Genomic DNA, 115,343 nt, shown 5'->3' with positions numbered 1-115,343 from the left:
CTCCTTGATTCCCTGCAAAAGATGTCCGTAGAAAGGTCCGCTGAAATCGGTCAGAAAGACGCCGATAATTTTACTTTCCCGCTTTTTTAGCGTGCGGGCCGCCGCATTCGGAGTATAGTTCAATTCCTTGGCGATCGCCAAAATCCGGGCGCACGTCTCGTCGGTTACCTTGGGGCTGCCGTTCAGCGCGTAAGATACCGTCGAAATGGATACGCCGGCTTTTTTTGCGATATCTTTAATGCTTACCACTATTCTCGCTCCTAACCTTGTTGCATTCGCTGTTTTCTCTGGTCTCGTTTAACCTTCTCACACTCCGTACTCACGCTTCTATTTATTTACTATACCATTAAATGAACAGGTAAAAGAGATGCAAAAGGGCGATCCGTGAAGATCGCCTTTCGCCTTGACTTTAGCTGTAGATTTCGATCACGTTCGGTCCTTCCGCGGTCAGGCTTTCCAACTGTTCGCCGCTCAGGAGCAGCCCTCCGGTCCGGTAGCGGTTGTTCAGCCGCCGGGCTGCCGCTTCCCGTCCGTTTATCGTGACGCGGGAAACTTCACCGCCGCTCAGATGGTACACGAAGGTTACCGGTCGGTCCAGAATGCGGAACCGGAAGCAGAGACCGTCCAGCTCCTCGCCCAGCACGGGGTCCACGATGAGACTTCCGGCTTCCATCCGGATGCCGAGACCGTTCGAAATGAGCTGGTTCATGTAAATTCCCGGGCCGCTGGAGTAAATTCTCCAGCCGCCTTTGACCGGCACGCTGCCGTCGCGCAGCTCGTTAAAGCGCTCCTGCGCCTCGTAGCGGGTGTTGAATCTCCCGTCGGAGCTGCTGAAGTACGCGTTGCTCTGGCGGAGCTCCGCATTCGGAACCACGTCCTGCAGACGGACGGGGTTGATCATCTGGAGCCCGCGCCACACCTCGCCGGTCTTGCCCAGCTTCGCCATCGCTTCGACGTAGCGGATATGGGCGTGCACGTACTGGAGGCCGACTTCGCGGCCGAAGTTCGCGGCCTGCTCCGCGCGCTTGAAGTTCGTGCTGACGCCCCCCGCGTAATTCGCGGGCCGGTTCATGAGCCGGACGCCGTCCGGACAGTACATTTCCGCCTTGATGAGGCGGTAATGGGCCTCTGCCTGCTCCGGCGTCAGCAGCTCGCTGATCATGCTGCGCGTCATCGGCAGCAGGCGGTAGGTGATTCCCGTTTTCGTATCCTCGGGATGGAGCATCTTCTCGGCTTTGCCGGGCTCCTCCATGTACAAGAAACCGGGAATCACGGACGCTTCGGACGGCAGCATATAGCGCATGTATTCGGCCTGAATGCCGTCCGCCATGCCGCGCAGCTCCGCCGCCAGCGCGCTGCGGCTGTCCGCCAGCACGACAGAGAGCCGGCGGAAGACCTGGTAGGTCAGCGACACGGTCCAGGAGCTGACCATAAACCGCTTCAGCTGAGCGTTAGCCGGCTGAAGGGTGTCGTCCCAGTCTCCGTCCCCGTAGGAGGACAGATGGGTATCGTGCAGGAAATGGCTGCGGATGTAGCCGATTTCCTTGACGGCATGCTCCAGCAGGGAAGCGGTCTCTTCCGTAAAGTTCCCCCCGTGGCGCCTCGTATACGGAAGCTGCTCGTCCAGGATCGATAAATCCCCGGTGGCGCTCAAATAATCGGCAAGCACCTTAAGCGGCCAGACAATGACGTCCCCGTGGCTTTCTTCCTGCTGGATATGGGAATACCGGTCGAACATGAACCACTGCGGCCAGCTGCCGTCGTCTTCGAACTGATGAGAAAACACGGTCCGGAGAATATCCCGGACTTCGCCGTATTTCCCTGTCGCCAGGAAGTATTCGGACGGGCCTTGGCATACGTCACGCGTCCCCCAGGCGGCTCCGCCGTACTGTTCCAGACCGTGCGGAACGGAATAATGAACGAGCATGTTGTGCGTGTACCACCAGGCAAGCACGTTCATTTTCGCCAGCTCCGGATCGTTCTCCCCGTCTGCCCGGTACAGGTGAAAACCGTTCATGACGGAACCGAGGAATGTACGGTAACGCTCCGCTTCCAGATCCGCTTCCCGGTCCGCAAACGTCAGCTCTTCCCCGCGCAAAAGACCTTGGACGGTCATACTCCAGGAGGAGCTTTCTCCCAGTTCCAGAACGGCCAGGGAGGCGGAACCCGGCTCGGCCCCCGCCGCAAGACGCGTTTCGTCGGTCACGCGCAGCGGAGCTCCCGCGACCTGCATGCGGTAGGTAAGATCCGGCCATACCTGCGCACTGTCCGAGGCGGCATCCGCCGTGAATAGAAGCGTTTGACCGTCTTCTTGTACCGACAGATGAAACGGAGCTTCATATTCGTTGTTGTTCATCGAAACTTGATGAGTAACCAGGTAACGGTAGGTTTTGCCCTGCACGGAACGGAGCTCGAGACGAACCTCCGGCGCATCCGCTGCCGTAAAGGCGGTTACGATAACCGTGTCATCGGCCAGTTTATAATACCAGCGGGTATAGTTGAACCCGATCTCGAACAGGGACGGCATCGTCAGCAGACGGTATTCCCCGCCGGTTTCGATATAAATGCGCTGTCCCGACGTTTTGGAAACGTTGAGAGCGTTCCGGGCGTTCGTCAGCATTTTGTTAAACGAAGTATTGCCCACGGTCAACTGGGAATTGAACAAGCCGTACATGTATGCGGTCGATGTCAGAACGGATTCCCGGAGTCGGGCGTTATCCCCGCTCATCAGAATATGCCCGTGCGGACGCTCGACGCGGAGCTCCTTGGCTTTCAGCACGACATGCTCATTTGTCTCCGTGAAAAAGGAAAGCAGCTCGCCTTCCAGCGTTTCTTCCAGACGGCGGTCGGGAAAATATCCGGCGACTTCATCCGCGGTCATCGCGAGTCCGGTAAGCGGCGCACCGATATCGCCCGCCAAACGCACCGGCTCAAGAACCGTGGAGCCGCTTGCGGCGACGGTGACGGAGCTGGTGTCGCTGTTGGTGTCGCTGTTGGAGCTGGTGTCAGTGCCGCTGCCACTGTCGCGGCTGCCGTCGGCAGTCGAGTTCAAAGCCTCGGCCTGTTCCCAGGCGGCAGAAACTTCCTCGGCGAACTCAAGAGCGGTAACGGCTTCGGGATGGTTTTCTTTGAACAGTCCGTAAAAAACGAACCGGATCGGCTCCGCACCCGGAATGATACGACGGGATTGCAGCGCCGTATACGCAAACTCGTACTGGTAAATCTCATTCGCGAGATGAGGACGGGCTAACGCTTCGGGCTTATCCGTTTCTTTATAGGACAGCCCGTAAAATTGGAAGCCGTCGGTGGAGTATCCATCCGCCCCCGTCAGCGACCCCTGCTGCACATACGGAAAAGCGCCGCCCTGCGGCTGGTTCTGTCTGGAACAGACAACATACCCGTGCTTTTCGTCCCGGTAAACGCTGTGGTCGATATATTGGGACATGTACGCTTCGTTGCTCCGTACCGCCCCTTTATCCGCGAGACCGAGATCCTGGCCGTACAGGATATCAACCGGAGTATCCCCGGTTCCTCCCGTCAGCGTTACGTCCCAAAACCAGATATTTTGCGGAGTCAGCGTAAACGTTACTTCGTAGGAAATACCTTCGACCTCTCCGTTCCAAACGATGCCGGACTCCTTCCGGCTTATAAGGCTGACCGAGCGGACACCGAGCAGAGGATAAGCCTGAATGCCTTTCTCACGATGAAGACGCAGATACAGGTTGTTCATGGAGCCGTCCAGCGGATTACCGATCCACTGGTTGATCAGGGTCGAACCGGATACCACCTCCCCAATATCCCCGCTGTTCAGGAATGAGAATTGCAGGCTGCCCGATTTCAGTTGTAACGACCGATCCTTCAACTGGGTCATGGTGATGTTCACTCGCTTTCTTTACTTCGTTAATCGGAACCGGAGCTCTGCGGTATCACGGCTGTTCGGGCCGACGAAGACGGCAAATTCTCCCGGATCGCTTGCAAAACTCAAGTCGGAATGATGGTAACGGAGCTGTTCTTCGGTTAAGTCGAACCGAACCTCGGCCGTTTCACCCGGCTTCAGGAACAGTTTCCGGTACGCTTTCAATTCCTTGACCGGACGGACGACCTCACCTGCCATGTCACGTATATAGAGCTGGACGACTTCTTCTCCTGCGGTCTCTCCCGTATTGGTCACGTTGACACGTACCGTCAGCGGCTGTTCCGCCGACATGCTTGCGGAGTCCAGTGTCGGAGTGTCGTAGGTGAAGGTCGTGTAGCTTAAACCGAACCCGAATGGAAGCAACGGTTCGTTGGGAATATCCAGATATTTGGAAACGTAATGTTCTTGGGCGTCCAACGCATCTTTGGGCCGTCCCGTATTAAAGTGATTGTAATAGACCGGCACCTGCCCTACGCTGTGCGGGAAGCTCATGGACAGCCGGCCGGACGGGTTCGCCCGGCCGAAGAGCAAATCGGCGATCGCCGCGCCGCCTTCGGTGCCCGGGAACCAGGCCTCCAGCACGGCGTCGGTCTGATCGATCAGGCCGTGCAGATCGAGCGGCCGGCCGTTGAACAGCACGGCCGCCATCGGCTTGCCGAGCGTCCGCAGCTCGGCGACAAGCCTCAGCTGCGCTTCCGGCAGCCGGATGTCTCCGCGGCTGCAAGCCTCGCCGCTCATGCCCGAGTGCTCGCCCAGCGCCAGCACGATCACATCGGCGCCGCGCGCCGCTTCCAGCGCGGCCGCGGTTTGCTCCGGCGTGCCGCTCTCGATGCCGCAGCCTTCCGCAACCGTGATCCGGGACGGATCGGTGTGCGCGGCCAGGCCGTCGTACAGCGGCACCGCTTCGTCCTGCGAGCCGAGCCACGACCACGGCCCGAGAATATCGCCGCTCTTGGCGAACGGGCCGATCAGGGCGATGCTGCGGTCCGGCTTCAGCGGCAGGACGCCTTCGTTCTTGAGCAGAACGCACGATTTCTGCGCCAGTTCTCTTGCCGCGCGTCGGTGTTCCGCGCAGAGCACCACTTCCCGCTCGCGCTCTTCATCCGCGCCGCGGTACGGGTCCTCAAACAAGCCGAGCTTCTGTTTGAGCCGCAGAATGCGCAGAACGCCTTCGTCGATAAGCGCTTCATCGACTTCGCCGGAGGCGACAAGCGCCGGGAGATGATGCACGTAGCACGCGGTCATCATCTCGATGTCGACGCCCGCCTCAATCGCCCGGCGGGCGGCTTCGGCTTCATCCGCGGCGGTCCCGTGCAGAATCAGCTCCTTGACGGCTCCCCAGTCGGAGATCAGGACGCCGTCGAAGTTCCATTCTCCGCGCAGCAGATCGCGCATGAGGCGTTTGTTGCCGCTGGCCGGAATGCCGTCCACCGTATTAAAGGACGTCATGACCATCTCGCAGCCTTCTTCCAGAGCGGCCTTGTAAGCCGGCAGATACATCTCCCGGAGCTGGCGCTCCGACATGTCCACGGTGTTGTAATCGCGGCCCCCTTCCCCGGCGCCATAGGCGGCGAAATGCTTGACGCAGGCCGCCACCCGCTCCTTGTCGCCGGTCAGGTCCGCGCCCTGGAATCCGCGCACAAAAGCCCGCGCGTATTCCCCGTTCAGGTACGGGTCTTCGCCCGTCGATTCCATCACGCGTCCCCAACGGGGATCGCGCACCAGGTCGACCATCGGGGCGAAGGTCACGTGCACGCCGGATACGGCGGCTTCTCTCGCCGCGATTTCCGCGCTTTTCTCGGCCAGCTCCATATCCCAGGAGCAGCCGGTTGCCAGCGGTACCGGGAAGATCGTCCGGTATCCGTGCACGACGTCCGCCATGAACAAGAGCGGAATCGCTTTCGGTCTGCCGCGCAGGTGAGCGTCCTGGACGGCTTTGACCTGCGCGGCGCCGGCTACTCCCAGGACGGAGCCCGCATGGGCCGTCATCTCGCCGGTAATGCCCATGGAAGCCATGGGACCGGTAATCTGTCCGTCCGCCCCTTCAAAAAAAGGACCCGCCAGCTGCAGCAGCTGAGCGACTTTTTCCTCCAGCGTCATTTCCTTTATCCTAGCCAGCAGCTGTTGTTCCGTCATTCCGCCGCCTCCTCGCGCAGATTTTTTTATTGCTTTTACTTATAGAAATTTTAGTGGGCACGAGTGCCGAAGCACTTCGCATAATACTTGCATAGAACGACAAGTGAAACGTTTCGATTTTCTTTGATTTGAATTATAACCTTCCTTTTCTAGTGAAGTCAAACGGATTTTATAAAGAAATCAGGGTTTTGCAAGCGGTTTACTCTTATCCAAAATAGAACTTGAATACGGTTCCAGGATGTTTTATAATGATTTCGAAACGTTTCGATTGTGTTCAGCTAACATGTAACCTTTTACGATTAAGGGTTAACTATCACCATAATAAGGATTCCTACGGGAGGCAGACAGTATGAAACGGAAAAATTGGGCGGCAGGCATTGCGACTACGGTTCTTTTGACAAGCGTTCTATCGGGTTGCGGAGGAAGTAACGCAGGCGGCAGCGATAAAGGCAGCGGAGAGTCCGGAGGAAAAGTGACTCTGAACGTATGGGGAATGGGTGAAGAAGCGAAATCCCTTCCGAAAATCGCGGAGCAATTCGAAAAAGATAATCCTACTATCAAAATCAATGTGCAGGCGCTGCCTTGGGCCTCGGCTCACGACAAGCTGCTGACGGCGGTCGCTTCCAAGAAGGGTCCGGACGTTCTGCAGATGGGAACGACCTGGATTCCGGAATTCGCGGCGGCGGGCGCTTTGATGGACCTTAAACCGATGGCGGACAAATATCCCGAAATCAAAGAAGACAACTTCTATCCGGGTTCGATCCAAACGACCAAATATGAAGATAAAACGGTAGGCGTACCGTGGTACATCGACACCCGCGTGCTCTACTACCGCACGGACCTTCTTAAAGAGGCGGGCTATAACGAGGCGCCGAAGACGTGGGAAGAGCTTCAAGACGCCGCCCAAAAGCTGACCAAACGCGGCAGCGGCAAATACGGCATCTCGCTCGATCCGAAGGAGCAGTCCCTGACCTTCATGTTCGCCCGTCAAAACGGCTCCAAGCTGCTGGACGGCAAACAGCCTTTGTTCGATCAACCGCAGTTCGTGGAAGCCGTGGATTATCTCAACAGCTTCTTCAAGAACGGCTCGGCGCCGAAGGATCTCGGTATCGACGCTGTGCAGGGCTTGAGCGGAGACGGCATCGTGCCGATGTTCATCAGCGGTCCGTGGATGATTAAGCTCATCAACGATAAGGCTCCCGAGCTGAAAGGCAAGTGGGCCACAGCCGTCCTTCCGAAGAAAGAAAACAACATTTCCGCGCTGGGCGGCTCCAACTTGTCGGTATTCCAGCATACGGAGCATAAAGAAGAAGCGATGAAATTCCTGGCCTATATGAGCAAACCGGAAACCCAGCTGAAATGGCTCGAAATGACACAATCGATGCCTGCAGCCAAGAAAGCCTGGGAAGACCCTGTTCTGAAGGAAGACCCGAACTATAGAGTGATCGGCGAGCAGATGAAAGCTTCAGAGCCAATGCCGATGATCAAACCTTGGGAAGAAATCGCCCAGGCTTACCTGAAAAGCTTCGAACGCATCTACCGCGGTCAGGCGGAAGTCAAACCGGAGCTGGACGCCTTCAACAAGCAGGCTCAGCAAATTTTGAACAAGTAAACGTACGGACAGGGAATAACCCGAAGCTGACCGGCCCGCAGGGGCCGGTCCGGCTATTAACGGTCCATCCTTTTACCGGGCTGGACGACAGTGAAAGAAGGGACATGAGATGAAGGGCTTCAGCAACAGCAAAGCACCGTACTTTTTTATTGCGCCGACTCTGATCCTGCTTACGGTTTTCTCGCTGCTGCCGATCTTTATTGCGCTCATTATCAGTTTCACCGATATGGATCTCGCAGGTCTAGCCGATTACTCCAACATTAATTTCATCGGCTTCAAAAACTATATCAGCGTCCTGCAGGACCCGATTTTTATTAAATCCATTACCAACACGCTGTTTTACGTGATCATCGGGGTTCCGTGCGTCGTTATTCTTTCGCTCGGGATCGCGCTGCTCATTAATTACGGAGCCTCCCGCGTTTTCAAAGTATTCCGGGTCATTTACTACCTCCCTTCCGTTACCAACGTAGTCGCGGTAGCTGTCGTCTGGAGTTATTTGTACAACCCGGCGTTCGGTCTGTTCAACTATGTGCTGGAGTCGGCCGGTTTCGATAAGGTTCCGTGGCTGACCGATCCCCTGATCGCGAAAATCTCCCTGATCCTCCTCGCCTTGTGGCGGGCCGTGGGTCTGAACATGATTATTTTCGTTGCCGCTCTACAGGGCATTCCGAAAACGTATTACGAAGCGGCCCAGCTCGACGGGGCCAGCACATGGAAGCAAATGATCCATATTACCGTTCCTATGCTGCGTTTCGCCATTTTCTTCGTGTCCATCACGACCATGATCGGCTGGCTGCAATTTTTCGAAGAGCCGTTCGTCATGACGCAGGGCGGACCGCTGGACGGCACTACGTCCGTGGCCCTTTTCATTTACAACAACGGCTTCAAGCTCAGCAACTTCGGCTACGCTGCGGCGGGTTCGTTTATCCTGTTCGTCGCCATCATCCTTATTACGCTCATTCAATTCCGGTTTCAGAATAAAGATACGGACATGTAAAAAGAACGGAGGAAAAGCTTATGGCTGCAAAAGCTGCAAAATTACGTCCGGCTGGCGCAGGGACAACGGGATCAAGCCCCTTTTTCCAAGGACTCGTGTTTGTCCTGCTTGCCTTGGGCGGCATCGTCTTCCTCATTCCGTTCGTTTGGATGATTCTGTCGGCGTTCAAACCGGAAAGTGAAGTGCTGCGTATCCCGCCCACCCTGTTTCCCGAGACGTTTACGATGGAAAATTTCAAAAACCTGTTCGAACGGATGAACTTCGGCGTCTACCTGAAAAACACCCTGATCGTCGTGCTGTTCTCGTTCGTCGGGCTGTTCCTGAACGCGATGGCGGGCTTCGGCTTCGCCAAATACCGCTTCAAGGGACGCGAGGGCCTTTTCTACCTCGTGCTCGCCACGATGATGATTCCCGGACAGGTCACGATGATCCCCGTGTATCTGATCCTGAACTCCATCGAGCTGACGAACACGCTGGTCGGCGTCGTGCTGCCCGGCCTCGTCGGAGCGTTCGGCGTCTTCCTGTTCCGCCAGTTCATGTCCACGATTCCGGACGAACTGCTGGAAGCGACCCGGCTTGACGGCGCCAGCGAGCTGCGCACGTTCGCCCAGATCGTGCTGCCGATCTCCAAGCCGATTCTGTCGGTGCAGGCGATCCTGACGTTCATCGCGGGCTGGAACAGCTTCCTCTGGCCGCTCATTATCGCCAACGACGAGAAGCTGTACACGCTGTCCGTCGGCTTGTCGCTGCTGAAAGGCCAGTATGACAGCAACTTCGCCCTGCAGATGGCCGGTTCGGCTTTCATGGTCGTGCCGATTCTGATCATCTTCGCGATCTTCCAGAAGTACATCATCGACAATTATTCGATTTCGGGGATGAAGTAAGCGTGAATCATCGAAAAACACATAGGTTCGAAGATATTACCGGTACTGCTTGCAGTATCGGTTTTTCTTTTACCCCTTTATTGGTTAATGTTGTAAAATTAGGTGTGACCGTTTATGGGAAAGGAGAACCGCAATGAAATTAATTAAAGGGGGTATCTTAGCCTTCTTTTTATTGACCGTTTCCTGTTCACCTGTAGAGAAGCAGCCTTTTAAAATCGAAAAGAGGATGGAAGAGAACGAACTCACTCTTCTTTTAAAACAGGATGTGGAAAAAAGCCAAGGGATTGTCCTTGCGGAGTTTGAACCTCAAGAGATTAAACGTGAAGGCGAGGATACGTTTGTTTATTTCTTCTTTACAAAAGACAATCAACTCCACGAGGGGCTGTCCTATCTCACGTTTAAGGATAATGCTTGGAAAATCATTCGTACGGAAACGGCTCTATCTCTTCCCGATATGGAAATAACCAATTTTCAAATAGGCGGGGTAACGGCGGGAGATGCCCAAAAGCCCTACTTCGTCATGGCGGGTTATTGCACCAATGATAAAATAAAGGAAATTAGAATGACCGATTTCAAAAATGATTTGTCCCATTTTAAGCTAGATAAGAACAAAAGAACTTTTTTACAGGTCAACATGAACAGCACGGTCGGGATCAAAGAGGTTCAAGGCATAGACGCTAACGGTAAAGTCATTTACCGCAGAGGCTGGTGAACCGTTACGGACTGCTCTAACTTCATCTTAACCGACAAAAAGGCCAGAACCCGGGGAGCTTATGCCCGCGGTGTCGGCCTTTTTGGCTTATTAAAAGACGGTCATAGGTTGGCTTTCTTACCTTACTTGCCGGGTCGGAAGCCTGGCCCCCGCCTGCGTAAACCAGCTTACACGCAAGTCCCCTTACATAGAACCTTTATAGACAGAGATCCCCGAACCACTTCTGCTGCGATTCTGCACGGTCTCCTCCTCCAACTGTTCCGCATCTCCCTGCTTCATTTCTCGCTCCAGCAGCAGGAGGAAGTACATCGCAATCGTCATGAGCAGCCCGATCACCGTATGCCCTTGGAGAGGCAATTGAACCGGAGCGTGAAACACCACGCTTAACCAGGCCGTACCGGCCGCCGTCAACAGAGCGTTCAGCAGACCACAGCTTATTCGTAGACCGGCTTCCTCCCCATACACCGCCCTCCTGATCAGAGGGCTCAGAAGAACCGTGATTCCGATCGATAAGGAACCGTACCAGACGAGAGCTTCTTTGGATTCGGGTAAGCCCAGCACCAGAAACGATTTGGCCAGAATAGTTCCGACGAATAGAAACTTGCCCAGCACGACCGCTACCGACAAGAGAGCTATCCCTGCCGCCTTTGCGGTCAACGTAAGCGGATTCGGCTCCGCTCCCTGCAACCTTCCTTTTTTCCAGCCTTCCACCAGCTCGCACATCATGACCAATACAACGGCCGCCCCTATCCAAATCAGCGCACCGGCGGATATTTCCCCGCGTACCAAACTCATAAAAAAAGCTCCTACCGTTCCTATCGCTGCACTTAACATGCTTCATTCCCCCTTAAACTGTAAACGGATCGTATCGGGTGAACTCAGTATACCAAGGCAGGCAGGACGAGTTTTGACCGTTCTTGCTTTTTCGAGGATTTTGGCGCCAAACACGGCAGCGGAATCAGCAGTACAGCCGATTGTGCAATTGCCTATGCAAATCCGGGTCCGTTATTTCGTCACTTCCTCCACGTCTCCCGCGCTCACCTTCCCGCCCTTATCGAAGCGCGCGACGTATTTTACATAGCCGTACCCGTCTTTGCCGTCTTTGCCGTCTTTGCCCGCCTTGTTGTCCATCACGTTCGCGTTGATCGTCACGTGCCCGTAATCGTACCCTCCGGCGTCCAGAACGGCCGCGATCTCACCCGCCGCTTCGGCAACCTGCTGCTTGGAAGCGCCCGCCGCATCCGTCACCACGTGGATGTACAGCGGCTCATCCAGCTTCAGAGACGGAGTCCAGGCGGCGTTCTCCGCCAGTTGTCCTTTGACGACCTCAAGCTGCACAGTGACCTCCCGGACCGCAGGAACCCGCCGGACAAAGGCGGCCCGAAGCTCCGCCGCCGCTTCCCCGCTCAACCGTTCCATTAAAGCCGTATCGAGGTTGGCGGTTCGGATGCCGTCCACCCTTACCTTGGGAATCCAGCCGCCTACGGAAAATTCATACTCCGGCGCCTCCCCTTTATCCGCGTCCGCCCCGATTTCCTTCACCCGGTACTCGTAATTCTTGAACTTGAAGTTATAAAACCCTTTCTCGATCCTCAGCCGCTTCTCCGGATAACGCTCCGCCAGAAAGTGCTGCAGCTCGCGCTGAGCCAGCCATTTGCTGAGCGGATTCCCGTTCAGCGAGTTATACAGCGAACCGACAAGCAGACCAAGCAGCACCAGCATGGCGATATACATGCCCTTTTTCTTCTTACGTGTCTTCATTCGGACTCTTCCCCCATCTTTCTGATCTTTAATGCCAACAGCCCCATCAAACTTCCGATAAAGGCAAACAAACAATGAATGGAGGCTATCACAACGGCTGCGAATACAGGTGAAAAGACGAACATGCCCATTCCACCGCCCCCCGAAACGTTTACGATCTCATAAATGCTGTCTCCTATGGACCATAAAAAAACAGGCGCAAACGAGAGGAAAAACACAATCTTCATCTGCTTATAAAACAAATACGTGACGAAGCCGAGCACGGCGTACCACAAAACAAACTCGAAGCTTTCGTTAAGCAGCGACGTGCGGATCGCCAGCACGAACGATATCGCCATAAAAAACAGTTGGTACAGGGACAGCTTCCGGTTGATCTTCGCCATCATCTTCGCATAATCTTCGGCCGGCTCCGGCAGCTCCGGCTTGGGCAGGCTTTGTGCCGACAAGCGGACGAGCTTTTCGTAATCGGCGTCACCCGCTGTCTGCGCTTCCAGCCATCTGGCCGTTTCTTCGCTGAGCAGGCCTTCCTCATATAGCGGCAGCAGGTCCTCGATAATGTGCCGCACCGTATTTTTATCGTTCATAGTATCCCTCCAGCTCTTTGTGCAGTTGGAGCTTGATCCGGTGGAATCTGACCCGGACGCTGTTTTCCGTAGCGCCGATAATGTGTCCGATCTCCCGGAAAGACAACTCGGCATACATGCGCAGCGTGACGATTTCCTGGGAACCCTCATCCAGCCGGAAAATCCGTTCCAGCAAAATATCGCGGTCCTCGCGGTCCAGCACCTGCTTCTCCGGCGTGACGGATTCGCGGCTTTCCGCCGCAAGCTTCGCCTCCAGCTCCTGCCCGTATTTTTTGGACCGGTAGTATTTGCTCAGCTTATGCTTCGCGATTCCGAAGAGCCAGGTCCGGACGGTCGAGTCTCCCCGGAAGGAGCCGTGCCCTTTGACCGCCTCGTAGAAAACTTCCTGGGTCAGGTCTTCCGCGGCCTCTCTGCTTTGCGTTTTCACATAGAAAAATGCATACATTTTCGGTTGAATCTCTTTGTAAAGCTCTTCAAGCCCCATGCGCCCTCCTCATTCGAAGCCTCATCCGTCGGGCATGCTTTTGCCGTTCGTTCTTCTTATTTGTACCAGAAAGCGTCCGTTCGTTACAGGATTCGGAAAATTTCTTGAAGGAAGACATTCGGAAGGGGAGCGGGGCGCCCGTAAACTTCTCCTTTTATTAAAGAGGAAATGATCCAAATGCGATAAACAACGGAGACAAAAACGAAACCCTTGCGTCAGAGAAGGGTAATATTCCGGGCGTCGAAATGGGACAGCAGGAGAGGGTGAATGGAGTAGAGTTTCTTCCTGCCGCGCAAAAAAAGCCCCCGGAACCGAATAGGCTCGGTCCCTGAGGGCTTACAAAAAATTCGGAGGCGCTTATTTGCCGCCGGTAAACGTGACGCCTTTGATGAAAAAGCGGTTGAACACCGCGTAAATCAGCAGGGCCGGAAGCGTGAAAACCATGGAAGCCGCCATGATGTAGTTCCAGTTGCTGATGTATTGGCCCTTGAACGTGTTCAGGCCCAGCGTCAGCGTGAACATCTTCGCATCGGAGATGAACATGAGCGGCTTCAGGAATTCGTTCCAGGCGCCCATGAAGACGAAAATCGTCTGGGCGGCCAGGGCCGGAAGCGCGAGCGGAAGCGCGATCCGGAAGAAGATGCCGAAGCGGCTGAGCCCGTCGAGCTGCGCAGCCTCCTCCAGTTCCTTCGGAAAGCTGACGAAGAACTGGCGCATCATGAAGATGAACGTGGCGTTCGCCATCATCGGCAGCGTGAGCGACGAATACGTATTAAGCAGGTTCAGATTTTTCATGATCAGATACGCCGGGACGATCGTCAGCTGCGCCGGAATCATCTGGACGGCCAGAATAAGCACGAACATCAGCTTGTTCCCGAAGAAATCGATCCGCGCCAGCGAGTAACCGGCCATGGAATTGAACAGGATGTTGCAGACCGTGGCAATGACGGCGACGAGCGCGCTGTTTAACATCCACCGGCCGAACAACGGCTCTTTGACGAAGATGTCGTAGTAATTTTGCAGGGTGAAATTTTTCGGTATGAAATTAATACTGCCCGACACGATCTCGCCCAATGTCTTGAAGGACGAAGAGAGCGCCCACAGAAACGGAATGAGCGTAATGCACGCGTAGACGAACAAGATGGCGTACAGCAGCACCTTCACGGTTTTGGATGATGAAGTCGTCATGAGTACGCCTCCCTAGTTTTTGTCTTCGGTGAACAATCTGCGCTGGATCAGCGTAACGATCAGGATGACGGCCGCCAGGACGACCGCAAGCGCGGAGGCGTAGCCGAAGTCCAGATTTTTGAACGCGTACTGGTAAATGAGAAGCGCTACCGTCAGCGTAGAGTTATTCGGGCCTCCCGAACCGGCCGAGAAAATGTACGACTGGTCGAAAAGCTGGAACGTTCCGATAATCCCCATCACGACGGTAAAAAAGGTCGCCGGTTTCAGCAGCGGCAGCGTAATAGACCAGAACTGGCGCCACTTGCCCGCGCCGTCAAGCATCGCGGATTCGTACAACGCGTCGGGAATATCCTGAAGCGCCGCCAGGAACACGACCATGAAGAACGGGGCCGTGGACCAGATGTTCATCATCATGATCGCTTTAAGCGCTACGGCGGGGTCTCCCAGCCAGTTATAGCCATGCAGACCGACAGCTTCCAAAATTTTGTTCAGCAGGCCGTTCGTATTGAAAATCCACATGAAAATCAGTGTCAGAACGGCTGAGGATGTAACGGTCGGCACGAAGAATACGATCCGGAAAAAGTTCTTAAACTTGAGCTTGGCGTTTAGCGCAACGGCAAGCAGGATCGCGAAAGCCGTCTGGACCGGCACGACGAAAAGCACGAACGAAGCCGTATTTTTCAAAGCGATCCAGGCCCGCTCGTCGTGAGCCATGCGCGTGAAATTATCGAACCCCACCCACTTATAGCTGACCTGGCCGAGCAGGCTGACTTTGTGGACGGACAAATACATCGAATAAAAGACCGGCAAAAATAAAAAGGTTCCCAGCACGAGCAGAGTGGGAAGCAGAAACAGATAACCGGTCACCGTGTTGCGAAGTTTCCGTTTCCAGGCCGCGTGAACGGTCATGAGCCTTACCTTCCTTTCGCGGAAAAGTTAAAGGGCGCAAGGAGGAGCATCGCAATCGCCACTCCTCCTCTCATCCCTTCTTGCTTTACTTGGCGGCCGAGATTTCCTTGTTGGCCGTATCCTGGGCTTTCTTCATCGCGTCCTCCAGCTTCGCTTTGCCGGAATACGCTTCGATGAACTGGTTGTTGAAGTTGTTCATGATTGTCGGCAGGGTCGCTTTATCCACCCAAGGGGTAGCGTAAGCGGCACCCGCCACGATAGCCGCGCGGAGCGGATCTTTGTCGTAACCGAGCTCGGCCGCGACCGATTTGCGCGTCGGCAGCGCAAAACCTTTGCTGGTCCACGTTTTCATGCCTTCTTTTCCCGTGAGGTAGGAGAGCAGCTTCCAGGAAGCGTCCTTCTGCTTGGAATCCTTGTTCATCACGTAAGCGACCGGGAATGCCATCGTGCCTTTTTTGCCGTTTACCGTCGGAAGCTCGGCCGTGCCGTATTCAAGGTCCTTGTAGTTGGTTTGCAGGAACGGAATCGCCCAGTTGCCTTCGAACACGATGGACGCTTTGCCCTGGCCGAACATTTCGCCGGTCCAGCCTGCGCCTACCTCTTTCGGCTCGCCGGATGTTTTCTCGACATTGTGCATATCCGTCACGAGCTGGAGGCCTTTGAGCGCTTCGGGAGAAGCGAACGTTGCGCTGCCTTTGTCGTCCGACACCTGGCCGCCGAACGCTTTCATCATATACATTTGGCGGGCAATTTCCGGAGCCGCACCGAAGCCGTAACGGACTACTTTGCCGTTTTCGGATTTAGTCAGCTTTTTTGCGGCATCCTGAAGCTCTTCCCACGTCTTCGGCGGATTCGTGATGCCCGCTTCTTTAAAATCTTTCTTGTTGTAAAACATCGCCAGCGTCGAGAAATCCTTCGGGAAGCCGTACGTTTTGCCGCCGGTCTGGAAAGCCGCGAGAAGCGGCTGCTCGAAGTCGGCCGTATCGAAATCGGCCGTTACGTAGCCGTCCAGCGGTTCGACGACACCGGTCTGGATCAGGCCGGGCGCTTCGAAAGCGTCCAGATAGAACACGTCCGGACCGTTTCCGCCGATGAGGCGGGTTTTCATGACGTCCATATACTGATCCGCGATAACCTCGTAGTTAACTTTGATGTTCGGATTTTTCTTCTCGAACTCGTTTAGAGTCTGCTGTAAAAGCTCTTTCTCGTCCGCGCTTGACGTCCAGCCGGCCAGGGTAACGGTTACTTTCTCGCCGGAAGCGCCGCCGGACGGCGTACCGCCCGGTGCGGGCGTTCCCGTGGACGAATCGCCGCTGCCGCAGGCGGAAAGCACGACGACGGATCCGAGGAGCACAGACGTTAAGGTTGCGAAAGATTTTTTCATCATAAACAGTAAACCTCCCTAATGATCTTCAGGTATGTATTCGTTTCGGATTTATTCAATCAAAGGGAGCTGCCCGCAGAAGGTTCCGTCACGGCGCTTCCTCGTACCGGCTGACGCCGTTTCGTCGTGCGGAACATTCCTTGGAGCCGTTCCCGGTCCCATTCGTTTCACAAAATTTCCAGCTCGAAGCCCGTATCGTTGGCCAGCACACTAACTTCCACGCGGCCCGTTCCGGCATCCCGCTTCAGCAGCAGGTGCAGGCGTCCGCCGCCGATTCGCAGCCGGTCCACCTCCAGCTCGCTCATGTCCGGCAGAAGCGCCGGCTTAAGCGTCACGCGCCGGTTCAGCGCATCCGGCACGATGCCGAGCATCGCCTGCACGAACGTCAGCGAGGTGCCCGCTGCCCAGGCCTGCGGCGAACAGGCGACCGGATATTTCACCGGATAGCCGAGAGAGTCGTCATAGCCGCAGAACAGCTCCGGCAGGCGGGCGTACTCGAAAGACTGCGAGGCTTTCAGCAGCCCCTGCATGACGGTGAGCGCTTCCTCCCGGTAGCCGCTTCGGCTCATGCCGAGCAGGCAGAGAGAGTTATCGTGCGGCCAGACGCTGCCGTCGTGGTAACTCATCGGGTTGTAGCCCGCCGCCCCCGTGCTCATCGTGCGGATGCCGTAGCCGCTGAACATATCGGCCGCCACAAGCCGCTTCGCAACCGCTTCGGCTCTCGCTTCCGAAGCAATGCCGCTCATCAGGATGTGTCCGGCATTCGAAGTCACCGAATGCACCCGGGTCTTCGCTCCGTCCAGCGCAATCGCGTAGAACTGCTCGTCGTCCATCCAGAAATCGCGCTCGAAGCGTTCTTTAAGCTCCGCGGCCTGCGCTTCCAGCCGTTCTGCCCCGGCCTCCCGGCCAAGAATGCGGAACAAGGGAGCCAGACGCGTCTTCGCCTGGTACACATACCCCTGTACCTCCACCAGCGCAATCGGAGCCTTCGCATACTCCCCGTCGGCATGGACCACGGAATCCGCCGAGTCTTTCCAGCCTTGATTCGCTATGCCCTTGGACGATTTCTGGACGTATTCGACGAAGCCGTCGCCGTCCTCGTCCCCATAGCGGTCCACCCATTCCAGCGCCGCCTCGATATGCGGCATCAGCTCTTGGATAAGCGCCGTATCTTCGGTCCAGTGGAAGTATTCCGCCGCGAGCAGCAGAAACAGGGGCGTGGCGTCGATCGTGCCGTAATACGGCGTAAACGGCACCTGGTTCGTTCCCGCCAGCTCGCCGTAACGGATCTCGTGCATGATCTTGCCCGGCTGTTCGTCGCGCCATTCGTCTTCCTTCTTCCCCTGGTAGGAAGCCATCGTCAGCAGCGTTCCCTTCGCGATAGCCGGATTGAGCGGCAGCATCTGAAGCGCGGCGATCAGGCTGTCGCGTCCGAACGGAACCGCGAACAGCGGCAGGCCCGCCACCGGAAACGGCCCGTGGCCCAAGTCCGTCAGCAGGACGCGAAGGTCCTGGACACTCCGGCCGTACAGCTTGTCGAAGGCTGGAAGGTCGCTGCGTACGCCGGTGCTTCCGCCGTTCCACTCCGCATAAGACGCGTCCAGCTTCGCCATCGCTTCCATCGGATCGTGGAGCCGGGGCTGCCCCCCGTTCACGGAAGGACTCACGGTAAAGGCGATTTCACAGGATTCCCCATGGTTAAGCTTGACGGGAAAATGCAGACGTCCATCGCCATCCACCGTATGTGCCGGGCCTTGCCAGCCGATCCGGGTTTCCCGGTCGACATTGTCCGCTCCCCGGTAAGTGATGACCCGCCCGTTCGAAGAAAAACTGTCGCCGGTTTTGCGCCCGATCTCTCCGTATTGGAAGCCGCGGATCACAAACATATCTGTAAAATCGGCGTCCATCGCCACGGAAAAATCAAATTCAACCGTCTTCGGATAGTAGCTTGTGAGCCGAAACGTTTCGTATAGAGAATCATCATATATAAAGCGCTTTCTTTCGATTTCTACCGATTCTCTCCATAAAATCAGTTCTCCATCCCGCTCCATATGAGGGTTCGTGAGCCGGATGACGGCTATGTAATTTTCATCCGCGGCCGACGAAAGCAGGATGGGCTTCTCCCCGTTGATTCCGATCTCAAAACGGCTTAAAAACCGCGTGTCGGAAGTGTACAAGCCATGTCCCGTCTCGGGATTTATATCTCCGTTTACATCGGTAATCAGAAACAGATTGTTTTCTTTAATCACCCGGTAATCCAAAATATGACCTCATTTCTCTCGTTGACTTCGTCCGATCCGATTATCCGAAGCGTTTCGGATAACAGGCAAAAAAATACGAGACCGCAGCCTCTTTTTCCTAATTAAGTCTTTCCAAAACGTTTCGGATAAACTATAATTGCATTATAAGCCAACATGTAAGCATTTACAACCCCAATTTTAGACGTCGGCTATAATCATTCGCCCGATAACGTCCAAAACGTTTCTAAATAAAAGGAGAACAACCATTGGTCACTATCAAAGATATTGCCAAAGCCGCACAGGTTTCCGTCACTACCGTATCCCGAGCGTTAAACGGCTACGACGATGTAAACGAAGAGACACGCAAGAAGATAAAGCGTTTCGCCGATCAGCTCGGCTACAGCCCCAATATGGCGGCCCGCTCCCTCGTATCCAAGAAAACCAAGACGCTCGGCCTTCTGCTTTCCAACGTCACCCGCGCGAGCTCCAAAGATAATATCGCCTTCGAAGTGCTTTGCGGAATGAACGACCGGGCCGGAGAGCTGGATTACGATCTCGTGCTGTTTAGTACGACTCCCCAGAAGCAGAAAATCAAGTCCTACAAGAACTTGTGCCAGGAGCGGGGCGTCGACGGCGTCATTATTATGGGCATCCGGCTAGACGATCCCTACTTGGAGGAGATCGTTTCCTCGGACATCCCGTGCGTTCTGATCGATATTCCGCTCCAGGGACCGAATGTCGGTTATGTTACCTCGGACAACATCAAAGGCGCCTATACCGCCGTTAACCATCTGATCGAGAACGGCCACAGCAGCATCGGCATGATCAACGGCCACGCCCAGGCGGACGTCAGCATCCAACGGCTGAAAGGCTACACGGACGCGCTGAAAAACAGCGGCATTCCGTTCGATCCGACCCGCGTCCTGGACGGCTCTTTCTCCGAATCCGGCGGCAAAGAAGCGATGTACAGGCTGCTGTCGCTGCATCCGGATACAACCGCCGTGTTCTGCTCCAGCGACCTTATGGCGCTCGGAGCCGTGCAGGCGGTCAAAGGGCTGGGTCGGCGTGTGCCTGACGACATTTCAATCATCGGCTTCGACAATATCGATCTGACCGCGTACACCTCGCCATCCCTTACGACCGTCAACCAGCACAAGTACGAGTCCGGCTATCAGGCCGCGCAGCTCCTCGTAGATTTGCTGGAAGGCCGGAATGTGAGCCACCATATCGTCCTCAATACGGAGCTGGTAAAACGGGAGAGCGTCAAGCGCCTGCCTCTCTAAGTGAATAGAAAGCAAAAATAAAATCCCCTAGGGACCGATGAAGCTGGAAGCTTTCATGGGTTCTCAAGGGGATTTTTTTGGGCGGTCCGCCGCCATTCAGCGGCCAGTCATACGCCGGATAATATCGCGGCTTTTTTCCAGATAGCCCACGGATTTGTCGTACTCCCGGCTGGCTACGCCCAGATACAAAATATCAATGACATTCAGCTGCGTCATCCGCGAGGACATGGCTCCACTGCGGATTTCGTTCTCCGTCGAAGAGGTGTACAGCGGATAATCCGCATGCGAGCTGACCGAATTGTTGCCGTATTTCGTGATGGAAATCGTTTTTGCCCCGCATAGACGCGCTTCTTTCAAACATTCGATGACATGATCCGTTTCGCCGGAATAAGAAATGCCGACCGCCACATCGTCCTCGTTCAGCATCACGGCGGATGTCAGCTCAAGATGCGGATCGGTAAACGAATAGCTGGTCTTGTTGATCCGCAAAAACTTGTGCTGGGCATCCTGAGCGATCAGATTCGAAGCGCCAAGGCCGTAGAAGTACGTCCGGTGCGCCCGGCTCAGGGCCTCGACCGCTTTTCTCACCGTATCCGCATCCAGAATGGTCACCGTATCGCGAATGGACTGGATGTTGTTGGCCGATACCGTGTGGATAATCCGGTCGATCGAATCGTTCGGACGAATTTCCCGGTACTCGTATCTTTCCTCGGTCTGGTTCAGGTCACCGGCTACTTTGAGCTTCAGCTCCGGGTAGCCTTTCACGCCCATCGACTTGCACAAACGGATAATCGCCGCCTGGCTGCCGCCGCTTTCGGCCGCTAATTGCGCTACGGACATTTCCAGCATTCGATGCGGATGACTGAGCACAAATTCCGCTACCTTGCGTTCCGATGGCGTGATGTCGTCCAGAATCTCGCGCAGCCTGACTAATCCTCCGTTCATAATTCCTCTCCTTTGCCTGCGTGCCGCGCTTTAGAAAAATTGTACGCGTTTCGAAAGCGCGCCCGTCGGTACCGCGAACGCTTGAGCCCGCTTGAAGTTAGCCGGTGCGCCGCGCACGATCGTCAACGCTTTATAGTATTCGATGAACGGAAATCCGTAAGTTTCACCGCGTGCGTAGGCGTACACATTCATCGCTTTAACCCAAGTCTCGTATGCTTCATCGGGAATGTCAATAAAAATTTCCGGGTTGAAATCGTACGGATCTTCCCAGTTATCCGCGTAGTACAGATGGTTCGCATAGTGGGACGGAAGCTCGCGCTCGATCGTCTTCAATCCGGCGTAAAAACGCGCGTCATTGACAATATAGTGCGTATTCGCGTGGTCTTTATGAATGCTGCCCTTCCAGTGGGTGAGAATGATATCCGGTTTCACTTCGCGGATCACATCCGCCACCTGGTATTTCACTTCTTCGTCGACGGGAAGCTCGGCGTCTTTGTAAGCCAAAAACTTGACGTCGGCTCCGACGATATCGGCGAATTTATGGGCTTCTTCGATTTTTTGCTTCGCATATTCTTCCGGAGTCAGACGGGGATGCCCCTTCTCTCCCGGCGTCAGATGCAGGAAAGTGGCCTTATGACCGGCCTGCGTATATTTCGCGATCACGGCACCCGCCGTCAAATCCAAGTCACCGGCATGACCGCCGATGGCCAAAATATGATGCTTTTGCTCTGTCATGTCAAATTGCTCCTTTGGGTTGGATTACTCGGTCTACCGTCCAGTCAAAATTTCTCATTCGTCACGACCGCTCCCGCGATCGCGTTATGCACGCAAGCGCGAAGCGCCGCTACCGTTCGGCCGCGTCCGTAATAGACCCGGTTGGTCAGCAGCACGACGGCCAGATCCCCCTCGGGGTCCAGCCACAGGCTGGTGCCCGTGAAGCCCGTATGGCCGAAGCTGCGCGGCCCCATCCAGTCTCCCGAGGCATCCAGCGGGTCGCCCTTGAGCGCCCAGCCGAGGCCGCGGCTCGCGCCGGGGATATTCTCCGTGAAGCTGCGCACGGAGGCAAGCGCCGCCGCCCGCGAGAGGAGACGCGGCACGGGCGCCCCCGCCGCGTCATGACGCGCACCCGTGGCCGGGGCAGGGACGAGCCCGCAGCTTAGCCACATGCGGGCATAGCGGGCCAGGTCGCCGGCCGCCGCGAACAGCCCGGCATGGCCGCTTACGCCGCCGAGGGCGCGGGCGTTCTCGTCGTGGACGACGCCGTGCAGGCGGACTCCCGCGGAGGCGTCGTACTCCGTCGGCGCTATGTCCGCTGCCCGCCCCGCAGGCGGGCAGAACCCGGCGCTGTCCATGCCCAGCGGCCCGAAGATTTTGACGCGTGCCGCCTCGTTCAGCGGCACGCCCAGCATCTCCTCGGCTATGCGGCCGAGGGTCATGTAGCCGACGTCGCTGTATGCCATCCGCGTGCCGGGTTTGGCCTGCAGCGGGGTGCGGTACACCGTCTGCCACATCTCTTCCCGCGTCAGATGCGACGCGTACAGATTGACAAGCGGCGGAAGTCCCGACGTATGCGTCAGAAGCTGGCCTACCGTGACTTCTTCTTTGCCGCCGCTTGCAAACTCCGGCAGCAAGGAAGCCGCCGGTGTATTCAAGGTCAGCCTGCCCTCGTCAATGAGCCCGAGCACCAGCGGCAGCGTTACGGTCACCTTGGTGAGCGAGGCGCAGTCGTACAGGGTGCCCGCATGTACCGGCGCGGGGTCGGAACCCTCCGGGTCGGCGTGACCTGCCGCGTAAACGAGTTCCTCGTCTCCGCGGACGACGGCCATCACGGCCCCGGGAGTAACGCCTGCCGCGATCTCGCGGTCAACAGCCCGGCAGGCGGCGATTACCCCTTCCGGCGAAAGACCCAGTGCCGAAGCCCCGGAAGCGGCCGCCTCATACCCCATTGCCGCGCGCCTCCGCGGCGGAAGCCGCTGCTGCCGCTTCCGGTCCATAGAGCAGATACTTGCTGCGAATGCCGGCCCATTCTTTCCCGTCGCGTTCCCAGGAAGCGATAATCGCTTCCAGAGCGCCCGGCTCGTGCAGCGTCAGGCGAATCCGGTCGCTGCCGCTCAGCAGGTCGATGAAGGTGGACTGGCCTTCCTTGAAAGGCGCCAGCCATTCGAATTCACCCGGATGAAGCTTTTGGATGCAGCTCAGCAAGTGAAGGCCGGTGACGGCCGATTTGTACACGTTCGGGTCGGTAACGAAAGTCATCACGCCGTTGCACAACTGACCGGCATGCTTCGAGAAGGTCGGCGTAAACGTGACCGGGTGGAACCGGACGCCGGGAAGATTCAAGGCATTCAGCTCGCGACAGGTTTCCTCCGCCTTTAGCCAAGGCGCTCCCACCTGCTCGAAAGGCTTGGTCGTTCCCCGTCCTTCCGACAGGTTCGTTCCTTCGAACAGACAGTGCCCCGCGTAAATCCGAACCGTATCCATGGTCGGCATGTTCGGGGACGGCGGAAGCCACGGCAGCCCGGTATCGGGATATTCCATCTCCCGCTCCCAGCCTTCCATCTTGACGACATACAGCTCGCAAGGCGTCTTCATTTGATCGGCCGCCAGCAGAGCGAATTCGCCGATGGTCATGCCGGTACGGGCGGGCATTCTCCACGCGCCTACCATCGACAGCAGGCTTTCGTCCAGCAGGCCGCCTTCCCACTCAAGTCCGCCCAGCGGATTGGGACGGTCCAGTACAACCACCCGGACACCGGCTTCGGCGCAGGCTTCGAGCGTGTAGATCAGCGTGCTGAGATACGTGTAAAACCGGACGCCGAGATCCTGGATGTCGAAAACCATCGCCTGAAGCCCCGAAAGCATGTCAGCCGTCGGTTTTTTATGCTTGCCGTACAGGCTGTAAACCGGAATCCCAAGCTCCGGGTCGATTTCATCCTCGAACCGGACACCTGCCTGGCGCTCCCCCCGGATACCGTGCTCGCAAGCGAACAAAGCGCCGAGCTCCGCTTCTTCCAATGAAGCGCAAACCTGAATGGTCGACTGAAAGTCGCGGTTAATTCCCGTCGGGTTCGTCAGCAGTCCGAATTTACGGCCCTTGAGCAGCTCGGGCGCCATTTCCGGAAACCGGTCGGCTCCCGTTTTCACCTTCCCTTGCATGAGGTTCCCTCCCCTGTTGGATAATAAAATCGCCTATTCTTTTTCCAATTATCTGTAACCGCTTTCTATGTGCCATTATACCGTTTACAAAATTTTATTTCAATTATTTTTTACTATATAAAATTTTGTTTCCTAAACGTTTTAAAGAAACTTCCTTTTATTAAACGGTGGTTTGGGGCCTTCGGAAAACGGTCTGCCGGCCACTTTTCAATCAAAATTTTATTTCAGAAATTTTAAAAATGTATAAACTTTTATTTTACAATCTTCCTGTGCTTCCGCTATACTATTGTCAGGGACTTCAACTGCATTCCCCTTTTTTTCCTCCGGTTTCCACGCCACACTTTTACCTGACGGCCTGGAACTTCTTTTTATGTTTTGCCTTACAGTCGTTCTCAACAGAATATCCCGAACCCGCCCGGCTCTGACCGAGGCAGGCAATCGGCCTAGTTTTATACATCATGCTGACATTCCTTCATTTTTCCACAAAACTAACGGAAGAAAAGGTGACTCCCATGGATTATGTCATCGGCCTTGACGGCGGCGGCACCAAAACCGAAGCCCTCGCAATCGATTTGAGCGGCGCAGAGCTCGGCACCTGGACGGGCGGCCCGGGAAATCCCCACGCCGTTACTTTCGCAACCGCTTCGGCGGAGCTTGGTCGACTCCTCAACACGGTCAAAGATGCTCTGCCGGGACGCAGATGCCTGGCCGTTTGCGCCGGTCTTGCCGGAGTAGACACCCCCGAAGAACGGAGCACAATGGAGCGGTATCTGACCCAAACGCTTACGGGAAGTGCTTACGAGGGTGTATCTCTACTGATTAAAAACGATGCCGAAATTGCGCTGAAAGCCGCCCTCGGCTCCAGCCAAGGCATCATCGCCATTGCAGGCACCGGTTCCATCATTTACGCCTTCGATTCCGAAGGGAATAAGTACCGTGCCGGAGGCTGGGGGCATCTGCTCGGCGATCAAGGCAGCGGCTACGACATCGGGCTTTCCGTTCTCCAAACCGTCATGAAAAGCTACGACGGTGTACTTCCCGCAACCATGCTTACGGAAGCCGTCCTTCAAAAACACGGCATCCGGGATGCGGCGGAGCTGCGCGGAATCGTTTATCAGCCAGGCGTGCAGAAGGCCCAGATTGCCGAGCACGCGGAGTTCGCAGTCCGTGCCGCGGCGGCGGGGGATAAGCTTGCCCGGCAAATCATCGTGCGTTCAGCCGAAGATCTCGCCGACCTCGTCGTCGCGCTCCGAAACCGCCACCCTGAGCTTGACCGTCTGAAAATCGGCGCGGCCGGGTCGATTTTCGCGTACTGTCCGCTCTTCTACGATACTTTCCGGGTGAGCGTATCGCAGGAAGACGATTTATCGGACGTCGTCTTGTCCGGCCGCCGCTCATCTGCAGGCGCCGCCGATTACGCCAGGGAGCTTGCGGCCTCCCAAGGGGCGAAATAAGCGGCCGCCACGTATGCCGCGTTGCGACCGTCTTTATATCCCTTTTTAACTATCGGAGGTACCTTATGAAAGAAAATATACACAGTCTCACGACCGAGCAGCAAAATCCCCGGACCCGCCAGCTGGACCAGAGATCTGCTTTGGATATCGTCACGCTGATCAACCAGGAGGATTTAACCGTCGCGGAAACGGTCCGGCAGGTGCTTCCGGCCGTGGCCGAAGCGGTTGATTGGATCACGCAGCGGCTTTCCGCGGGCGGCAGGCTCTTTTACTTCGGGGCGGGAACAAGCGGCAGGCTCGGAATTCTTGACGCATCCGAATGCCCGCCTACTTACGGAACCGATCCCAAGCTGATTCAGGGAATCATTGCGGGGGGACCCGATGCGATTTTGAAAGCGGTAGAGGGAGCGGAAGACAGCGAACAGCTCGGACGCGACGATGCGGTTGCCTGCGGCGTCAGCTCCAAGGATGTCGTTGTCGGCATTGCGGCAAGCGGCAGAACGCCCTACGTGATCGGCGCCATGAAGCGCGCCCGCGAACAAGGGGCGAAGGTGATCGCCTTGTGCAACAACCACGGGACCCCGATGGCGGCAATCGCCGATCTGGCCATTGAGCCTGTCGTCGGTCCCGAAGTCGTCCTCGGATCGACCCGCATGAAAGCCGGCACCGCTCAGAAAATGGTGCTGAACATGCTCACGACGGCCTCAATGGTACGGCTCGGCAAAGTTTATGATAATCTGATGGTGGACGTTCAGCCCTCCAACTACAAGCTGGTCGAACGCGCCAAACGCCTCATTGCGATGGCAACGGGCTCGGACAGCGAAGAAATTTCCCGGGCTTATGCCGAATCGCAAGGCCACGTCAAAACCGCCATCGTCATGATTCTGGCTAAAATGTCCTATGAAGAAGCTTCACGCCGATTACAAGAAACCGGCGGCAAAGTCCGCATGGCGGTTGAATCGTCCGAAAGTGCCTCATAAGCGTTTATTTCTCAGCGAAAGGTTGCATGCACATGAATGTCCGCTTAGTGAAACCTGATGAAATGACCGAAGCCGCGGCGCTTGCCGACTCCATTTTCCGGGACGGCGAGCAGGTATCGATGGCCGCCGGCTTCCCTTATTTGTTCTCCGCCGTCACTTCCTCCTCGTTCGGAGCTTATGGAGAAGACGGACACATGACGGCTTTTATGGGACTGCTCCCGTCCACCATCCGGATCGGCGACTCGCAGCTGAACGTATTCTCCGTCGGCGCGGTCTGCACGGCCCCCGAAGCACGGGGCCACGGGGTTGCCGGCAAGCTGCTCGATGCCGTGAAGGATCAAGTCGCCGAATCGGACGGCGACCTGATCCTCGTGTCCGGCACGAGAAGCCTTTACACGCGCGCAGGCTGCCGCGAGTTCGGGACGATCCGGCGCTACACGCTTACGCCGGAAATGGCTCCGGCGCTTCGGGCAGCAGCCGCTGAGGCTGCGCAAGCCGGCGTAAGCGAGGGCCGCACGGCCTCGCAGACGGGTGCAGATGCCTCTGCCCGTCCGGCCTCGCAGGCCGGCGCAGGCGCTTCCCGCGGCACGGATGCGGCCGGACCGCTCCGCTGCCGGGAATGGACGCGCAGCGACCTGCCCGCCCTGGCCAAGCTGGCCGCTTCCCGCGAAGTCGCCTTCGAGCAGAGCCAGTGGGACCTGGCCATGCTCATTGACGCGCAGGCTTACGCGAGATGCGTGAAGCTGGGGCACCGCGTCTACGTTGCGGAACGCGGAGGCGTTCCCGACGCGTTCTTGGTCGCCGCGCTTCCGGGAAGCCTCCGGCCGAAGATGACGCCGTTCGCCATCGAGTGGGCGGGCGAGCCCTCGGCCGTAGCCGCTCTGCTCGCGCATGCGCTGGAGACAGCGGCACCGGAGAAGCTGGACGTGCTCGCTTCCCGGCACGATGCCGGATTGGCCGCTCTGCTGCAGAAGCACGCTTCGCATGCGGACGAGCGGATTCTGGGCACCGTTTATGTGCCCGATGCGGCCCGCCTTTTCCAGCGGCTGAAGCCAAACTTGGCTGCTCTTCAGCCGGAAAAAGCCGCCAAACTGGAAGCCGGCTCCGGTGCGGCCGAACGCGGCATCCGGCTGTCCTATCCGGGGCTGGACGACTTGGAGCTGGATGCGGACGCATGGATCGCGCTTCTGTTCGACGGTCCGTTCTTACTACCGGGAGAGGAAGCGGGGGCGGACGCGAATGCGGCGCCGGTCCTTCCAGAAGGTACACCGGCACAATGGCGTGAGGCGCTAACGGATCTGTTCCCTGTCCCGTTTCCGTCGACCTCCGGCCTCAATTACATCTGACGCACGCGTACCGTTTTCCCGTCGATACCGGCTTTCAGCCTAACCGGCGGGGTACACGGCAGTGTGCAGCCAATAAAAGCGCCAGCCCTTAACGGGCCGGCGCTTTTTTCCGTTCCAATTCAACTATGATGTTCACCACAAGCGTACAAACATATGCTTCTTGTACAGAACCCTCCGTTCGCAAAAGATATCCTGCGTACACCCGTTTTGATCGCACCGCCCGCGCGGCTTGAACTGCTGTTTGTACTGTCGCTTGTATTGTCGCTTGTACTTTCGCTTGTACTGCCGCTTGTAACGTTTACTCTGTATGCATTCCTTGCATTCCTTGCATTCCTTGCATTCCTTGCATTACTTACATAGCTTATATTGCTTGCGCTTCCGTAGGACTAGCTTTTCATACCTCGTGCTTGCCGTAACGCTAACGTTCCCCGCGCTTGCACGCCAGTACGAAAATGCCATCGCCCGCTCCGTTTGCAGCGGCCATCATCCGGCCACTCCGGCTTATCCGGCGTGCGGGAAGCAGCCGGACGTAACCTTTTCTGTCCAGCATAAGCACGTTTATAGCCCTGTCCGGTTCCAGACCGTCCGGCAGCGGCAGAGCCAGCTCTATAGCCTGCAGGTCCTCCGGCTTCATTTTCCGATCCCCACAGGAAACGGTGACGGCAAACCCGACAGGCTCCGAAAGAAGCAGGTATCGTCCTGCACCCGCCGCTCCGGTCAATAAGACATCCCGTTCTTGTCGGCCCATGCTAATCTCGAACGAAACAGTCATCTCCGACAGCCGGACTCCCTGTCCGAACTGTCCCGCAGCTGCATCAATACCGATTTGACCTGCGGGAATGCAGAAACTTCCGGCCCAAGTATCCAGTTCGATGAATGCTTCCCATAATCGGAGCAGCCCGATCATATCCCCGGCTATGCTCACGGATGCGTTTTCCGCTTGCTGCGGCAGGTTCACATGAACATCCCATACAGCGTTAGAAAAGGAGGAGGGCTGTCCTCCGTTATATTTTACGCCCGGCTTCGCCTGCACAATAGTTTGCTCTCCCTTCACTGTAGCTTGTCGAGTCCCGACGCCTCCATCCGGCACAAAAACTCGCGGCAAGTTTACTAAGAGCTAATGAAATTATCCATTAACTTAAGTTAACTTGGAGCTTGTTTTTTTATATAATGATACAAAACAGATTAGAAACGACCGCGGCTGTCTGCCGCTTCCGGAGGACTTATGACCGATACGGCTCCCGATGCCCCCGTTATTTTAAAAACAAAAATAGCCACGCCTCATCCAAAGGCGAATCTGGTTGCCCGCGAGCGGCTGACCGATTCTTTGTCCCGGGGAATAAACGGGCGGCTTACGCTGGTGTGCGCCCCCGCCGGATTCGGCAAAACGACGCTGCTTACCCAGTGGGCCCACAGCAGCGGGCATACCTGCGCCTGGCTGTCCCTGGACGCCAGAGATAACGATTTTATCCGCTTCTGGCGCACGCTCATCCGTTCCCTGGCCGATAAGGCCGACGACCCGGCGGGACAGCGGCTCGCTGCGCTTGCGCTATCGCTGCAGGATATTTCCTCCTCCACTTTTCTGGATGCTCTTTTAAACGAGCTTTATGAGCTTCCGGGAAAAACGGTGCTTGTTCTCGACGACTACCATCTGATCGGAGACGCGCGGATTCACGACAGCCTGGCTTATTTTATCGAATACCTGCCGCCTGCGCTTCACTTGCTGATCGCCAGCCGCAGCGAGCTTCCTTTTTCGACTGTAAAATGGACCGCCAAGCGGGAACAAAACGAACTGCATACGGCCACCCTTCAGTTTACGGCCGATGAAACCGCGGCATTTTACCGACATATCCACAATCATCCTTTGACGGATGAACAGATCCGGCGCCTCGCCGCACAGACGGAAGGCTGGGTAACCGGCCTGCAGTTGGCGCTGCTGTCTCTCCAATCCGGGACGGACGCGGTCCGTTTTCTTGAGGAATTCCGCGGAGACCACCGGGTTATCTCGGATTATTTATTCGAAGAAGTTGCCTCGAAAATGCCGCCGGACCTCTATTCCTTCGTGCTGAAAACGTCCGTTCTTCAAGAAATGGATGCCGATCTGTGCGATGCGGTCACGGAAAGCGCGGACTCCCGGCTACTGCTCGAGCGGGCCAGAAAATCAAACCTCTTCCTGGTCCCTCTGGACGAGCGCGGCGTCTGGTTCCGGTACCATCATCTGTTCGCCGGGTTTCTGCAGGAGCTGCTAAAACGCAAGCAGCCCGAGGAATGGCGGCGGCTGAACCGGCTGGCAAGTGGGGGCTGCATTTCTCGCGGTTTTATGAATGAAGCGGTGGAATACGCCATAGCCGGCGAAGATTATCCCCGGCTGGAGAGCTGCCTGAGAACCCACATGCCGGCCGTATTGGAAAGCGGAGAACTGGGCAACCTCCTGCGCTGGTTCCGCAGCTTTCCTACGGAGTATGCCGTATCGCCCGGGTTGTCTTTGCACCATGCTTTCGTCTTGCTCATGGCGGGTCATGCGGAGCAGGCCGAGCAGCTATTGGATCGGGTGGAGTCGTCATTGGACGCTTCCATGGAGCCGGAAGAACGGAAAGAACTCCAGAGCGGGCTGCTCTTCGTCCGCTCGAATCTGATGTTTATTACAGGCATCTTCGATAAATGGTTCACTCATATCGGCACTTTGCTGCATGAGATTTTACCGGCGGATCCGGCTTTTTACACGTTTAACTACAATCGGACCGAACCGTTGGTCAGACGAACTCCGCTCGGACTCAAAGGCGTGCTCTCGCCCGATACGGAAAGGATCGGCGCCTTGTTCACCAGTCTGCTGGAAGCCCGGGGCTGGCAGGGTTCCTACATCTATTTGTATGTCATACAGTCGCTTAGTGAGGGCTACTACGAGTGGAACCGGCTGGAGGACAGCCGCAAGTTGGCGGTGCTGGTCTCACGTTCAGCCCCAGCCAAGGAGCTGCCCGGCTTGTATGTGCCGATGCATCTGACGCAGGCCATGCTGTATGCGGCGGAGGGGCGTTTCGAACTTGCCCATGCCGCTGTGGACGAAGCCTTGGAGGCATCTTCCGGGCTGAAGGACAGCCGCTGGCGGCAGCTTTTGCAGGCGGCCAGAATCCGCCTGTATCTTAAAGAAGACCGCTCCGCAGACGTGAAAAAGGCGCTGCCGCAGCTCGGTGTGTCCGGGAAGGACAAGCCCGGTTTCCGGCAGGAGTTCGAATACGTGACGCTTGCGCGCGCGCTCGGCAGCCAGCGCAAGGAGAAAGAAGCGCTGCGCCTGCTGGAGCTGCTCAAGCCCCAGTGCGAGCGGGAGCAGCTTCTGTCCGGCATCATCGAAATCGGCATTTTGCAGGCGCTCCTGGAAAATCAGCGGGGTCAGCGTACGGCGGCTCTCCGCCATCTTCACGAAGCGCTGGAGCTGGGTGCCCGGAACGGCTACATCCGGAGCTTCCTCGATGAAGGCAGAGCCATGGAAACCTTGCTGCGGGCTTATGCCAGACAATACCGCTTGACCCGAGAAGCCGCAGGGCAGGGAGGCGGGCTGCACGATTACGTATTGAAGCTGCTCAGTCTGTTCATGCCCGCCTCCCCCCAGCGCAAAACCGCAGCCCCGCCGCTCGTGGAGGAACTGAGCCGCAGTGAGATCAGTCTGCTCCGCCTTATCCGCCGGGGCGCTTCCAACAGGCAGATGGCGGAGCAGCTGACACTTTCCGAGGGGACGGTTAAGGTCTACCTCTCCCGCTTGTACGAGAAGCTCGGCGTTTCCTCCCGGACCCAAGCGCTCGTTACCGCACAGGAGCTTAAGCTGCTGGATGCGGAATAGCATGCCGGCTTGGCTGAAACGATGCTTGTTTCAGCTCTTCCCGGCCTGCTTGTTCGCCATAGCCGCTGCGCCATTTAACCCCTCCGGATATGAGCCGGAGGTTTTTTTGTGTTGCTCTTGGTCCTGCTCTTGGTTCTGCTCCCTATGCCACGCTTCGGTCCGTTCTCCCCCATGCTCTCCCATCCGCTCTTCACTACCGTTCTCGAATGTACTTTCCCGATTGCCCTGTACTGCTTTTTGCTTTCCACTCCCCCTTCAGATTTCAGAGCAAATTCAGGCTGATTTAATCCCGTTTTAAGAACTGACGGTTACAATGGGTTTAGGACAGCGGATCAAACGTTTGCCTTATCCCGTTTTAGAAGAGAATTTGCCGGGTAATGATTCCCTCCGCGCAACGGAAACTTATCTGCTTCGTATAAGACTTAGAAGACATCTTTTCAACCTACATACGAATTACTCCATTCGCTTATCTGCCTACTTACGCTTATAGATGCCGTTGCTCGTCTGATCTCACCTAATCGTTTACAGAAAAGAGGAATACGCATGAGACCCAAACATATTTTAATCGCAGGCACAGTCGCTTTTGCCATCACGATCGGCGCGGGGTTCTGGAATGAAGAATGCACCGCGGAAGTCCAAATCATGATCCCGGATAACCCGGCCGCATTCGATAAAACGCAAACAGTCGCCACGCAAACCGCAGCCGTGCCTGTCCAGGACGAGCTGCATCAGGCCCTGGGCGTCACTTCCGACGAGGAAATTTACGATGCTTTGTATAACGGACAGTCTCTGGCCGAGGTAGCGGCCAGCCGTTCGCGCGATGTGCGGGACGTCATAGCTCTGCAGACGGCGCAGTTGTCCGCGCAACTGGATGACCGTCTCGCCGGCGGAAGCTTGTCCCGGGAAGCTTATGAAGCCCACAAGGCAGAGCTGGTCGAGGTCATCACTCGAAGCGTCACAAACGCAACTTGACCGGTGCTTGCCGGTGTTTGCCGGTCTTCGCTGATCCGCTGCCCCCTCAAGCATCACGCTGTTAAAAAAGAAATAGGCGCCCCCGATTTTACGGGGGCGCCCTTTTTGATTGAAATTGCCGCATCGGCATTTGCGGTTAATAGTTCTCGCGGGCATGCGACCAAGACTGTCATCGGCGGAACCGCCCGTCAAGCCCCTGCCTGCCGCAGCAGATTGATCGTGAAACTCACGTCTGTTGGAAGTGAGTCGCCGCGACTTGGCAATCCTTGCATACGAACGCGTACGTTATCCCTTCGCCGTAATCATCCGCATCCTCCCAGGAGAATTGGGCCAGGAACCTCATCTTCTCCGAGCACCCGGGACAATCCGGGTACTCCGCGTCCTGAATCCACGTGGGGTGGCCTCCCACTTGGGAAGCCACCGCAGGCTCTTGACTCCAAACGGCGGCATAATACGTTCCCCGCTCCTTATCGGAGAACCGCAGAGCCGGCCGCTCTCCGGCTTCCTGCTGACCATTCCCTTCCGGCTCCGGGGAAACGGCGGGAGCGGGATTGTACCGGCTCCATTCGCTTCGACCTTTTCCGTCTATATCGGTAAACAGAAAGCCATAGCAGGTGCAGCTCAAGCAGGTCGCGATCTTCAGCCTCTCGCCTTCCATCTCCAGGAACCGAAGCGAAGGATGTCTGAGATCCATATCGAACAAAACCGTCATTCCGCCGCCGCAGCCTCTGCAAAACTCCTTGGTTTCTCCGAAAAGCGAAACAGGCTCGCCGCCGGAGGGTGTGCCTTTCTCAAACGTCCGGCACTCCTTGTAAAACAAGTCGCTTCTCAAACCTTCCCCGTTCAGCATCCATCCGGCATCAAGCGAGTACTGGTGCGGAGGCACATACAGTTCTTCGGCCCAGACAGGCGGAGTTTCCCGCCATTGGTTAAAGCGGGCCGCCACCGCTTCATCTCCGATCCAGGCTAGCGCGAGCAGCAGGAGATTGCGGTTCTCCGCATCTTTTTCCACTTGATCCAGCAGGAAGTCCCGAATAGCGGCGGGAGCCTGCTTGTAGAGAATACCCGGGTGGTAGCATTCCTTCCGAATAAGCTCGGGCAGACAATCTTGCACCGGTATTCCCGTGAAACATGCCAACGATAACAGAATGTCTTCCGCGATATCCGGCTCATCTTCCGCTATCAGCGCAGCCGCGTAAGCTTTCATCCTCTCCGCATCCCTCTCGGACAAAGAGGCATACAGCTCCTCGGCCGTTTTCTCGTATGCCGTATAGCGGATGAGAGGGTCCGGAACTCTCGGCTCGCACATGATTTTCAAAATCTCCACGGGGTCCGTTATCCCTTCATAGAGATTCACATCCCTGCGGTTCCGGCGGATAAACTCTTCCCGCTCCAGCCGCTGCCGGTTCTGTACGCATGGCATACAGTAACCGCCTGTCTTCTCGGCTGTCTGGGGAAGAATCGTCGCCCCGCAATCCGCGCTTTTGCACGGAATACGCTCCGTCATCGCACGTCACCCTTTCACCCTCCTGCGAGCTCCCATGGAGAGCACCGCAGGATTTTTCGCTTGAAATTTTCCCGGGAACAGAAGCCCTGACTTCCGCGCTCCTCTTTCTTCTCCCGAGCTCCTAAGCTTTACTGCGGATTTCTTCGAGAATCCGCCCGCAAATTTCCTCGATCGATTGCGGACCCAAGTCCCCTTCCCCGCGTTTGCGGACCGCGGCCGTTCCCGTATTTTTCTCGTTCTCGCCGAGGACGAACATGTACGGCACTTTTTCAAGCTGCGCTTCGCGGATCTTGTAGCCCAGTTTCTCGTTTCTCAGGTCGACTTCCGCGCGGATGCCCCTTTCGTCCAGCGATTTCTTGACGAGCATGGCGTAATCGGCGTAATGGTCGGACACCGGCAGAAGCTTCACCTGCACCGGCGCCAGCCAAAGCGGGAAAGCACCGCTATAATGCTCGGTGATGATGCCGATGAAGCGGTCGACGGAACCGTACACGGCCCGGTGGATAACGACCGGACGGTGTTTCAGGCTGTCCTCGCCGATGTACGTGAGGTCGAATTTCTCCGGCATTTGAAAATCGAGCTGAATCGTCCCGCACTGCCAGCTTCGCTTGAGCGCGTCGAGAATATGGAAGTCGATTTTCGGCCCGTAGAACGCGCCGTCGCCTTCGTTGACCCGGTATTCGATGCCGCGGTTATCGAGCACGTTTTTCAGGGAAGCTTCCGCCTGATCCCACAGCTCCTGGGAGCCCATGGAATCTTCGGGGCGCGTGGACAGCTCGATCTTGTACTCGAAGCCGAAGACACCGTAAATATGATCGATCAGCTCGATCACCCGGCCGATTTCTTCTTCGATCTGATCGGGGCGGACGAACAGATGCGCATCGTCCTGGCAGAATGTGCGCACCCGCATCATGCCGTTCAGCGCACCCGACATTTCGTGCCGGTGCACCTGCCCGTACTCGGCAAGGCGGATCGGAAGCTCGCGGTAGGAATGCAGGCTGTTTTTATAAATCAGCATATGGCCCGGACAGTTCATGGGCTTCAGCGCGAAACTCGTATCGTCCACATCGGTAAAATACATGTTGTCCTTGTAATGGTCCCAGTGGCCCGATTGCTCCCAGAGGCGTCTATTCATCATGAACGGCGTACGCACTTCGTCATATTCCCGCTGCCGCTGGAGTTCCCGGGCAAAGCTTTCCAGCTCCGTGCGGATCGTCATCCCTTTGGGCAGGTAGAACGGCATGCCGGGGGCTTCCTCGGAAAACATGAACAGGCCGAGTTCCTTGCCCAGCTTGCGGTGGTCGCGCTTCTTGGCTTCCTCCAGCAGATGCAGATGCTCGTCAAGCTGCGCTTTCTTCGGGAACGATGTGCCGTAGATACGCTGGAGCATCTTGTTCGCGGAATCCCCGCGCCAGTAAGCGCCCGCCACGTTCAGCAGCTTGAACGCTTTGATCCGCCCCGTCGAAGGCAGATGCGGTCCCCGGCACAGGTCGAGAAATTCTCCCTGTTCGTAGACCGAAATTTCCGCATCCTCCGGCAGGTCGCGGATCAGCTCCAGCTTCAGGGGATCTTCCATGTCGCCGAAGATGCGGAGAGCCTCCTCCCGGCTTACGACCCGGCGGACAATCGGCAGGTTCTCGCCCACGATCTTCTCCATCTCCTTCTCGATGGCGGCGAGATCTTCGGTCGATAAGGGCTTTTCGAGGTCCAGGTCGTAATAGAATCCGTCTTCGATAACCGGGCCGATGCCCAGCTTCACGGCCTTGCTGCCGTAAATCCGCTTGATGGCCTGCGCCATGAGATGCGCCGTGCTGTGCCGGTAAATGTTCAGGCCTTCCGCGCTATCCGGCGTGATAATCTCCACGGCGCTGTCTCGGTCGATGGACGTGTTCAGATCGACCGGTTTACCGTTTACTTTGCCGCCGAACGCGTTCTTACGAAGTCCCGGACTGATGGACTGGGCCACCTCTTCAATCGTCGTCCCTCTGGAGTACTCCCGGACCGATCCGTCTGGCAATTTCACTTGAATGTTCATCGCTTATCCCTCCACGAGTGTTTTGTTGAACGCAAAAAAACGCAGCTCATCCACAAAGGGACGAGTGCGTTCAGCTCGTGGTTCCACCCTCATTTGATCCGCCGCAAAAACGCGTGCGGAATCCTCATTTGGCATCCGGTAACGGAGATGATCCGGTGTCATCTACTGCCGCTCGGATCTTGTGCGGGTTCGATGCCACGGCTGCAAAGGGGTAATTCCGCATCCGTCGGCAGGAGAAGCTTTCAGCATGTGCTTCTCTCTCTGGGCAGCCCGTGAAGGGAATCGTGTCTTTGGTCAATGCCTGTATGGGTAGAAATTATAGAATCGCTCTTGAAGGATGTCAAGCCGCGAATTTCTACTTTTCTCCATTCCCCTTGTTTGTTTTCCATTTTATTTCATTAAATCTCTTTACATCTAGAAATGGTTTTTACTCGCCAGTAAATTTATCCGGATTTATATGTTCTGCTATCCACAATAAACTTTCCGCTACATGGACTAAATAATAGGTATCTTGCTCAACTTCGAATATTTTGTCATTTTTAACAGCTTTTATATGAGGCCAATTATTACGTTCCATGAGCTGCGCTTTTAAAGACCTCTCTGTGGAGCCCTTCGTAATAAAAATGATATCCGGATCTGCTCTGACTATATCTTTCTCACTTAACAATCTATAAGAGTTTTCTTTATCACTTATCTCGGCATCTGCGATGTTCGTACCCCCTGCGAGTCTTAAAACATCGTTGAAAAAACTATCCTGTGCCAAAGTAATGGCTTGATTTTCTTTTTTTGCTTGATCATTTTGAAATGCAAGTTCCCAATATACTTTTTTCGGCTCACTTTCGCCAATCGCGTTCCTCACTTTACTTTTTTCCAGATCGTTCAACCATTCCACATAAACTTTATCTTTTCCAATTATTTGACCCAATTTTTGTATAACCACTTCTAATTGTCCTACTGTCTTATACTCAAAAAATAAAGGTTGAATGCCAGCTTCATGGAGTTTCCTTGATATTGTACAGCTCCTTTCGTCCATATGATCTGTCATTGCTATCACTGCATCAGGTTTGTTTTTGATGATTTCACTTACTTCCGCATATTCACTAGCCTTCATCCCGGCTCGCTCACGTTCCCAAGGAATAATTTTAATTTGAGGATATAGCTTGTTTACAAATTCATCTTGATTTTCATAAAAAATTATACTACTGTGCAGCTTTACATCATTTTGGATTGAGTTCCCACACGAATCTTTTATTCCCTCTCCTACAGGAGTAATTTCCTTCGGAGAACAACTTGAAGAAATGAAAATGAATATACACAAAAGACATATGTAATTAATAATCTTCAAATTCAATTGTTTAAATGCCCCTCCTTTGTTCATATATTACAATTCCTAAATTTGTTTTGTAAATAACTTAGCTAACCCTATTTATGAATTCTCTAGTGCACAAAATGATACGAATATTTTAAAATGAGAACGCTACAATCGATGCCAAAGGATATCTTTTCCTAAGGTATCCCCTTCAAGATTATATAAGACATATAAAAAGCGCGGGTCCTCAAAGGACTCGCGCTTTCTTTTTAAAACGTCTCGGCCGCCGCTTTTGTCAGCCTTTTTCCCCGGATGGATGCCATCTAATTTCCCCGCTTGGGGTCACTTCGTACCGCCTGCCGTGCTGATTTCGACCGGATCGGAATTATTTCTTCCTCCGACGGCTTTAACGACAAACTCGTAGGTTTGCGCGGAGTCGATGCCGTTCAGCGTATAGCTGTAGGCGGTTTGCCCGCTGACGGCCGGAACGTAGGCGCTCCAGTTGGTGCCCGCCCTGCCGTTCTTCTCGTAAATGCGGTAGCCTCTAACCGCCTCGGATGTGCCGGCGGGAGCTTTCCAGGAAATAACCGCCTTGCCCGACTGTTTGACGACGCTCGCATTTTCTACCTTGCCGGGTTTGCCGTCCGTCCGCTTAATGCTGTAGGATTCATAAACTGCGATAGGTTTATCTTTTACAGCCGTATAAGACGTGAATTTGAGCACATCGCCGGTGATCGACACATCCACGAACATCTTCTTATTCGGCTGCTCGTTCTTGGCTGCGAAGAACGTATCCGCTTTCGGGTTCAGATCGTAGAACTTCGAAGCGCCGGAGTTGCCCATCAGGTATACGGTGCCTTTCGGATTCACGACGTTGCCCTGCTCGTCGATAATGACGTTTTTGATGGGAACGTTATTCAGCATCTGGTAGGACCTCATGTACATATGGTCATGTCCTTCGAAAACCATGTCAACGCCCAGCTCGTCAAATACCGGAATCAGATACTTACGGTAAAACTTCACCCGGTCGTCTTCCGCCGTGGCGTTGTCTCCCGAGGAATAAGGACCTTTGTGCATGGAAACGAATTTCCATTTCTTATCCGATTTGGCCACCTGATTCCTCATCCATTCCAACTGTTTCGTAAATTGAGGATCGGCTTTATACGGGGAAACCTCCCCTTCGTACTGGGAGTTGATTTGCATGAAGAGCGCATCGCCGTATTCAAACGCGTAAACCGATCCGTCATGGGCACCGGTCCCGACATCCTTGGGCAGATTAAAGTGGTTGAAAAAATTGTTGTTGGGATAGTCCTCCACCTCGTGATTGCCGATAATCGGGGCGAACGGCACGTTGGCGAACTCTTTTTTCGGAACGCCCAGGAACCACTGCCACAACTGCTCCAGATCGCCGTCATCCGTCAAATCGCCCGTCAGCAGGACGAATTTGGGATCTACGGTCTTTTCGATGGCTCTCTTGAACGTATCCTGCCACAGCTCGAAGTTGGATTTGCTGGAGCCCTGTGTGTCGGTCACGTACAGGAAGTGAAAATCCTGATTGTCGGCCCGGTCCGTCGTAAAGGACCCCGTCTCGCTCCAGCCGTCCGCATCCCCGTTGCCGGCCCTGTAGACGTACTTCGTGCCCGGCTTAAGTCCGCTTGCAGTCGCTTTGTGACTGGCGAATTTCTTGTATTTCTTCGAGCTTCTGTCACCCGCGGTCATCAGCGTGTCAATGACAGTGACACTGCCCGTGTAGCTCTGCGCCAAGTCAGCCGGGAACGTGCCGTCCGGGGCTTTGGATGCTTCCACCACCTGGACAACCGTGCCCTTCACCGTTTCGGCCGTATACCAATCGAACGAGATGCTTGTTTTCGGGTCGCCGTTGAACGTCATGTTCAGCAGAGACGGCGTTTTGACGCCGGAATCCGGCAGCCTCGTCGTGAAGCTCCACGTAAGGTCGGCGGACGGGGCCACGCTGTCCTGGGCGCCTTTTACAAGTCCCTTGGGAACGGTGACCTTGTAAGTTTTTCCGGCCGCCAGATCGGGATGGCTGATTTTGAGGGTGCTGCCGCTCACCGCAGACGAAACGCCGGAAAGCGAAGCGCCGCCGCTGTCCGTGATCGCCGCTTTATACGCGTTGTCCTGCACCACGGCTTTGTTGAATGTCACGCTGATTTCGGTGTTCACAGCCGCATCGGCCGCTCCCGGAGCGGGAGTTCTGCTTACAGCCGTCGTCGGCTGTTCTCCGGGTTCGCCGCTGCCGCGTTCGCCGGTCACGAGCACATCCTTGATCCGGCTGGAACCCGAGCTGGCAACCGTGCCGCCGCTTACACTGGCATTCGAGCTTACGACCCAGCGGATGTACAGCACATCCTGATCGCCGGCCCCTTGCGGCAAAGAAAGATTCGTTAATTTACAGGCATTATTCGGACAGTTGAAATTATTTTGGGCCAGGACCAGCTTCCCGTTCGGAATGTCCGACCACGTCTGTTGATCGGTGCTGAATTGAACTTTGAAATCTCGCGGGCCCGTGCTTGAGGAAGTCTGCTGCGATGATAGGGTGATGTTCTCATACCCTTTGGTGGAGAGTGCCGCGAGCCAGTATTTCTTGCCGCTGCCGTCGTGCCAGCCCTGATTGCGGATGCTGTTTTCGCCGGGTTCGTATGTGTACTGGTCGGTATTGGTGCCTACGTCGCGGATCGAAGAAGCCGATTGGAACACTCCGCCCGTGGCGGGAAATACACCGTTACTGCCTTTGTCCTTGAAAATCCACTGCGCCAGCGTTTCTTTAACCGCCGCCGCTTCCGTCTGTGCGCCATTGCCCGCTCCCGCCGTCCCGCTCGCCGAAACGGCGCCGGCCAAATCGAGCGCCAGCAGCAGGAACACGACGAACAGACTGATGGAACGCGTCATTCTTTTTCCGGGAAAAACTCGATCCTTCCGCATTTCGCTTCCTCTCCTCATGTGATCAGATGGGTAAAGCGGTGCATCCGCAAAATTAAAGCGCTTTAATTTTGCTTCATTTATCTTATCACGGACCCCAAATTTTTGTAAATTATCAAAGATAAGTGAGTAACCAAACAAAAGGGCGCCGGCATGTCCTTCCTCGCAGTGACGCAGCACAAAAAGCACGGGTCCTCGCGGACTCGCGCTTTCGACAAAACCGTGCGGCTGTAAGGATCCTGAGCCTTTTCCATACACCGAACGGGCCTGCCCGGTTCGTCAGCCTTTCATAACACTGTCGGAACTGTACGTATCCGAGTACTGCGTCTCGCCTTCCTTCAGCCACACATCCGCAAATTCGTCCGGATTTTGCTTAAATTGCTCCAATACGTACGAGCAGGCGGGAATAATTTTTCTGCCGTTCTCGCGGGCCTCCGCAACGACATAATCCAGCAGCATTCGACCCAGGTTACGACCCCGGTACTTAGGCTCGATAAACGTATGGTTGACGATCCATGTGTCTACGTCGACCATATGGTACGTCATTTCTCCCACCGTGCCGCCTATGCCTGTCAGGATATAGCTGGTTCCCTGCTTCTGGACCACAATGTCCACATATCCCTCTTCGCCCGTCTCGCTGGGGGCGGAGTTCTTTTCCTCCGGCAAGTTCCGGTTTAATTCACTCATTTTATCGCACCTCCTGAAAAGAGTTATCGTTCCGTAGTCAAGCGGATAAAGCCGCGCTATAGAACCTCTTTACCCTAAGAGGGGGGCTGTGAAGCTTATTTTAAGCGGTGACAGCCTTCCCGAAACCTCTCTTCAACTCCCGAAAAGAAAGAGGATTTTGGCGAAAAAACGAAGGTTTCACGCCCTTATTGCGCATTCCGTGTCGAATGGAGCTAATTTCTACAAATAAGGACAAAAACTGAACAAAAATTGTCGATTACTTTTTTAATTGGTTGTGGTACTATAATTTGTAAAATACTTTATCTGGTTAAAGTTTTAGAATTTTCGATTTTGCAAGCGCTTTGATAATTTGAAAATCACGATTCTTCCCCCAATTTAACTATGAAAACGGATGAATGGACATCTTATTTTAACAAGGAGGTGAAAATAAACTATGTACCTTCCAAAATGGAGCGGCTTGTACGTGCACGTCAAATGGTTTACCGAAGATCACGTCTGGAACCCGCAGCCCATGACCAAAGTCATCACGCCCGCTTTTCTGTTGTGGCTCGGGGTCACACTGGCCGCCCTGCTCGTCTGCGTCCTCTTCAGCGAATCGTTGGAGCGGATCGGTCTTGTACGCCGGGTTCATCAGTTTTTGAACCGATTAAAGCGCTACCATTTGCTTATTCTGCGCGTCGGTGTCGGTTTGGGCCTGCTGATGCAGCTTTTTACGGGAACGTATCTCGCGCCTGCTTTCGTATCGGACCATGTATGGGTATACGCCGTGCTGATTATAGCTATCGCGGGGCTTCTCCACCGCAGGCTGCTGGTCGTGAGCGGGGCCGCACTCGCTGTGCTGTATGGATATGCACTCGTTACATACGGGCTCTTTCACGGGCTTGATTATTTTTTCTACGCCGGTGTTATTTATTACCTGCTCGTCACCGAGAGCCGCTGGAAGCAATCGGCTACTCCCATACTCTACCTATGCACGGGGCTGTCCCTCGCCTGGCTTTCCATGGAAAAAATGACACTGGCCAAGCTCGCCTGCTCGCTTATGCACGAGTACGGACTCCCTACGCTCGGCTTCACGGTAGAAGATTTCGTGCTGATCAGCGCGTTTATCGAAATGGGGCTCGCCTGGGCTTTTATCATGGGGATCATGAACCGCTTCACCGCTCTTCTGCTTACCGGCGTTTTTCTCATGACGACCACCTTTTTCGGATTCAAAGAAATCGTGGGCCACACCATTATGCATACGATTCTTATTTTGTTCATTATCGAAGGGAGCGGTGCCGCCAAAACCTTATACCAGTTCCACCGTACACCCGTCATGCGATGCTTGTTCGTTGCCGTTAACTTCTGCATCGTCGTGTTTGGTTTGATGGGCGTTTATATCTGGCTGGGACAATTTAACCCACTCTAACTTTCGGAAAGAAGGAAACTAATACATACTTTTCCCCAACAAAAAAAGGACGCGGGCTGATCGGTTGGAACAGCCCCGTCCTTTTTTACATTTGCGTCCTCTTGCTCTGTTTATAATTGCGCGGAACAAGCCCGTTATCGGCCCCGGTCGGTACGCAGCCCCAGACCCTCCAGCTCCGCCAGGGCGTCTTTCGCGCTCCGCTGCGGATTTAGCGCCGCTATGAGCTCTTCCGTAACAGCCGCACCGGCGAATAGTCCGCGCACCGCTTCAAGATCGACCGGTTTCTCATAGTAGGACACGGCCCACTCCGTATGTTCTTCCGGTGTATGCTTCAGATAGCCGAGCAGAAAATCGGACCCGTCGTCCTCCCCTTCGGCCTCTTGAAGCTCTCCGGTCTTCCACGCCGAATCGCCGGCCTGCCGCCAGATGCAGAACGTCACGTCCTCCCGTTCGAACAGGTCGTTGTCCAAATAGGCCAACAGTCCGGCGGGTGCCGTCTCATACATGCCCGGCCATACGCCATACTCCTCGCGGGCATGCGGGCTGAGAGGCGACATGTGGTCAAAGCCCTTTATGATGACTCCCTCTTCCGCGAAAACCACGTACACATCATCGCCCGCCCCGTTGTCGACGCCCCCTAAAGCGGCGTTTTCTTTCCAGTCCGGCACGTACCGGTACACTCTCAGCCAATCTTCCTCGTTCATGATTACATCCAAAGCGGCCATATGCATCAGCTGCCTTTTCAGCTCAGCCGGTTCCGGCAGCGGCTGTTCCCAGTTTTTCATTCGTTCTCCCCCTGTCGGCAAGGTTTCTCCGGCTCCTCACGGAAGCCTTTTTTATCCGAATCCTATTCTCCGTTCTCTATGTGAATCCTCCTTATCGTACAAAAGTCTTCCTGCCGGTACAAGTCGTGAGGCCCTGCCTGCGCATTCCCTGCCCTACCCCGCCTCTAAAGAAGCACTCCAAACAGCACTCCTCACACATAACGCTTGAAAAGCGTTATTCGGCGGGGGCGTGGTGTTCTAACGAATCCGCTTGAGTACGGAATGCGCTCATTTTGATCAGAATCAGAACAAACGCGAGTCCCGCGAACAAAGTCCCGCTCCAGACAAGCTGATGCACACCGAGCCGGGAAATAAACCAGCCTCCCGCCGCGCTTCCTATCGTAATTCCCAGGTTCGAAAACGATACGAAAAGACTGTTGCCGAACTCGGGAGCTTCTCCCGATTCCTCCATGAGCCAGGTCTGGCTGATAATGAGCCCGCCTGAGTGTACAATCCCCCACAGGACGATCATTCCGATCATCGGAACCAGATAGGACCCCAGCCAGTAGTTCATCAAATAAATGACGGCGTACAGAAGCGGAAACAGCAGTACCGTCTTCTTCACGCTCTTTTGCAGCCAAACACCAAACAGAAAATTTCCCATAATCATAACGACGCCGAACACCATCAGCATCGCGCTGATTAACGAGCCTGTCATTCGGGTCACTTGACCCAGATACTCCGCAAAGTAGCTGTATACCGAGAACATAGCCGCAAACAGGCACATAACGGCCGCAATATTCAGCCATAAGCCCGGTTTCCGCAAAATACCGAGCTGTTTGCCGTACGACATTCTTTCCTTAACCGGCATGGACGGCAGCCAGAAAAGGATGCCGATAAATGCGGCCCCGTTCACAAAGGCCCCGAACAGAAACGCCGCTTCCAGCGAAAGCTGCTCCGCCAGATAGGAAGTGAGGGGAACGCCGAAAGCGAACCCGACCGTTATGCCGGCAAAAACTTTAGTCACCGCTTGGCCGCTCTTTTCCGGGGAGACGAGCTTGGCTGCAGTCACCAGCGCTACCGAGAAAAACACCGGGTGGAAGAACGCCGGGAGGATGCGGAACAGCAGCATCACGTTATAGCTGGCCGTCATCACGTAAACGAGGTTGGAAATCGCGAAGACCAGGACGGAAAGAAGCAAAATCCGTTTGCGATTTATTCCCGAGGCAAGCAGTGTCAGGAACGGTCCGGACAGAGCCACCACGAGAGCAAACGCGCTGACCAGAAGACCCGATTGGGAGGCCGTTACCCCGAATTTCTCCGTAATTTGAGGCAGTACTCCGACCACTCCTATTTCTGTCGTAATAATGCCGAAAACGCCCAAAGCGAGAATCACAATGAGCAGCGTGCTTCTCTGTTTCATGCAGCAAACACTCCTGTCTGACTCACTCGTATTTGGTATCTATGTGGAATGAGAAGTGAATTCTCATGAATAAGGATCATTCATATTATTATTTATATATCTAGATATATAGATTTATTTGAGTAAAAAAAAGCGCTCCCTCCTATAGTTCATTCCGGATGTAATCGGCAAACTCCCGGATTGTTTTTTCATTGCGTCTGTAAAACGTCCACTTGCCTATCCGTTCCGATTCGACTAGACCTGCCTTCTGCATAGTCGCTAAATAGCTGGAGATTACCGATTGCGCAAGCCCCGTCTTCCCCTGCATATCCGCTACGCAGACCCCGGTCTTGAATTCGATGCCGTGCTGGATATATGGCGCCGGGTCGAAATGTTCCGCAGGATCTTTGAGCCATTCGAGGATTTGCCGCCTTGTTTCGTTGGCCAATGCTTTATAGATCAATAAAGGTTCCATGCTCCCTATTATATCTAGATTTATAGATTTGTAAACCCGGGACAGATAGGATTATATAATTTGGAATTTGGTTCTAAACTACTAATTATTCCCCATTATTTATTGGATATTCTCCTACAAAATTCCTGTTTTATCGTTTAAAAATATGTAATTATTTACATTTATATTTAAATGTGGTAGTCTCCTTTTAAGCCTATTTAATAAAACGAATGGGTTAGGAACTGGCCAGTTTCTAAAAAATAATAGTAGTGGAGGCATTATTATGAAAAAAATACTGTTAGCTTCATTAGCTACTCTCTCTATCGCAGCCTCGATTGGCGGAAGTGCCCTGGCCCAAGAAGTACAAGTCACTCCAACCAACCTTACTGCAAATAATGTCTGGACTATCCACACCTACCATGTCGTCGGAGGCAGCAAGGGTTGGAGCGTTCCCAGTTTCGGAAAAGTTTCTTTCCAACTGGTTGAAGGATCTTCCAGCGGCTTAAAGTTTGAAGACAATTATATTTATTTCCTCAAGCCGGGTTACTATGTCGTTAATATTTACAATTCTAGCGGCACTCTTATCGAGATCAATCAACTAACTGTAACTTAAACAACTCAATATTTCAAAATATAAGATAAAAAAAGCTGACTCCTGCCTCGGTGGAAGTCAGCTTTTTTCGCGAAACGGAGCCGCCGGACTTTTTGCAAAAACAGGGGATCGAACAGCTCGTGTTTGCGGGCGCCCCAACCGAATTTTGCCTGGATACCATCGAAATGTCTATGCCCGCTTCCTCCATCACTCCCACCGCGCCCGCGTCAAGCCAAAACCCTTAACCAGAAGTACAGGCCCAGCAGAGTAATAAACAACGTAGGAACGGTAAGAATAATCCCCGTTTTAAAATAAGCGCCCCAGGAGATTCTCACTCCTTTGGAATTCAAGACATGGAGCCAGAGCAGCGTCGCCAGGGAACCGATAGGGGTAATTTTGGGTCCCAGGTCGGAACCGATCACATTCGCATAGATGAGCGCTTCTTTCGCGGGACCCGCCACGCTGGTTGCGTCAATGGCGAGGGCGTCAATCATGACGGTAGGCAGGTTGTTCATGAGCGAAGAAGTCAATGCGGCCAGAAAACCCATCCCCATTGTCGCCGCGAACATTCCCCGGTCAGCCGCCGCCTGAATAACACCGGCCAGCAGATCCGTTAAGCCTGCATTACGCAGCCCGTATACGACCACATACATCCCGACGGAAAAAAAGACGATCGCCCACGGAGCGCCTTTCACCACTTCCCGGACCGGAACGGCAGAACTTTTACGCGCCATTAGCAGCAAGAAAAAGGCCATAACACCCGCGATAACCGACACGGGAATGTTCAAATACTCGCTGACGAAATACCCGGCCAGCAGAACTCCCAGCACCACCCACGACAATCGGAACATGGCGGGATCTTTAAGCGCATCCGCCGGTTGTTTCACCTGCTCCGCGTCAAAACGCCGGGGGATACTTTTCCGGAAGAAAAGATACAGTACCAGAATGCTGGCAGCCAGCGAAAATAAATTCGGCACGATCATCCGCCCGGCGTATTCCATGAAACTGATCCCGAAATAGTCTGCCGAAACGATATTCACCAGATTGCTGACGACCAGCGGCAGCGACGTCGTGTCCGCAATAAAACCCCCGGCGATAATGAACGGGAACACTTTCTTCTCGTCGAAACGAAGCGCCCGTACCATGGCCAGCACAATCGGAGTCAATATCAACGCGGCTCCGTCATTGGCAAAAAAAGCCGAGACAAATGCTCCGAGCACCGATACATATATAAACATGCGAAGACCGCTGCCTTTGGCCGCTTTGGCCATATGCAGCGCCGCCCACTCAAAAAAGCCGATCCGGTCCAGAATCAGCGAGATCAAAATAATCGCCACGAATGTCAGCGTTGCGTTCCAGACGATATTCGTGACATCCCACACATCCTGTAAGGTGACCACACCCGCCAGAAGAGCTGCCGCCGCTCCTGCACAAGCCGACCAACCGATAGACAAATTTCGGGGCTGCCAAATAATCAGCGTCAACGTAATCAAAAAAATGAGACACGCCCACACGACAGTACTCACTGCACCAACCTCCAACTTAACGCTTCGTTCACGAAATACCGCTAATTTTTCGTTATAAGAGCCCTGTAATCCGGAATATTTAAAAGAATTTTAAGCCGACATTATTATATAACCATATATTTATATGCACAACCTATTTTCCCGGATTCCAGGTATGTTGGAGTAAAAATTCGGCATACAGTTGAGTTTTGCAAGTAATTCGTCTCCGCCCCGAAAGCTGTCTACCACCGGATCCGACGGATCAGATCGAGAACCTTCTGCCGGGCCTCCGGCTCAACCGGCCACTGCTTGATCTCTCCGGCAACCCGCTCCAGGCTCGTGTAACCTTTGGCCAGTCCGTTCAGCCGCGCCGCCAAAGTCGAATTCACCAGCTCGCAGTGAGAAGGATACAGGGTGCCGAGCTTGTCGACGGCGTCGGGGAATCTTTTCAAATAGTATTTCTGATGCCGTTCTTCTGCCGGATAAAAAATCGAGTAGGGAGCCACTTCCGTCTCCGTCTCCGTGCTTCCCTGTTTCTTTCGCCGGGAAATAACCGCTTGCACAGCCTCCTGCTGCTCCCTATTATGGTACAAAATCAGCGACAAATACTGCCGCCCTTTATACCCGTTTATGTTGACGGGATTGTGGTTATTCCAGAAAACGTCCAGAATATCCTCAAACGTAATAACCCCCGGGTCAAACTCCAGCTCTACCGTCTCCGAATGGTCTCCCATTTCGCGATAAGTCGGCTGTTCGGCCCTTCCTCCGGCATAGCCAACCCTGGTGCGGATTACACCGGGCAAATGGCCGAACAAGGCATCCGGGCTCCAAAAACAGCCCATTCCGAGCGTGGCCGTTTGCAGATTGCTTTGCGGAGGCGTCAGCCCCGCCGTTTCCGTTCCGGCATGACAATCGTTCATTCAATCCGGCCTCCTTCATATGAATAAACCTATCCGTGCTATTGTTCCCCACCCGCAGGTGCAACTAATAAAAAAACACCTATCCAGGTGTTTTTTACCGCTCTAACAGCTCGTCTATTTCCTTTTTCAATAAAAGATACCTATGAACGCTTCTCATGATCGGCACCTTGGTCAGCGTGCTTTTATCTACATAAGTCTTCATCTGATCTTTGGACAGCCCCAGTAAATTTCCCGCTTCCGTGACCGTCAAAACAACCTCGTTACTCGTCGCATTGAACGTCTTTTTCACCTTTTGATTCCAATCCTGGAATGCTTGCATAGGACGGCAACCTTCCTAATCTTAGCCAGTACATTCTTGACTGATTGTTTAAGTATACCACAAGAAGGAGGTTTATCTAAGCCCATCGGAATTTGGCAAAGCCTATTTCACCTCTAGCTAGGTACCGTTTATGACAGAAGCCCATACAATACCAAAGTCAAATACCTACACCATTAGATTGGGGGCGGCACATATGAGTTTTCAGGGAGGCTTCGGAGGTTTTGGACCTGGCGGTTTTGGACCCGGTGGTTTTGGAAGCCCGTTTGGGTTTGGGAGTCCGTTCGGATTCGGAGAATTTGGGACTCCGTTCGGGTTCGGGGGCTTTGGCAGCCCGTTCGGGTTTGGGGGATTTGGAACCCCCTTCTTTACTCCTATCTTTTTTCGCGAAAATAATCAAGGAACAGCTAACCCGTATTTCCCTGAACAATCAACCCTGTCTTACGCAGGAACTTCTTACTACACATACCCCGGGCAGCAAACGGCACCTCAGTTTTACAACAATCAGCTGTGATCGCTTTGCGGAGAAAACAAAAAAGGAGCTGCCGCCGCAGCTCCTCTAATCATTTATCCGGCCAATTTCAACCCGCCGACAGAACATATAATACCGATAATACAACCGATCCGCAGCCAGCCTCTCGGTTCTTTGAAAAATAACATCCCCACAACGGCGGCCCCGACTGTTCCGATTCCCGTCCATACCGCGTAAGCCGTCGCCAGAGGGATCGTTTCCATCGCCCGGACAAGCAGTTGGAAGCTTACGAGAAATCCCCCGATAAGGATAATGTTGTTGGTGACATTGTTTTTTTGAGCGACCCGTTTGATCCCGATCACCCCGATCACTTCCAGCAGACCCGCCGAAATGAGCAGCAGCCAATCCATCACGTCTCACTTCCTTTACCCGACAGTTTCAAACCGACGATACACGCCAGTAGAAGAAGGATACAAACAATCCGTACCATGCTGACAGCCCCTCCGGACATGACAATTTCCACAATCGTAGTCCCGAGCGTCCCCATACCCGCAAATACGGCATAAACCGTCCCCACCGGTAAAACCTTGGCTGCTTTAATGATTAATTCGAAGCTCGTCAACAGGGCGATGAGAACGACAATACCCGGAACAGCTTCATATTTGAATCCGCTTGCCCACACAATCTCCAGTAGTCCTCCCAGGATCACATAGGCCCATGCTCTTGCTTCACTCATCCTCACTTCCGCTTTGGCTCCCATCCTGCTTATCTCCCTCCTCCAAATGCTGCAAATACCAGTCGACAATCCGGTCGATATAATCCATCACGTCGGCTTCCATTCCGTATACCTTCGCTTCTTTCCCTTCTTCGGGACGGATTAGCGACCAATATTTCTCGATGAGCTGCTCATCCTGCTGAAACCAATCCATCGAAATTTCTACGATCCGAGCCGCAAGATCTTGAGAAGCGACCGAGGACGGAAGTTCATGCAGGCGCTCCTTGACCTCCCGGATCAATTTTGCCCACGCCATATTCCGCGGATCGTCCGCGCTCAGGTCCGGCAAGCTTTTGATGATCCTAATCTCGTTATCCGTAAAATGTTGAGTCAGGAACGTTTCCCTGCCCTCGGATGGAGCGCTTAGAGACCGGATGAATAAAAAAATGTCCTCCGACTCGACATCTCCCTTCATCTCGAACGCGTGCCGTGTGATCTGGAGCAGCTTCTCCATCTCATCCAGCCGCCTTCTCTCTTCCGCAACCGCGGCCAGCTCAAAATCCAGATAAGCTCCCCAATTAATCTCGCTTGTCTCTTCCCCGGAGGAAAGCATCTTTTTGATCGAAGCCAGTGTAAAACCCAGCTCCTTCAACGCCGCAATATGCTGGAGCAGCTTAATTTCCCTGCCGGAGTAGTACCGGTAACCCGAATCCGCTACCTTGGCGGGCTTCAGCAGCCCGATTTCATCGTAATATCTCAGCGTTCTTATCGCTATGTTCGTCTTCTTGGACAACTGTCCGATACTGTACATCTAAGCCCCTCCTTCCCCCATAATTATACAGTCTCCAGTATAGTGGAGAGTCAAGAAGGGATTGAAACCTATACAGCCTCTATGTTGAAAAAAACGGAACAACAAAAGGCCCCCGGATTCTTTCCGGGGACCTTCTGGGCTGTCTGGAGAAGAAACGCAGGAGCAAATAGAAGATCGCGACGGCTTATGACTAAACCGTACTCCCGGTTTCATTGAAGTTCAGACGTTCCAAACGATCAATGAGCTGCCGCAGGTTTGTTTGGTCCTTGCCGTAGGACCTGATATCCTCACCCAGCATTTTTTCGGCCTGTTCTCTAGTGAGCGTAAAGGTGTGCGCCGAGCCATCATTCGGACCCGCAGGGTCCGCAATCGAATAGGCGATCCAATCCACATTATCAATCAAACTTAACATCAGAATGGAATTCCGGTAAAAAGCTTCTCCGCTGTTTGGCCCGTCTTTTAACACAGCCATATCGTCGTTCGCGACATAATAGACCGTAACTCCGTAAGGCTGCGCCTTCGTTTGAAGCTCAATGCCCCTGCCTTCCAAGCCGTTTGGCCTCGGCATTCCGCCGATGAGGCCGCCTACTTTTATATGGTTGCCGACATAGAGCGTTTTGTTCTCCATAAGCTTTTCCATATCATACCCGGAATAAAGCGGTTGCGAGGATAGCCGGGGCGGATGCGCTAAAGGCTCGGGATTGGCTGAACAACCTAGCACCAAGGCTGCACTAACAAGCATAGAGCCTGCGGCCATCCAAGGGGAGGGCCGACGATAGGCGAGAATATTTTTAATCCTCGCTTTAATATTCCCCTCTCCAAAAGCAAGCGGACTACCTGTCCCGAGCCCGCTCCTCCTTACCGCAAGGGAAAGCAAGGTCGTCGAGTAGCTTCCTTTAATCCGGTCGCCCATCTCGCGCACCACACTCTCGTCACAGGACATCTCCATGTCCTTGCTCATAAGCGCATAAGACAGCCACATAAGGGGATTAAACCAATGGAGAGTCAGAATCACGAACGCCAGAGGTTTTATCCAATAATCCCGTCTCCGGATATGCGTCTCTTCATGCAGTAAAACGTACGACAGCTCTTGCTCACTTAGACCGGTCGGAATGTATATTCTCGGCTTCAGAAAACCGCATACAAACGGTGTGGTGATCCGGTCCGTCTCAAATAGTCGATCCCTGACGAGAGTTGCCGTCCGGATTCTGGCCCGTATTTTCAAATAAGACAGGACGCTGTAAAAGAGAAGAACGACGATGCCCGTTATCCAGATTATACTTGTAATCCACAGGACGATTTGCATGGGATTTGCGCTTGATGCCGGTGCGGCAGCGGGAAGAGCCGAGTTAATAAAACGGCTTATTCCGCTTATTCCGGCATCCACCACAGGATTTTTTTGCATCCCTATACTCTGCGGCACAAACTCCATGAAACCCGTTCCGGCTTTGCCTTGGGGCTGTACTAGCCGTAACAGGCTAAAACTTGAAGTGAAGCTGACAGGGATGAGCAGTCTTACGGCTACGGCCGACCATAGGATGTAAGAGAATATTTTGGGGGCCCGTTTCAAAAGAAATCTCGCCATCATAACCGCAAGAGCGACATAACTGGCCGTAATGCTCATATTAAGGATCGTAAGAAACAGGCTCGTCATCGGGTCGCCTCCTCAATAATCCGCTTCAGCTCCTCAGCCTCCTTCTCCGACAGTTTCTTTTCACCCAGAAAAGCGGTTAAAAACTGCGGCAAAGATCCGTTGAAGGCTTTATCTACAACCGTCCGGCTTTCGTATTTCTGCGCGTCCGTTTTCTTAATGATTGCAGTGACCGTCGCTTCCTCGTTTTTGAGAATTCCCCGCTCACAAAGCTTTCTTAACACGGTATAGGTTGTGGACTTCTTCCAGCCAAGCTTGGTTTGGCTTAGCTTTACAAGATCGGTAGAATTGACCGGTTCATGATCCCAAACCAGACAGGCAAATTTGTATTCGGCATCGAACAATTTGTACGGTTCCAATCGGATCGCCTCCTTGAAGGTTTATTAAGGTAAACCTCTATATGATGAGTTTATTGCAGTAAACCTCCGTTGTCAAGATTTGGGGCAGCAAAAAGACCCGGCCGTCGGCTGGGTCTCTTGTATGTATGCGCGTAAGGTTTGGGATATTCCGGGATAATGCAGCTAAACCCTCGCGCTTAAAGTCAATTCTTTAGAATTGATTACTAAGCCCGCTGCCCGGATGAAATCGAAACCAATGATTCCATCGATCTCCAATCCATAATTCATTTTTCCTATCTCTACTTCAAAAACTTCCAAAAAAACCTCGCCTGTCCTCACGAAGTCAAAATATTTGGAGTAAACAATTTCTACTCCCCCTACGCCCCTTATCTTATTCAGAACATCCTCAGGCTCAACTTTAACTCCGATGGCATCTACTACATCTGCGCTGAAAATCGTTCCCGCTGAACCAGTATCGAGCAAAACGTGCTTCAAATGAAGTTGTTCGCCCCGATAACAAACCACAACTTCTACAAAAGGTAACCCGTACTTTATCTCAATATTCATCTAGGCCCTCTAACTCCCGCCCACTTCTCTCGAAGTTTCAGTTCCTCCCGAGATGTGTGAAAGAACCCATATTCCCGATAAGGCTGCTCCCGGTGCAATTCATAATAACGCTTCATTGCCACTGTTGAGTCGGCAAAACGATCAATAAGTGCCACTTCATCAATGAACCAGTATCCGTCTTCTGAATGAGACTTTAAAGCCTCACAGACCACCCATTCGTCTGGAAATTGCTCTCTAACCTCTTCCCAACGCATCTTCGTCACCTCTGAAAGTTAGTACTTTTTACTGTCAGTATATCACATAAAGGCCTGTGGACTAAGAACAAGAGCATCTCCTTGTGCCAATTACTAATAATCATTCATGTGTAACTCAACCTTATTTTGAATATTTTCAATGATTCGCTGTATTTGTGAAACCGAGACTCCGAGATGCCTAGATATCTTGATCAAATCGCGATCCTCCATTAAATGAGAAACTACTTGTTTCTCTATCAATGACAAATTCTCTATGAAATAATTCACTTCAAAATCAGTTTCATCATGTGAGGGTGAACCTAAGAAGTTGGACAAGACGGAGAAGGTGCTACTGTTATTGATTGAAGGAGCGTCTAAAGAGAGCATAGACTCTAGTCTTTTGGAGGTCCATGCAGCTTTATTTTTTTCCTTCATAATTATTCTTAATTGTAAAAGCAAGTATTCTTCAAAACATCCATACTGCACCTTATATGTACGTATAGCATGGATTAGGGCAAGTGTGCCTTCTGCAATTCTATCCTCTAACTCCAAGCCTTTATAGGAATTTTTACATTCCTGAACGACAAGAGCAATATAATGTTTCACAACATCGTCTTCGGTAATCTTTGTCATAGTATTATTTCTTTTTTGGAAGCATAGCTTTAAGCCCATTTGTTCTTGGTTTTTTAGGAGTCGCTCTCGGAGCTGTTGGTGCAGGGGTAGAGGGGATTAGCGTGGCCAGCCATAGTTCATCTTTTTTTTCAACTGAATATCTTACGGGCAAACGAACCCCGCGTTCCTCAATACAATGAACCAAGTATTCATCCCTGACTATTCCATTCTTCGGAATGCGATACCCCGCATCTGGAAATCCTATCAGTCCCAGTTTAGTACCGTCTGAATTGACCCCAATTTTAATTTTTTGTGGGATATTTTCACAGAGGCTTTTATTAAAAATAATCGTTTTCTCTTTTGATATTGTTATGGATAAAACCCGCTTGGGGGGACGTGGCAAGAACCATTCAAATTGAGGTAACTCCATCTCTACATTATTTTCAAACCTTTCATTCATGAATATCTCTCCTTTTAGTTAAATTTTGGTATTTATAGTCTTATATTACCTTTAAAGTATGTTGCATGTCAAATTTAGAATAAATATATACATCGAATTAATTTGATAAAACAAATCATCTATATTATGCTTGGATTGTCGGATAGATAATATTTATCTTTCTGAGGATTGAAATGATGTTTATATTTATTCGGAAACAGGTCAAAGAAGCTACCTCGAAACAGTAACTCTCTGTTCGAAGTAGCTTCTTGATTTATCGGGCATAACCTATTAACTGTAGAATCCACTCCAATTCCGTATTCCTTCACTCCGCTTCGACCATGTGGCTTCTACCTCTGTCTGAACACAGCAAACTTCATGCTATACTCATGTCTCCATCCCCTCATAACGAAAAATCGGTCACGCCCTTCTTGTAAGCATATTTCAGGGTGTAGGCGTCTCCGTTCTCATAGGGCATGGATGCAATTTTTATTCGAGTATAATCCAGCCTATATTCTCTTAAAACTTTTTTGATCAAAGCGATACCGCGTGCTTCATCCGTAACGACGCAAAATATGTTAAGAGCATACGAAGCCGGGTCGGAAACACACTTTCCCATATCGAACCCGTCCACGTGGCCAAGCCCCTCATCCGCTAAAAAAATCTCCAAGTACTCCATCACTTTGTCTTTTAACCAGTGGTCACGCTGGCTGCCTTTTACGCTTTTTAGAGGAAACTGCACGACCAGCCAACTTTTTTCATTCATCAAAGTCACCGCCTATACGCTGAGTTATTTGTCCCGTCTTGCGCGGGAAAGAAAATACTTTCCCCGATTATTTCTATATTTTAACAAGGCTTATAGTTCAGTTTACACTCAAGCTATATTCAATGCGACCTGTTTTTCGAGTTTAAAAGCTTTTGATCTCGCGCGTTCTCTTTTCGACATTCCTTAAGAACAAAAAAAGGCCCCGCTTTTCGCCGAGACCTTTTACATGCTGTTAAAACGAGCCGCAGCTCGGTAAATCCATAACTCGCCGCAGCCATGACAAGTGTCCAATTCATCCGTTCCCTATTCGTGCACTTGACGGAGCATATCCGCCCCTGTGACATAGCGATAATTTTTCGTTCCACCCCTACCGGTGATCTGAAAAATTTGATTATCCGGGTTATAAGTTACCGTATCTCCATATCCGGCCTTCAACGCCTTTTGAACATCGACTGATTGGATCTGACCTTTTATATGTTTGTAAATATAGATTTCTTTTGCAAAGGTCGATGCGACAACCTCGGTTACTCCATCCTTATCCAAATCTTGCTCGTAAGTGGTCCATGCATCCATTTGTTCGTAGGCCACAACCTCATCTTCTTTTAAAGCAATCCAATACACACATCTTCTTTCGGGCCCGCATTTTCCATCCAGCCGTAGATCCATCAAGCCAAAGGCATGACTCTTATAAAGTTTCGCGTCGGTCATTTTGCCATAGCCAATTTCATAAAACTCATCCTCGGCCGAGCCAGGGTGGTTGAAAAGCTGAAATCCGAAATAAGAGATCGGATCCTCGTCCGATTTAATGTAATCCATATACGTGCCGATTCCCGCAGTAGACACCGTTTCTTTTATATGCACAGACGCCAACGGCAGCCGCGACAAAGTATATCCCCTAATTCCCTTATCCGTATCAGGGATGGAAGACAGTTCCTTTGCAGGCTCGTAATGCAGGGTAATATCTTCACTGGAAGTTCCGTTGGTTCCCATTATCGTTTTCCCCATTGTTTGAAAGGCTGCAGGCCAATTATCAAAGACCGGAAAGAGCAGGAGGCAGATCAGAAGACCTGTCAGCGGAGCAGCCATATAGACGAATGGGTTTTTCAGTTTCTTTCTTTGGTTCCGTTCAATCCGTGTAAGGACCGTCTGCTTCATCTGTTCCGTGAATGCGCCCCTTCCAATAGAGCTTTCCTTAACCATTGCCGCCCAGTTCGTTTTCTCAGGATTCATGGTTTAGATTCCTCCATCTTCTTTCAACTTCTTTGCGTGCTCTGCTCATTCTTGACTTTACCGTTCCTTCAGAGATAAGAAGCAATTCCGCTATTTCTTGAATGCTCAACTCATGTTCCAGATTCAGAATAAGAACTTCTCTTAATTTTCGGGATAAACCCATAATAATTTTGCGGAGATCCGCAGCCGCCTGATTCGCCATATAGTCACCCTCGGCTGACTGTGCTACCTGAGTACTTTTCACATTTCCAAACAACAGAATCCTCCGAAAATAACTCGATCTCATTTCATTAATCGCGATATTTCTCGTAATGGAAAAAAGCCAGGTTTTGAAAGAGGATTGTCCCCGGAAGGTAGACATTTTCAAATGAACTTTAAGAAATACTTCCTGCGCGATATCATTGGATTGTTCGTAATTTCCGGTCAATGCATAGGCATACCTCCACACATCGTCCCCATATTGAGTCATCAAATTGTACAATTCCGTACTATCGACCTCTTGAAAATATTTCAGGTACTCGGTTTCCAATTTTTGTCCCCCTCCCAACCTATTAGACAAGATACCGGGTTCAAAGTTCCCTTAATTTCGTTGACGCCGAAAAAAATATTTCTGAATATGGGGGATAGGGGGCTGCCATGGATGCTTGAATATGCACCGCTTTTTTATTATTCAGTAAGCCGACCCGGCCGACATCGGTTCACGGTCACCATCGCTGAAGTACCGGGTACGATGGCAAAATAAAAACAGCGGCCGTCTAGGACTCTGTTTTTCAGGTCCTAGTTTGCCGCCGTTTCATAAGTTCCGACTTAACATCCCCCTGCCTCCAACAACGTACGGATATGTAATACCTACTTTGCGTAGGAAATTTTATCCGTCTCCTCTAGCCATGCAATCCTCCCGTTAAGCGGGGACTATGACGATAGGGTCCTATCGGGATTTGGATTAGACTCGTCAATCCTTGTGAAGTCATTTTGTAGATCTCATCACATAATCGCGCATCAAAACCGAGGAGCGGATGCCCCCCTAACCCGATAGCCGTTGCTGCTAACAGCAAATGTTGTACAAGCATCCCTGCTTCCATCTGCTGGATGCGGTACCCTCTATACCCCAGCGCTGCTGCAAGATGATCCTTGTCCCCTGCAATATGAAAGCATAGCGGTACTTGAAACAGGTTCACATTATCGGAAGGCATTCCTCCCTGCAATTGAAGCCGATAATCCCCATCGCGTATCAATCGTAACGCATGAGCAGTGCTGTCATAATGATAAGCGCCTTCCGGAATACCCTCAACGTTATACAGGCAAACGTACAGGGAGACGCGGGAAGCGGGGTTCCCATGCAACCCATCCAAGTCATTCCAATATCTAAAGGAATCCGTGGCCTCCCTCAGCAGTAAGGCCAGCTGCTCTTGGCTCACCTTGCTCATCCTAAAATCACTGTCCGGCGAATACCGCCTTCGGCTTACTGACGCCAGGTCATACGATAATCGCTTCACATAGGGCAGAACTACCACATGCCCCCCGCAGTGAGCGGTTTTCTTCTCCCCAGGTCGCGGTATCGATCGAAGCGATTCCAATAGGGAGGCTTCGTTCATTTTGATCAACATCGGAAATTCCTTAACCTTACGGGACCGGCTGTACTGATTGTGCTTAACCGTCGGCAGCTCCCGGCACAATTCGGTAGCGGAAGCACTCCTCTCTCCCTCATCGCTATTGGCAAACCAAGAGATCTCTGGTTCCACCGACAACGGAATCACCGCATAAACACTTTCCTCTTGTTCGGATATCCCGAGAAGATAATTCACGGCCCGATCGAGAAACCGGAAATACACTCCCGACGCAAAGCCAAACCGTTTGGCCACCTCCAAGAGCTGCCCGATCAGCGCACCCGCATCCAGTCCTTGCAGGCGGTAGGAAAAGTTATTGTATTTAAAGAAGTTTTTCCAGAACAGGGTCGATACAAAAACAGTACCAAAGCAAGCCAAAACGTCATAGCGATTACCCATAGCCCCGGCTAAATACGCATCGAAGTTGCCTTCGCGCAGCAGCACCAAGCGGTGGTGTGCCACGTCATAATGATAGACTCCCGCAGGCAAATCCTCTATCTTCAGATACACGTATACTTCATTCGGATATAATGCTCCCCCGGAGGGGGCAAAACGTCGGTACATCTGCAGCAAGCCCATCGATTGTACCATGGAATTTGAGGCAAGAACGGACTGGGACAATTGAGTGAGCCCGAATACGTACCAGAGAAAATGACCCACCCGGCGAAGGTCAGGCTTCACTGGAGCTTCGCCGCCTTCGAGCGTCAGCGGTATTTCCGGGGATAGCGGAACCACAGGCAAACCGCGATAGAGCTTATACGCAAGCGGCCCGTCTTCCCAATCCACCTCCAAGTCCGGGGGTTTGGTCTTGTCAATGTCATAGTGTAAATTGTCCAGAAACGCCTCCAGGCTCATCCTTGTCCCTCCTTATATGAACGAGGGTGGTTCACCACGCCACGTTTTTATACCTATGGAAATGGATGCGGATGTGGATTGAGATCTTCCGGCCTTAGCGGCTTCTCCGCATACCCAAGTTCCACAGGTACCCGGAGCACCCGCTCCAGCCCCGCTAAGCGGGTAAAGCGATGTCCGAATGTCATCGGCAGCATCCCGGGGATCAGCACCTTCACGCAATGCAGTCCGTTACGCATGATTTCCGGCGCTGTCACATCCACCACGATCACATCGAGATTCAGTCGGCGGAATGCCTTAAGAATGTCCTTCAGATCATCCGTTAAATCGGCATGTCTTGCCTGCCTCTCGAACTCCTCTTCAAACGTTCGCAACGGGCGATTGTCATCCAGCAGAAATTGCAGACGCTCCTGCGCTTGCGGCAGTCCGTACAGCAGTGAATGATCCTCCATCTGCTCCACCAGGGATGAATCATGGAACATTCGGACATACGTCTCCCGGTTCGTATCCAATTTCTCGTCGAGCGACTGAACCATGCCGGCCAACTCATGAACCGCGCTTTTCACGGCCCGTACCGGGTCCGGATGAGCCCCGGCCGCACAGATGAGATTCATACCTGTCTGCTTCCTGTTTTTCGCTATTCCCCACACACTTGGAATCCCATTCTCCATCGTCGAGTTAAAGAAATGCACATCAAACCCCGCCACCGCCCGCAAACGATCGATCATCAACTGCAATTCCCGGTCGTTAGCGGAATAAAGGTCAAGGCGCGGGAGAGGCATCTGCGCATACCAAGTCATCAGAAACGAGTCCCGCTCCACCACTTCCAATATGCCGTAAAAAATAGCTTCCTCCAAACTTCCGCCTAACGCGCATCCGTTGGAAGTTTCAAACACAAAACTGTGCCCGCAGCCCATACTGTAATAGGCAAGCTGTTCCGGAACCAGAATCGGACGCTCTTGCAAAAACGAATAACCCCATACCCAATCGATTGGGTGGTCAGGATTAAACGGTGTATACGGAGCCCCCGGCTGAGCATACTGTTCCTTCGTGTGCTCCCCCACTTTGACGGGATCGAGCGCTTGATCCTTCAGATTGCGGTAGCTATCACGGATTACCGTCCGTTTGCTTCGGGGTGCCAGACCGCAGTACCGCTCCAGCCCTTCCAATATAGCGGTCAACTCGCTCACCGCATAGGAATGAGTCCGGCCTGCCGTTCCCACGTCCTCTGCAAGCAAAGGCAGATTCACACTCACATCAGCGAAAGGCGATTTGAGGTCAACCATTTTCCCATTCAGAAAGCCGGTCCGGTAATCCAGATAGTCTTGGGTCAGAACTTTATGCAGCTCATCCATCCCGCGGCAGCGGTAACTGTCCTCGCTGATCTTCGGGCTCGGCTGCAGCGAAATATGGGCTGCTTCCGATGAATCGTCAAGCAATTGACTGCAAACCGGACACAGCGGGTCAGGGAGAACGAGGTGAAGTGTGCTCTCCAGCGTTTTCAGGTTGATCAAAAACATCTTCTCTGCCAAATGAACCGTTTGGCCTTGTAACACCATCCTTGCCTCCACGGCCAGCAAGTGACCCACCTGCAAAAGTCCTGTACGTGACGCCCATGCATCACGATCTTCTCCCCCGCGTGTTATCAGCCTCTGCTGCAGCTCCCGCATTTCCTTGCGCTCGCGTCCCGCCATGAGGCGCCGCATGTCTGCACACTGGGAGCAACCCCGTGTACCCGGACGAACCAGCGGTCCGATCACGCCCTCGCCGAATGAAACGAAGCCGCGGAGCCAAGGGATGCCGGCTGGCTGCAGCAGCTCTTCTGCCTTTTGATGAATGTAAGGATTCCAGGCATCGTTCAACACCAGAACCAAATCCGCCGCTTCCGGTACTCCTGCCTCGAAGTCGCTCTGACGAACGACCTCAAATTGGGTTGACAGTTCTTCACACACACAATCCGCCAATACCCCTTCTCCAACAATCACAACAGCAGCACTCACCGGGATCCCTCCTCTCGCAGCACTACACCAAACACCCCTGCCACTTCCTCTTTCAAGAACGGTTCTGCCGCCAGATCGAAGACTAGGAGTCTCTTACGGTTTCGACTCAAAACCTGCAAGGCGGATTGTAGAACCGCCGGTTGTGATGCTGTTTCGCATGCGGGTATCTCGAGATTTAGTGGTGCCTGTTCTTTCAAAAGCACGGACGAAAATTCCAAAGCTAGCGAGTTTATGCCATCCCGTTGGTTTTGTGCCTCCAATAAAGCCTGCTGCAATGCCTTTCGTAACGCCATGGTCTCATTTAAACCTACACTGCAATACCAGTGATCACTCGTACGGACCCACATCACGGGAAATCCGGACACTTCCTCTCCCAAGGCAATTACCGGCGCTCCCTTCATTGTCGTCAATGCTTCCAAATAAAAAAGACAGTGTTTATCTTCTACCGTGCGCAGTTGTACCCGGGAGACCAAAGGCAACTGAGACGCCTGCCACTTGCCCAGCACGTCCTCCAAACACCTTTGCAGCCCTCGGCAAATACCTTCCGCAACCGCCTCTCCCGCTCCGATACCGATAAATTCCTGCGGTTCTATCCTGCCGGCCTCTTCTCCACGATGAAAAGGAAGCATCGGAACGAGCGTACCGGCCATTCGCGACACATAGGCTTCAATCCCGGCCAGTCCCGCTTCCCGTCGCGCCTCCTCATGCGTCAGATCGGTACAAATCATATCCGGCAGCAGCCCGGCGGGTCCTTCCGATAGCGGATCGATGGCCTGAACGCGACACTGAGAGAGCGGCAGCTGCGTTAGATCCCCCTCCTCCCAAACATGAAAAATCCCTGATTCCGCCGATGTCAGCCGGCTAAAATAAGGAATCAATCCATGCTCGCTTTTATGTGGTCTCCGTTCGAGCTGAAGATCGAAATCGTGGATCCATTCAGGGGCGCTAAGTCCGGTCACAAGCGGGTGGGGCAGGAACGAATGCCACCTTCCTTCCAAAGTCTCCAGATTAAGCAGAAAAAATCGGTTGTTCTGTTCCGAATCGTCCGCTCCCGTAATCTTTTTAAACAGCTCAAACACGCTCACATTGGCCAGCATGGCTCCCGCTGTTGACGAAAAGGTGTGCAGCCGCGGGTCTTTAGAAATTGCGGATTGGTGTAGGCGACGCCATGCCGACTCCCAGCATCCCTCAAAATCCGGATGAACCAGCGGTCCCGCCATACCCGCCTGCTGCAGGCATACGGCAGGAAGAAACAACTTCTGCTCCTCCCGGCAAGCTGCATGAAGAATTCGAAGCTCCCGGACATCGTCCTCCTGTGACACAAACACGATCGAATCAAACGGCCTCACAGCCTCCTGCCAACAGCTCCCCTCCTCCTTCGGCAAGGTAATCTCCTCTACTGCCACCTCAGAATCCGTTATATGGGCATGTGCCACCAGCTCTGCCATCCGCTGCCGATCAGTCGAATCCGTACCCGAAACCAAGACATGAAACTTGGGCAAACCGGAATCAAGCAGCGCAGAAATCGCCGAGATCAAAAAAGGACCCGAACCAACCACCAATACTTTGGTCTGACGATAGCGCTGAAACCGATACGCGCCCGATTCACCGAAATGATCCAAAAATTCAATTTGAGAAGCATACTTCGTAAGAACCTCTTCCGGCAATTGATGCGGTGCATCCTGGCTCACATCCCGAGCAAAGCCGTTACGATACAAAACTTCCGCAATTTCATATACCTGGTTCCGGTGTTGGTCCGGCAAGCCGTCAGTCAAATCCTCCAATCGATGCTCCCCATTGAATATCGGTATCAATGTTTCAATCCACTGATCGATCGCCTCACCTTCCATGCGGAACGAGCTTACATTATTTCGAAAATATACACCGTTCAAATCCGGAAGAAAAAAGGTATCCCTTTTAACCTTTAGACGCATCGAAGGGTTCAAATTTGCCATTCTAGTCCTCCTCCGTAGGCTGTTCTCAATCGGCTCCGACACTTCACAAGTAATCTTATGTCCAGCTATTTGTCCCTCATGACTGTAACGTGGAGCTTCTGTCTTTTCGTCGCCGGCGCAAAACACCCCTAAATTAGAGTAGATTAACCCAAGGGTTTTTCTAACATCTATTTTAGGGGCGCACATCAAAAGGATTCAGGACTTTATCTTCTCATTAGACAACCACTGTTTCAGTAGAGAAAAAAATAATATGGGACACAACTATTTACATATCGACAATAAATACCTTATTGTCCTCCACGGTGGCAGTGGTGACAATTGGAACATCTGAAGCAGCTGGAACACCTGAAGCAACTGGAGCAATTGAAACAACTAGAACAGTTGAAACAGTTGAAACAATTGAAACACCTGAAACAATTGAAACAGTTGAAGAAGCATAAACGAGCCGATTGTTCGTTTTGAGCGTTCCAAGGAGTCGTCTCACTCGCCGTAAATTGGGAAACATTCAATTTCGCTAAATCATTTTTGAATTCGTTCATAATATTACCTCCATTTTTCATAAACAATTAATTTGATTGGCAGCATAAACCGACACGGGCAAGAAGAACAGAAACCAAGATAATCGACTTCGTCGTCCTTTTCAAAAGGTGACGGTGTTTCTGCGAGAAGCAACTGTCCTGTCGAGATCCGCCAATTCTAATACTTCATGACAACATATGAATCGGGCTCCGCTCTTGTTACTGATCTAGATGCCTATATTTTATTTTCTTCGCTGAACAGAATCATGCAGTGAAATACAAAAGGAGCCTGCCACCTTTACAGTGGCAAAGCTCCTTTTTCATGGTTGTGGATTTTTAAAATATAGAGGCGAAGAGTAGCTTGGCAAATCCATATCCTCCACCATGATGATCCAGATGTTTTGGGAAAACATATTGTATTTCATTACTTCATTTCTAATTCTTATATGTAGTATTACAATACAAGTGAGTTAATTGTCCGTTGGACGTTGAGGCCATCCCACCGTCTTCCTTTCTTATGATATGATCAATTGATCCTGTTGCTGGTGAAATATGCCCTCCACAAATGGGGCACTTTGGTATGTTTTGAACCAATGCTTGGATTTTTATTTGCTGTTTTTGTCCTCTAGAAAAATTTTTGTTAATCGAACTTGTATGATTATCAATAATATCAGTAAGTAAATATCTGAAGTCATTTAGTTCCTTCAATTTACCAATTATATCTACAGGCTCAGTCAATTTATTATTATGAATAATCTCTATGAGTGTTGCGAAATACTCTGCTACACCACGGTACCCTCTCTTCGACTGGCGCCATCTTCTTATTATTTGTTGGACCAGAAAATTATATGTCATCAGAGTTTTTTCAAATGCTTCTCTTACTTCAATAAATCTGTTTAATTGCTGCTTTTTAATCAAAGTTTCAAATAACTCTAGAATCCCATAATAAGAACCAACTTTATGTTTTCCTAAATCAGAGTAAAAATATATAAAAGGATGGAGTCCCATTGAATATGGCTTCTTTGAACTTATATACTCCAGTATTTTCAACGTATTCTTCAAATATTTCACTACATTTTCTGACGTCCCCTCTTTCTCATCTTCAATCTTATTTAAATTGTTGCAAATTTTAACAGTCTGTGTCACTGTGTCCAATGTATAGTTAGCCGAAAACGGACCACCCATTGGTAAATTGTTGATATCATCCATAGACATCTTTTTACTACCAAAAAGTAATCTGTGAATCTCTGTAGCTATATCTTGAATATCATGTTGAACCTTTTCTTCAAATCCAGACCAGTACTTATGACCTCTTCCAGCTCTCACTATAGCCCTTGCCGCAATGGCATGAGCTTTATTACGTGACATAATCAACTCTAATTCAGCATCACTTATTTTGGTTGCAGATTGATTTATTTTAAGGAAAGATTCCTCAGCAGTACTTGAATCCCCCTCCACCCATTGAACTTGGAGTGCTAAGGATCCTAGGTTATTTACAATATTAGCTATTTTATCACTGATTTCATTTTGAGGTTTTCTTCTTGCTTCTTTTAAATCTTTAAATGATCCTATTCTATTATTGATTAATTCTCTAGTTTGCTTAGCTATACTTTCCTGTTCTTCAGGAATAAATCTATCATAATATTTAAGAGATATATCTCCATCTCCATAGTCATCATTTATCCAAGCTCCTAAGCTACTTAAACGGTGCGCTCCATCAATTACAAATATAAACCCATTTTTATTTTTCCATAAAATTATTGCGGGTACCAGCTCTCCATTGATAAAGCTTTCAATAAAAGAGCATACCTTGTCATCCGACCACTCATTTGTTTCACGTTGAAATTCCGGTTTCCTTAGAGCAGTAAAAAAGAACGAATCGAACTGCAAATCCTCTATCGATAACGTAGTCTTATTCCGGTTTACTCCTCCACTAATTTCTTCTGTGACTTCGAAATCTTCTCGTGGAATAAGTGCATCTAGTGTAACTGATTTCATTTCATACACTCCCGTATATAAACTTTAGATTTATTATTTTTCCATTACTTGATTATACTATAGCATCCTATATTTTATAATATATCCATCTAGAGTAATGTATAAAAATCAAAAAGAGGAGCCTGCCACCGTATTTCGGTGGCAAAGCTTCTTTTCGCCTTTGTATATTTACATTTTGAGGCGAGGGGAGTATCGTAATCCTCATCTAACCTTCTCACGCAGCATCCCCCCTCCACCAACAACCCAAGCGGTCGATTGCAATCCCGTGCTCCTCCGCTTCGCTTCGTCCGCGCGGACTGAACCCGCGGGGTTCTCCTCCCGCTTTCATACAACAACAAAAAAGCCCCAGCCTCTCGGCTGGGACCTTTCTGTTGTTGTATGGAGGCGAACCATGGCTCTGCAAAATCACAATTAGCCGTTGCGCGCTATTGAGAGAGCCATTCCCTTGATTTATTGTTCGAACGCTTTTCAGGTCTCCTCGAGTGTTTTTTAAGTGAACAGATATCACATACACGCTTTCACCTATTCATCCAACCGATTTCTTACATCAAAATTAGGAAAGAATATCGGAGATAATCAATTCCCATATTTCTTGCGAATGGATCTGAACGGCAGAGGAATCAACGTAGTCTACTAATTCGTCGAATAAATCGTTCACGGTCATGCCGGACTTATTAAAGCTTTCTTCTATTTTTTCGTTAATGTCCCATGGATATTTTATTTGACCGTGGATGGATCGCAGGTGATGGACGCTCCTATTTCGGAGATCGTCTGATTGAAGATACCAGCCAATTAGTGCCTTCTGCCACTCCGAGATGATCCTCTCGCCCCCTAATAAAATTAAAGCCTTTACACCAGATTCTAATTGGACAATGACATTTTGGGTAACCACTTCGAAATGTGTGTAAGCAGCATTAAAATTAAATACGTCAGATGAAACCTGATGATGGTAGGGTTCGCAGAAAAAGGGCCCGAATACCTTATCCAATTTGGGTTTGATAATAGTTCTTGGCGGCTTGTTATGGCAGTAGATACTGCGCAGTTCTGTCAAAGCACGAAAGTATTGCTCAATCACTTGACGGTTTCTTCTAGATAATGCATGCTCTTGTTCCATGATATTCAGCAGGGTTTGGGTCTGATTATTATAATTCTGACGCATAAATACATGGTGCGTTCGAAAAACGTAAGGCATGCAATCATAGAACAGTCCGTACACATTGGTAACCGCCGTCCAAAAGCGAAGTTCTCCCTCAGCATCGCCTCGAATCGGCTTGGGATGATAGGATTCAGCAAGCAGAAGCGCAGCATGCAAGTCCCGGCATAGTTCATTTAAATCGTTAACGCTATCATTTGCAAACAAACTGCTTGTCCCCATCAGGCTCCTCCCTTGATCAAGCAAGCTTGGAGCCCACTGAAAGAGGTAGCTATATTCAGATTCATTAACTTCTCTCTCTCTTTAAGGCTATCTTCAGATCGACCAACTAACTCGGCACGGAAATAGATAGACTCCTGAAAACCGGCGTTACGGAAATTCACGTAACCTCTGTGCTGAGTCCGGTTGTATCGACCATCTATGCTGCCGGTGAAAGAAAGCGGTTTGCCTTCCGCATCGCAAAGAACATGCAAGCGACGCTTCTCGTAAGAGGTGCCTTTTCGCAGTTCCTCGAATAGTTGGTCACATTCATGTCCTCTGCGGTTTTCGAGCTGAGCACAGCATAGAGCTAATAAATAGACCATGCGGGGAGGGCGTACTTTACTTAAATCTAAGTATCTGCTGCAAAGTTCATACATTTGTTCCCATTCTGGGGTTTCCATGGAGGTGCGGGTTTCTTCGTCAAGCGGAATCACCGGCGTCCGATTAACCAATAACCATTTTGTATGAATCAAGATGTACAAGCAAGAAGCGCTTCCAAGCACAATCGAGTAGTGACGTGGATTTTCCATAAGGTCTATGATTCGCTTGCAGCTTTCTATCTTGTTTGCTTCTGTTAACAGTTCGTTAAAACGAAGGGCGTTATCCCCGACTCCGAGTAACTTACGAGCACGAAAATGTATTCCGTAGGAATTTCCCTCCTCGATACTCTTCTGAAAACGATCCTCATTAAAATATATACTATCAACTAAGGCATCAAGCCGGCCAAAGATGTTTTCATCCAGACTATCCTCAGTGGTCATTATTTCTTTGTAATGATCCAGAGTTTCCAGCAAACTCAATTTGTCATTAATGTCTTTCAGATTGTCTGCGTATTGCAAGCCAGCCCATAAGTAGGCTGTATATGCGTAATTATCCTCCGGGTAGTGTTGAATGACTAGATCCATTCGTTCCTTAACATTTGCATATAGTTCCAACTTAATAAGCGTATCGTCGAAGTCATAAAGGCGATTGCTTAGATTAGCCCATTCCACGTACAAGTTCGATAGGAAGCGGTTCATTTTCTCGCTTTCGCGCCGCTTAATTTCCTGTCTTGCAATCTCATGCATTTCTGAAAGGAACGAGATGCGGTCATCCTCCGTTTGCCCCCAACGCGAGTCTTTGCAGATTTCGCGTGTCAACATAATTTCAGTCAGAATCAAATCAGTATTTCTGTTCTCGCTTTGCTCACGATATTTACGTAACTCCTCGACGAGTAACATGAATTTCGGGAATAAAGAGTCCTGCCTCCACAAAGATTGATTCGATTCCTTGTTGTTGGGCCCTATTGTGCGGATGATGCCTTGAATAAGCCTCTGCTCCCGTAACGAACCAGACGATACATGATTCAGCATGGTAATTATCAAGTCGAAAGTATCCCATTCGTACTCCTTAAGCAACATGTTCGCCTCTAATTGGCTGCGGATTCGAAGCGCGCTTCCATCAACCGTTTCGATTTCTCGAATCAGGGCATTTTCAAGGATCAATTTTAATATTTTGGATGTATCCATGGAATATGCCCCTAGTAAACGCATTGCCAAAGGTAGAGGCATGTTTTCTTTGTATACTGTACAAACGGCGATACAACAGACTAGTTTTTTTATAGTAGTATCGATTTTTTCGGTTTCTTCCTTCACTTTATCTTCACCGTTCTCAGTGACAGTCAGCATCAGAGACTTCTCCAACTTCTCCATAATTGCAGTGATCTTCTGTCTCATTACTGTATTGAGTGCGTCCTGAGCTAACTCTCGGGATACTTCAGAAAATCGCTGACTCATGTCTTCAACATGTCCATCGTTTTCTCTCCGTAGCCGAGCGTGCAAGTTTCTATGCAAATCTCGGAACAGATATAAGGAACCTATGAAATTCATAGAAGCGGTAGAATAGTAGTGAATCATGTTATCCGCGTCTTTTGGGCGAAATCCGGCCTTCTCAACTAGTAACTTTCGAACCAATTGTTCTTCGTTGCCCTGCAAGTCGATTTCTACGTCGATACAAGTATACTGATTTCGTTCGTCAGCCGCCGTGGCTCTCTGGTAAGCAGTACAGACGATTTGCACTCGGCGTCCTCTACTGCGCAGCATATTCAGGAGATCCCTAGCCTTATTCAGATCAGAACGGACACGACATGCTGTATCCCAAATGATTAACGTTGGATTGGGATTAGAACTTTTCGCGTCAATTTGCTTAAGAAGTTCGTCCAAATGTTTAAAATTTTCGGAACGCTTCTTTATGGTCCCTTCTGCTGTATTCTCGCTTTCTTCGGTGAACTGCACGTCAGGATCGGCAATGTAAATGACTGGATATTGTTGTTCATGAAAAATCTGATAGGCTAGTCCACCTAGGGCATTTGTTTTCCCAGAGCAAGCTTGGCCACAGAGCATAATCGGTTTTTCCCTACGCTCTTTGTCGCCCGCACTTCGTAAAGCGATGATCGTATGGTCGTATAATTCATCTTCGAAATATCGTTTGATGTGAAAATCATTCTGTTCTCGATATCCATACCATTTGGGCATGCCTATTGTACTGTTCTGTAAAAATGACTGGAAGTATTGGCTTGTGAGTTCCGCAGGAAATAAATCTGAAAGTTCTACAGTATGATAATCGAGAAGCTGAACAAACGATTCAACGTTCATTAGAAGCTGTTTGTCTAGCTCGCTGTCCATATAGACTTGCTTGCCCTTTGAGTAAAAAAAGGTAAAATCGTTTCCACGATCATCTATATCCAGGATTCCGGCATACTTTTCATCGTCATCTATACTTTGCAACAGGTCGGATATCGTTACGTCGAGGAGAACCGCCGCTCCGTTCTGTGCAAATCTTTGTAGATATGGGTTGTCGACCTGATCGTCCACTCCAAAGAAAAATGCGAAATTTTTACGTTTGATCTTAGCTAGTTGTCTGTATATTTGTTGAATCATTGATGCATCGGCTTCCAGGTCAAGACCGTCAAACACTATCCGACCATAAGTCTCCAATAGAACAGGCATTTTTTCCAAAAAGGTTTGCGAAATCTCTTCCTGCTCCAGTTCGTCCCTAGAATCATCCTCCAAGCCAGAGATGCGAACAATAGACAATTCCCGCGAATTGTATTCTATGAACTTTGCATCTTCAGTCGTAAGGATATCGGCTACACGCCTCTTAATGTTACGTTGGAACGCATCAGTTAGAGCCGAATCGCGGCTAGTTGTGTATACACAAGACCAGCGCTGGGAGATTAGTTTCTCCATTAGTTCGATAGGCGAACGACTACCGAGAAATAAAATAGTAGGTTCAATGTTAATATGAGTGATAAGGTCAATCAAAATCATTTCATGATTTTTCATTAGTACCTCCGTTTCAAAAATCATGGATAAAGGTGTACTTCAAATTAATTCAACACTATTACCAATTTTTCCTTTCTGCAATTATTTTGACATGGCAAATACAATGCGCCAAAGGTTCCTGTTCTGTGTGAGAAGAAAATGGCTCTATCCCAACCAAGCTCATTATTTTGCCTAATTTGGCTAGGAGAGAGCATAGCAAAAATCCACAACCGGATTCGGTTGTGGATTTTCAGTATGGAGGCGGGAGAAGTATTGCAATCCTCTTCTAACCTGCTCACGCAGCCTCCCTCCGCCGACAACCCTAGCGGTCGATTCCAATCCCCTGCTCCTCCGCCTCGCTTCGTCCGCGCGGACTGAACCCGCGGGCTTCTCCTCCCCGCCTCCCGGAACAACAAAAAAGTCCCAGCCTCTAAGGCTGGGACCTTTTTGTTGTTGTATGGAGGCGAGGGGAGTCGAACCCCTGTCCGAAGATAACGACACATAAGCTTCTACGGGTGTAGTCACGGGTTTGATGTCACCCAAGCAAGCGCCCCGTAACCGGCTCTCACTAAGGTCAGCCTGATTGTCTTCTTCAGCACACCCCAGGCGGAGATGTGACAGCGTATCCCACTAAAGGTTAGCCCCTACATCCGGCACATGGGCGATACAGGAGAGGAGCACGCTCACAGGTTATTAAGCTGCGAAAGCGTAGTTTTGTTGTTGTTTGCCGTTTAATAGGCTTTAGCGTTGATGAAGCGGACGCGTCCCCACTACCCGCTACCCATGCTCGAACTACCCCCGTCGAATCCAAAAACGCCCCCGTAATAGAAAAGGAACTCGGATGCAACGGCTCATCGAGCCGGATGCTGTGTTCTTCTTACACATTTATTATACCACATTTCCCGCCAAAAGCAGGTGCTGATCCATGGAAGTCCAGGATCGGTTTCCCACCCGCTCTCACAAGGAGCAGCTAATAAACCACATTACCTGGCGACCTTCTGCTTCTCACGCAGAGCCCGCTGAATATCACGCTGAGCATCGCGTTTAGCCGCTGTATCGCGCTTGTCGTACTGTTTCTTACCTTTACCGAGTCCGATCAGCAGTTTTGCGTAGCCGTTGCGGATATAAATCTTAAGCGGGACCAGCGTATAGCCTTCCTGTTTGGAAGCGCCGATCAGCTTGTTGATTTCCGCTTTCTTCAAAAGCAGCTTTCTCGCTCTAGTCGGATCGGTCGGATTGTTCCGGTTTCCCTGTTCAAAAGGACTGATGTGCATATTATGCACGAACGCTTCGGCATTGCGAATGGTTGCGAACGAATCAGAAAGATTCGCCCGGCCGTTCCGCAGGGATTTGATTTCCGTACCCGTCAGCACAAGCCCGCACTCGTAAGTGTCTTCAATAAAGTAGTCATGCGAAGCTTTCTTATTCTGTGCCAGCACCTTGCCGTCCGCTTTCTTGGTCACGGTCATCCCTCCAGTCGTCCATGCTATTAATACCCCATCCGTGCCTTTTTGAAAAGGCGGAGTGTTCTTTATTGTAGCAATTTCCCTGCCAAAAATCAAGAAACGCCCGGGCCGTGGCATGTCCGGTAAAAAGACGTGCACACGGTCGGGCCGTTTCATTAATACTCATGTATTTATTTGCCGTTGTAAAAATTCAACGGGCTTAACTTTTAGGCATGCAAGCTTTGTTTATGCAAGGGGATAAACGCCTCACCGTCTGCGTATGGCCCACATCGGAATGTATGCCAGACAACAGCCGTCAGCGCACGGGATTCCTACGGATCATCATGGACCATAAGCCTATCGCTAACACAGCGGGCTTAGGACCGTTCAGCTGCACCGCGGCGGGCAAGCCAACTCCCCGCTTGCACCGCCCGCTCACGCGCCGCCTACCGGCGCGGACGTCCACGCCGGCCGCCCGGCTCGAACGGATCGCGGCCGTCCGGCGTGTGCCGGTCTCCGCGGACTGTTTTCGTCAGCGCGTTCACGGACGACGCCCAGTTGCCGGAGTACGTCGACTCCTTCCGCGCACCTCCGCTCTCGCGGCCCTCTCCCTCGCCCGCATCGCGTCCCCTCCGGCCGCGGCCGCCTTGGCCGCCGCCTTCGCCGGACTCACCGCGCAGCGAGACGCCACGGGCCGGAGCGGCGCCTTTGCGGCGCTTGCCGCCACCCTCGGTGCCTACAGCCGGCGTTACGGCCGCTTCGCCTTCGGCTCCGCCGCCCTTGCGCTTCCGGCGCCGCCCGCCGCCATTCTCGCCGGACTCGGTCACGAGTCCGTTCTCACGGCCTGCATCGGGCTTTGCAGCCGGATTGCCTCCCTTGCGGCGCTTACGTCCTCTGCCGGCTCCCGGAGCCTCCTGGGACAAGCTGCCGCCCTCAGACGGCGTAGCGCCCGGTGCCTCTGCCGGCGTGATTCCGAGCGGCGCTTCACCCGATGCGCCTTTCTTCTTCCGTCTGCGGCGCTTGGTTCCGCCGCCTTCGGATGCTCCTGCCGCATCGGCAGCACCTGCTGCTACACCCGCCGCCGAGCCGGGCTTCACGATGACATCCCGCACACGGCCGCGGTCTTTACCACGTCCGCCTTTGACAGGACGCCCGCCTGCAACGCGCTTTTTCTGGCCTCCGCGGCCGCTGGACTTGCTCCGGTCGAGCATGCTGAACTTATTGGAACGAGGCTTCATATCCACCATTTCGAAGTCGATCGTTTTCTCGTCCATATTGACCCGGCCTACACGAACTTTAACTTCGTCGCCGATCCGGTAAATTTTCGACGTGCGTTCCCCGATAAGCGCATGCTGCATCTCGTGATAATGATAGTAATCGTCCGTCATATCGCTCAGGCGGATCAGGCCCTCGACCGTATATTCCAGCTCCACGAAAATCCCGAAGCTAGTCACGCTCGAAATAATGCCCTCGAATTCCTCGCCGACTTTATCCAGCATGAACTCCGCTTTTTTCAGCGCATCGGTTTCTCGCTCCGCATCAACGGCCACACGTTCACGCTGGGAAGACTGCTCGGCGATATCGTCCATCCGGCCGCGCAAATATTCGCTGCGTTTATCGGTCAGAGCCCCGCCGTTCTCTAGTACTTCCCGGATCACACGATGAATGATCAAATCCGGATAACGCCGGATCGGGGACGTAAAGTGGGAGTAGAACTCCGCCGCCAGACCGAAATGCCCGATGCTGTTGGAATCGTAACGGGCCTGCTTCATGGAACGGAGCATCACCGTACTGATGACGGTCTCCTCCTTCGTGCCTTTGATCTCTTCAAGAAGAGACTGGAGCGCCCGCGGGTGCACGGTATTGCCGCGTCCGCGTACCACGTAACCGAAATTCGTAATGAACTCCATGAAATGAGCCAGCTTCTCCGCATCCGGATCTTCGTGAATCCGGTACAGGAACGGCACCTTCAACCAATGGAAGTGCTCGGCAACCGTTTCGTTCGCCGCGAGCATAAACTCTTCGATAATCATTTCCGCGATGGAACGCTCACGCTTCACGATATCGACAGGGGTTCCGTCCTTGTCGACAATGATTTTCGATTCCTGGAAATCGAAATCGATCGCCCCGCGCTGAATACGGCGGTTGCGCAGCTTCATGGCGAGCTCTTCCATCAGCTTGAAATCGTCCACCAGGTAGCCGTAGCGCTCCAGAAGCTCCGCATCCGGTTCTTCCTCGGTCAGCAGCTTGCGGACGTTGTTGTAGGTCATTCTTTCGCTTGTTTTGATCACGCTCGTAAAAATGTCGTGTCTCACCACGTTAAGCTCGGCATCGAACTCCATCTCACAGGACATAGTCAGGCGGTCTACCTGCGGGTTGAGCGAGCAGATCCCGTTGGACAACCGGTGCGGCAGCATCGGTATGACCCGGTCCACCAGATACACCGAACAGCCGCGGTTGTAGGCTTCGCGGTCCAGTGCGGAATTTTCCGTCACATAGTAACTTACGTCCGCAATGTGCACACCCAGCAGGTAGTTGCCGTTCGGCAGCCGTTCCACGTTTACGGCATCATCAAGATCCTTTGCATCTTCTCCGTCGATGGTCACGATGCGTTTGCCGCGCAGATCCCGGCGCTTCTGGCTGACGATTTCTTCTTCCGTGATGGAGTCCGGAACGCTTTCCGCCTCTCCGATCACTTCTTCGCTGAACGCTTCAGGAAGCTGGAACTTGCGGATGATAGACAAAATGTCCACACCGGGGTCGTCCTTGTGGCCGAGAATTTCGATCACTTCGCCTTGGGCAGCCGCACGGCCCTCGGGGTACTGGACAATGTTAACGACGACCTTTTGTCCGTCTGCCGCACCGAGGAAAGCGTTTTTCGGAATAAAAATATCCCGCTGCACGCGTTTGTCATCCGGAACGACGAATCCGTAGCTTTCGTGATTCTGGAACGTTCCCACGATTCTCGTATTGGCGCGTGTGACGACGCGGTCCACTTCCCCTTCGAGCTTGCCTCCGGCGGCGCCTTTGCTCGTAACGCGGACGAGAATAATGTCATTATTCATCGCTGTATTCATATCATTGGCATGAATGTACACGTCGGGGTGATCCCGGTCGTCCGGAATCAAGAATCCGAATCCTTTGGGATGAGCCTGCAGCCGGCCGCGGATGAGATTCATCCGTTCCGGCACTCCGTAACGATCGTTGCGCGTGCGCAGTACGTGTCCGGATTGCTCCAAGTCGTTAAGCAGCTTGACGAAATCTTTGAATTCCGAAGCGCTCTCAATGCCGAAATGCTTTTCAAGCTCCTGGTACGTCATCGGCTTGTACGCATTCTCATGCATAAAATTTAATATATCCTGCTCTGTCACCATAGTTGTCACCTTCTTATTAGGTTGAGCTTCTCCGTATTCATACCCGATAACCATTTCTTTGAACAGGCTTAGCCGCTGCTGCAAATCGCATCCTCTACCCGTTGCCGGGCCACCAAGGGGATCTCCAGGTCCTGTTCTTCCGCTTTTCCCCCTGCCTCCGGGGCATCTCGGTCTGGCGGTGTATGATTGTGTGCGAGTGTCCCAATCGGCCTGTACGGCCGCGGGTACGGGTGTGCCTTCGTTGGGTCTTCTTGCAGCTTTCCGGTCGTTGATTCGTTTAAGCTTCTGCCTTATCATTCCTCACGGTTCCCGGCGAGACCCACAATTAACCGGTTGACAAGCAGGTGCAAGTTACTAACCAGTATATCCTGAAAAGACAAAAACATAAACCAATCAATTGCATCAGCCGCCGAGCCCCTCGTTATTCGCAATCGGCAAAACGCCATGAAAAAACAGCAGGAGTAGCTTCCCCCTGCTGTTTGCGATTTATGTGCATCGTCTGTTCAGTTGTTATTGCTTTACTACGTAGGCCACGATGACCGTCAATATAATAAAAATAGCCGCCAAAACCACGGTAATCCGGGCCAGAACCAGGTCCATGCCTCTAGCTTTCGTTTTACCGAATAAATGCTCGGCTCCGCCGCTGATCGCACCGGAAAGTCCCGCACTTTTACCTTTTTGTAGTAACACCGTTACAATTAAGCCCAGCGAGGCGATAACCAACAAAACTTTTAACAGGATAACCAATTCGACACCTCATTAGCATGTTCTTATTTTTAGAATGTGCATAAAAAGTCTATCATAAAAGGCCTTTTTCTGCAAGATTCTGGTTGTACAACCTCATTTATTTTTCCCAGCTTTATAAAAGAAAACCCGCCGACGGAACAAAGCTTCCATCCAGCGGATCGTTTATTGCCATTTCACGACAGGGTTACCTTTCGCCCGGCCCCATCGGGTAGGCTCTTTCGGACCTTCGGGCTTTCTTTCGCCTGTTTGCATCTCCGCCTAGAAAATACTGAATGGCCGCTTTGGCGCACCAGAGTGAGAAAACCAGGAAAACAACGCCCCAGATCAGAGCCGGAATAGGCGTGATGGATGCCAGGTTCGTTGCGTCTCCCGCTTTATTCGGATTACCTGCCGCCAGCAGAGCTAGCGTCAGCGGTCCGTAGACCGACTCCTCCAGACACAGGAAGGCGACGAGCAAATAATAGGCGTTGCGGATAAACCCGCTCGTAAAAGCGAGCACAATGATATTCAGCGCGATGAAGCCGATCAGCCAACCGACGCCGAATTCATTGCGTACGAACAGCACCAGAGACAGCACGGCGACCACCGTCGTTACCTGGAGTCCCAGTCTTTGCTTCCCCCGGGCATACGCCCAGAAAAGAAAAACCGCAAACAAGGACGCCGTCACATAGCCTGCGATCGAAATCGGCAGGAGTTTCCACGAGCCGCTGACCGACGAGTAAGTAACCCCGCTGTGATCGGCATTGAGCACGATAGCCATGACTTTGCCCGACAGGATCATCGTCACGGCTGCGTGCCCGAACTCATGGACCATGGTGTCCAGGTTGCGGAAATAGGCTGAGAAGGGGATGAACTGAGTTAATAAGGCCGACCCGATTAACAACAAAATCGTTTTTACCCAAGCACTCATATTCATGACCCTCCCCGACGTTTAAAAAGCTAAATCATTAACTTTGTGAAAGGTTTTCTTACTTGAATTTTTTCAAGTTGTAGAAAGCTTCTTTGCCGGCGTATTGAGCAACGCCTTCCAGTTGGTCTTCGATGCGAAGCAGCTGGTTGTATTTCGCTACGCGGTCCGTACGGGACGGAGCGCCTGTTTTGATTTGGCCTGCGTTGGTTGCCACGGAGATGTCGGCAATCGTGCTGTCTTCGCTCTCGCCGGAACGGTGGGAAATAACAGCCGTGTAGCCTGCGCGTTTAGCCATTTCGATCGCGTCGAATGTTTCGGTCAGCGTACCGATTTGGTTTACTTTGATCAGGATGGAGTTACCGATGTTCTCGTTGATGCCTTTGGACAGACGCTCGGTGTTCGTTACGAACAGGTCGTCGCCAACGAGTTGTACTTTGCCGCCCAGCTTCTCGGTCAGCAGCTTCCAACCTTCCCAATCGTCTTCGGAACAACCGTCTTCGATGGTAAGGATCGGGTATTTGTCTACCCAAGAAGCGAGCAGGTCAACGAATTCAGCCGGTGTGAAGGATTTGCCTTCGCCTTCGAGCTCGTATTTGCCGTTCTTGAAGAACTCGGTGGAAGCTACGTCCATACCCAGGAATACGTCTACGCCCGGCTTGTAGCCAGCGCGCTCGATAGCGGTGATGATCGTTTGGATCGCTTCTTCGTTGGAGCTCAGGTTCGGTGCAAAACCGCCTTCGTCGCCCACAGCCGTGTTCAGGCCTTTATCTTTAAGTACGGATTTAAGGTTATGGAAAATCTCTGCGCCCATGCGGAGAGCTTCTTTGAATGTAGGAGCGCCTACCGGAAGTACCATGAATTCTTGAACGTCAACGTTGTTGTCGGCATGCTCGCCGCCGTTGATGATGTTCATCATTGGAACCGGAAGAGTTTTAGCGTTGAATCCGCCCAGGTATACGTACAGAGGCAGTTCCATTGCTTCAGCCGCAGCGCGGGCAACCGCCATGGATACCGCGAGGATCGCGTTGGCGCCAAGCTTGCCTTTGTTATGCGTGCCGTCCAGCTCGATCATTTTCTTGTCGATGGATACTTGATCCAAGGAGTTCAGACCGATAATTTCAGGCGCGATGATCGAATTGACGTTGTCAACGGCTTTCAGTACACCTTTACCCAGGTAACGGCTTTTGTCTCCATCGCGGAGCTCGACAGCTTCGTGAGCGCCCGTGGAGGCACCGGAAGGTACGATTGCGCGGCCTACAACGCCGGATTCCAGATATACTTCAACTTCAACAGTCGGATTGCCGCGGGAGTCAAGTACTTCGCGAGCATAAACGTCAGAAATGATAGTCATTGTGTTTGAACACTCCTTAACAAGGTTATGTGTATGAAAAACTTCGGGAACTCATTCCCTTAAAGGGCAGCGGCGCACCTTACCGATCAAAATAAGATGCTGTATTCCAAGGAATGGTTCCCGAAAACTTGGTGTCTTAATCAAAAAGCGGAAAGGTTACTTATTTCTTCTCTTCGATGATCGAAAGTCCTGTCATTTCCGGTGGTTGCGGCAGCTTCAACAGATGCAGCAGCGTCGGGGCGATGTCGGCCAGAACGCCGCCTTCGCGCAGAGTGACGTCGTTCGATGTAACGATGAACGGCACCGGATTCGTCGTATGAGCCGTGAACGGACGTTCGGCATCGTCCAGGACGAGGTCCGCGTTGCCGTGGTCGGCTGTAATGCAGACAACTCCGCCCTTCGCGAGAATGGCTTCGACGACTTGGCCCAGGCACTCGTCCGTGGCTTCAACGGCTTTGATAGTCGGCTCCAGCATGCCGGAGTGGCCTACCATATCCGGGTTGGCGAAGTTCAGAATGATGACGTCCTGCTTGTCCTCATTGACTTCCTTCACCGCTGCTGCGGCAACCTCGTAAGCGCTCATTTCCGGCTTCAGGTCGTATGTGGCGACTTTCGGCGACGGAATGAGGATACGCGTTTCGCCCGGCAGTTCCACGTCACGGCCCCCGCTGAAGAAGAAGGTAACGTGAGGGTACTTCTCGGTCTCGGCGATACGAAGCTGTCTCATGTTATTCTGGGCCAAAACCTCGCCCAGCGTGTTATCGAGATCTTTCGGTTTATACGCGACGTATCCTTCGACCGTTTCACTAAACAGCGTCAGACAGACGTAATACAGATCTTTCGGGAAAAGCTCGCCGCGGTCAAACCCGCGGAAATCTTTATTCGTAAATACCTGCGACAGTTGAATCGCACGGTCCGGACGGAAGTTGAAGAAAATAACCGCATCGCCGGATTCAACGAGTCCCACCGGCTTGTCGTTCTCATCCGTGATCACAGTCGGCATCACGAATTCGTCGAATACGGACTTCTCGTACGATTCGGTGATCGCTTTGATCGGGTCCGTATAGTGCGGACCGTCTCCGTACACCATGGCACGGTAAGATTTCTCGGTCCGTTCCCAGCGCTTGTCACGGTCCATCGCATAGTAACGGCCTTGAACCGTCGCCACTTTGCCGACGCCGATTTCGGCGATCTTGGCCTGAAGCTGCTCCATGTAGTTCTTCGCCGAATCGGGCGCTACATCGCGTCCGTCCAGGAAAGCATGGACGTAAACCTCCTGCAGATCCTCTTTCTTCGCCAGCTCAAGCAGCGCGTACAAGTGCGCGATGTGGCTGTGTACGCCCCCATCGGAAAGCAGCCCGTACAGATGCAGTTTCTTGTTGTTCTGCTTCGCATGGCGTACGGCACCGATCAGTGTGTTGTTATCGAAAAATTCGCCGTCTCTGATCGACTTGGAAATACGAGTCAGGTCCTGGTAAACAACCCGTCCGGCACCGATGTTCAGGTGCCCCACTTCAGAATTACCCATTTGGCCTTCCGGCAAACCTACGGCTTCGCCGCAGGCAGTCAGCGTCGTATGAGGGAACTGGTTCCAATAGCGGTCGTAGTTAGGTTTCTTGGCTTGAGCTACGGCATTGCCGTGAACCTCGCCCCGAAGTCCGAAGCCGTCCAGAATAATCAGCGCTACCGGTTTAGTCGCCATCTTACTTCGCCCCCTCAACGAGTTGGATGTAGGAAGCAGGCTCCAGGCTGGCGCCGCCGACAAGAGCTCCGTCGATATCCGGCTGAGCCATGTACTCGGCGATGTTGCCCGGTTTTACGCTGCCGCCGTATTGAATGCGGACCGCATCGGCTACGGAGGAATCGTACAGGGAAGCAATCAGCTCGCGGATGTAAGCAATAACTTCGTTGGCGTCTTCAGCCGTGGAAGATTTGCCCGTACCGATAGCCCAGATCGGCTCGTAAGCCACGATGACTTGTTTCGCCTGATCGGCGCTGAGGCCTTTGAAAGCCGCTTCCGTCTGAACACGGCACACTTCTTTGGTTTGTCCCGCTTCGCGCTCTTCAAGCTTCTCGCCCACGCAGACGATCGGCGTCAGACCGTAGTTGAAAGAAGCGAGAACCTTTTTGTTAACCGTTTCGTCGGTTTCGTTAAAATAAGCTCTGCGCTCGGAGTGACCGATAATCACATACGTTACGCCGAGATCTTTGAGCATAGCCCCGGAAATTTCACCGGTGTATGCGCCGTTTTCTTCCCAGTGAAAGTTCTGCGCGCCGATTCCGATCGACGTGCCTTTCACGGCTTCGACAAGCGCCGGCAGGTTGGTGTAAGGAGCGCAGATTACGCTCTCCACTCCTGCCACTTCCGCCTTGCCCTTTATATCATTCACGAAGCTTGTCGCTTCGGAAACGGTTTTGAACATTTTCCAGTTACCTGCAATAACGGGTTTTCTCATGATCTTCAAAACTCCTCTCTGTGTCTCTTACTTGTCGTTAAGAGCGACTACGCCAGGCAGAACTTTGCCTTCCATGAACTCCAGGGAAGCTCCGCCGCCTGTGGAGATATGATCCATCTTGTCGGCGAGGTGGAACTTCTCGGCCGCAGCCGCGGAATCGCCGCCGCCGATGACGGTGTAAGCGGATGTGTCGGCGCAAGCCTGGGCTACCGCACGCGTACCGTGGGAGAACGGCTCGATTTCGAACACGCCCATAGGCCCGTTCCAGACGACCAGCTTGGAGTTCTTGATAACGTCGGCGTAAAGTTCACGCGTTTTCGGACCGATGTCGATGCCTTCCCAATCGGCGGGAATCGAATCGATATTGACGATGTTCGTGTTGGCATTCGCACTGAAGTCATCCGAGATGACGATATCTACAGGCAGAAGGAAGTTCTTACCGAGTTTTTTCGCCTTTTCGATGAAGCCGAGCGCAAGATCGAGCTTCTCGTTGTCTACGAGAGATTGTCCGATTTCGTGGCCTTGCGCCTTAAAGAAGGTATAGGAAAGGCCGCCGCCGATAAGGATGTTGTCGGCGATTTCGAGCATTTTATTGATGACGTCGATTTTGTCTTTAACTTTGGAACCGCCGACAATCGCAGTGAAAGGGCGTTCCGGATTGTTAAGCGCTTTGCCAAGCACGTCCAGTTCTTTCTCCATCAAGAGACCGGAAACCGCCGGAAGCTGATGAGCGATGCCTTCCGTGGAAGCATGCGCACGGTGAGCGGCGCCGAAAGCATCGTTCACGTACAGGTCGGCCAGCGCCGCGAATTGTTTCGCCAGCTCCGGATCGTTCTTTTCTTCGCCTGGGTAGAAACGGACGTTCTCAAGAAGAAGCACGTCGCCGTCTTTCAGCTCGTTTACTTTCGCTTGAACCGCTTCACCGACAGCTTCGTCCGCTTTCGCTACCGGCTTGCCGAGAAGCTCGGACAGGCGAGCAGCTACCGGAGTCAGACGAAGGTCTTCGTTGACTTGGCCTTTCGGGCGGCCCAGATGGCTCGCAAGGATAACTTTAGCGCCTTTGTCGATCAGAAACTTGATCGTCGGCAGCGTTTCACGAATACGTGTATCGTCCGTAATTTGGCCGTTTTCGAGCGGCACGTTGAAATCGACGCGTACAAACACGCGTTTACCGTTAACTTCTACATCGCGAACACTTTTCTTGTTCATGAAATATCCTCCTCAAAGCTTTCGTAAGAAAGCTGGCATCGTAAGCATTAACTGAGCTTTCCGAAGGAAAGCTGGCGTCGTAAGCATTAGGTGAGCTTCCAGTACATCTGTCGTTCGTAAACTTAGGCCGAGCCTTTCCTTTCGAGGGAAGAACGGCAAGCGTATAACGGAACCGCATGGACCATCGGAACCGTATCCGGCGGCACGCCGGCCAAAAACCGGCGATCGAAACGGAAAAGCTTTCGTTCAGGAAAACCTTCTTCGCAAGACCTTTGGGGCCAGGCTTTCCTGAGGAAAGCTTCAAACATTCCGGGGACTTATGTAAAATTCATGCCCCGATAAGCAATGGGAAGAGGAGAATTTCTTCTCCTCTTCTTGCATGGCTTATTTAAAGATTACAGACCTTTTTTAGCGATGAAAGCGGCCAGGTCAACGACACGGTTGGAGTAGCCCCACTCGTTGTCGTACCAGGAAACGACTTTCACCATGTTGTCGCCCACTACCATAGTCGACAGGGAGTCGATTGTGGAGGAAGCAGGGTCACCGTTGTAGTCGCTCGATACGAGCGGCTCGTCGGAGTAGTTCAAGATGCCTTTAAGCGGGCCGTCGGCAGCTTCTTTAAGAGCATTGTTCACTTCGTCAACCGTTACGTTAGCGTTCAGCTCGACAACCAGATCCGTTACGGAAACGTTTGGAGTCGGAACGCGCATAGCCATACCGTTCAGTTTGCCTTTAAGCTGCGGCAGAACCAGGGAAACGGCTTTAGCTGCACCCGTAGTGGAAGGAATGATGTTCTCGGCTGCCGCACGAGCGCGGCGAAGATCCTTATGAGGCAGGTCAAGCACTTGCTGGTCGTTCGTATAGGAGTGAACAGTCGTCATCATACCTTTTACGATACCGAACTTCTCATCCAGTACTTTAGCGAAAGGAGCAAGACAGTTAGTCGTACAAGAAGCGTTGGAGATGACCGTATGAGCGGAAGGATCGTATTTCTCTTCGTTAACGCCCATAACAACTGTGATATCTTCGTTCGTAGCCGGTGCGGAAATGATAACTTTCTTCGCTCCGCCTTTCAAGTGAGACTCGGCTTTCGCTTTGTCTGTGAAGATACCTGTGGATTCAACGACGATTTCAACGCCGTACTCAGCCCAAGGAAGGTTTCCAGGGTCACGCTCTGCAAATACCTTAATGGATTTGCCGTTTACTTTCAGTTCGCCTTCGCCGGCTTCAACCGTTGCGTTAAGTCTGCCGTGAGTCGTGTCATACTTGAGCAGGTGCGCAAGCGTGCTTACGTCCGTCAGATCGTTGATTGCTACGATTTCTACTTCAGCGTTGTTCAGAGCGGCGCGGAATACGTTACGTCCGATACGACCGAAACCGTTAATACCCACTTTAACCATTGTAATTCCTCCCAGTAGAAAGTTTATATTTCAAGACGCGCCTGGGGCCCGTCAAGATAACATGTGGTTTAACATCTCCACGGCTGCTGCCTCGTCCGTCACCAGGATATCCTCCTGGCCGTATTTTAAAACCGAAGCTACAGCCGCACCCTTGCTTTTGCCGCCGGCTACGCCGATCACGACTTCGCAGTGCTGGATATCTTCCAGCCGGAGTCCTACGGTCGGCATCTTATGGACAACCTTGCCATCGGGGTTAAAATAGTAGCCAAACGCTTCGGCGAGCGCCCCTTCGCCTCGCAGGCTGTCTATCGTCTCGGAGTCTACCTTGCGCCTCTGCGCCATGACGATAGCATCTCCAATGCCGTGAATGACGATGCGGCTGCTGCGGACCACGTCCATCATCTCCTGGATGTTCGGTTCCTGGATCAGGGACTGATAGGCCTCCTCGCGGAGATGATCCGGGACATGCAGGAGGCGGTACTGTCCGCCAGTCTTCTTCGCCATCTTGGAGGCGATCATGTTCGCCTGCAGCTCCACACTCTCGCCGAGCCCTCCGCGGGCCGGGACGAACAGGCTGCCCTTGAGGGCGCTCGTTGTGGACAGGTGCTCCGCCACTTCGGCCATTGTGGAGCCGCCGGTCACCGCGATCACGTCATGCTTCGTGACGTGCTTGCGCAGCATCAGCGCGGCCGCCCGGCCCAGCTCCTTCTTCGCAAACAGCGAAGAATCCGAATCGCCGGGAACGACGACGACCTGCTCCAGGCGGAAGTGGTCGCGGATCCGCTTCTCCAGCTCGTTAAGCCCGAGCATCTCCTTGATAAGCGGCTGAAGCTTCTCCAGCAGTTCCCTGCCCGATTCGCTGATGCGCATGCCCGATGTTTCCGTTTCAATCAGGCCTTGGCCTTTCAGAAACTCCACTTCGCTGCGCAAAACCCGCTCCGTCATATCGAGAGCGCCGGCCAGTGTTCTGCGTCCCACGCTTCCCAGCAGGAAAATATGCTGCAGAACGGTGTAACGCTTGTTCAGAACCTCCAGCAAGTCCGGCAGGAGCTGTTTCTGGACGTCGAGAATATCTCTCATGCCATACACTCCTATTGATCGTGTTGGGACTCAATATGTCCCGCGAGTGCATTTTAAGTCCCACATGGATCAAAAAAAACTTGCCTTGCACAACCCCATTATACCCCAGTTCCTATGAAAGAATCAATGTGTGCAAAGTTTGATTTTTGTAAATGGGCGTCGAAAAAAAATCTGAACCACAGGACTTGCTTTTTTCATACCTCTATCATATAATAACCTTTGCTGTTACTTAATGAAACATGCGCCCGTGGTCCAATGGATATGACGTAGGCCTCCGGAGCCTGAGATCGAGGTTCGATTCCTCGCGGGCGCGTACGATGCTGCATAAGAGAAAGCTCCCGTCTTCGGACCGGAGCTTTTTTTCTTTCCCCATATGCTTGAACAGTTTATTCCGCCGAGCCCATGAACATCTTCTGAATGCCGGCATACCGGGCGCGAAGCCAGCCCAAAACCGCTTCTTTGTTTCTTTTTACAACCAGGAACCCTGTCAAAGCGGCAGCGGCAGCAATAATCGCAATCGTGGAGTATTGGGAAATCACATGCAGCAGCTGCTGGATTTTCGTGCCGAACAAGAATCCTACCATCACGTACGTGAACACCCACAGAACGCCGCTCAGCCCGTTAAAAATCAGAAAAGTCTTTAGGCGGATTTTCAAAATTCCCGACACATACCCCGTAAAATGCCTCAGACCCGGCACAAAATAACTGACGAGAATTATTCTATCCCCGTACTTATCGAACCATTTTTTAATTTTCAAGAGTCTCTCCGGTTTGAGGAGCACATACTTGCCGTACTTATCGAAAAAAGGCGTCCCCAACTTCCGTCCAAGCACATACGTAAAGATGGTTCCCGCAAAAGCTCCCGCAAATGAAACGCCCATAACGCCAGCCATATTAAACGTGTTTACGTGCACCATATGTCCCGAAATCATCATAGCCAGTTCCCCGGGAAAAGGCAGGGCCACCGATTCTGCGAAGAGGCCCAGGAAGAGCACCAGATACCCGTATTGCGCGAAAAGATCACTAATCCACTCCATAGTCCGCTCCTTATTCCACTTAATTTCCTGTCTTTGTTAGCCAGTATACCTTTTAAGGAGGAGTTTCATAATGGTCCCCGGTTTAGTTTGGAAACTGGACTTTGGTCGTGGCGGGAACCAGACCCTCTGTAAATTTATGGGTTCATCTTGCGTTTTTTTCGGGCAGCTTGTTAGACGGGAACCTTGCGGGAGCATAAAATGTTTCACCGATTCCGCTTGAGGGGAAAGAACGAGAGAGGTTTTTCCAAATAAGTTTGACCTTTCTTGACCTTTTGACGTTTTTTCGTTATCATATTTGTAGATACTGAAAATTAACGCAGTTATAGCGGCGTATTATCGAAGGAGGTAACATTAATGAGTTTTATTCCAATGGTTGTCGAGCCTGATGCAAGAGGAGAACGCGCTTACGATATTTACTCCCGTCTTCTTAAAGACCGTATTATTTTTCTGGGTACCCCGGTGAATGATCAGGTCGCCAACGCGATTATCGCCCAACTGCTGTTCCTAGATGCGCAGGACCCCGACAAGGATATTCATTTGTACATTAACAGCCCCGGCGGTTCCATCACAGCTGGAATGGCGATTTACGACACGATGCAGTTTATCAAATCCGACGTTTCCACGATCTGCGTAGGGATGGCGGCTTCCATGGGCGCTTTCCTGCTTGCGGCAGGCGCCAAAGGCAAGCGTTACGCGCTGCCAAACTCCGAAGTCATGATTCACCAGCCGCTCGGCGGCGCGGAAGGTCAGGCGACGGATATCGAAATTCGCGCGAGACGCATTCTCAAAATGCGCGAGAACTTGAACAAAATTCTCGCGGAGCGTACAGGCCAGCCGCTGGAGCGTATCGATAAAGATACCGACCGCGACTACTTTATGAGCGCGGCCGAAGCAAGCGCCTACGGTCTTATCGACAAAGTCATCGAGAAGACAACTGAAGGCGGCAAGGAAGCTTAATCAGCCCAAAGAAAAAACCCCGGATTACCGTCTTTCGTCGGTAACCCGGGGTTTCTTTTTTTAATGCGGGCGAAATTAGAATAAAATTAGTCCAGATCCGCAAGCGGATAGAAAATCAGATCGATCGGGAAAGCCGAACCGGCCGGAGGCGTAAACTCGATATCGAGCGACTTCTCCGTTCCTGTGGTGCGGTGGAGAATTTGCATGCCGTCAAAAGCGGTAATCACGCCGGAATACGGAATCGACTGGATTTCTCCGTTGATCTTGATCGGCCCTTTGAAGACACCGCCGCGGGCCAGCAGCATAATCGCCATTTTGCGCGGTTTGTCCGCGTGAATCTTGTAGACAACGCCGTAGTTGCCTTCGTTTTTCACGTTTTCCTTGCGCATCACGTCATAGCCGGAGACGAACGGATCGGTCTTTCCGTCCCCTATGACAAGCTTGGACGCCGCCGTGAAGGAAGAAGCATCAATGTTCCAGCTCACCTCGGAGACGTCAAACGAGCCCCTTACGTGGCCTGTAAAGCCAAGCAGCTTGCTTTCGGACAGCGTCGTGTTCGACAATTCGTCAGCCGCCAGGAAGGAGAACTGAACTTCTCCGGAAGTTTCCAGATCATAGAACAGATTCACGCCTTGGCCCGGATAGAAATCCGGAAGCTGGCGGTAAACGAGCGTATCGTGCGGCGGAATGGTCAGCTTCTCGTTATATGTATTGCCCAGCAGGAAGTCCACGGAAGCCTCGCTGCCAATCAGATTCGCATATACGGAAGGCCATACTTCGCCTTTGTTGGTCGTTTTGACCGTAACGGGCTTATCCGTCGTATTCGTTGCCATTATGGCAAATGTTACTTTGTTCTTCGTACCGTTGATGTGATCCGCATACAGACGCCCCTTGCCGTTGATCATGTCCTGATACAGGATGCCCGGCTCCGTAAATTCTTCGGGGCTGTCGCTGACGAGCAGCTTGCGGCCCGTTACGTCGGTCGCTTCTTTGGGAAGCATCGGCAAGTTGTAGAAGTGGGAAGTCAGCGTATCCCAGCTCAGTTTGTAGAAGCTGCCGATCTCGTTGTGATATACCGGATATTCGGCTTCCGACACAAGCGGAACATTTTCGACAATGACATTCTTGGTGAACACTTTGCTCACGTGTCCATGCCTGTCGTAGACCTTGAGACTAACCGGGTAGGACCCCGGCTTGAAGAATGCGTCTTGTTTGCCTGTCCATTCGTACTTGGCGATCCCTTCCGCATCCGGATCGTAGCAGAGGTCAATGTACTTGACGGTCTCGCCGAGACGGTATTTCTCTTTGTGAGTCGTAAACTTGGCAACCGGATTCGAATTGTTCGCTCCATTGTCGTAAATGCCTTCCGGCTTCGGAACGTAGACGATTTCCACTTTGCGCGATTCGTGATAGTACGTATACTTGGCGCCCATATAATCGGCTACCCAGGTCAGCTTGACGAGCAGTTTGCCTTTTACGATGGCCGCAACCGAATCGAACGGCACTTCCTCGCCATTGATATAGGCTTTTTTCAGATCGCTGCTCAAGACGATGTTATAGCCCGGAGGCTGCATTGTGATGGTTCTGGCCGCATTGTCCCACGTAACGGGGAATCCCAGACTGTCACCGATAAATTTAGCCGGAACGAACGTCTTGTCCTTGATGATGGTGGCCGGCGACTCCAGCTCCACCTGATCTTCATTGACGAAGGCCTGCTTGTTATCCAGGTACAAAACAATTAACGACGACGAGGACGAGATTGCGCGTGCCTGAATCGGCATCAGAAAAGCTGCGAACAGCACCAACGCCATCAGAAGCGAAACCTCTTTCTTCCATTGAATCATGCTCCTACTCCTTTTCCTTCCTTTTTCTAAAAAACGACATGACAAAAAAGCCTTCTCCCGAAAAATCGCCCAATCTTTAGACGTTTTTTACTGGAAAAGGTTTCTGTTTGACAAAAAATAAAAAAGCTCCCTTGGCAGGAAGCCTTCGCTCTTACTGATTTTCAAGTTCTTCTTTACTGACCAGCGTGACTAAAGCGTTTACAGCCTGTTCGGCGTCCGAACCTTCTGCACTTATGTAAATTTCGGTTCCCGTGCTGATCGCAAGGCTCATAATTCCCATAATGCTCTTGGCGTTTACTTTCTTCTCGTCCTTCTCTACAAAAATTTCAGACGAAAATTTATTGGCTTCCTGGACAAATAAAGCAGCGGGTCTGGCGTGAAGGCCGGTTTTCAATTTCACCACTACTGGGCGTCTCGACATGGATTGGATTCCCCCTACGTTCTTAATTTGCAGTCTATAATGCATCCCCGGCAATATCGCTCGGAGGTTCCCCTTACGTGTAACTTATGTCGGTTAAGCATCAGGCATGATGATTTCTATCCAATTCATGTTGGATGTTCATCGAACGGGGACCTGGCACCGGGCCGCGCTTGTCCGTTCAAGAACCGCGAGTGCCGTAAAATGCGTAATCTGCTTCATATTATACCATTTTACGGCGAAATACTCTAGGAAAAAGTTCCCGTATAGGCCTAACGTATGGCAGCGCCGTTGCGAATTTTGTCGGCCAGTTCGTCTATTTTGCGCAGACGATGATTGACGCCCGACTTACTGACGCTCCCCTTCAGCATGTCCCCGACCTCTTTAAGATTCAAGTCGGGATGCTTAACACGGATTTCCGCGACTTCGCGGAGTTTTTCCGGCAGGCTCTCCAGGCCGACTTCCCGTTCGATAAGACGGATGTTATCGATCTGCCGGACAGCCGCACCGATGGTTTTATTAAGATTCGCCGTTTCGCAGTTTACGATTCGGTTCACCGAATTTCTCATATCCTTCATGATCCGGACATCTTCGAAACGCAACAGGGCCTGGTGTGCGCCAATGATGCTAAGAAACTCAATAATCCGTTCGCCTTCCTTGATGTAGAAAACAAACCCCTTCTTGCGCTCGATGCATCTGGCGTTCAAATCGAAAGTGTTAGCAAGCTGGCACAGCGCCTGGCAGTGTTCTTCATACATGGAAGCAATTTCGAGATGATACGAAGAACCCTCCGGATTGTTGACGGAACCTCCCGCAAGAAAAGCCCCCCGAAGGTAGGCCCGCCGGCAGCAGTTTGTTTTTACAATGCTTTTGTCTATGCCCGGAGTAAACTGGAAGCCTTCCGACACGATATAAAGGTCGGAAAGCAGTTCCTGTACCTGGTTCGGCACACGGACGATATAGACATTATTCTTCTTAAGACGCATTTTCTTACGGACGAGCAGTTCGGTGTGAAGCTCATACCGCTTTTTAAGCAAAGAGTAAATCCTCCTGGCAATAGCGGCGTTTTCCGTTGAAATATCAAGAACGACGCGCTGATTCGTCAGCTGGACGGAACCGTTCATGCGGATAAGAGCCGACAATTCGGCTTTCTCACAGCAATCTTCCGCTTCGATTAGGGTCAATTCCTTCTTCGTTTGCGCCGCAAAAGACATGGGGACTCACCTCTTCCTGAGCATCCAGCTCTCCACGATCTGATAGATATGCTCGCTTAATTTATCCGCATCGTGGCGCAGATAGGTCCGGAAAAGCACCAGCTTGTCGGCGATGACGCGGTATCCCCGCTTCGTCACCTCGTCCAGATCCAGATGGACGGCTTTGGCGCCTTTCTCGGCATATTTATTCTGTACCTGAGGAGGAATCTCCCCGTTATTTACAATAACATAATCAAATAAATGATGGCCTATATGGTTATGAATAGCCGTCAGATGATCCCCGACGGAGTAGTCGTCTGTCTCGCCCGGTTGGGTCATCACGTTGCAAATGAACATTTTGACCGCATCGGATTTAAGAATCTCCTCCGCTATTCCGGGCACGAGCAGGTTAGGAAGGATACTCGTGTACAAGCTGCCGGGACCGCACAGGATGGCATCCGCCTCACGGATAGCCTCGATCGCCTCCTCCAGCGGTTCGATATCCGCCGGTTCCAGCATAACCCGCTTGATGCGTCCTCCGGCCTGGGGAATCTTCGACTCCCCTTCCACGATCGTACCGTCCTCCATCAGCGCCCGCAAATAAAGCTCCTGCCTCGAGGCAGGCAGCACACGGCCGCGTACCGCGAACACGCGGCTCATCTCGCGGATACCGGTGACGAAATCACCGGTGATATCTTTCATCGCCGCGAGAATCAGGTTTCCGAGACTGTGCCCCGCGAGCCCGGTTCCGGCCGGAAAGCGGTACTGCAGCATCTCGGAAAGCAGCGGCTCCACATCCGCAAGCGCCGTAAGCACGTTGCGGATGTCGCCCGGCGGAGGAATTTGCAGCTCGGAACGCAGAATACCGGAGCTGCCTCCGTCGTCCGCTACCGTCACGATAGCCGTGATATCCAGCGGTTTCTGCTTCAACCCCCGGAGCATGACGGACAATCCTGTTCCGCCCCCTATGACGACTATCCGGGGGATATCGGCAGGGCGGTATACTTTAGACATGGTTTCACCCTCTTATGGTCGGTCGCGTTCCGCATCTCGATGATTGACTCTGACGATCTCCGTCTCGCTGTTTCCCATAACCTTGCCCAAATACTCGGCAATAGCCACGGACCGATGCTTGCCGCCCGTACAACCGATGCCTACGACAACCTGGCTTTTGCCTTCTTTTTTGTACTGAGGAACAAGAAAGTGAAGCATATCGAGCAGTTTCGTCAGAAACTCCTGCGTCTCGTTCCACTTCATGACATAGTCGTACACATCCGCATCCTGCCCCGTATTGGGGCGAAGCGTTTCCACATAATGCGGATTCGGCAGAAAGCGTACGTCAAAAATGAGATCGGCATCGATCGGGATACCGTATTTAAAGCCGAATGAGATGACATTTATAGATATGCCTCCGCTACCCATATTGGTGAAGCGGGAGGCGATTTTTTGTTTGAGTTGCGCCGGTTTCAACGCACTAGTGTCGATCACCTGCGATGCATGGCCCTTTAATTCTTCCAGCAGCTTGCGCTCCAGCAGAATACCTTCCAGCGGCGCATCGTTGGGAGCAAGCGGATGGCGGCGCCTGCTTTCTTTGTAACGCTGAACCAGCGTCGAATCCGTTGCGTCGAGAAACAAAATCTCGTACGTCAATGTGTAATCTTCCTTAATGGAACGCAGCGATTCCTGCAGCGCCGTGAAAAATTCCCGGCCGCGGAGGTCGATCACCAGTGCCACCTTGCCGATTTTGCCGTGGGACTGCTCGATTAATTCCGCAAATTTCGGAATCAGCACAGGCGGCAAGTTGTCCACACAGAAAAATCCGAGATCCTCGAGACTTTGTACGGCAATTGTTTTTCCTGCACCGGACATGCCGGTAATAATGACAAGCTTGGCCGCCGCTTTGCTTTCTTCCATGAGTTCACCTTCCTCATCCGTTATAGGGTACCCTTCCGGGTGGAAGCCGCATTGTAAGCTTTGGTCGCTAATGCAGGTTTAAGCCCGCCGCTCCTACGACGCCCGCATCGTTGCCCAGTGTGGCCGGCACGATTTCAACGCCTGTATAAGCACGTTCCGGGGTCAGCTTGCGGAATGTTTCGCGGATCGGGTTGAACAGGATTTCTCCCGCTTTCGATACGCCGCCGCCGATAATGAACCGCTGCGGATTAACGGTCACCGCTACGGCCGCCATGGATTTGCCGATATAATAGGCGGCACGGTTCACGATGCGCACAGCGACCTCGTCTCCCGACTTCGCCGCATCGAATACGTCCTTCGCTGTAATCTTCTCGATCAGCGCCAGACTCGTACGGTCGCCGCGCTCTTTGGCATCATTGGCCATTCTGACGATGCCCGTTGCGGAAGAGACCGTTTCCAGGCAACCGGATTGTCCGCAGTTGCAGGCAATCGCTTCAATATCGGGAACAACGGACATATGTCCGAGCTCGCCTGCCATCCCGTTGAAACCTTGATAAATTTTTCCGTTTATAATAATGCCTCCGCCCACGCCGGTACCAAGCGTATAGCAGACCAGGTTCGGGATTCCCCTTCCGGCTCCGCCCCACGCCTCACCAAGCGCCGCGACATTAGCGTCATTGTCGATTTTTACGGTTTTGCCTAGCTTCTCCTCAAGTGTCTTCTTGACGGCGACATTGCGCCAGCCCAGATTAGGCGACAATTCCACAAAGCCTGTCGGAATGTCCATAAAGCCAGCGATTCCGGCTCCGATCCCCGCTACTTGTTCCCATTCGTATGGCGATTCGTCTACGATCCTGTGGACGTACTCAAAAATACGGTCAAGCACAAAATCGGGACCGTGCTCGGTTCCGGTAGGACCTTCATAAGTCTGAATCAATTTTCCTTGTTCGTCGCAGAGGCCTACCTTGATGCTGGTGCCCCCTAAGTCCACTCCGACATAAATCCGTTGTGTCATGCTAAATGTCACCTCAGTGAAGAGTTAAGTTATTTCCATTCTTTCGCGATGGGTGTTGCTCCTGTACCCACTATAAGCGAACCCCCTAGGAAGGTCAAGGACGGCAAATTGAAAAAACGTGGAAGGGTGTAGGCCGTTCCACGTCTTTGCGTATGAGTCTAATAATCCGTTTTACAGGGACTTGCTCCAATCGTGAACCATGCTGCCCTCAAGGAACTTCTCACAGTCCAAAGCCGCCATACAGCCGCTTCCCGCAGCCGTAATGGCTTGACGGTATTTCAAATCCTGAACGTCTCCGCAGGCGAACACGCCAGGGATGTTGGTTTCCGTCGTTCCCGGTTTAACGAGGATATAACCCGTTTCGTCGGTCGTGATCTGTCCGCCGAGGAACTTCGTGTTCGGGGTGTGGCCGATCGCCACGAAAATACCGTCGGTTTCAAGAACCTCTTCCGCTCCGGTCTCGTTGTTAAGAACTTTAAGGCCGGTTACGCCTTTGTCTCCCGCAACGACTTCAAGCGGAGTGGAGTTCAAGCTCCAGGTGATTTTCTCGTTCTCGCGCGCACGATCCTGCATAATCTTGGAAGCGCGGAGTTCGCTTCTGCGGTGAACCAGTCGAACTTCGGAAGCGAAACGTGTCAGGAAGTTCGCTTCTTCCATTGCGGAGTCGCCGCCGCCGACCACGATGATTTTCTTGCCGCGGAAGAAGAATCCGTCGCAAGTGGCGCAAGTGCTCACACCGCGACCGATATTCTCGCGCTCGTTCGTGATGCCGAGCAGTTTAGCGGAAGCGCCGGTGGAGATGATCAGAGATTCCGTCTCAATCTCGCCGAGACCTTCCACATTGAGCTTGAACGGACGCTCCGTAAGCTCTACGCTGTTAACCCAGCCGGTTTTGAACTCGGCGCCGAAGCGCTCAGCCTGCTTGCGCATATTAGCCATAAGCTCAGGCCCCATGATTCCTTCCGGAAAGCCAGGGAAGTTTTCGACTTCGGTCGTTGTCGTCAATTGTCCGCCCGGCTCCGGGCCTTCAATAACCAAAGGATTGAGATTGGCGCGCGCCAGATAGATGGCTGCTGTTAATCCGGATGGTCCGGTTCCTACCACAATTGTTTTATACATGGATCGATCTCTCCTCCTTGGGAACAAATCAGAATTCGTATGATCGCGGGCTGAGTATTGAATCATCATTGCCTGCAATCATTCTCTATTTAAAATAATTCTAATTAAAATTATTCTAATTTGCAAGTGTGATTAATCCCGGCCCTTCTTTTCCACGTTCCAGAGCTTCGGAAGAATCGCATCCATCTTCTCCTTAAGCCCGCATGCTTCGTCAATCAGCTTCACATTCTTGCTTACGGTCGAGACGGTCGTATGGTAGCGGCTGGCTACCTCGTGATAGGAAATCGACCTGCGGTGCATTTTGGCGACCAAGTATTCGAGAGCGGCGGACCAGCCTTCCACTTTCGTAATCCTCGGAACGCTTGGGTACACTCTGCTCAAATATTCTACCCACAGAGTCTGCAGGTCATGCTGCTGGATCATATCGTACCGCTGGTGCATATGCCGGTGAGCGGTCTCCATGACGGTCTGCCATTTGGGCTCCCATTTCGGAAGATCGGTCGTATGCACGGAGTTTTCCACGGTTTTTACGGTACCGTCCAAATGAGCTTTCAAAGGCTCTTCGACTCCGATGGTCCGCAAAACGAAGATAGCTACCTTTTTGAGGTAGTCGTCCTCTTTAGGGTCACCGATAAACTCGATGAGGGCTTCTTTCACTTCATTGTCGCCGATATACACGAACGTCTGAAGCACCTGCAGCTTCGTTTCCACATCTCCGTGGCGCAGCGCCCAGAAGAAGGAGCTGCGGACAAGCGGGTCCTTGGCAATCTGGTCCGGAATCGATTCGGGAGACTGCTCCAATTGGCGGAACTGCTCCTCGAACGGAAGGTTATAGTGGTAGCTCAAGGATAGCGGGCGGTCATCGGAACGGCGATTCAGCTGCTCCAAATAAAAGCGGGCGATTTCCGACCCGTTCTCCAGCTTATCCACCTGATTCCAGAGAACCCGGGCTTCCTGAAATCTGCCGATATTGCAAGCGGCCACGGCCGCATAATGGTAAACGCACGGATCGAGACCGCTATCGTTGGAACGGGAAATCCTCCTGAAAAGCTGGTAGGCTTTCTCGTGATCGCCCAGAATCCCCATGGTGGTCGCAAGCTTGAAGACATGCTCCTGCTGGAAAGGATACGTTTTGCGCAAAGTACCCATCAGTTCGGCAAGCTCTTCCTTGCGTCCGAGATGCTGGTAGAAGATCGCCATATTGCACAGCGCGTGAAGGTTCCCGGGGTCTATGTTCAGCACTTCGAGAATGGCATCCAGCGATTTCTGAAAATGACCGGTGTAATAATAAGCCAGCGCCAAGTTATTGCGGGCCGCCAGAAAATCGCCATGCTCTTCGACGAGTTCTTCCAAAACACGAACCGCTTCCGCGAACTTGCCTTCTTCCAAAAGCAGACGCGCCTGGTCGTGCTCGTACAAGCCCTCGCGGGATTTGATGGTCTTCAGCTTGGCGGGACGCTCCAGCTCGTAGCTGAGAAAATCAAGCATCTCCTCGGCTTCTTCCAGGTAATGTCCGTTTGTATCGTTCTCCAGATAACGGACAAGAGCGCTCTCCGCCTGTTCGTACTGGTCCATGTTGGCGTAGTTGTTCGCCATATAAAAATAACATTCGGTCATCGAGGGATCGATCCGATCGAGAACATCTTTTAAGATGTCGTTGGATTCCTCATACTTGCCCAATTCGGAGAGAACCCCTGCAAGGTTGCAGTGGTTCACCGGGTTATCGTATTCGTATTCTACCGCTCGCCGGAAATATTTCAACGCCTTCTCGTAATGGAAACGATCGAGCGACTGAACCGCTCTTTCAAAAAAGAACGTGGCATCCATGCTGATGGGAATAATTTTCGGTTCCGGCTTTACGGAGACACGCTTTTTCTTTTCCATGACTAGGCACCTCCGGTACTTTGAGATCTATGATCAAGTATAGCACAGTCCCCGAGGTTTCAAAAACACGATTTAAACGCCGCCGTATTTAAACAGCGAGGAGAGAGAGCCGCCGTCGCTGACGATACGTACCGCATGCGAGAGCAGCGGAGCAACGGAAAGCACCTTGAAACGTTCCGCGTGATCGTCCGGAATCGCCAGGGAATCGGTGATCACGACTTCACGGATGTTCGGGTGATCCAGACGCTGGAGAGCCGGGCCCGAGAATACCGCGTGAGTGGCGCAAACGTAGATATCGTTGGCTCCGCGTTCCTTCAGTCCTTCCACAACGTTCACGATCGTTGTGCCTGTATCGATCAGATCCTCGATGATGATCGGCGTGCGGCCTTTAACGTCCCCGATCACGTGAGTCACGACCGCTTCGTTGTGAGCGGGACGCTTCTTGAACATCATCGCGAACGGAGCATCGAGAATGTTGGCAAGACGCTCGGCGGTCGTAGCGCGGCCGGCATCCGGAGATACGATGACCGGATCGACGATGTTTTTCTTCGTGATGTAATCGCTGATAAGATCAAGAGCGGTCAGGTGATCGACCGGAATGTCGAAGAATCCTTGGATCGCCGGTGCATGAAGGTCGATGGTAATAACACGGTTCGCTCCTGCGGCACTGACCAGATCGGCGACAAGTTTCGCGGAAATCGGTTCGCGCGGCGCGGCTTTTCTCTCTTGACGGGAGTAACCATAGTAAGGCAGGATCAAGTTGATCGTGCGGGCGGATGCACGCTTGGCCGCATCCATCATAACCAATAGTTCCATAAGGTGTTCATTGATCGGATGGGAGAACGTTTGTACTAAAAATACATCGCAGTTACGGACACCTTCTTCATACAAACAATAAATTTCCCCGCTTTTGAAGCGAGACAGCTTGATTTTACCGAGCGGAACGCCCAGGTCGTCGCAAATGCTCTGTGCCAGCTTCGGGTTGGAAGAGCCGGAGAAAATTTTAATGTTGTTGAGATCCATGGTTATGGTTACCTCCGAAATGTTTTTGATTATTGGGACTGCAGACGGGTCAAACTTCTGTATAGAACGCTCCGCATACGTTTTCATACGAAAGCGCTTTTTAACATGTAAGCGAGAAAAAGATGCCCCTCTGTCTAGTATCTAGTACCAGGGACATTTCCTACCCAACCATTATACATGAAAATTGTCGAAATGAAAAAGCACAGAGGGACGCCAAATGGAGGTAATTGTGGCTAGTTTATGAACTTCGGAAGCAAAAATCGGCACCCGTTCCTCTAGATGGCATATTTGCCTATAGAGTCGGATGCCGATCCCTTTATTTGGATTTGCTCATGTGACGCCGCTCCAGCTCCGCCATTACATCGTCAAGCGGAAGCTTGGACTCGCGAAGAAGAACCATCAAGTGAAAAATCAGATCGCTCGTTTCGTACCGGAGTTCGTCGTGATCCCGGTTTTTGGCAGCGATGATTACCTCTGCCGTTTCCTCGCCTACTTTTTTGAGAATTTTGTCGATTCCCTTCTCGAATAAGTAGGTCGTGTAGGCGCCATCGGGTCTTTCCGCTTCGCGGGAAGCGATAACGGATTCCAGCCTCGACAAGATACCGAACCGGTCGGCGGAAGCAGGCACGGCTGCGGATTCACCGGTTGCAGCGGAATCTGCGCCGGCCACCGGAATTTCACTGCCGAAGCAGGTGTAAGATCCGGTGTGGCAGGCGGGTCCGGTCTGCTCCACAAGGACCAGAAGCGTGTCCTCATCGCAGTCATACCGGAGCGAAACCACGCGCTGCGTGTGCCCCGAGGTCGCTCCCTTGTTCCATAGCTCCTGCCGCGAGCGGCTCCAGAACCAGGTCGTGCCGGTGGCCGCCGTTTTTTCAAGCGATTCTTTATTCATATAAGCCAGCATCAGAACGTCTTTGCTGATGGCATCCTGCACAATAGCGGGAACGAGACCCTGCGAATCGTAGCGGATGTTGTCCAGTAGTATGCCTGTCATCGAATCTCCACTCCTTTTTTCTTCAAGCTCTCTTTAACGCCCTGCACCGTCAGTTCTTTATAATGAAAGATCGTCGCGGCCAGACCCGCATCGGCACGGCCTTCAGTGAACACTTCGTAGAAGTGTTCTTCGTTTCCGGCACCGCCGGACGCGATGACGGGGATTCCGACAAACCCCGATACCGCCTTGGTCAAAGCCAGATCGAAACCGTCCTTCGTCCCGTCCGCATCCATGCTGGTAAGAAGCAGTTCGCCGGCGCCCGCCGTCTCCATCCGCTTCGCCCACTCGACAGCCCGGATACCGGATGCCGTCCGGCCCCCGTGCGTATAGACTTCCCACTCGCCCCAAGCCGGGTTGAACTTGGCGTCAATGGCGACGACGATGCACTGGGACCCGAATTTGCGGGCACCGTCCGATACAAGCTGCGGATTCATGACCGCCGCCGTGTTGATGCCGATTTTATCCGCGCCGGCACGAAGCAGACGCTTCATATCGTCGGTAGTCGAAATTCCTCCGCCGACCGTGAACGGAATCGTGATTTCGCCTGCCGTTTTCTTCACGACCTCCACCATCGTCGCCCGGCCTTCGACCGAAGCCGAAATATCCAGGAAAACGAGTTCGTCGGCGCCTTCGCGGTCATATATGGAAGCAAGCTCAACCGGATCGCCCGCATCTCTCAAATTCACGAAATTTACACCCTTGACGACCCGGCCGTCCTTCACGTCCAGACAGGGAATAATCCGTTTAGCCAGCATTCTGACTTCCCCCTTTAACTCTATACCACCTTGTACCCGGCACCTCGCTGAGCTAGCGCCCGTATATTCCTTACTCCGTTGTTCTTCCTATCGCCGCCCTAAACCAAACCGAAACCTAAACCAGCTTCAGCGCTTCCTCAAGCCGGATGCTGCCTGTGTACAGCGCCTTGCCGACAATCGCGCCGCCAACGCCGTTCGCTGCCTCGGCGGCAAGCCGCTCCAGATCTTCCGTCCGGCTCACGCCGCCCGAAGCAATGACCGTCTGGCCGGAAACTTGCGCCAGCCGTACGATAGCCTCCACATTCGGTCCGCCCATCATGCCGTCCCGGGAAATATCGGTAAAAATAAACGTTTTGGCGCCATGCTCGGCAAGCTGAACCGCCAAATCTTCCGCTTTTACCGATGAAGTTTCAAGCCAGCCCCGGGTTGCGACAAAACCGTCCCGCGCGTCCAGGCCGATGGCCACGTTCTCCCCGTGTTTAGCCAGCAGAGACTGGACGAAAGCACGGTCTTCGATGGCGGCTGTGCCGAGAATGACGCGAGTTACGCCCAGCGACAGCAGACGATCGACATCCTCCTCCGTGCGGAGTCCGCCCCCCACCTGGACCGGAACTTTCACCGTGCGTGCGATTTCGCCGATCAGCTTGTCGTTAACCGGCCGGCCGGCCTTCGCGCCGTCCAGATCGACCAGATGAATCCACTGCCCGCCTTGAGCTTCCCAAGCTTGCGCGACCTCAAGAGGATTCTCGTTATAGACCGTTTCCTGATTATAGTCACCTTGAACGAGACGGACGCATTTGCCGTCCCGGATATCGATTGCCGGATAAATAATAAAGGACATGATTCGTTACCTCCACCTGATAGGCCTCAGAGCCGGTTAATCTTAGGACTTCGCCTTGCTTCGACACAGCCCTACGAAATTTTGAAGCAGCCGCATGCCCAACTCACCGCTTTTTTCGGGATGAAACTGCATGCCGAAGACGGAACCTCTTCCTACTACAGCCGTAACCGGCTGATGATAATCCGTGACAGCCAGAAGATCCTCCTGACGCTCCGGCTTCACATGATACGAATGAACAAAATAAACGTGGCCCTCTTCAAGCCCTTCCAGAAGCGGGCTGATCTGCTTGAACTCCAGCCGGTTCCAGCCCATATGAGGCACCTTGTAGTCCCCTTGGAATCGCACGACTTGACCGGGGAGCAGATTGAGGCCGTCATGCTCTCCATATTCTTCGCTGGAGGTGAAAAGCAGCTGCATGCCGAGGCAAATACCGAGCAGCGGCTTCCCTTGAGCGGTCAGTTCCCGCAAAAGCCGATCGAGACCGAGCGAGCGGAGCTGCTCCATCGCGTCGCCGAACGCTCCCACTCCGGGCAGAATAAGGCCATCGGCCTCGGCCAGAATCTTCGGATCGGATGTAACCGTGGACTCGCATCCGAGGCGTTCCACGGCCTTGCTCACACTATGCAGGTTGCCCATGCCGTAATCGATGATGGCAATCATGCTTAGAGAACTCCCTTCGTCGAAGGTACTCCCTTAACACGGGGATCAATGGAAGTGGCTTCATCCAGGGCGCGTCCCAGCGCTTTGAAAACCGCTTCGATCATGTGATGCGTGTTCCGGCCGTAATGAACAATGACATGAAGGGTAATCCGGGCCTCCAAGGCAAATTTCCACAAGAACTCGTGAACCAGCTCCGTCGTGAAACTTCCGACTTGCTGGGAAGGATACTCCGCCCGGTATTCGAAATGAGGCCGGTTGCTGACATCGATAATCACCTGCGCAAGCGCCTCATCCATCGGGATAAATACGCTGGCGTACCGTTTGATGCCCTTCTTGTCCCCAAGAGCTTCCCTGAGCGTCTGACCGAGACAGATTCCGATGTCCTCTACCGTGTGGTGATCGTCAATGTCAACGTCTCCGCGAGCTTGAACTTTAAGATCGAACTGTCCGTGCTTGGCAAAAAGATCCAGCATATGATTCAGAAAAGGAACATCCGTCTCCAGTTCCGAGACACCGGTTCCATCGACGCCGAACGAAAGTTCGATATCGGTTTCGTTCGTTTTGCGCGCTACGCTGGATACGCGTGCACGGGAAACGGACTCCGTGACGGACAAGCCTTCACCCGCACCTGTGTCTGCCCCATCCGCATTTACTGCATCCGCGTTAACCGGTCCACCCGGGTTCCCGCCTTCAAGCCCCGCTTGTTTTGCGTTCTTGTCCACTTGTTCAGCCATGAAAGTTCCCTTCTTTCTGCAATCGAACTTGTATCGCTCTGGCATGCCCTTCGAGCCCCTCGTTACGGGCGAGCGTCATAATTTGCTCCCCGTTCGCAAGGAGAGCTTCCTTACTATACGAAATCACACTGGACTTTTTAATGAAATCGTCGACGTTCAGCGGCGAAGAGAACCGTGCCGTACCATTCGTCGGGAGAACGTGATTCGGTCCGGCGAAATAGTCGCCGACCGGCTCCGGGCTGTACGCGCCGAGGAAGATCGCCCCGGCGTTCTCAATCCGCGGCAGCACCGCGAACGGGTCGTCCACGAGCAGCTCCGTATGCTCCGGAGCAATCGCGTTGACGACGCGGATGCCCTCGTCCAGATCCTCGACGAGGACGATCGCGCCCTTGTTCGCCGTGGACACCTCGGCGATCGCTTTGCGCGGCAGCGCCTGCAGCTGCCGCTCCACTTCTTCGCGGACCCGCTCGGCGAGCTCGCGTGACGGCGTCACCAGAATGGCCGGTGACAGCTCGTCATGCTCCGCCTGAGCCAGCAGGTCCGCGGCGATGTATTCGGGGTCCGCCGACTCGTCGGCCAGGACCACGATGTCGGTCGGACCGGCAATCATGTCGATATCGACGACGCCGAATACGGCGCGTTTCGCGAGCGCGACGTAAATATTGCCGGGTCCGACGATCTTGTCAACGGCACGAATCGTATCCGTGCCGTAAGCGAGCGCCGCGACGGCCTGTGCGCCGCCGACGCGATAGATCTCCCGCACGCCGGCCTCGGCTGCCGCCACCAGGATGTGCGGGTTGATGCCCTCTTCCCCGGCTGTAGCCGGCGGCGTCACCATCACGATCTCGGGAACGCCCGCGACAACAGCCGGGATGGCGTTCATGAGTACCGACGAGGGATAAGCCGCCTTCCCTCCGGGGACGTACAAGCCGACGCGCTGCAGCGGCCGGATGATCTGGCCCAGCAGGGACCCGTTGTCCTGCAGGTCCATCCAGGACACGCGTTTCTGCTTTTCGTGAAACGCGCGAATGTTGGCGGCGGCTTGACGCAGCGCCTTCAGAAACTCGGCGTCCACCCGATCGTACGCCGCCTCGATCTCCGCCTCGTCCACGCGGAGTTCGTGGAGGTCGACGCCGTCGAACTCCTTGGACAGCCGCCGGAGAGCCGCATCTCCTTCGTTGCGTACAGCGGCGATGATCGATTTCACGGCGTCGTTTTGCTCCGCCGTCCCGTAGTCCACTTCCCGGGTGAGTTCAAACTCTTCCGCAGGCACGATTTTCATGCGCAATCATCCTTTCGTAACGCCGGCTTCCGCCTGCTGATCGTTTCGTTTTCATAATGCTTTATATCATCCGTCAGAGGATAGCAGCCTCTTACTCCGGCAGCGCAATCGTCGCCTGCAGAGCGTCGCAAAGCTGTTGAATCCGGTCGTTTTTCATCCGGTAACTGACGCGGTTCGCGATAAGCCTGCTCGTAATCGGAAATATTTCCTCGTATTCCACCAGCCCGTTTTCCTTCAAGGTCTGACCGGTTTCGACCATGTCGACGATCCGGTCGGCCAAGCCGATCAGCGGCGCCAGTTCAATCGAGCCGTTCAGCTTGATGACTTCGACCTGCTGCCCTCTTTCCCTGAAATATTGGGAAGCTACCCGGGGATATTTCGTCGCGACGCGGGGATTCAGAACGGGCTGCCAGTCCGGCAGCGCGATTACGGACATCCGGCAGCGGGCGATACCGAGATCAAGCAGCTCGTAGACGTCCCGGTTTTCTTCCATCAGCACGTCCTTGCCCACCACTCCGATATCCGCCACCCCGTATTCCACATAGGTCGGAACGTCGACGGGTTTGGCAAGAATGAATTCCATGTTCGCTTCCGGAAAGGTAACGATCAGTCTCCTGGAATCGTCACCGCTATCGTCCGGCATCGGCAATCCCGCACGGCGGAAAAGTTTGAATGCCTGTTTATATATACGCCCTTTGGGCATAGCTACTTTAAGCATTTCCTGCATGCTCTACAGCCTCCTGTCAGCAGCCTCTGTCGAAGGCTAAATGGTTGCGGTCATGTGCGGCGCGGAACCGCCGGCAAGCCCGCTGTATAGTCGGAAAGGCCGGTTTAAACGGCCTGAATCGTTTAATTATCTCAGTGTCTTCCGGTTAGAGCTGCCGCAATTGCAGCTTCAGCTTCTGCAGCCGGCAAATTACCGATACGGCCCCCGGATTCTAATCCGCCAAATACAGCAGAACGTCCGAGTAGACGTTTCCTTCGTACCGGTAGCCGCCCTGCTCCAATTTGTGCAGCGCTGCCGGGTCCCAGGGCGCGACTGATCCGTTTCCGGCGTGGCGTGTGACGACGACCTTTCCGGGAAGGGTTCTGAGCTCCCGGGCTTTGCCCAGCGCTTCGGCGCGGCGGGATTCCCCGTATACGATCAGGACCCGTTCCTGCTGATTACGGGCTGCATCTCCCGCCGCTTCCAGGATGCGGTTCGTCTTCAATGCAAAGCCCGTTGCCGGTGCCGGGCGTCCGAACTGGGCAAGCAGATTGTCGTAACGGCCCCCGCTGCACAGCGGGAACCCTAGATCGGCGGCATACCCTTCGAACGTAAGACCCGTGTAATAAGAAAAATTCCCGATCATCGTCAGGTCGATCAGCACATGCTCGCTGACTCCGTAAGCCTCCAGAACGTTCCAAACCTCGCACAAATGGGCGATAGCCGCTTGTGCCGTCGGATCGGAAGTGACGCTGAGTGCCTGTTCGCAGATGTCTTTGCCTCCGCGCAGCCGAAGGATGCTCTCCAGCTCACCGCGTCGGGCTTCGTCTACATCCATGCGCCGGATGGCCGTGCGGTAACCGACGTAATCCCTGCCGAGCAAGCAGCTCTTAAGCTCTTCCTGAGCTTCGGGATGATCTTTGAGCGTTTCGCCGAACAAGCCATGTAAAAACCCGACATGCCCCAGGGCAAACTTAAACGTTTTTACGCCTGCGGCCTGTAAAGAAGCAATCGCCAAAGCCACTACTTCGGCATCCGCTTCCGCAGACGGGTCGCCTACGAGCTCCACACCGGTCTGCACGAACTCCGAATCACGCCCGGCTTCTTCCTCCATCGCCCGGAAGACATTCCCGTGATAGCTAAGACGAAGCGGAAGGGGCTCATCCCTAAGAAGCGAGGAAACCACCCGCCCGATCGGAGCCGTCATATCGGAGCGGAGCACCAGCGTTTGCCCATTCCGGTCCAACAGCTTGAACTGCTTGCGGTCTTCGATGGAGCTGGCTACCCCCACCGTATCGTAAAATTCCAGCGTCGGAGTCACGATTTGGCTGTAGCCCCACCGTTCCATGCAGTCCAGCACGCTGAACTCGATCTCACGGATTCTCGCTACCGATTCCGGAAGCAAATCTCTAAAGCCCGTAGGCTTTTCAAACACTTTCGGTTTAGACATTCAAGTTCCTCCTCGCCCTGCCGGTACACCTCTATTTTCAAAAACGCTTTAGCACGCTACCATACTACCAAATTGAAGGATATCCGTTAGTTTATCACGTAATGTCAGAGGCGTCAATTTGCAGATTCATTTCCATTCGTTTCTCCGGAGCTAATGTCCTCTTCGCTTCAAACCAAAAAAAACAGTTCTCTTCCTAAGAAGATGAACTGTTTCGATTGATGCTATCGCCGGAAGACACCGGTCCCGGTATTTCCGCTGACGCTCCGAAGGTCCGGGCTTCTGCGGAATCGGGAGTTCCCGTCCGGATAACCTGAAGCGGATTGCCCGCTACGAAGCTGTATGGCTCTACATCCTTGTGTACGACAGACCCTGCACCGATAACGGCGCCATCCCCTATCGTTACACCGGGCAGAATGGTTGTGTTCGCCCCGACCATCACATTCGATCCAATCCGCACTTCACCCAGACGATACTCCTTGGTCAAATACTCGTGAGCCAGAATGGTTGTGTTGTACCCGATGATCGAGTTGCGGCCGATCTTTATTTTTTCCGGAAAAAATACATCCACCATCACCATCAAAGCGAAAGCGGTGTGTTCTCCCACCTCCATGCCCAACATGCGGCGGTAGATCCAATTTTTAACCGGAAGCGAGGGGCAGTAGCGGCTGATTTGTATCCAGACGAAATTTTTGACCGCTTTCCATTTGCTGACCGTCCGGTAAATCTGCCATAGGGCGTTAGGTCCGTCGACCGGGTATCTGTCGGTTTTCCTCAAACACTTTCCTCCGTAATCCCGAAAATCATATACAGCTCGCGCATATCCGCGATCATATGCTCCGGATGGTACTGTTCCAGGTAGGCCTGGCCCTTAAGAGACCAGTTGACGGCCACGGCTTCAACGCCCGCGGCTTTAGCCGCTTCGATGTCGTAATGGCTGTCCCCCACCATGACGGCTTCCTCCGCTGTTGAGCCCAGTTCATGGAGAGCCTTCCTGATCCCTTCCGGGTCCGGCTTCGCATTCGTGACATCATCGACGGTCACAATACTTTGGATATACGGCAGCAGCTCGCAAAGCTCCAGGCCCAGCATGGTTGTCAGCCTGATTTTGCTGGTCACGACGCCGATTTTGACTCCGTAGGCATGCAGCTTGGCCAATACCTCTTTTACATAAGGAAAAGGCTTCACCAGCTCGTCGTGGTGCTTGAGGTTATAGGACCGGTAAAGGGTCAGAAGATCCGTCACTTCATCCAGTCCGCTGAAAAACTGAAGCTGCTCGATGAGAGGGCGTCCCATATGCGGGATAATGCTTTCTCTTGTAAACAGCTCCGGGGTCTTTCCTTCCAGCGCATGCAGGAACGACTGGATAATGAGCTCGTTGGTGTCTAGAATGGTGCCGTCCAGGTCAAACAATACCGTATGCTTCATGCTGTGCTCCTTATTTTGAAGAGTTCTTTCCTATTAGGAATGACTTGTATTGGCCGAGGCCGGTGCCCCGCCGATTTTCTCAATGGGGTCGCTGTACTTGGTTTTCGCATAGCCCATACGGCGGCGCAGGACGATGATGATGATAGCCGCGATGATGATAAGCACCGCAAGAAGCTGGGAAATACGGATGTTGCCGCCGTATGTCATCGTACCCGCTTCACCGAACAGCAGGGACATCGGCGACCACAATCCGTTCAGCAGGGAAGCCAGCCATGCCGGTCCCGTGAAATCGAGGCTGTCCGTACGCAAGCCTTCGATGAAGAAGCGGCCCAGCGAATACCAGATAAAATAGCTCATAAACAATTCGCCCGCACGAAGGAACGGACGGCGGCGCAGCCAGAAGAGCAGCAGCAGCCCGACGAAATTCCATACCGATTCATATAGGAAAGTGGGATGATAGAAAATCCCTTCGATGTTCATCTGGTTCACGATCCAATCCGGCAGATGAAGCGTGCTGCGCAGGAAAGATTCGCTGACTGGACCGCCGTGAGCCTCTTGGTTCACGAAGTTTCCCCAGCGGCCGATCATTTGGCCGACGATGAGTCCCGGAGCACAAATGTCCGCGATCCGCCAGAACGAGTATCCTTTGCGGCGGACATAGATAAGTGCTGCGATAATAGCCCCGATCAGAGCGCCGTAAATGGCGATTCCCCCATGCCAGATGGCGATGATTTCGCTCAGATTGTTTTTGTAGTTTTCCCATTGGAAGGCCACATAATAAATGCGGGCGGCCACAATGGCAGACGGAACTCCGATCAGCAGCAGATCCATAAAAAATTCGGGCTGCAGCTTGAAGCGTTTGCCTTCCCGAATGACAAGCAGCAGCCCGATCAGGGCCGCCGTGCCTAATATAATGCCGTACCAATGCACGGAAATCGGGCCTAGCTTAAAAGCGACTGGATTTAGCATAAACGGTCGATATCCTCCTATTCCTTACCTATGTGGGTATGAACCGGCTCTCAGTCCATGTCGTCCAAATCTTCGGCCAGCGTTTCCGTCAGCTTATTGGTGAACTGCAGGGCCGCGTTAAAGCCCATGCGCTTAAGCCTGTAGTTCATCGCCGCGACTTCGACGATGACCGCCAAGTTTCTTCCCGGACGGACGGGAATGGTGATCAGCGGCACATCCGCTTCAATAATCCGGGTCGTTTCTTCGTCAAGTCCGAGGCGGTCGTACTGCTTATCCTGCTGCCAAGTTTCCAACCGGGCAACGACGGATATTTTCTTGACGTTCCGCACCGCTCCCGCACCGAACAGCGTCATCACGTTAATAATGCCGACGCCGCGGATTTCAAGCAAATGGCGGATCAGGTCGGGAGCGTTTCCGTACAGCATGTAATCGGCCGTCTGGCGAATTTCAACGGCATCGTCCGCTACAAGACGGTGGCCGCGCTTAACCAGCTCGAGCGCCGTCTCGCTTTTCCCGATTCCGCTGCCTCCCGTAATAAGCATCCCGACGCCGTACACATCCACCAGTACACCGTGAATGGTAGTGGAGGGAGCAAGTTTGTTTTCCAGGAAGTTGGTCAGCCGGCTGGCCAGAATGGTCGTCGCCACTTGGCTGCGGAGAACCGGAAGCTGTTGTTTCTTCGCTTCCTCCACCAATTCCGCGGGAATATCTAATCCGCGGGTGACGATAATGCAGGGCGTCTCTTCGCTTGCGCAAAGCTGCTCGGCGCGATGCAGCCGGACCGTTTCGTCCAGCGTTTCGAAGAAGGACATCTCGGTGCGTCCCAGCAGTTGAACGCGTTCCTGCGGATGATAGTTGAAATAGCCCGCCATTTCCAGACCGGGCCGGTAAAGATCGGCAACCGTTACAGTCCGCTTAAGACCGTCTTCGCCGCAAATGACTTCCAGGTTGTAATGCTCAACCAGCTCAGACACTCTCACTTTTTTGCCCATCGTTCATTCCCCTTTGTTTTCCCAATAGTTCCATCGTAATTCAACTGCCGGGTGAAAATCAACCTGCCGCCAGGCCTACCGGTATGCCCCACAGAGCCTGCATCGTTCCCATAGGCCGCCTTATCAACCACTAATACGTCAAAAAAGCCAGTCACGATGGACTGGCTTTAAATTGATGATTCTTACGAGTTCAGAAGAATGGAGTTCGTCGTTTCTTTATCGAAGAAATGAACTTTGTTCATGTCCAGAGCAAGCTTCACGTTAGCGCCGTCTTTCAGACCGGAACGGCCGTCAACACGCGCCACGACTGTACCTTCGCCGATACCGGCAAGGTGAACTTGCATTTCGTGACCGAGGTTCTCGGACACTTCGATCAGGGCGTTAACCACTGTCTTAGCGGATGCTTCGAGGAACACAGGCTCATCGTGGATATCTTCAGGACGAATACCCAGAATAACATCTTTGCCGGCATAGCCTTTGTCGCGAAGAACTTGAGCTTTGCCTTGCGGAATAACAACGTCTACGCCTTTGGCTTTGAAGTGAAGCTCTCCGCCTTGGTCGCTCAGCGAGCCGTTTACGAAGTTCATGGAAGGAGATCCGATGAAGCCCGCTACGAACATGTTGACCGGGAAGTTGTAGATCTCTTCCGGAGAAGCTGCCTGCTGGATTATGCCTTTGTCCATAACGACAATCCGGCTTCCCATCGTCATAGCTTCGGTTTGGTCATGCGTTACGTAGATGATCGTTACGCCGAGACGTTTGTGAAGTTTGGAAATTTCGGCACGCATTTGTACACGGAGTTTAGCGTCCAAGTTGGAAAGCGGTTCGTCCATCAAGAAAACTTGAGGTTCGCGGACGATTGCGCGGCCCAGGGCGACACGCTGACGCTGACCACCGGAAAGTGCTTTCGGTTTGCGGTCCAGAAGGTGTTCAATATCGAGAATTTTAGCCGCTTCACGCACGCGTGCGTCGATATCGGCTTTTTTGAATTTACGGAGTTTAAGGCCGAACGCCATGTTCTGGTACACGTTCATGTGCGGGTACAGGGCGTAGGACTGGAATACCATGGCGATGTCGCGGTCTTTAGGAGCCACGTCGTTAACGAGACGGTCGCCAATGTACAGTTCGCCTTCGGAAATTTCTTCAAGACCGGCAATCATCCGCAGAGTTGTGGATTTACCGCAACCGGATGCTCCTACCAATACGAGAAACTCTTTATCTTGAATATCGAGATGGAAATCCTTAACGGTTGCTTCTTGGTTGCCTGGGTACCTCTTTACGATATGGTTAAGACGAACGCCTGCCATAGTTCATTCCCCCTGGTTCTTGAATGTTCTTGATTTGAATCTGTACATTTATCTTAGCTTAAATGCCCGAAGACTGACTATGCACAATCTTCACAAAAAACTCACTTTCTTTTTGTTACTTTGTACAATACGAGCGCAAGCTTCACCAAAACGGCGTCGTGGAAAGCTCTTACGTCCAGTCCCGTCTCGTTTTTGAACTTGTCCAGCCGGTATAACAGCGTGTTGCGATGAATATACAGCTTTTTGGCCGTCTCGCTCACATTGCAGTCCAGCGCAAAAAAACTCTCCAGCGTCGACTGCGTCTCGGCATCCATGGAATAGTCCTTCAGCACATGCTCCAGAAACTGATGTTTCTCGGAATCGGGGATCGGATGGAGCAGCTTTTCCATTTGTAAATGCCAAGGGGTGTGTATGTTATTCGTCACATTGTACAACCGGCCGAGCATAATCGTTGAGCGTAGAGCTAGCATGGCCGCCAGAAGCGTCTGGGCAGGCTGGATGGGATAGTGAACCCCAAGATGGCTTTCTCCTACCCATTCGGTAGCCAGCATGTCATGCAGTCCTGACGCCAGGGCATCGAGCATCTGCTCGGTGCTCTCTTCCTGGGCGTCCGTCTTGTCTTCCTGCCCCACTGTGAGCAGATAATCCGGCGCAAGAATCAGCCATTCTTTATCCAGCAAAGGAATCAATATAATTTCCGCGTCAAAAAAAGTCTCCAGCAGCCTTTTTAGCTCCCGGTAAGACGCCCGTATATTCGAAGAATAATCTCCATACAGGAGAAAAGGTATTTTGGTCGAATAAAGCCCGGCCTGGGAAGAAATCGTGTCGGGAACCTCCGCTTGGGAGTCGGTTTCGGCATGCTGCAGCAGCCATTCCCTGAGCGCGGAAAGCTTTTTCTCTTCTTCGAGCAAAAGAGTGCCGCTTTGCCTTTTCTCCGGCTGCGCAGATTCAATGAGCCACTCGACCAGATGACGTTCGTCTCCGGCCAAGTTTCCCGCAGGAATAGACAAAGCATGGACTTCATTTCCTTCCCTGCCGAGCAGGAAATAAACCTCTTTGCCGATCAGCATGCTGCTCTTCTTCACGGCCTGCCTGTCCCCGTTATTTTTCCCCGCGTTTCTTGTAAGGGTTTCCCACTCTTCCGGCGTCTTTGCAATCAGTTGGACCGGCCCTTTGCCGATCGATTCCAATTGTTCTTTCAGCCTTTCCCAATCCATCCGCATAGCTCCCTATCTGTGTAATATCGAGGCTGCCATGGTGCTTCCTATTATTGTAACACAGGTAGGTAAGCGTTTCACTTAAAGATGCCTTCAGTAAGCCCCGGATGCGGGATGCGGTTCATACGCCCATGAGCACCACAATAATGGAAAGCAGGGAGAAGAGAGCGCCGATCAGGTACAGGAAAGAAACCGTTTGGGTTTGGGACAGCCCCCACTGCATAAGGCTGTGATGAGTATGAAGCTTATCGGCCCGGTGCAGCCCCCCGCCTTTCAGGAGCCTTCTCGTAAACACGATGACCGTATCCAGAATAGGAACGCCCAGCGCCAGCACAGGAACCAGGAGGGAGATAAACGTCGCGCTTTTGAAAGCTCCGTCCACAGCAACGACCGCAATCGTATACCCCAAGAAAATCGCGCCGGCGTCCCCCATAAAAATTTTGGCGGGATAAAAATTGAACGCCAGAAAAGCCAGACAGGCGCCGACCAGAATACCCGCAATCAATGCGGAATCCTCCTGCCTTTTGACAAGAGCCGCCACAAGCAGCGCCAAAGAAGCGATCGTTACGATTCCCGAGGCGAGTCCATCCACCCCATCAATAAAATTGATCATATTGGTGATCCCGAAAATCCAGGCCATCGTGCCGAGCCAGACAAGCCAGACCGGGAAAAAAATCATGCCGCTGAAGTGAAGATTCGATACTCCGATTATTTGAATGCCGAATAAAAGCGGCACCGCGGACACCGCAATATAGATGATCAACCTGGGCCAGACGGGGAAGTCCTTACTCCGTGTTTTAAACCAGTCGTCCGTCAAGCCTGTCAGCATAAGTACCGTTCCGCCGATCAGCACCGCGTAGGAAAGATTGCCGTTACGGCTGAACATTAAAATTGCCGCCGCGCAAGCGATGTAAATCGCCACTCCTCCGAGCAAGGGAATAGGAGCGGCATGAATTTTGCGGGTAGACGGCCGGTCGACAAACCCTGCTTTTACAGCGATTCGCTTCATAACGGGCACCAGCAGCGCCACCAGAATAAAGCTCGTCAGCATAGGAATTAGATAGTGCATACGCTCGATTCCTCCTGCCTGTCGTCACCTTTACGGATGACAACGGGTAAATGGCTTTTTCACAGCATCTGTTAGCGTCTCCCAATCAAATTCCGCCCATACTTGCCCCGCTTGGTAAAGGTTTGGTCGGCTAACCCGCTCAAAACCTCGAGAACATTTTGTTAGAAGCGAGTTAACTCCTCCTTTTGTGGAAAAAATAAGAAAGAGAGTTCAACGATTTAAACGGATGTTCAAAACGAAACAAAGGAGATCCCCCTACAATGATCTGGAATGCCTGGACGTTAGACCGGTCCGTTATTTTGTTTACGGCTTTCGCTTATTTATTTATTGCGGCTCAAGTGACCTTGTCCCATTACCGGCAAAATTTTCACCGCAAAGTCATGCTGATTCCCGTTCTTACCGCCCCGCTGTACTTTCTGGTTGGGCTGCTTGCGGTTCTCCTTAACCGGTCTTGGCTTCTCTGTCTGTTTCATATAGGCATGTGGCTGGGCATTTTGACGGGCTTATTCGGCCTATACCTTCATATCCGGGGAGTAGGCAAACGCGTCGGGTCTTATGCATTCCGCAATTTCCTTATCGGACCTCCCGTCCTAATGCCCCTGCTGTACTCGGCTCTCGGTATTCTCGGGTTAATCGCTGTTTATGGAAGGTGACTTGTATGAGAAAAATGCCGAAATACCCTTCTTTCGATGTCATGAAGGAGCAAAACCACTGGGATCCCCACACGCGGTCTATCGTTAGCTCACGTATGAGGCGGCGCCGTGACTATCGGTTGTTAACGCGGTTAGAAGCGGAGCAGCTCAGAAGCATATGCTCTCTTCTTGTCGACGACGACCGGTCCGAAATCCTGACTTACGTGCTGGAGCATATAGATGACACTTTGTACGGGCAAAAGGAAGAAGGCCAGAGAGGACCCGAGACTCCTCCTCAGTCCGAATTAATCCGGAAAGGGCTGGAGGCGCTTGAGACGATGTCGCACGGGTTTCATGCGAAGCCCTTTCAGCAGCTATCACGGGCGGAACAGAAGGAGCTGCTCACGAATGTTGCCGAGGTTCGCCTGTCCCTGAGGGGCGATTGGCCGGCCCCCGTGCAGAAAGCCTTCTTCATCAGGCTGCTCACGCTGACCGTGGAAGCTTACTATTCTCACCCCCAAATCTGGTCCGAAATCGGGTACGCAGGCCCTGCTTATCCGAGAGGTTACATCCGGGCAGACCGGGGGCACCTTGATCCGTGGGAGGCGAAGTCGAAACAATGAAATGGAACACTCAATCGGAAACCGTTGATGTGGTCATTATCGGCGCGGGAGCGGCAGGCGGTGTGCTTGCACAGGAACTTAGCGAAGCCGGGCTGCAGGTCGTGGTATTGGAAGCCGGTCCCCTGCGGGATCCCCAAAGGGATTTTGCGAGCGACGAGCTGTCCATGCAGTGCCTGGGCTGGCAGGATACCCGTCTTGTGGACGGAAGGCATCCTCTTACCATGGGGCACAACAATTCGGGCTGGGGGGTGGGCGGCGGAACCCAGCATTTTACCGGAGTGTTTTTGCGATTCCATGAATCCGACTTCAAGACAAGATCCATCGACGGAGTCGGCGAGGATTGGCCAATCCATTATAAAGATTTAGAGCCGTACTACTCCCGGATTGAAAAAGAAATCGCCGTTTCCGGTCCCCGCCATTTTCCGTGGGGAAACTTCCGCGGGCCTTATCCTTATCCCGAACGGGACCCTCTAAGCCCTAATGCCTATTTGTTTCAAAGAGGCTGTGAGAGCTTGGGGATTCGCTCCGTTACGGCCCCCCTGGCGATTCTGTCTGCGCCTTTTGAGGGCAGGCCTCCGTGCATTAACCGTGGTTTCTGCCAGCAGGGCTGCATGCCTAACGCCAAATTCAGCACCCTCATTCAGCATATCCCGAAAGCTGTGCAAGCAGGCGCCACTGTGCTTACCGATAGCAGGGTCACTCAGATCGAGACAGGGCCTGACGGAATGGCTGCGGCTGTGCTTTTTGTGAAAAAAGGAGTCGAATACCGTCAAAAAGCCAAACTCGTAATCGTATCGGCCTATGCGGTCGAAACACCCCGATTACTGCTGAATTCTGCGAACAGCCGTCATCCGGACGGGCTTGCCAACAGCAGCGGCTGGGTAGGCAAAGCACTTATGACGCACAGCAGTCATGACGTGTATGCCAAGTTCGAGGAGGAAGTGCGGCTGTACAAGGGGACCCCTGTGCTGGCTACTACTCAGGAGTTTTACGAAACCGACCGGAGCCGCGGCTTTGCACGCGGGTATTCCCTGCATGCCCATGGCACGCGGCCTCTTGCTTTTGCTCAAGGAATCGTCAAAACAGGGAAATCTCCTGTATGGGGAACCCCGCTACGCGAAGCAATGCTGGACTACAATTTTTACGGCCGCGCGACACTGGTTGGAGAAGTCCTTCCGCAAGAGCACAACTGCGTCACGTTATCCGGGGAGAAAGACGCTTTCGGTTTGCCCAGAGCCAAGGTGTCCTTCAGCTACGGGGAAAACGACATCAAGCTCATCGAGCATGCGGTCTCGAGCATGGAATCTATTCTTCGGGCTGCGGGAGGAACACCCGAATTTGTGGTGCCAGATACCGCCCACCTGATGGGCGGCTGCCGGATGGGGAACGATCCGTCGCGATCTGTCACAAATTCATTCGGGCAAACGCACGATATCCCGAATTTATTCGTATGCGATGCGAGCCTCTTCGTCACGTCCAGCGGAGTGAATCCCACTAACACCGTAATGGCCTTAGCAGCGCGAACAGCCGATTACATCATAAGTGAAATCATTTGATCACCAAAATGAAGATGGATGGAGAGCTCTGCCTTTTTTAATACGAGCTCTTCATTATGTAGACTGAGCTGCGAAAAAACTTTAAGCTCGTATGTCGACTGGACTTGGTCAAATTCCTGACATCGCTTGTGACGATTCACAGCTCCCCTGTTTGGTATTTGATGCGATGCGCAGTCTCCCACCAGACGTTTGCCGCGGCTTCCCTTTCCTTGTTACAGATGTTTTTTCGCACCGCGTGAAGCTCCCGGCGCGCGATGCTCGGCGTCACATGACGGTGGTCAACCACTGACGGTAACCCAGGCGTTTCCGCTTTTTCCAAGCAGCAATCAGCAAGTAGCCACCGGGCATCGTTTCCAGTACAATTAGAGACAAAGTCATTTCTAACAAAGGAGGACCATGACTAGTGGCAATTGCAGAAATTACAGTTGTTCCTATAGGTACAAACTCTACAAGCTTAAGTGAATATGTAGCCCATCTCCAAAAGGTATTAGACAATCAGCCTCTCCATTATGAGCTTACTCCAATGAGCACCATCATCGAGGGCCCCCTGGATCAACTCATGGCAGTCATCCTTAAGCTTCACGAAAGTCCCTTTGAAAATGGCGCTCAACGCGTTTCCACCTCCATAAAGATAGACGACCGCCGTGATAAAGCGGCATCCATGCAGCAAAAACTCCAGTCCGTTGCCGACAAACTGGAGCAGCTTCAGTAAGCTTCGATATAAAAAGACAACAAAAAAAGAGACCGTTAAGGTCTCTTTTTATATGAAGAGAATTGTTCACATGGCATGTGAGCCATGAAGGACTCGAACCTTCGACACCCTGATTAAAAGTCAGGTGCTCTACCAACTGAGCTAATGGCTCTTGGAAAAACTGGTGGAGGCTGATGGATTCGAACCACCGAACTCGTCAGAGAACAGATTTACAGTCTGCTGCGTTTGGCCACTTCGCTAAGCCTCCACAATACTGCCAAGCGCCGTTATGGACTTACTTGACTAAAAGTGGTGGCTCGGGACGGAATCGAACCGCCGACACGAGGATTTTCAGTCCTCTGCTCTACCGACTGAGCTACCGAGCCATACTATGAAATTGGTATACAAACTAAAATGGCGGAGCTGACGGGATTCGAACCCGCGGTCTCCTGCGTGACAGGCAGGCATGTTAGGCCTCTACACCACAGCTCCGTGCATAAGATTGTATGGTGGACGCTGACGGGATCGAACCGCCGACCCTCTGCTTGTAAGGCAGATGCTCTCCCAGCTGAGCTAAGCGTCCTTATGTAGTTGTTATGGTAGCGGCGGAGGGGCTCGAACCCCCGACCTCACGGGTATGAACCGTACGCTCTAGCCAGCTGAGCTACGCCGCCTTAATACTGGCGGAGAGAGAGGGATTCGAACCCTCGCACCACTTACGCAGTCTAACCCCTTAGCAGAGGGTCCCCTTGAGCCACTTGGGTATCTCTCCAATGTGTAAACAAACTTTTCAGGTTGCTCCCTGAAAACTAGCAGCGAAACAAGCAGTCGATCCATCCAAGATCTTGTGGTGCATACTACGTATGCGTCCGATGCCGCGTCCACTTTCGTGAACACGTGTGGTCAAGCCCTCGACCGATTAGTATTGGTCAGCTCCACACATTGCTGTGCTTCCACCTCCAACCTA

The 115,343-nt window shown here is 52.6% G+C and carries 99 protein-coding genes, 8 tRNA genes and 1 other RNA gene (1 of these 108 running past the window's edge); 19 read left to right on the top strand and 89 right to left on the bottom strand.

Annotated elements, in window-relative coordinates:
- From KVT34_RS18340 to KVT34_RS18330, 3 genes are all read right to left on the bottom strand, one after another.
- Positions 1 to 249, bottom strand: the 5' portion of a protein-coding gene (locus tag KVT34_RS18340; RefSeq protein ID WP_217560266.1) for a LacI family DNA-binding transcriptional regulator. Its footprint begins 717 nt before the window's first position; only the first 249 of its 966 coding nucleotides appear in the window; its start codon is at positions 247 to 249; the stop codon falls past the left edge of the window.
- Positions 250 to 409: 160 nt separating this feature from the next.
- Positions 410 to 3,871: a GH36-type glycosyl hydrolase domain-containing protein gene (locus KVT34_RS18335; RefSeq protein WP_217560507.1), complete on the bottom strand. Its 3,462-nt coding sequence runs from the start codon at positions 3,869 to 3,871 to the stop codon at positions 410 to 412.
- A 21-nt stretch (positions 3,872 to 3,892) separates the two neighbouring features.
- The gene (locus tag KVT34_RS18330; RefSeq protein WP_217560265.1) at positions 3,893 to 6,052 is read right to left on the bottom strand and encodes a glycoside hydrolase family 3 N-terminal domain-containing protein; all 2,160 of its coding nucleotides are present in this window, start codon (positions 6,050 to 6,052) and stop codon (positions 3,893 to 3,895) included.
- Positions 6,053 to 6,401: 349 nt separating this feature from the next.
- Between KVT34_RS18330 and KVT34_RS18325 the strand changes: the two genes are divergently transcribed.
- The 4 genes from KVT34_RS18325 to KVT34_RS18310 all read left to right on the top strand — a co-directional run bounded on the left by KVT34_RS18325 (position 6,402) and on the right by KVT34_RS18310 (position 10,257).
- Positions 6,402 to 7,664 carry a sugar ABC transporter substrate-binding protein gene (locus KVT34_RS18325; protein WP_217560264.1) on the top strand — a complete coding sequence of 421 codons (1,263 nt, stop codon included), beginning with the start codon at positions 6,402 to 6,404 and terminating at the stop codon, positions 7,662 to 7,664.
- A 109-nt stretch (positions 7,665 to 7,773) separates the two neighbouring features.
- Entirely contained in the window at positions 7,774 to 8,661 is an 888-nt protein-coding gene (locus KVT34_RS18320) for a carbohydrate ABC transporter permease (RefSeq protein ID WP_217560263.1), read from the top strand.
- 20 nt (positions 8,662 to 8,681) lie between these two features.
- Positions 8,682 to 9,545: a carbohydrate ABC transporter permease gene (locus KVT34_RS18315; RefSeq protein ID WP_254634974.1), complete on the top strand. Its 864-nt coding sequence runs from the start codon at positions 8,682 to 8,684 to the stop codon at positions 9,543 to 9,545.
- Between the two features lie 133 nt (positions 9,546 to 9,678).
- The gene (locus KVT34_RS18310; RefSeq protein ID WP_217560261.1) at positions 9,679 to 10,257 is read left to right on the top strand and encodes a hypothetical protein; all 579 of its coding nucleotides are present in this window, start codon (positions 9,679 to 9,681) and stop codon (positions 10,255 to 10,257) included.
- Between the two features lie 183 nt (positions 10,258 to 10,440).
- Here KVT34_RS18310 and KVT34_RS18305 read toward each other — a convergent pair whose 3' ends face one another.
- The 8 genes from KVT34_RS18305 to KVT34_RS18270 all read right to left on the bottom strand — a co-directional run bounded on the left by KVT34_RS18305 (position 10,441) and on the right by KVT34_RS18270 (position 18,828).
- Complete coding sequence (locus KVT34_RS18305; RefSeq protein WP_254634973.1) at positions 10,441 to 11,052, bottom strand: hypothetical protein; 612 nt, start codon at positions 11,050 to 11,052, stop codon at positions 10,441 to 10,443.
- A 210-nt stretch (positions 11,053 to 11,262) separates the two neighbouring features.
- The gene (locus tag KVT34_RS18300; RefSeq protein WP_217560259.1) at positions 11,263 to 12,018 is read right to left on the bottom strand and encodes a YfjL-like protein; all 756 of its coding nucleotides are present in this window, start codon (positions 12,016 to 12,018) and stop codon (positions 11,263 to 11,265) included.
- Entirely contained in the window at positions 12,015 to 12,602 is a 588-nt protein-coding gene (locus tag KVT34_RS18295; RefSeq protein ID WP_217560258.1) for an anti-sigma factor, read from the bottom strand. The genes KVT34_RS18300 and KVT34_RS18295 overlap by 4 nt, the downstream gene beginning before the upstream one ends.
- Positions 12,592 to 13,086 (bottom strand): RNA polymerase sigma factor, encoded by a 495-nt coding sequence (locus KVT34_RS18290; protein ID WP_217560257.1) that lies wholly within the window; start codon positions 13,084 to 13,086, stop codon positions 12,592 to 12,594. The genes KVT34_RS18295 and KVT34_RS18290 overlap by 11 nt, the downstream gene beginning before the upstream one ends.
- Before the next feature lie 357 nt (positions 13,087 to 13,443).
- The gene (locus KVT34_RS18285) at positions 13,444 to 14,274 is read right to left on the bottom strand and encodes a carbohydrate ABC transporter permease (protein ID WP_217560256.1); all 831 of its coding nucleotides are present in this window, start codon (positions 14,272 to 14,274) and stop codon (positions 13,444 to 13,446) included.
- A 12-nt stretch (positions 14,275 to 14,286) separates the two neighbouring features.
- Entirely contained in the window at positions 14,287 to 15,183 is an 897-nt protein-coding gene (locus tag KVT34_RS18280) for a carbohydrate ABC transporter permease (protein WP_217560255.1), read from the bottom strand.
- Positions 15,184 to 15,268: 85 nt separating this feature from the next.
- On the bottom strand, positions 15,269 to 16,570 hold the full coding sequence (locus KVT34_RS18275) for an ABC transporter substrate-binding protein (protein ID WP_217560254.1): 1,302 nt from the start codon (positions 16,568 to 16,570) through the stop codon (positions 15,269 to 15,271).
- A gap of 164 nt (positions 16,571 to 16,734) precedes the next feature.
- Positions 16,735 to 18,828: an amylo-alpha-1,6-glucosidase gene (locus KVT34_RS18270; RefSeq protein WP_217560252.1), complete on the bottom strand. Its 2,094-nt coding sequence runs from the start codon at positions 18,826 to 18,828 to the stop codon at positions 16,735 to 16,737.
- A 245-nt stretch (positions 18,829 to 19,073) separates the two neighbouring features.
- Between KVT34_RS18270 and KVT34_RS18265 the strand changes: the two genes are divergently transcribed.
- Entirely contained in the window at positions 19,074 to 20,090 is a 1,017-nt protein-coding gene (locus KVT34_RS18265) for a LacI family DNA-binding transcriptional regulator (RefSeq protein ID WP_217560251.1), read from the top strand.
- Between the two features lie 96 nt (positions 20,091 to 20,186).
- Here the strand turns inward: KVT34_RS18265 and KVT34_RS18260 are convergent, their stop codons facing one another.
- The 4 genes from KVT34_RS18260 to KVT34_RS18245 are packed head-to-tail and all read right to left on the bottom strand — an operon-like array spanning position 20,187 to position 24,191.
- Positions 20,187 to 21,035 (bottom strand): MurR/RpiR family transcriptional regulator, encoded by an 849-nt coding sequence (locus KVT34_RS18260; protein ID WP_217560250.1) that lies wholly within the window; start codon positions 21,033 to 21,035, stop codon positions 20,187 to 20,189.
- Positions 21,036 to 21,065: 30 nt separating this feature from the next.
- Positions 21,066 to 21,770 (bottom strand): PIG-L deacetylase family protein, encoded by a 705-nt coding sequence (locus tag KVT34_RS18255; protein WP_009675323.1) that lies wholly within the window; start codon positions 21,768 to 21,770, stop codon positions 21,066 to 21,068.
- 44 nt (positions 21,771 to 21,814) lie between these two features.
- Positions 21,815 to 22,981, bottom strand: coding sequence for a serine hydrolase domain-containing protein (locus KVT34_RS18250; RefSeq protein ID WP_217560249.1), 1,167 nt, complete (start codon positions 22,979 to 22,981; stop codon positions 21,815 to 21,817).
- Positions 22,971 to 24,191, bottom strand: a complete 1,221-nt coding sequence (locus KVT34_RS18245; RefSeq protein ID WP_217560248.1) for an exo-beta-N-acetylmuramidase NamZ family protein — start codon at positions 24,189 to 24,191, stop codon at positions 22,971 to 22,973. Before KVT34_RS18245 ends, KVT34_RS18250 begins: the two co-directional genes overlap by 11 nt.
- A 512-nt stretch (positions 24,192 to 24,703) precedes the next feature.
- On the opposite strand from KVT34_RS18245, the gene KVT34_RS18240 reads away from it, so the two are divergent.
- The 3 genes from KVT34_RS18240 to KVT34_RS18230 all read left to right on the top strand — a co-directional run bounded on the left by KVT34_RS18240 (position 24,704) and on the right by KVT34_RS18230 (position 27,971).
- Positions 24,704 to 25,645: an N-acetylglucosamine kinase gene (locus KVT34_RS18240; RefSeq protein ID WP_217560247.1), complete on the top strand. Its 942-nt coding sequence runs from the start codon at positions 24,704 to 24,706 to the stop codon at positions 25,643 to 25,645.
- A 65-nt stretch (positions 25,646 to 25,710) separates the two neighbouring features.
- Positions 25,711 to 26,625 carry an N-acetylmuramic acid 6-phosphate etherase gene (murQ, locus tag KVT34_RS18235; protein WP_217560246.1) on the top strand — a complete coding sequence of 305 codons (915 nt, stop codon included), beginning with the start codon at positions 25,711 to 25,713 and terminating at the stop codon, positions 26,623 to 26,625.
- A 32-nt stretch (positions 26,626 to 26,657) separates the two neighbouring features.
- Positions 26,658 to 27,971: a GNAT family N-acetyltransferase gene (locus KVT34_RS18230; protein WP_217560245.1), complete on the top strand. Its 1,314-nt coding sequence runs from the start codon at positions 26,658 to 26,660 to the stop codon at positions 27,969 to 27,971.
- Positions 27,972 to 28,389: 418 nt separating this feature from the next.
- Here the strand turns inward: KVT34_RS18230 and KVT34_RS18225 are convergent, their stop codons facing one another.
- Positions 28,390 to 29,004, bottom strand: coding sequence for a hypothetical protein (locus tag KVT34_RS18225; RefSeq protein ID WP_217560243.1), 615 nt, complete (start codon positions 29,002 to 29,004; stop codon positions 28,390 to 28,392).
- A 192-nt stretch (positions 29,005 to 29,196) separates the two neighbouring features.
- Here KVT34_RS18225 and KVT34_RS18220 point away from each other — a divergent pair, with 192 nt between their 5' ends.
- Entirely contained in the window at positions 29,197 to 31,806 is a 2,610-nt protein-coding gene (locus tag KVT34_RS18220) for a winged helix-turn-helix domain-containing protein (protein WP_217560242.1), read from the top strand.
- A gap of 543 nt (positions 31,807 to 32,349) precedes the next feature.
- Positions 32,350 to 32,778: a hypothetical protein gene (locus tag KVT34_RS18215; protein WP_217560241.1), complete on the top strand. Its 429-nt coding sequence runs from the start codon at positions 32,350 to 32,352 to the stop codon at positions 32,776 to 32,778.
- Positions 32,779 to 33,004: 226 nt separating this feature from the next.
- On the opposite strand, the gene KVT34_RS18210 is transcribed toward KVT34_RS18215, so the two are convergent.
- From KVT34_RS18210 to KVT34_RS18190, 5 genes are all read right to left on the bottom strand, one after another.
- Positions 33,005 to 34,285 (bottom strand): DUF1963 domain-containing protein, encoded by a 1,281-nt coding sequence (locus KVT34_RS18210; RefSeq protein WP_217560240.1) that lies wholly within the window; start codon positions 34,283 to 34,285, stop codon positions 33,005 to 33,007.
- Between the two features lie 121 nt (positions 34,286 to 34,406).
- A complete protein-coding gene (gene thrS / locus KVT34_RS18205) occupies positions 34,407 to 36,320 on the bottom strand; it encodes a threonine--tRNA ligase (protein ID WP_217560239.1) in 1,914 nt (637 codons plus the stop codon).
- 427 nt (positions 36,321 to 36,747) lie between these two features.
- Positions 36,748 to 37,698, bottom strand: coding sequence for an ABC transporter substrate-binding protein (locus KVT34_RS18200; RefSeq protein ID WP_217560238.1), 951 nt, complete (start codon positions 37,696 to 37,698; stop codon positions 36,748 to 36,750).
- A 273-nt stretch (positions 37,699 to 37,971) separates the two neighbouring features.
- Positions 37,972 to 40,572, bottom strand: a complete 2,601-nt coding sequence (locus KVT34_RS18195) for a metallophosphoesterase (protein ID WP_217560237.1) — start codon at positions 40,570 to 40,572, stop codon at positions 37,972 to 37,974.
- A 276-nt stretch (positions 40,573 to 40,848) separates the two neighbouring features.
- Positions 40,849 to 41,256, bottom strand: a complete 408-nt coding sequence (locus KVT34_RS18190; RefSeq protein WP_217560236.1) for a GNAT family N-acetyltransferase — start codon at positions 41,254 to 41,256, stop codon at positions 40,849 to 40,851.
- 433 nt (positions 41,257 to 41,689) lie between these two features.
- On the opposite strand from KVT34_RS18190, the gene KVT34_RS18185 reads away from it, so the two are divergent.
- Positions 41,690 to 42,664, top strand: a complete 975-nt coding sequence (locus KVT34_RS18185) for a hypothetical protein (protein ID WP_217560235.1) — start codon at positions 41,690 to 41,692, stop codon at positions 42,662 to 42,664.
- 134 nt (positions 42,665 to 42,798) lie between these two features.
- Here the strand turns inward: KVT34_RS18185 and KVT34_RS18180 are convergent, their stop codons facing one another.
- The 3 genes from KVT34_RS18180 to KVT34_RS18170 form a co-directional block, all read right to left on the bottom strand.
- Positions 42,799 to 43,449 carry a hypothetical protein gene (locus KVT34_RS18180; protein WP_217560234.1) on the bottom strand — a complete coding sequence of 217 codons (651 nt, stop codon included), beginning with the start codon at positions 43,447 to 43,449 and terminating at the stop codon, positions 42,799 to 42,801.
- Positions 43,450 to 43,663: 214 nt separating this feature from the next.
- On the bottom strand, positions 43,664 to 44,851 hold the full coding sequence (locus tag KVT34_RS18175; RefSeq protein WP_217560233.1) for an MFS transporter: 1,188 nt from the start codon (positions 44,849 to 44,851) through the stop codon (positions 43,664 to 43,666).
- Between the two features lie 142 nt (positions 44,852 to 44,993).
- A complete protein-coding gene (locus KVT34_RS18170; protein WP_042232231.1) occupies positions 44,994 to 45,305 on the bottom strand; it encodes an ArsR/SmtB family transcription factor in 312 nt (103 codons plus the stop codon).
- A gap of 262 nt (positions 45,306 to 45,567) precedes the next feature.
- Here KVT34_RS18170 and KVT34_RS18165 point away from each other — a divergent pair, with 262 nt between their 5' ends.
- On the top strand, positions 45,568 to 45,897 hold the full coding sequence (locus tag KVT34_RS18165) for a hypothetical protein (RefSeq protein WP_217560232.1): 330 nt from the start codon (positions 45,568 to 45,570) through the stop codon (positions 45,895 to 45,897).
- A gap of 206 nt (positions 45,898 to 46,103) precedes the next feature.
- Here KVT34_RS18165 and KVT34_RS18160 read toward each other — a convergent pair whose 3' ends face one another.
- From KVT34_RS18160 to KVT34_RS18150, 3 genes are all read right to left on the bottom strand, one after another.
- Positions 46,104 to 47,402, bottom strand: a complete 1,299-nt coding sequence (locus KVT34_RS18160) for an arsenic transporter (protein ID WP_217560231.1) — start codon at positions 47,400 to 47,402, stop codon at positions 46,104 to 46,106.
- Between the two features lie 221 nt (positions 47,403 to 47,623).
- Complete coding sequence (msrA, locus tag KVT34_RS18155) at positions 47,624 to 48,301, bottom strand: peptide-methionine (S)-S-oxide reductase MsrA (protein WP_217560230.1); 678 nt, start codon at positions 48,299 to 48,301, stop codon at positions 47,624 to 47,626.
- Positions 48,302 to 48,395: 94 nt separating this feature from the next.
- Positions 48,396 to 48,620 (bottom strand): MerR family transcriptional regulator, encoded by a 225-nt coding sequence (locus tag KVT34_RS18150; protein ID WP_009672945.1) that lies wholly within the window; start codon positions 48,618 to 48,620, stop codon positions 48,396 to 48,398.
- 193 nt (positions 48,621 to 48,813) lie between these two features.
- On the opposite strand from KVT34_RS18150, the gene KVT34_RS18145 reads away from it, so the two are divergent.
- A complete protein-coding gene (locus KVT34_RS18145) occupies positions 48,814 to 49,131 on the top strand; it encodes a hypothetical protein (protein WP_217560228.1) in 318 nt (105 codons plus the stop codon).
- Between the two features lie 53 nt (positions 49,132 to 49,184).
- Here KVT34_RS18145 and KVT34_RS18140 read toward each other — a convergent pair whose 3' ends face one another.
- The 30 genes from KVT34_RS18140 to KVT34_RS17995 all read right to left on the bottom strand — a co-directional run bounded on the left by KVT34_RS18140 (position 49,185) and on the right by KVT34_RS17995 (position 84,069).
- Positions 49,185 to 49,499, bottom strand: coding sequence for a DMT family transporter (locus KVT34_RS18140; RefSeq protein ID WP_217560506.1), 315 nt, complete (start codon positions 49,497 to 49,499; stop codon positions 49,185 to 49,187).
- Positions 49,499 to 49,849 (bottom strand): DMT family transporter, encoded by a 351-nt coding sequence (locus tag KVT34_RS18135; RefSeq protein WP_217560227.1) that lies wholly within the window; start codon positions 49,847 to 49,849, stop codon positions 49,499 to 49,501. The genes KVT34_RS18140 and KVT34_RS18135 overlap by 1 nt, the downstream gene beginning before the upstream one ends.
- A complete protein-coding gene (locus tag KVT34_RS18130) occupies positions 49,818 to 50,615 on the bottom strand; it encodes a MerR family transcriptional regulator (protein WP_217560226.1) in 798 nt (265 codons plus the stop codon). Before KVT34_RS18130 ends, KVT34_RS18135 begins: the two co-directional genes overlap by 32 nt.
- A 190-nt stretch (positions 50,616 to 50,805) precedes the next feature.
- Positions 50,806 to 52,269 carry a M56 family metallopeptidase gene (locus KVT34_RS18125; protein WP_217560225.1) on the bottom strand — a complete coding sequence of 488 codons (1,464 nt, stop codon included), beginning with the start codon at positions 52,267 to 52,269 and terminating at the stop codon, positions 50,806 to 50,808.
- The gene (locus KVT34_RS18120) at positions 52,266 to 52,625 is read right to left on the bottom strand and encodes a BlaI/MecI/CopY family transcriptional regulator (protein WP_042232246.1); all 360 of its coding nucleotides are present in this window, start codon (positions 52,623 to 52,625) and stop codon (positions 52,266 to 52,268) included. The genes KVT34_RS18125 and KVT34_RS18120 overlap by 4 nt, the downstream gene beginning before the upstream one ends.
- A 162-nt stretch (positions 52,626 to 52,787) precedes the next feature.
- On the bottom strand, positions 52,788 to 53,171 hold the full coding sequence (locus tag KVT34_RS18115) for a retropepsin-like aspartic protease (RefSeq protein WP_217560224.1): 384 nt from the start codon (positions 53,169 to 53,171) through the stop codon (positions 52,788 to 52,790).
- Positions 53,168 to 53,425: a hypothetical protein gene (locus KVT34_RS18110; RefSeq protein ID WP_217560223.1), complete on the bottom strand. Its 258-nt coding sequence runs from the start codon at positions 53,423 to 53,425 to the stop codon at positions 53,168 to 53,170. Before KVT34_RS18110 ends, KVT34_RS18115 begins: the two co-directional genes overlap by 4 nt.
- Before the next feature lie 93 nt (positions 53,426 to 53,518).
- Positions 53,519 to 54,037: a sigma-70 RNA polymerase sigma factor region 4 domain-containing protein gene (locus KVT34_RS18105; RefSeq protein WP_217560222.1), complete on the bottom strand. Its 519-nt coding sequence runs from the start codon at positions 54,035 to 54,037 to the stop codon at positions 53,519 to 53,521.
- Between the two features lie 4 nt (positions 54,038 to 54,041).
- Entirely contained in the window at positions 54,042 to 54,476 is a 435-nt protein-coding gene (locus tag KVT34_RS18100) for a hypothetical protein (RefSeq protein WP_217560221.1), read from the bottom strand.
- 382 nt (positions 54,477 to 54,858) lie between these two features.
- Positions 54,859 to 55,221: a hypothetical protein gene (locus KVT34_RS18095; protein WP_217560220.1), complete on the bottom strand. Its 363-nt coding sequence runs from the start codon at positions 55,219 to 55,221 to the stop codon at positions 54,859 to 54,861.
- A gap of 303 nt (positions 55,222 to 55,524) precedes the next feature.
- Positions 55,525 to 56,451 carry a hypothetical protein gene (locus KVT34_RS18090; protein ID WP_254634971.1) on the bottom strand — a complete coding sequence of 309 codons (927 nt, stop codon included), beginning with the start codon at positions 56,449 to 56,451 and terminating at the stop codon, positions 55,525 to 55,527.
- Positions 56,441 to 56,980: an RNA polymerase sigma factor gene (locus KVT34_RS18085; RefSeq protein ID WP_217560219.1), complete on the bottom strand. Its 540-nt coding sequence runs from the start codon at positions 56,978 to 56,980 to the stop codon at positions 56,441 to 56,443. Before KVT34_RS18085 ends, KVT34_RS18090 begins: the two co-directional genes overlap by 11 nt.
- A 352-nt stretch (positions 56,981 to 57,332) precedes the next feature.
- Positions 57,333 to 58,913: a SagB family peptide dehydrogenase gene (locus KVT34_RS18080; protein ID WP_217560218.1), complete on the bottom strand. Its 1,581-nt coding sequence runs from the start codon at positions 58,911 to 58,913 to the stop codon at positions 57,333 to 57,335.
- A gap of 53 nt (positions 58,914 to 58,966) precedes the next feature.
- Positions 58,967 to 60,910, bottom strand: coding sequence for a TOMM precursor leader peptide-binding protein (locus KVT34_RS18075; RefSeq protein WP_217560217.1), 1,944 nt, complete (start codon positions 60,908 to 60,910; stop codon positions 58,967 to 58,969).
- A complete protein-coding gene (locus KVT34_RS18070) occupies positions 60,907 to 62,865 on the bottom strand; it encodes a putative thiazole-containing bacteriocin maturation protein (RefSeq protein ID WP_217560216.1) in 1,959 nt (652 codons plus the stop codon). Before KVT34_RS18070 ends, KVT34_RS18075 begins: the two co-directional genes overlap by 4 nt.
- Before the next feature lie 287 nt (positions 62,866 to 63,152).
- A complete protein-coding gene (locus KVT34_RS32750; protein WP_217560215.1) occupies positions 63,153 to 63,404 on the bottom strand; it encodes a heterocycloanthracin/sonorensin family bacteriocin in 252 nt (83 codons plus the stop codon).
- A gap of 414 nt (positions 63,405 to 63,818) precedes the next feature.
- Positions 63,819 to 65,381: an HNH endonuclease family protein gene (locus KVT34_RS18060; protein WP_217560214.1), complete on the bottom strand. Its 1,563-nt coding sequence runs from the start codon at positions 65,379 to 65,381 to the stop codon at positions 63,819 to 63,821.
- A gap of 553 nt (positions 65,382 to 65,934) precedes the next feature.
- Positions 65,935 to 66,756, bottom strand: a complete 822-nt coding sequence (locus tag KVT34_RS18055; protein WP_217560212.1) for a hypothetical protein — start codon at positions 66,754 to 66,756, stop codon at positions 65,935 to 65,937.
- Positions 66,756 to 70,118: a hypothetical protein gene (locus KVT34_RS18050; protein WP_217560210.1), complete on the bottom strand. Its 3,363-nt coding sequence runs from the start codon at positions 70,116 to 70,118 to the stop codon at positions 66,756 to 66,758. Before KVT34_RS18050 ends, KVT34_RS18055 begins: the two co-directional genes overlap by 1 nt.
- A gap of 434 nt (positions 70,119 to 70,552) precedes the next feature.
- Positions 70,553 to 70,918: a transfer-messenger RNA gene (gene ssrA, locus KVT34_RS18045) on the bottom strand.
- A gap of 162 nt (positions 70,919 to 71,080) precedes the next feature.
- Positions 71,081 to 71,560 carry an SsrA-binding protein SmpB gene (gene smpB / locus KVT34_RS18040; RefSeq protein ID WP_009674535.1) on the bottom strand — a complete coding sequence of 160 codons (480 nt, stop codon included), beginning with the start codon at positions 71,558 to 71,560 and terminating at the stop codon, positions 71,081 to 71,083.
- A gap of 428 nt (positions 71,561 to 71,988) precedes the next feature.
- Positions 71,989 to 74,916 carry a ribonuclease R gene (gene rnr / locus KVT34_RS18035; RefSeq protein ID WP_254634999.1) on the bottom strand — a complete coding sequence of 976 codons (2,928 nt, stop codon included), beginning with the start codon at positions 74,914 to 74,916 and terminating at the stop codon, positions 71,989 to 71,991.
- Positions 74,917 to 75,426: 510 nt separating this feature from the next.
- Positions 75,427 to 75,663, bottom strand: a complete 237-nt coding sequence (secG, locus tag KVT34_RS18030) for a preprotein translocase subunit SecG (RefSeq protein ID WP_217560208.1) — start codon at positions 75,661 to 75,663, stop codon at positions 75,427 to 75,429.
- A 184-nt stretch (positions 75,664 to 75,847) separates the two neighbouring features.
- Complete coding sequence (locus tag KVT34_RS18025) at positions 75,848 to 76,573, bottom strand: M50 family metallopeptidase (protein ID WP_217560207.1); 726 nt, start codon at positions 76,571 to 76,573, stop codon at positions 75,848 to 75,850.
- Positions 76,574 to 76,631: 58 nt separating this feature from the next.
- A complete protein-coding gene (gene eno, locus KVT34_RS18020) occupies positions 76,632 to 77,924 on the bottom strand; it encodes a phosphopyruvate hydratase (protein WP_217560206.1) in 1,293 nt (430 codons plus the stop codon).
- A 160-nt stretch (positions 77,925 to 78,084) separates the two neighbouring features.
- Positions 78,085 to 79,626, bottom strand: a complete 1,542-nt coding sequence (gene gpmI, locus KVT34_RS18015; RefSeq protein WP_217560205.1) for a 2,3-bisphosphoglycerate-independent phosphoglycerate mutase — start codon at positions 79,624 to 79,626, stop codon at positions 78,085 to 78,087.
- Position 79,627: 1 nt separating this feature from the next.
- Positions 79,628 to 80,380, bottom strand: coding sequence for a triose-phosphate isomerase (tpiA, locus tag KVT34_RS18010; RefSeq protein WP_217560204.1), 753 nt, complete (start codon positions 80,378 to 80,380; stop codon positions 79,628 to 79,630).
- A 27-nt stretch (positions 80,381 to 80,407) separates the two neighbouring features.
- A complete protein-coding gene (locus tag KVT34_RS18005) occupies positions 80,408 to 81,589 on the bottom strand; it encodes a phosphoglycerate kinase (RefSeq protein WP_217560203.1) in 1,182 nt (393 codons plus the stop codon).
- Between the two features lie 395 nt (positions 81,590 to 81,984).
- Positions 81,985 to 82,989 (bottom strand): type I glyceraldehyde-3-phosphate dehydrogenase, encoded by a 1,005-nt coding sequence (gene gap, locus KVT34_RS18000; RefSeq protein ID WP_217560202.1) that lies wholly within the window; start codon positions 82,987 to 82,989, stop codon positions 81,985 to 81,987.
- Between the two features lie 51 nt (positions 82,990 to 83,040).
- Entirely contained in the window at positions 83,041 to 84,069 is a 1,029-nt protein-coding gene (locus KVT34_RS17995; protein ID WP_217560201.1) for a sugar-binding transcriptional regulator, read from the bottom strand.
- A gap of 241 nt (positions 84,070 to 84,310) precedes the next feature.
- Between KVT34_RS17995 and KVT34_RS17990 the strand changes: the two genes are divergently transcribed.
- Positions 84,311 to 84,382 (top strand) — tRNA-Arg (locus tag KVT34_RS17990).
- Between the two features lie 73 nt (positions 84,383 to 84,455).
- On the opposite strand, the gene KVT34_RS17985 is transcribed toward KVT34_RS17990, so the two are convergent.
- Positions 84,456 to 85,106, bottom strand: coding sequence for a DedA family protein (locus KVT34_RS17985; RefSeq protein ID WP_042232301.1), 651 nt, complete (start codon positions 85,104 to 85,106; stop codon positions 84,456 to 84,458).
- A gap of 354 nt (positions 85,107 to 85,460) precedes the next feature.
- On the opposite strand from KVT34_RS17985, the gene clpP reads away from it, so the two are divergent.
- Positions 85,461 to 86,063, top strand: a complete 603-nt coding sequence (clpP, locus tag KVT34_RS17980; RefSeq protein ID WP_009676841.1) for an ATP-dependent Clp endopeptidase proteolytic subunit ClpP — start codon at positions 85,461 to 85,463, stop codon at positions 86,061 to 86,063.
- An 86-nt stretch (positions 86,064 to 86,149) separates the two neighbouring features.
- On the opposite strand, the gene KVT34_RS17975 is transcribed toward clpP, so the two are convergent.
- The 24 genes from KVT34_RS17975 to KVT34_RS17860 form a co-directional block, all read right to left on the bottom strand.
- Entirely contained in the window at positions 86,150 to 87,907 is a 1,758-nt protein-coding gene (locus tag KVT34_RS17975) for a copper amine oxidase N-terminal domain-containing protein (protein ID WP_217560200.1), read from the bottom strand.
- A gap of 151 nt (positions 87,908 to 88,058) precedes the next feature.
- Complete coding sequence (locus KVT34_RS17970) at positions 88,059 to 88,328, bottom strand: HPr family phosphocarrier protein (RefSeq protein ID WP_016423762.1); 270 nt, start codon at positions 88,326 to 88,328, stop codon at positions 88,059 to 88,061.
- A gap of 269 nt (positions 88,329 to 88,597) precedes the next feature.
- On the bottom strand, positions 88,598 to 89,539 hold the full coding sequence (whiA, locus tag KVT34_RS17965) for a DNA-binding protein WhiA (protein WP_042232305.1): 942 nt from the start codon (positions 89,537 to 89,539) through the stop codon (positions 88,598 to 88,600).
- A gap of 6 nt (positions 89,540 to 89,545) precedes the next feature.
- Positions 89,546 to 90,532 (bottom strand): gluconeogenesis factor YvcK family protein, encoded by a 987-nt coding sequence (locus KVT34_RS17960; protein ID WP_217560199.1) that lies wholly within the window; start codon positions 90,530 to 90,532, stop codon positions 89,546 to 89,548.
- 12 nt (positions 90,533 to 90,544) lie between these two features.
- Complete coding sequence (rapZ, locus tag KVT34_RS17955) at positions 90,545 to 91,432, bottom strand: RNase adapter RapZ (RefSeq protein ID WP_009676833.1); 888 nt, start codon at positions 91,430 to 91,432, stop codon at positions 90,545 to 90,547.
- Positions 91,433 to 91,499: 67 nt separating this feature from the next.
- Positions 91,500 to 92,447 carry an ROK family glucokinase gene (locus KVT34_RS17950; protein WP_217560197.1) on the bottom strand — a complete coding sequence of 316 codons (948 nt, stop codon included), beginning with the start codon at positions 92,445 to 92,447 and terminating at the stop codon, positions 91,500 to 91,502.
- 171 nt (positions 92,448 to 92,618) lie between these two features.
- On the bottom strand, positions 92,619 to 93,566 hold the full coding sequence (gene trxB, locus KVT34_RS17945) for a thioredoxin-disulfide reductase (protein ID WP_217560196.1): 948 nt from the start codon (positions 93,564 to 93,566) through the stop codon (positions 92,619 to 92,621).
- 132 nt (positions 93,567 to 93,698) lie between these two features.
- Positions 93,699 to 95,450, bottom strand: a complete 1,752-nt coding sequence (locus tag KVT34_RS17940; RefSeq protein WP_217560195.1) for a tetratricopeptide repeat protein — start codon at positions 95,448 to 95,450, stop codon at positions 93,699 to 93,701.
- 72 nt (positions 95,451 to 95,522) lie between these two features.
- Positions 95,523 to 96,473, bottom strand: coding sequence for a ribose-phosphate diphosphokinase (locus KVT34_RS17935; protein WP_009676852.1), 951 nt, complete (start codon positions 96,471 to 96,473; stop codon positions 95,523 to 95,525).
- Between the two features lie 316 nt (positions 96,474 to 96,789).
- A complete protein-coding gene (gene hisIE / locus KVT34_RS17930) occupies positions 96,790 to 97,467 on the bottom strand; it encodes a bifunctional phosphoribosyl-AMP cyclohydrolase/phosphoribosyl-ATP diphosphatase HisIE (RefSeq protein WP_217560194.1) in 678 nt (225 codons plus the stop codon).
- Entirely contained in the window at positions 97,464 to 98,222 is a 759-nt protein-coding gene (gene hisF, locus KVT34_RS17925; protein WP_217560193.1) for an imidazole glycerol phosphate synthase subunit HisF, read from the bottom strand. The genes hisIE and hisF overlap by 4 nt, the downstream gene beginning before the upstream one ends.
- 115 nt (positions 98,223 to 98,337) lie before the next feature.
- A complete protein-coding gene (gene hisA, locus KVT34_RS17920; RefSeq protein WP_042232327.1) occupies positions 98,338 to 99,063 on the bottom strand; it encodes a 1-(5-phosphoribosyl)-5-[(5-phosphoribosylamino)methylideneamino]imidazole-4-carboxamide isomerase in 726 nt (241 codons plus the stop codon).
- Between the two features lie 42 nt (positions 99,064 to 99,105).
- Positions 99,106 to 99,723, bottom strand: coding sequence for an imidazole glycerol phosphate synthase subunit HisH (gene hisH, locus KVT34_RS17915; protein ID WP_217560192.1), 618 nt, complete (start codon positions 99,721 to 99,723; stop codon positions 99,106 to 99,108).
- A gap of 2 nt (positions 99,724 to 99,725) precedes the next feature.
- Positions 99,726 to 100,457: an imidazoleglycerol-phosphate dehydratase HisB gene (gene hisB / locus KVT34_RS17910; protein ID WP_302695441.1), complete on the bottom strand. Its 732-nt coding sequence runs from the start codon at positions 100,455 to 100,457 to the stop codon at positions 99,726 to 99,728.
- Positions 100,450 to 101,739, bottom strand: a complete 1,290-nt coding sequence (hisD, locus tag KVT34_RS17905) for a histidinol dehydrogenase (RefSeq protein ID WP_217560191.1) — start codon at positions 101,737 to 101,739, stop codon at positions 100,450 to 100,452. The genes hisB and hisD overlap by 8 nt, the downstream gene beginning before the upstream one ends.
- Positions 101,740 to 101,830: 91 nt before the next feature.
- Positions 101,831 to 102,466, bottom strand: a complete 636-nt coding sequence (gene hisG / locus KVT34_RS17900; RefSeq protein ID WP_217560189.1) for an ATP phosphoribosyltransferase — start codon at positions 102,464 to 102,466, stop codon at positions 101,831 to 101,833.
- Positions 102,467 to 102,677: 211 nt separating this feature from the next.
- A complete protein-coding gene (locus tag KVT34_RS17895; protein ID WP_217560188.1) occupies positions 102,678 to 103,895 on the bottom strand; it encodes an ATP phosphoribosyltransferase regulatory subunit in 1,218 nt (405 codons plus the stop codon).
- 193 nt (positions 103,896 to 104,088) lie between these two features.
- Positions 104,089 to 104,670: an acyltransferase gene (locus tag KVT34_RS17890; protein WP_217560187.1), complete on the bottom strand. Its 582-nt coding sequence runs from the start codon at positions 104,668 to 104,670 to the stop codon at positions 104,089 to 104,091.
- On the bottom strand, positions 104,667 to 105,320 hold the full coding sequence (gene ppaX / locus KVT34_RS17885) for a pyrophosphatase PpaX (protein WP_042232340.1): 654 nt from the start codon (positions 105,318 to 105,320) through the stop codon (positions 104,667 to 104,669). The genes KVT34_RS17890 and ppaX overlap by 4 nt, the downstream gene beginning before the upstream one ends.
- Before the next feature lie 33 nt (positions 105,321 to 105,353).
- Positions 105,354 to 106,289: a prolipoprotein diacylglyceryl transferase gene (gene lgt, locus KVT34_RS17880; RefSeq protein WP_217560186.1), complete on the bottom strand. Its 936-nt coding sequence runs from the start codon at positions 106,287 to 106,289 to the stop codon at positions 105,354 to 105,356.
- Positions 106,290 to 106,339: 50 nt separating this feature from the next.
- Positions 106,340 to 107,281 (bottom strand): HPr(Ser) kinase/phosphatase, encoded by a 942-nt coding sequence (gene hprK / locus KVT34_RS17875; protein ID WP_217560185.1) that lies wholly within the window; start codon positions 107,279 to 107,281, stop codon positions 106,340 to 106,342.
- Between the two features lie 182 nt (positions 107,282 to 107,463).
- The gene (locus tag KVT34_RS17870; RefSeq protein ID WP_217560184.1) at positions 107,464 to 108,588 is read right to left on the bottom strand and encodes an ABC transporter ATP-binding protein; all 1,125 of its coding nucleotides are present in this window, start codon (positions 108,586 to 108,588) and stop codon (positions 107,464 to 107,466) included.
- Positions 108,589 to 108,689: 101 nt separating this feature from the next.
- Complete coding sequence (locus tag KVT34_RS17865; RefSeq protein WP_217560183.1) at positions 108,690 to 109,805, bottom strand: helix-turn-helix domain-containing protein; 1,116 nt, start codon at positions 109,803 to 109,805, stop codon at positions 108,690 to 108,692.
- Positions 109,806 to 109,926: 121 nt separating this feature from the next.
- Positions 109,927 to 110,874 (bottom strand): MraY family glycosyltransferase, encoded by a 948-nt coding sequence (locus KVT34_RS17860; RefSeq protein ID WP_042232352.1) that lies wholly within the window; start codon positions 110,872 to 110,874, stop codon positions 109,927 to 109,929.
- A gap of 260 nt (positions 110,875 to 111,134) precedes the next feature.
- Between KVT34_RS17860 and KVT34_RS17855 the strand changes: the two genes are divergently transcribed.
- From KVT34_RS17855 to KVT34_RS17840, 4 genes are all read left to right on the top strand, one after another.
- Positions 111,135 to 111,527 (top strand): hypothetical protein, encoded by a 393-nt coding sequence (locus tag KVT34_RS17855; protein ID WP_217560182.1) that lies wholly within the window; start codon positions 111,135 to 111,137, stop codon positions 111,525 to 111,527.
- A gap of 5 nt (positions 111,528 to 111,532) precedes the next feature.
- Positions 111,533 to 112,129 (top strand): gluconate 2-dehydrogenase subunit 3 family protein, encoded by a 597-nt coding sequence (locus KVT34_RS17850; RefSeq protein ID WP_217560181.1) that lies wholly within the window; start codon positions 111,533 to 111,535, stop codon positions 112,127 to 112,129.
- Positions 112,126 to 113,685, top strand: coding sequence for a GMC family oxidoreductase (locus tag KVT34_RS17845; protein WP_217560180.1), 1,560 nt, complete (start codon positions 112,126 to 112,128; stop codon positions 113,683 to 113,685). Before KVT34_RS17850 ends, KVT34_RS17845 begins: the two co-directional genes overlap by 4 nt.
- Before the next feature lie 403 nt (positions 113,686 to 114,088).
- A complete protein-coding gene (locus KVT34_RS17840; protein ID WP_217560179.1) occupies positions 114,089 to 114,397 on the top strand; it encodes an MTH1187 family thiamine-binding protein in 309 nt (102 codons plus the stop codon).
- A gap of 78 nt (positions 114,398 to 114,475) precedes the next feature.
- Here the strand turns inward: KVT34_RS17840 and KVT34_RS17835 are convergent.
- The 7 genes from KVT34_RS17835 to KVT34_RS17805 all read right to left on the bottom strand — a co-directional run bounded on the left by KVT34_RS17835 (position 114,476) and on the right by KVT34_RS17805 (position 115,148).
- Positions 114,476 to 114,548: transfer RNA gene (locus tag KVT34_RS17835), tRNA-Lys, on the bottom strand.
- A gap of 10 nt (positions 114,549 to 114,558) precedes the next feature.
- A tRNA-Tyr gene (locus KVT34_RS17830) sits at positions 114,559 to 114,644 on the bottom strand.
- 42 nt (positions 114,645 to 114,686) lie between these two features.
- Positions 114,687 to 114,762 (bottom strand) — tRNA-Phe (locus KVT34_RS17825).
- 29 nt (positions 114,763 to 114,791) lie between these two features.
- Positions 114,792 to 114,868 (bottom strand) — tRNA-Asp (locus KVT34_RS17820).
- A gap of 15 nt (positions 114,869 to 114,883) precedes the next feature.
- Positions 114,884 to 114,959: transfer RNA gene (locus KVT34_RS17815), tRNA-Val, on the bottom strand.
- Between the two features lie 14 nt (positions 114,960 to 114,973).
- Positions 114,974 to 115,050 (bottom strand) — tRNA-Met (locus tag KVT34_RS17810).
- Between the two features lie 7 nt (positions 115,051 to 115,057).
- Positions 115,058 to 115,148: transfer RNA gene (locus KVT34_RS17805), tRNA-Ser, on the bottom strand.
- Positions 115,149 to 115,343 lie beyond the last annotated feature (195 nt).

This window comes from Paenibacillus sp. GbtcB18, assembly GCF_019091125.1.
GTDB classification, from domain to species: Bacteria; Bacillota; Bacilli; order Paenibacillales; family NBRC-103111; genus Paenibacillus_F; species Paenibacillus_F chitinolyticus.
Note: the sequence above shows the minus strand (reverse complement) of the source record. Positions and strands in the feature narration are given on the sequence as shown.

Excerpts from the sequence above, each read along its gene's own strand:
- KVT34_RS18335 (WP_217560507.1), bottom strand. The coding sequence starts at position 3,871 with ATGACCCAGTTGAAGGATCGGTCGTTACAACTGAAATCGGGCAGCCTG.
- KVT34_RS18330 (WP_217560265.1), bottom strand. The coding sequence starts at position 6,052 with ATGACGGAACAACAGCTGCTGGCTAGGATAAAGGAAATGACGCTGGAG.
- KVT34_RS18325 (WP_217560264.1), top strand. The coding sequence starts at position 6,402 with ATGAAACGGAAAAATTGGGCGGCAGGCATTGCGACTACGGTTCTTTTG.
- KVT34_RS18320 (WP_217560263.1), top strand. The coding sequence starts at position 7,774 with ATGAAGGGCTTCAGCAACAGCAAAGCACCGTACTTTTTTATTGCGCCG.
- KVT34_RS18315 (WP_254634974.1), top strand. The coding sequence starts at position 8,682 with ATGGCTGCAAAAGCTGCAAAATTACGTCCGGCTGGCGCAGGGACAACG.
- KVT34_RS18310 (WP_217560261.1), top strand. The coding sequence starts at position 9,679 with ATGAAATTAATTAAAGGGGGTATCTTAGCCTTCTTTTTATTGACCGTT.
- KVT34_RS18305 (WP_254634973.1), bottom strand. The coding sequence starts at position 11,052 with ATGAGTTTGGTACGCGGGGAAATATCCGCCGGTGCGCTGATTTGGATA.
- KVT34_RS18300 (WP_217560259.1), bottom strand. The coding sequence starts at position 12,018 with ATGAAGACACGTAAGAAGAAAAAGGGCATGTATATCGCCATGCTGGTG.
- KVT34_RS18295 (WP_217560258.1), bottom strand. The coding sequence starts at position 12,602 with ATGAACGATAAAAATACGGTGCGGCACATTATCGAGGACCTGCTGCCG.
- KVT34_RS18290 (WP_217560257.1), bottom strand. The coding sequence starts at position 13,086 with ATGGGGCTTGAAGAGCTTTACAAAGAGATTCAACCGAAAATGTATGCA.
- KVT34_RS18285 (WP_217560256.1), bottom strand. The coding sequence starts at position 14,274 with ATGACGACTTCATCATCCAAAACCGTGAAGGTGCTGCTGTACGCCATC.
- KVT34_RS18280 (WP_217560255.1), bottom strand. The coding sequence starts at position 15,183 with ATGACCGTTCACGCGGCCTGGAAACGGAAACTTCGCAACACGGTGACC.
- KVT34_RS18275 (WP_217560254.1), bottom strand. The coding sequence starts at position 16,570 with ATGATGAAAAAATCTTTCGCAACCTTAACGTCTGTGCTCCTCGGATCC.
- KVT34_RS18260 (WP_217560250.1), bottom strand. The coding sequence starts at position 21,035 with ATGAACGGAGGATTAGTCAGGCTGCGCGAGATTCTGGACGACATCACG.
- KVT34_RS18255 (WP_009675323.1), bottom strand. The coding sequence starts at position 21,770 with ATGACAGAGCAAAAGCATCATATTTTGGCCATCGGCGGTCATGCCGGT.
- KVT34_RS18250 (WP_217560249.1), bottom strand. The coding sequence starts at position 22,981 with ATGGGGTATGAGGCGGCCGCTTCCGGGGCTTCGGCACTGGGTCTTTCG.
- KVT34_RS18245 (WP_217560248.1), bottom strand. The coding sequence starts at position 24,191 with ATGCAAGGGAAGGTGAAAACGGGAGCCGACCGGTTTCCGGAAATGGCG.
- KVT34_RS18240 (WP_217560247.1), top strand. The coding sequence starts at position 24,704 with ATGGATTATGTCATCGGCCTTGACGGCGGCGGCACCAAAACCGAAGCC.
- murQ (WP_217560246.1), top strand. The coding sequence starts at position 25,711 with ATGAAAGAAAATATACACAGTCTCACGACCGAGCAGCAAAATCCCCGG.
- KVT34_RS18230 (WP_217560245.1), top strand. The coding sequence starts at position 26,658 with ATGAATGTCCGCTTAGTGAAACCTGATGAAATGACCGAAGCCGCGGCG.
- KVT34_RS18220 (WP_217560242.1), top strand. The coding sequence starts at position 29,197 with ATGACCGATACGGCTCCCGATGCCCCCGTTATTTTAAAAACAAAAATA.
- KVT34_RS18215 (WP_217560241.1), top strand. The coding sequence starts at position 32,350 with ATGAGACCCAAACATATTTTAATCGCAGGCACAGTCGCTTTTGCCATC.
- KVT34_RS18210 (WP_217560240.1), bottom strand. The coding sequence starts at position 34,285 with ATGACGGAGCGTATTCCGTGCAAAAGCGCGGATTGCGGGGCGACGATT.
- thrS (WP_217560239.1), bottom strand. The coding sequence starts at position 36,320 with ATGAACATTCAAGTGAAATTGCCAGACGGATCGGTCCGGGAGTACTCC.
- KVT34_RS18200 (WP_217560238.1), bottom strand. The coding sequence starts at position 37,698 with ATGAACAAAGGAGGGGCATTTAAACAATTGAATTTGAAGATTATTAAT.
- KVT34_RS18195 (WP_217560237.1), bottom strand. The coding sequence starts at position 40,572 with ATGCGGAAGGATCGAGTTTTTCCCGGAAAAAGAATGACGCGTTCCATC.
- KVT34_RS18190 (WP_217560236.1), bottom strand. The coding sequence starts at position 41,256 with ATGAGTGAATTAAACCGGAACTTGCCGGAGGAAAAGAACTCCGCCCCC.
- KVT34_RS18185 (WP_217560235.1), top strand. The coding sequence starts at position 41,690 with ATGTACCTTCCAAAATGGAGCGGCTTGTACGTGCACGTCAAATGGTTT.
- KVT34_RS18180 (WP_217560234.1), bottom strand. The coding sequence starts at position 43,449 with ATGAAAAACTGGGAACAGCCGCTGCCGGAACCGGCTGAGCTGAAAAGG.
- KVT34_RS18175 (WP_217560233.1), bottom strand. The coding sequence starts at position 44,851 with ATGAAACAGAGAAGCACGCTGCTCATTGTGATTCTCGCTTTGGGCGTT.
- KVT34_RS18170 (WP_042232231.1), bottom strand. The coding sequence starts at position 45,305 with ATGGAACCTTTATTGATCTATAAAGCATTGGCCAACGAAACAAGGCGG.
- KVT34_RS18165 (WP_217560232.1), top strand. The coding sequence starts at position 45,568 with ATGAAAAAAATACTGTTAGCTTCATTAGCTACTCTCTCTATCGCAGCC.
- msrA (WP_217560230.1), bottom strand. The coding sequence starts at position 48,301 with ATGAACGATTGTCATGCCGGAACGGAAACGGCGGGGCTGACGCCTCCG.
- KVT34_RS18150 (WP_009672945.1), bottom strand. The coding sequence starts at position 48,620 with ATGCAAGCATTCCAGGATTGGAATCAAAAGGTGAAAAAGACGTTCAAT.
- KVT34_RS18145 (WP_217560228.1), top strand. The coding sequence starts at position 48,814 with ATGAGTTTTCAGGGAGGCTTCGGAGGTTTTGGACCTGGCGGTTTTGGA.
- KVT34_RS18140 (WP_217560506.1), bottom strand. The coding sequence starts at position 49,499 with ATGGATTGGCTGCTGCTCATTTCGGCGGGTCTGCTGGAAGTGATCGGG.
- KVT34_RS18135 (WP_217560227.1), bottom strand. The coding sequence starts at position 49,849 with ATGGGAGCCAAAGCGGAAGTGAGGATGAGTGAAGCAAGAGCATGGGCC.
- KVT34_RS18130 (WP_217560226.1), bottom strand. The coding sequence starts at position 50,615 with ATGTACAGTATCGGACAGTTGTCCAAGAAGACGAACATAGCGATAAGA.
- KVT34_RS18125 (WP_217560225.1), bottom strand. The coding sequence starts at position 52,269 with ATGACGAGCCTGTTTCTTACGATCCTTAATATGAGCATTACGGCCAGT.
- KVT34_RS18115 (WP_217560224.1), bottom strand. The coding sequence starts at position 53,171 with ATGAATATTGAGATAAAGTACGGGTTACCTTTTGTAGAAGTTGTGGTT.
- KVT34_RS18110 (WP_217560223.1), bottom strand. The coding sequence starts at position 53,425 with ATGCGTTGGGAAGAGGTTAGAGAGCAATTTCCAGACGAATGGGTGGTC.
- KVT34_RS18105 (WP_217560222.1), bottom strand. The coding sequence starts at position 54,037 with ATGACAAAGATTACCGAAGACGATGTTGTGAAACATTATATTGCTCTT.
- KVT34_RS18100 (WP_217560221.1), bottom strand. The coding sequence starts at position 54,476 with ATGAATGAAAGGTTTGAAAATAATGTAGAGATGGAGTTACCTCAATTT.
- KVT34_RS18095 (WP_217560220.1), bottom strand. The coding sequence starts at position 55,221 with ATGAATGAAAAAAGTTGGCTGGTCGTGCAGTTTCCTCTAAAAAGCGTA.
- KVT34_RS18090 (WP_254634971.1), bottom strand. The coding sequence starts at position 56,451 with ATGAATCCTGAGAAAACGAACTGGGCGGCAATGGTTAAGGAAAGCTCT.
- KVT34_RS18080 (WP_217560218.1), bottom strand. The coding sequence starts at position 58,913 with ATGAGCCTGGAGGCGTTTCTGGACAATTTACACTATGACATTGACAAG.
- KVT34_RS18070 (WP_217560216.1), bottom strand. The coding sequence starts at position 62,865 with ATGGCAAATTTGAACCCTTCGATGCGTCTAAAGGTTAAAAGGGATACC.
- KVT34_RS32750 (WP_217560215.1), bottom strand. The coding sequence starts at position 63,404 with ATGAACGAATTCAAAAATGATTTAGCGAAATTGAATGTTTCCCAATTT.
- KVT34_RS18060 (WP_217560214.1), bottom strand. The coding sequence starts at position 65,381 with ATGAAATCAGTTACACTAGATGCACTTATTCCACGAGAAGATTTCGAA.
- KVT34_RS18055 (WP_217560212.1), bottom strand. The coding sequence starts at position 66,756 with ATGGGGACAAGCAGTTTGTTTGCAAATGATAGCGTTAACGATTTAAAT.
- KVT34_RS18050 (WP_217560210.1), bottom strand. The coding sequence starts at position 70,118 with ATGAAAAATCATGAAATGATTTTGATTGACCTTATCACTCATATTAAC.
- rnr (WP_254634999.1), bottom strand. The coding sequence starts at position 74,916 with ATGGTGACAGAGCAGGATATATTAAATTTTATGCATGAGAATGCGTAC.
- KVT34_RS18025 (WP_217560207.1), bottom strand. The coding sequence starts at position 76,573 with ATGAGTGCTTGGGTAAAAACGATTTTGTTGTTAATCGGGTCGGCCTTA.
- eno (WP_217560206.1), bottom strand. The coding sequence starts at position 77,924 with ATGACTATCATTTCTGACGTTTATGCTCGCGAAGTACTTGACTCCCGC.
- gpmI (WP_217560205.1), bottom strand. The coding sequence starts at position 79,626 with ATGGCGACTAAACCGGTAGCGCTGATTATTCTGGACGGCTTCGGACTT.
- tpiA (WP_217560204.1), bottom strand. The coding sequence starts at position 80,380 with ATGAGAAAACCCGTTATTGCAGGTAACTGGAAAATGTTCAAAACCGTT.
- KVT34_RS18005 (WP_217560203.1), bottom strand. The coding sequence starts at position 81,589 with ATGAACAAGAAAAGTGTTCGCGATGTAGAAGTTAACGGTAAACGCGTG.
- gap (WP_217560202.1), bottom strand. The coding sequence starts at position 82,989 with ATGGTTAAAGTGGGTATTAACGGTTTCGGTCGTATCGGACGTAACGTA.
- KVT34_RS17995 (WP_217560201.1), bottom strand. The coding sequence starts at position 84,069 with ATGAGAGATATTCTCGACGTCCAGAAACAGCTCCTGCCGGACTTGCTG.
- KVT34_RS17985 (WP_042232301.1), bottom strand. The coding sequence starts at position 85,106 with ATGGAGTGGATTAGTGATCTTTTCGCGCAATACGGGTATCTGGTGCTC.
- clpP (WP_009676841.1), top strand. The coding sequence starts at position 85,461 with ATGAGTTTTATTCCAATGGTTGTCGAGCCTGATGCAAGAGGAGAACGC.
- KVT34_RS17975 (WP_217560200.1), bottom strand. The coding sequence starts at position 87,907 with ATGATTCAATGGAAGAAAGAGGTTTCGCTTCTGATGGCGTTGGTGCTG.
- KVT34_RS17970 (WP_016423762.1), bottom strand. The coding sequence starts at position 88,328 with ATGTCGAGACGCCCAGTAGTGGTGAAATTGAAAACCGGCCTTCACGCC.
- whiA (WP_042232305.1), bottom strand. The coding sequence starts at position 89,539 with ATGTCTTTTGCGGCGCAAACGAAGAAGGAATTGACCCTAATCGAAGCG.
- KVT34_RS17960 (WP_217560199.1), bottom strand. The coding sequence starts at position 90,532 with ATGTCTAAAGTATACCGCCCTGCCGATATCCCCCGGATAGTCGTCATA.
- rapZ (WP_009676833.1), bottom strand. The coding sequence starts at position 91,432 with ATGGAAGAAAGCAAAGCGGCGGCCAAGCTTGTCATTATTACCGGCATG.
- KVT34_RS17950 (WP_217560197.1), bottom strand. The coding sequence starts at position 92,447 with ATGACACAACGGATTTATGTCGGAGTGGACTTAGGGGGCACCAGCATC.
- trxB (WP_217560196.1), bottom strand. The coding sequence starts at position 93,566 with ATGTATAAAACAATTGTGGTAGGAACCGGACCATCCGGATTAACAGCA.
- KVT34_RS17940 (WP_217560195.1), bottom strand. The coding sequence starts at position 95,450 with ATGGAAAAGAAAAAGCGTGTCTCCGTAAAGCCGGAACCGAAAATTATT.
- KVT34_RS17935 (WP_009676852.1), bottom strand. The coding sequence starts at position 96,473 with ATGGATCTCAACAACATTAAAATTTTCTCCGGCTCTTCCAACCCGAAG.
- hisIE (WP_217560194.1), bottom strand. The coding sequence starts at position 97,467 with ATGACAGGCATACTACTGGACAACATCCGCTACGATTCGCAGGGTCTC.
- hisF (WP_217560193.1), bottom strand. The coding sequence starts at position 98,222 with ATGCTGGCTAAACGGATTATTCCCTGTCTGGACGTGAAGGACGGCCGG.
- hisA (WP_042232327.1), bottom strand. The coding sequence starts at position 99,063 with ATGTCCTTTATTATTTATCCGGCAATCGATATCCGGGACGGCAAATGC.
- hisH (WP_217560192.1), bottom strand. The coding sequence starts at position 99,723 with ATGATTGCCATCATCGATTACGGCATGGGCAACCTGCATAGTGTGAGC.
- hisB (WP_302695441.1), bottom strand. The coding sequence starts at position 100,457 with ATGGCTGAACAAGTGGACAAGAACGCAAAACAAGCGGGGCTTGAAGGC.
- hisD (WP_217560191.1), bottom strand. The coding sequence starts at position 101,739 with ATGAAAATCGTGCCTGCGGAAGAGTTTGAACTCACCCGGGAAGTGGAC.
- hisG (WP_217560189.1), bottom strand. The coding sequence starts at position 102,466 with ATGCAGGAAATGCTTAAAGTAGCTATGCCCAAAGGGCGTATATATAAA.
- KVT34_RS17895 (WP_217560188.1), bottom strand. The coding sequence starts at position 103,895 with ATGTCTAAACCGAAAGTGTTTGAAAAGCCTACGGGCTTTAGAGATTTG.
- ppaX (WP_042232340.1), bottom strand. The coding sequence starts at position 105,320 with ATGAAGCATACGGTATTGTTTGACCTGGACGGCACCATTCTAGACACC.
- lgt (WP_217560186.1), bottom strand. The coding sequence starts at position 106,289 with ATGCTAAATCCAGTCGCTTTTAAGCTAGGCCCGATTTCCGTGCATTGG.
- hprK (WP_217560185.1), bottom strand. The coding sequence starts at position 107,281 with ATGGGCAAAAAAGTGAGAGTGTCTGAGCTGGTTGAGCATTACAACCTG.
- KVT34_RS17870 (WP_217560184.1), bottom strand. The coding sequence starts at position 108,588 with ATGGCAGGCGTTCGTCTTAACCATATCGTAAAGAGGTACCCAGGCAAC.
- KVT34_RS17865 (WP_217560183.1), bottom strand. The coding sequence starts at position 109,805 with ATGGATTGGGAAAGGCTGAAAGAACAATTGGAATCGATCGGCAAAGGG.
- KVT34_RS17860 (WP_042232352.1), bottom strand. The coding sequence starts at position 110,874 with ATGCACTATCTAATTCCTATGCTGACGAGCTTTATTCTGGTGGCGCTG.
- KVT34_RS17855 (WP_217560182.1), top strand. The coding sequence starts at position 111,135 with ATGATCTGGAATGCCTGGACGTTAGACCGGTCCGTTATTTTGTTTACG.
- KVT34_RS17850 (WP_217560181.1), top strand. The coding sequence starts at position 111,533 with ATGAGAAAAATGCCGAAATACCCTTCTTTCGATGTCATGAAGGAGCAA.
- KVT34_RS17845 (WP_217560180.1), top strand. The coding sequence starts at position 112,126 with ATGAAATGGAACACTCAATCGGAAACCGTTGATGTGGTCATTATCGGC.